General features: G+C 46.3%; 91 protein-coding genes, 4 tRNA genes, 1 pseudogene and 1 riboswitch (1 of these 97 running past the window's edge). Of the genes and pseudogenes, 51 read left to right on the top strand and 45 right to left on the bottom strand.

Annotated features, from left to right (window positions below; all coding sequences use genetic code 11):
* On the bottom strand, positions 1-220 hold a 220-nt coding region (locus GO755_RS41660; RefSeq protein ID WP_227687228.1), incomplete at its 3' end, for a hypothetical protein.
* A 15-nt stretch (positions 221-235) separates the two neighbouring features.
* Between GO755_RS41660 and GO755_RS41665 the strand changes: the two genes are divergently transcribed.
* Complete coding sequence (locus tag GO755_RS41665) at positions 236-631, top strand: gliding motility-associated C-terminal domain-containing protein (RefSeq protein ID WP_317166028.1); 396 nt, start codon at positions 236-238, stop codon at positions 629-631.
* A 96-nt stretch (positions 632-727) separates the two neighbouring features.
* Here GO755_RS41665 and GO755_RS36235 read toward each other — a convergent pair whose 3' ends face one another.
* The gene (locus GO755_RS36235) at positions 728-1,441 is read right to left on the bottom strand and encodes a YebC/PmpR family DNA-binding transcriptional regulator (RefSeq protein WP_157590336.1); all 714 of its coding nucleotides are present in this window, start codon (positions 1,439-1,441) and stop codon (positions 728-730) included.
* Between the two features lie 95 nt (positions 1,442-1,536).
* Complete coding sequence (lysA, locus tag GO755_RS36240; protein ID WP_157590337.1) at positions 1,537-2,793, bottom strand: diaminopimelate decarboxylase; 1,257 nt, start codon at positions 2,791-2,793, stop codon at positions 1,537-1,539.
* Between the two features lie 42 nt (positions 2,794-2,835).
* Between lysA and GO755_RS36245 the strand changes: the two genes are divergently transcribed.
* The 5 genes from GO755_RS36245 (at position 2,836) to GO755_RS36265 (ending at position 7,578) form a co-directional block, all read left to right on the top strand.
* Positions 2,836-3,177 (top strand): hypothetical protein, encoded by a 342-nt coding sequence (locus tag GO755_RS36245; RefSeq protein ID WP_227687229.1) that lies wholly within the window; start codon positions 2,836-2,838, stop codon positions 3,175-3,177.
* A 61-nt stretch (positions 3,178-3,238) separates the two neighbouring features.
* Positions 3,239-3,970 carry a 6-phosphogluconolactonase gene (locus GO755_RS36250; RefSeq protein ID WP_157590338.1) on the top strand — a complete coding sequence of 244 codons (732 nt, stop codon included), beginning with the start codon at positions 3,239-3,241 and terminating at the stop codon, positions 3,968-3,970.
* 96 nt (positions 3,971-4,066) lie between these two features.
* Entirely contained in the window at positions 4,067-5,395 is a 1,329-nt protein-coding gene (locus GO755_RS36255) for an NCS2 family permease (RefSeq protein ID WP_157590339.1), read from the top strand.
* Between the two features lie 140 nt (positions 5,396-5,535).
* Entirely contained in the window at positions 5,536-6,357 is an 822-nt protein-coding gene (locus GO755_RS36260; RefSeq protein WP_157590340.1) for a 5'-methylthioadenosine/adenosylhomocysteine nucleosidase, read from the top strand.
* Positions 6,358-6,495: 138 nt separating this feature from the next.
* On the top strand, positions 6,496-7,578 hold the full coding sequence (locus GO755_RS36265; RefSeq protein ID WP_157590341.1) for a lipase family protein: 1,083 nt from the start codon (positions 6,496-6,498) through the stop codon (positions 7,576-7,578).
* Positions 7,579-7,582: 4 nt separating this feature from the next.
* Here the strand turns inward: GO755_RS36265 and GO755_RS36270 are convergent, their stop codons facing one another.
* From GO755_RS36270 to GO755_RS36285, 4 genes are all read right to left on the bottom strand, one after another.
* Positions 7,583-8,311 carry an esterase family protein gene (locus GO755_RS36270; RefSeq protein WP_157590342.1) on the bottom strand — a complete coding sequence of 243 codons (729 nt, stop codon included), beginning with the start codon at positions 8,309-8,311 and terminating at the stop codon, positions 7,583-7,585.
* Positions 8,312-8,386: 75 nt separating this feature from the next.
* Positions 8,387-8,980 (bottom strand): GDSL-type esterase/lipase family protein, encoded by a 594-nt coding sequence (locus GO755_RS36275; RefSeq protein ID WP_157590343.1) that lies wholly within the window; start codon positions 8,978-8,980, stop codon positions 8,387-8,389.
* Positions 8,981-9,020: 40 nt separating this feature from the next.
* Positions 9,021-10,097, bottom strand: coding sequence for a homoserine O-acetyltransferase family protein (locus GO755_RS36280; protein WP_157590344.1), 1,077 nt, complete (start codon positions 10,095-10,097; stop codon positions 9,021-9,023).
* 84 nt (positions 10,098-10,181) lie between these two features.
* Entirely contained in the window at positions 10,182-11,495 is a 1,314-nt protein-coding gene (locus GO755_RS36285) for an O-acetylhomoserine aminocarboxypropyltransferase/cysteine synthase family protein (protein ID WP_157590345.1), read from the bottom strand.
* 270 nt (positions 11,496-11,765) lie between these two features.
* Positions 11,766-11,869, bottom strand: a riboswitch (SAM riboswitch).
* Between the two features lie 189 nt (positions 11,870-12,058).
* On the opposite strand from GO755_RS36285, the gene GO755_RS36290 reads away from it, so the two are divergent.
* Positions 12,059-12,385 (top strand): DUF721 domain-containing protein, encoded by a 327-nt coding sequence (locus GO755_RS36290; protein ID WP_157590346.1) that lies wholly within the window; start codon positions 12,059-12,061, stop codon positions 12,383-12,385.
* An 87-nt stretch (positions 12,386-12,472) separates the two neighbouring features.
* On the opposite strand, the gene GO755_RS36295 is transcribed toward GO755_RS36290, so the two are convergent.
* Together GO755_RS36295 and GO755_RS36300 are read right to left on the bottom strand one after the other, a co-directional pair.
* A complete protein-coding gene (locus GO755_RS36295) occupies positions 12,473-13,282 on the bottom strand; it encodes a polysaccharide deacetylase family protein (protein WP_157590347.1) in 810 nt (269 codons plus the stop codon).
* Positions 13,231-14,232, bottom strand: a complete 1,002-nt coding sequence (locus GO755_RS36300; protein ID WP_157590348.1) for a glycosyltransferase family 2 protein — start codon at positions 14,230-14,232, stop codon at positions 13,231-13,233. The genes GO755_RS36295 and GO755_RS36300 overlap by 52 nt, the downstream gene beginning before the upstream one ends.
* A 379-nt stretch (positions 14,233-14,611) precedes the next feature.
* On the opposite strand from GO755_RS36300, the gene GO755_RS36305 reads away from it, so the two are divergent.
* A complete protein-coding gene (locus GO755_RS36305) occupies positions 14,612-16,540 on the top strand; it encodes a CocE/NonD family hydrolase (RefSeq protein ID WP_157590349.1) in 1,929 nt (642 codons plus the stop codon).
* 61 nt (positions 16,541-16,601) lie between these two features.
* Here the strand turns inward: GO755_RS36305 and GO755_RS36310 are convergent, their stop codons facing one another.
* Positions 16,602-18,203 carry a Na+/H+ antiporter gene (locus GO755_RS36310; protein WP_157590350.1) on the bottom strand — a complete coding sequence of 534 codons (1,602 nt, stop codon included), beginning with the start codon at positions 18,201-18,203 and terminating at the stop codon, positions 16,602-16,604.
* A 107-nt stretch (positions 18,204-18,310) separates the two neighbouring features.
* Between GO755_RS36310 and GO755_RS36315 the strand changes: the two genes are divergently transcribed.
* The 3 genes from GO755_RS36315 (at position 18,311) to GO755_RS36325 (ending at position 21,109) form a co-directional block, all read left to right on the top strand.
* Complete coding sequence (locus GO755_RS36315; protein WP_157590351.1) at positions 18,311-19,297, top strand: ion channel; 987 nt, start codon at positions 18,311-18,313, stop codon at positions 19,295-19,297.
* A 20-nt stretch (positions 19,298-19,317) separates the two neighbouring features.
* The gene (locus GO755_RS36320; RefSeq protein ID WP_157590352.1) at positions 19,318-20,241 is read left to right on the top strand and encodes a S66 peptidase family protein; all 924 of its coding nucleotides are present in this window, start codon (positions 19,318-19,320) and stop codon (positions 20,239-20,241) included.
* A 70-nt stretch (positions 20,242-20,311) separates the two neighbouring features.
* Positions 20,312-21,109, top strand: a complete 798-nt coding sequence (locus GO755_RS36325) for an SDR family oxidoreductase (RefSeq protein WP_157590353.1) — start codon at positions 20,312-20,314, stop codon at positions 21,107-21,109.
* A gap of 97 nt (positions 21,110-21,206) precedes the next feature.
* Here GO755_RS36325 and GO755_RS36330 read toward each other — a convergent pair whose 3' ends face one another.
* Positions 21,207-22,562, bottom strand: a complete 1,356-nt coding sequence (locus GO755_RS36330; RefSeq protein WP_157590354.1) for an amidohydrolase — start codon at positions 22,560-22,562, stop codon at positions 21,207-21,209.
* A gap of 294 nt (positions 22,563-22,856) precedes the next feature.
* Here GO755_RS36330 and GO755_RS36335 point away from each other — a divergent pair, with 294 nt between their 5' ends.
* The 5 genes from GO755_RS36335 (at position 22,857) to GO755_RS36355 (ending at position 30,067) form a co-directional block, all read left to right on the top strand.
* A complete protein-coding gene (locus GO755_RS36335; protein ID WP_157590355.1) occupies positions 22,857-23,351 on the top strand; it encodes a DUF4126 family protein in 495 nt (164 codons plus the stop codon).
* 222 nt (positions 23,352-23,573) lie between these two features.
* The gene (gene thrA, locus GO755_RS36340) at positions 23,574-26,030 is read left to right on the top strand and encodes a bifunctional aspartate kinase/homoserine dehydrogenase I (protein WP_157590356.1); all 2,457 of its coding nucleotides are present in this window, start codon (positions 23,574-23,576) and stop codon (positions 26,028-26,030) included.
* Positions 26,031-26,274: 244 nt separating this feature from the next.
* A complete protein-coding gene (locus tag GO755_RS36345) occupies positions 26,275-27,870 on the top strand; it encodes an McrB family protein (protein ID WP_317166029.1) in 1,596 nt (531 codons plus the stop codon).
* 70 nt (positions 27,871-27,940) lie between these two features.
* Complete coding sequence (locus tag GO755_RS36350; RefSeq protein ID WP_157590357.1) at positions 27,941-28,972, top strand: galactitol-1-phosphate 5-dehydrogenase; 1,032 nt, start codon at positions 27,941-27,943, stop codon at positions 28,970-28,972.
* A gap of 15 nt (positions 28,973-28,987) precedes the next feature.
* Positions 28,988-30,067, top strand: a complete 1,080-nt coding sequence (locus GO755_RS36355; RefSeq protein WP_157590358.1) for a Gfo/Idh/MocA family protein — start codon at positions 28,988-28,990, stop codon at positions 30,065-30,067.
* 95 nt (positions 30,068-30,162) lie between these two features.
* Here the strand turns inward: GO755_RS36355 and GO755_RS36360 are convergent, their stop codons facing one another.
* Both GO755_RS36360 and GO755_RS36365 read right to left on the bottom strand, forming a co-directional pair.
* A complete protein-coding gene (locus GO755_RS36360) occupies positions 30,163-31,473 on the bottom strand; it encodes a RagB/SusD family nutrient uptake outer membrane protein (RefSeq protein ID WP_157590359.1) in 1,311 nt (436 codons plus the stop codon).
* A 2-nt stretch (positions 31,474-31,475) separates the two neighbouring features.
* Complete coding sequence (locus GO755_RS36365; RefSeq protein WP_227687230.1) at positions 31,476-34,655, bottom strand: SusC/RagA family TonB-linked outer membrane protein; 3,180 nt, start codon at positions 34,653-34,655, stop codon at positions 31,476-31,478.
* 166 nt (positions 34,656-34,821) lie between these two features.
* Between GO755_RS36365 and GO755_RS36370 the strand changes: the two genes are divergently transcribed.
* A complete protein-coding gene (locus GO755_RS36370; protein ID WP_157590360.1) occupies positions 34,822-37,071 on the top strand; it encodes a S9 family peptidase in 2,250 nt (749 codons plus the stop codon).
* Between the two features lie 327 nt (positions 37,072-37,398).
* Positions 37,399-37,719, top strand: a complete 321-nt coding sequence (locus tag GO755_RS36375) for a hypothetical protein (RefSeq protein ID WP_157590361.1) — start codon at positions 37,399-37,401, stop codon at positions 37,717-37,719.
* 63 nt (positions 37,720-37,782) lie between these two features.
* On the opposite strand, the gene ruvA is transcribed toward GO755_RS36375, so the two are convergent.
* From ruvA to GO755_RS36400, 5 genes are all read right to left on the bottom strand, one after another.
* Positions 37,783-38,376 (bottom strand): Holliday junction branch migration protein RuvA, encoded by a 594-nt coding sequence (ruvA, locus tag GO755_RS36380; RefSeq protein ID WP_157590362.1) that lies wholly within the window; start codon positions 38,374-38,376, stop codon positions 37,783-37,785.
* A 159-nt stretch (positions 38,377-38,535) separates the two neighbouring features.
* Positions 38,536-40,092: a lytic transglycosylase domain-containing protein gene (locus GO755_RS36385; RefSeq protein ID WP_157590363.1), complete on the bottom strand. Its 1,557-nt coding sequence runs from the start codon at positions 40,090-40,092 to the stop codon at positions 38,536-38,538.
* A 97-nt stretch (positions 40,093-40,189) separates the two neighbouring features.
* Positions 40,190-41,644 (bottom strand): Asp-tRNA(Asn)/Glu-tRNA(Gln) amidotransferase subunit GatA, encoded by a 1,455-nt coding sequence (gatA, locus tag GO755_RS36390; RefSeq protein ID WP_317166030.1) that lies wholly within the window; start codon positions 41,642-41,644, stop codon positions 40,190-40,192.
* Positions 41,645-41,810: 166 nt separating this feature from the next.
* Positions 41,811-42,014 (bottom strand): Sec-independent protein translocase subunit TatA/TatB, encoded by a 204-nt coding sequence (locus GO755_RS36395; protein WP_157590364.1) that lies wholly within the window; start codon positions 42,012-42,014, stop codon positions 41,811-41,813.
* A gap of 143 nt (positions 42,015-42,157) precedes the next feature.
* A complete protein-coding gene (locus GO755_RS36400) occupies positions 42,158-42,619 on the bottom strand; it encodes a YkvA family protein (RefSeq protein WP_157590365.1) in 462 nt (153 codons plus the stop codon).
* Positions 42,620-42,806: 187 nt separating this feature from the next.
* Here GO755_RS36400 and mdh point away from each other — a divergent pair, with 187 nt between their 5' ends.
* Complete coding sequence (gene mdh / locus GO755_RS36405; protein WP_157590366.1) at positions 42,807-43,748, top strand: malate dehydrogenase; 942 nt, start codon at positions 42,807-42,809, stop codon at positions 43,746-43,748.
* Positions 43,749-43,926: 178 nt separating this feature from the next.
* On the top strand, positions 43,927-44,373 hold the full coding sequence (locus tag GO755_RS36410; protein ID WP_157590367.1) for a DUF2846 domain-containing protein: 447 nt from the start codon (positions 43,927-43,929) through the stop codon (positions 44,371-44,373).
* Positions 44,374-44,386: 13 nt separating this feature from the next.
* Here GO755_RS36410 and GO755_RS36415 read toward each other — a convergent pair whose 3' ends face one another.
* The 7 genes from GO755_RS36415 to GO755_RS36445 all read right to left on the bottom strand — a co-directional run bounded on the left by GO755_RS36415 (position 44,387) and on the right by GO755_RS36445 (position 55,747).
* Entirely contained in the window at positions 44,387-45,862 is a 1,476-nt protein-coding gene (locus GO755_RS36415) for a hypothetical protein (protein WP_157590368.1), read from the bottom strand.
* Between the two features lie 185 nt (positions 45,863-46,047).
* The gene (locus GO755_RS36420; RefSeq protein ID WP_157590369.1) at positions 46,048-49,197 is read right to left on the bottom strand and encodes an efflux RND transporter permease subunit; all 3,150 of its coding nucleotides are present in this window, start codon (positions 49,195-49,197) and stop codon (positions 46,048-46,050) included.
* A gap of 13 nt (positions 49,198-49,210) precedes the next feature.
* Positions 49,211-50,314 (bottom strand): efflux RND transporter periplasmic adaptor subunit, encoded by a 1,104-nt coding sequence (locus GO755_RS36425; RefSeq protein ID WP_157590370.1) that lies wholly within the window; start codon positions 50,312-50,314, stop codon positions 49,211-49,213.
* 9 nt (positions 50,315-50,323) lie between these two features.
* Entirely contained in the window at positions 50,324-51,682 is a 1,359-nt protein-coding gene (locus GO755_RS36430; protein WP_198175038.1) for a TolC family protein, read from the bottom strand.
* Between the two features lie 42 nt (positions 51,683-51,724).
* Complete coding sequence (locus GO755_RS36435) at positions 51,725-52,354, bottom strand: TetR/AcrR family transcriptional regulator (RefSeq protein WP_157590372.1); 630 nt, start codon at positions 52,352-52,354, stop codon at positions 51,725-51,727.
* 272 nt (positions 52,355-52,626) lie between these two features.
* The gene (locus GO755_RS36440) at positions 52,627-55,134 is read right to left on the bottom strand and encodes a zinc-dependent metalloprotease (protein WP_157590373.1); all 2,508 of its coding nucleotides are present in this window, start codon (positions 55,132-55,134) and stop codon (positions 52,627-52,629) included.
* Between the two features lie 139 nt (positions 55,135-55,273).
* Entirely contained in the window at positions 55,274-55,747 is a 474-nt protein-coding gene (locus GO755_RS36445; protein WP_157590374.1) for a DUF4293 domain-containing protein, read from the bottom strand.
* Positions 55,748-55,850: 103 nt separating this feature from the next.
* Between GO755_RS36445 and mnmD the strand changes: the two genes are divergently transcribed.
* The 20 genes and pseudogenes from mnmD to GO755_RS36545 all read left to right on the top strand — a co-directional run.
* Positions 55,851-56,522: a tRNA (5-methylaminomethyl-2-thiouridine)(34)-methyltransferase MnmD gene (gene mnmD, locus GO755_RS36450; protein WP_157590375.1), complete on the top strand. Its 672-nt coding sequence runs from the start codon at positions 55,851-55,853 to the stop codon at positions 56,520-56,522.
* Between the two features lie 124 nt (positions 56,523-56,646).
* A complete protein-coding gene (locus GO755_RS36455; RefSeq protein WP_157590376.1) occupies positions 56,647-57,237 on the top strand; it encodes a thioredoxin family protein in 591 nt (196 codons plus the stop codon).
* Between the two features lie 128 nt (positions 57,238-57,365).
* Positions 57,366-59,387 carry a M13 family metallopeptidase gene (locus tag GO755_RS36460; protein ID WP_157590377.1) on the top strand — a complete coding sequence of 674 codons (2,022 nt, stop codon included), beginning with the start codon at positions 57,366-57,368 and terminating at the stop codon, positions 59,385-59,387.
* A gap of 163 nt (positions 59,388-59,550) precedes the next feature.
* Positions 59,551-60,093 carry a hypothetical protein gene (locus GO755_RS36465; protein ID WP_157590378.1) on the top strand — a complete coding sequence of 181 codons (543 nt, stop codon included), beginning with the start codon at positions 59,551-59,553 and terminating at the stop codon, positions 60,091-60,093.
* Positions 60,094-60,211: 118 nt separating this feature from the next.
* A tRNA-Tyr gene (locus GO755_RS36470) sits at positions 60,212-60,297 on the top strand.
* Positions 60,298-60,377: 80 nt separating this feature from the next.
* Positions 60,378-60,450, top strand: a tRNA-Gly gene (locus GO755_RS36475).
* A gap of 60 nt (positions 60,451-60,510) precedes the next feature.
* Positions 60,511-60,582: transfer RNA gene (locus GO755_RS36480), tRNA-Thr, on the top strand.
* Between the two features lie 174 nt (positions 60,583-60,756).
* The gene (gene tuf / locus GO755_RS36485) at positions 60,757-61,944 is read left to right on the top strand and encodes an elongation factor Tu (RefSeq protein ID WP_157590379.1); all 1,188 of its coding nucleotides are present in this window, start codon (positions 60,757-60,759) and stop codon (positions 61,942-61,944) included.
* A 113-nt stretch (positions 61,945-62,057) separates the two neighbouring features.
* Positions 62,058-62,128: transfer RNA gene (locus GO755_RS36490), tRNA-Trp, on the top strand.
* Between the two features lie 17 nt (positions 62,129-62,145).
* Complete coding sequence (secE, locus tag GO755_RS36495; protein WP_012928967.1) at positions 62,146-62,337, top strand: preprotein translocase subunit SecE; 192 nt, start codon at positions 62,146-62,148, stop codon at positions 62,335-62,337.
* A gap of 15 nt (positions 62,338-62,352) precedes the next feature.
* Complete coding sequence (gene nusG / locus GO755_RS36500) at positions 62,353-62,913, top strand: transcription termination/antitermination protein NusG (protein WP_157590380.1); 561 nt, start codon at positions 62,353-62,355, stop codon at positions 62,911-62,913.
* Between the two features lie 168 nt (positions 62,914-63,081).
* Positions 63,082-63,525, top strand: a complete 444-nt coding sequence (gene rplK, locus GO755_RS36505; protein ID WP_111344336.1) for a 50S ribosomal protein L11 — start codon at positions 63,082-63,084, stop codon at positions 63,523-63,525.
* 26 nt (positions 63,526-63,551) lie between these two features.
* Positions 63,552-64,250 carry a 50S ribosomal protein L1 gene (gene rplA, locus GO755_RS36510; RefSeq protein ID WP_157590381.1) on the top strand — a complete coding sequence of 233 codons (699 nt, stop codon included), beginning with the start codon at positions 63,552-63,554 and terminating at the stop codon, positions 64,248-64,250.
* A 3-nt stretch (positions 64,251-64,253) separates the two neighbouring features.
* On the top strand, positions 64,254-64,787 hold the full coding sequence (gene rplJ, locus GO755_RS36515) for a 50S ribosomal protein L10 (protein WP_157590382.1): 534 nt from the start codon (positions 64,254-64,256) through the stop codon (positions 64,785-64,787).
* Between the two features lie 58 nt (positions 64,788-64,845).
* Positions 64,846-65,229 (top strand): 50S ribosomal protein L7/L12, encoded by a 384-nt coding sequence (gene rplL, locus GO755_RS36520; protein ID WP_142775445.1) that lies wholly within the window; start codon positions 64,846-64,848, stop codon positions 65,227-65,229.
* A 248-nt stretch (positions 65,230-65,477) separates the two neighbouring features.
* Positions 65,478-69,347, top strand: coding sequence for a DNA-directed RNA polymerase subunit beta (rpoB, locus tag GO755_RS36525; protein ID WP_157590421.1), 3,870 nt, complete (start codon positions 65,478-65,480; stop codon positions 69,345-69,347).
* A 104-nt stretch (positions 69,348-69,451) separates the two neighbouring features.
* Positions 69,452-73,801, top strand: coding sequence for a DNA-directed RNA polymerase subunit beta' (gene rpoC / locus GO755_RS36530; RefSeq protein WP_157590383.1), 4,350 nt, complete (start codon positions 69,452-69,454; stop codon positions 73,799-73,801).
* Between the two features lie 198 nt (positions 73,802-73,999).
* Entirely contained in the window at positions 74,000-74,542 is a 543-nt protein-coding gene (locus GO755_RS36535; protein ID WP_157590384.1) for a hypothetical protein, read from the top strand.
* A gap of 475 nt (positions 74,543-75,017) precedes the next feature.
* Positions 75,018-76,082, top strand: coding sequence for a cobalamin-independent methionine synthase II family protein (locus tag GO755_RS36540; RefSeq protein WP_157590385.1), 1,065 nt, complete (start codon positions 75,018-75,020; stop codon positions 76,080-76,082).
* A gap of 22 nt (positions 76,083-76,104) precedes the next feature.
* Positions 76,105-76,668: pseudogene (locus tag GO755_RS36545) on the top strand (carboxymuconolactone decarboxylase family protein); the annotation flags it as partial.
* 220 nt (positions 76,669-76,888) lie between these two features.
* Here the strand turns inward: GO755_RS36545 and GO755_RS36550 are convergent.
* Positions 76,889-77,128 (bottom strand): hypothetical protein, encoded by a 240-nt coding sequence (locus GO755_RS36550; RefSeq protein WP_157590387.1) that lies wholly within the window; start codon positions 77,126-77,128, stop codon positions 76,889-76,891.
* 63 nt (positions 77,129-77,191) lie between these two features.
* On the opposite strand from GO755_RS36550, the gene GO755_RS36555 reads away from it, so the two are divergent.
* Together GO755_RS36555 and GO755_RS36560 are read left to right on the top strand one after the other, a co-directional pair.
* The gene (locus GO755_RS36555; protein ID WP_157590388.1) at positions 77,192-77,443 is read left to right on the top strand and encodes a hypothetical protein; all 252 of its coding nucleotides are present in this window, start codon (positions 77,192-77,194) and stop codon (positions 77,441-77,443) included.
* A gap of 103 nt (positions 77,444-77,546) precedes the next feature.
* Positions 77,547-78,542: a sulfite exporter TauE/SafE family protein gene (locus GO755_RS36560; RefSeq protein WP_157590389.1), complete on the top strand. Its 996-nt coding sequence runs from the start codon at positions 77,547-77,549 to the stop codon at positions 78,540-78,542.
* Positions 78,543-78,566: 24 nt separating this feature from the next.
* Here GO755_RS36560 and GO755_RS36565 read toward each other — a convergent pair whose 3' ends face one another.
* From GO755_RS36565 to GO755_RS36600, 8 genes are all read right to left on the bottom strand, one after another.
* Positions 78,567-81,425, bottom strand: a complete 2,859-nt coding sequence (locus tag GO755_RS36565; protein ID WP_157590390.1) for a TonB-dependent receptor — start codon at positions 81,423-81,425, stop codon at positions 78,567-78,569.
* A 236-nt stretch (positions 81,426-81,661) separates the two neighbouring features.
* Positions 81,662-84,229 carry a TonB-dependent receptor gene (locus tag GO755_RS36570; protein ID WP_157590391.1) on the bottom strand — a complete coding sequence of 856 codons (2,568 nt, stop codon included), beginning with the start codon at positions 84,227-84,229 and terminating at the stop codon, positions 81,662-81,664.
* 307 nt (positions 84,230-84,536) lie between these two features.
* The gene (locus GO755_RS36575; protein ID WP_157590392.1) at positions 84,537-85,130 is read right to left on the bottom strand and encodes a YbhB/YbcL family Raf kinase inhibitor-like protein; all 594 of its coding nucleotides are present in this window, start codon (positions 85,128-85,130) and stop codon (positions 84,537-84,539) included.
* Positions 85,131-85,231: 101 nt separating this feature from the next.
* Complete coding sequence (locus GO755_RS36580) at positions 85,232-85,918, bottom strand: hypothetical protein (RefSeq protein ID WP_157590393.1); 687 nt, start codon at positions 85,916-85,918, stop codon at positions 85,232-85,234.
* A 128-nt stretch (positions 85,919-86,046) separates the two neighbouring features.
* A complete protein-coding gene (locus GO755_RS36585; protein WP_157590394.1) occupies positions 86,047-87,141 on the bottom strand; it encodes a hypothetical protein in 1,095 nt (364 codons plus the stop codon).
* A gap of 2 nt (positions 87,142-87,143) precedes the next feature.
* Positions 87,144-87,854 carry a hypothetical protein gene (locus GO755_RS36590; RefSeq protein ID WP_157590395.1) on the bottom strand — a complete coding sequence of 237 codons (711 nt, stop codon included), beginning with the start codon at positions 87,852-87,854 and terminating at the stop codon, positions 87,144-87,146.
* Positions 87,826-88,383, bottom strand: a complete 558-nt coding sequence (locus tag GO755_RS36595; protein WP_157590396.1) for an RNA polymerase sigma factor — start codon at positions 88,381-88,383, stop codon at positions 87,826-87,828. Before GO755_RS36595 ends, GO755_RS36590 begins: the two co-directional genes overlap by 29 nt.
* A gap of 230 nt (positions 88,384-88,613) precedes the next feature.
* Positions 88,614-89,066: a winged helix-turn-helix transcriptional regulator gene (locus tag GO755_RS36600; protein ID WP_157590397.1), complete on the bottom strand. Its 453-nt coding sequence runs from the start codon at positions 89,064-89,066 to the stop codon at positions 88,614-88,616.
* A gap of 96 nt (positions 89,067-89,162) precedes the next feature.
* Between GO755_RS36600 and GO755_RS36605 the strand changes: the two genes are divergently transcribed.
* The 3 genes from GO755_RS36605 (at position 89,163) to GO755_RS36615 (ending at position 94,148) form a co-directional block, all read left to right on the top strand.
* Positions 89,163-90,011, top strand: a complete 849-nt coding sequence (locus GO755_RS36605) for an SDR family oxidoreductase (RefSeq protein ID WP_157590398.1) — start codon at positions 89,163-89,165, stop codon at positions 90,009-90,011.
* 294 nt (positions 90,012-90,305) lie between these two features.
* Positions 90,306-91,895, top strand: coding sequence for an amidase (locus GO755_RS36610; RefSeq protein ID WP_157590399.1), 1,590 nt, complete (start codon positions 90,306-90,308; stop codon positions 91,893-91,895).
* Between the two features lie 36 nt (positions 91,896-91,931).
* Entirely contained in the window at positions 91,932-94,148 is a 2,217-nt protein-coding gene (locus GO755_RS36615; RefSeq protein ID WP_157590400.1) for a penicillin acylase family protein, read from the top strand.
* Positions 94,149-94,355: 207 nt separating this feature from the next.
* On the opposite strand, the gene glmS is transcribed toward GO755_RS36615, so the two are convergent.
* The 3 genes from glmS to GO755_RS36630 all read right to left on the bottom strand — a co-directional run bounded on the left by glmS (position 94,356) and on the right by GO755_RS36630 (position 97,584).
* On the bottom strand, positions 94,356-96,194 hold the full coding sequence (gene glmS, locus GO755_RS36620; protein ID WP_157590401.1) for a glutamine--fructose-6-phosphate transaminase (isomerizing): 1,839 nt from the start codon (positions 96,192-96,194) through the stop codon (positions 94,356-94,358).
* Between the two features lie 178 nt (positions 96,195-96,372).
* A complete protein-coding gene (locus GO755_RS36625) occupies positions 96,373-96,756 on the bottom strand; it encodes a RidA family protein (protein ID WP_157590402.1) in 384 nt (127 codons plus the stop codon).
* A 21-nt stretch (positions 96,757-96,777) separates the two neighbouring features.
* On the bottom strand, positions 96,778-97,584 hold the full coding sequence (locus GO755_RS36630; protein WP_157590403.1) for a glycogen/starch synthase: 807 nt from the start codon (positions 97,582-97,584) through the stop codon (positions 96,778-96,780).
* A 140-nt stretch (positions 97,585-97,724) separates the two neighbouring features.
* Between GO755_RS36630 and panC the strand changes: the two genes are divergently transcribed.
* Complete coding sequence (gene panC / locus GO755_RS36635; RefSeq protein ID WP_157590404.1) at positions 97,725-98,564, top strand: pantoate--beta-alanine ligase; 840 nt, start codon at positions 97,725-97,727, stop codon at positions 98,562-98,564.
* A gap of 20 nt (positions 98,565-98,584) precedes the next feature.
* Here the strand turns inward: panC and GO755_RS36640 are convergent, their stop codons facing one another.
* Entirely contained in the window at positions 98,585-99,229 is a 645-nt protein-coding gene (locus tag GO755_RS36640) for a M15 family metallopeptidase (protein ID WP_227687231.1), read from the bottom strand.
* 199 nt (positions 99,230-99,428) lie between these two features.
* On the opposite strand from GO755_RS36640, the gene GO755_RS36645 reads away from it, so the two are divergent.
* From GO755_RS36645 to GO755_RS36660, 4 genes are all read left to right on the top strand, one after another.
* A complete protein-coding gene (locus GO755_RS36645; RefSeq protein WP_157590406.1) occupies positions 99,429-100,664 on the top strand; it encodes a nucleoside recognition domain-containing protein in 1,236 nt (411 codons plus the stop codon).
* A 1,121-nt stretch (positions 100,665-101,785) separates the two neighbouring features.
* Positions 101,786-104,968, top strand: a complete 3,183-nt coding sequence (locus GO755_RS36650) for a SusC/RagA family TonB-linked outer membrane protein (RefSeq protein WP_157590407.1) — start codon at positions 101,786-101,788, stop codon at positions 104,966-104,968.
* Positions 104,969-104,986: 18 nt separating this feature from the next.
* Positions 104,987-106,465 carry a RagB/SusD family nutrient uptake outer membrane protein gene (locus GO755_RS36655; protein WP_157590408.1) on the top strand — a complete coding sequence of 493 codons (1,479 nt, stop codon included), beginning with the start codon at positions 104,987-104,989 and terminating at the stop codon, positions 106,463-106,465.
* A 117-nt stretch (positions 106,466-106,582) separates the two neighbouring features.
* A complete protein-coding gene (locus tag GO755_RS36660) occupies positions 106,583-108,550 on the top strand; it encodes a S8 family peptidase (protein WP_157590409.1) in 1,968 nt (655 codons plus the stop codon).
* Between the two features lie 89 nt (positions 108,551-108,639).
* Here GO755_RS36660 and GO755_RS36665 read toward each other — a convergent pair whose 3' ends face one another.
* Positions 108,640-109,353: an SDR family oxidoreductase gene (locus GO755_RS36665; protein ID WP_157590410.1), complete on the bottom strand. Its 714-nt coding sequence runs from the start codon at positions 109,351-109,353 to the stop codon at positions 108,640-108,642.
* 224 nt (positions 109,354-109,577) lie between these two features.
* Between GO755_RS36665 and GO755_RS36670 the strand changes: the two genes are divergently transcribed.
* The gene (locus GO755_RS36670; protein ID WP_157590411.1) at positions 109,578-110,444 is read left to right on the top strand and encodes a porin family protein; all 867 of its coding nucleotides are present in this window, start codon (positions 109,578-109,580) and stop codon (positions 110,442-110,444) included.
* A gap of 226 nt (positions 110,445-110,670) precedes the next feature.
* On the opposite strand, the gene GO755_RS36675 is transcribed toward GO755_RS36670, so the two are convergent.
* From GO755_RS36675 to GO755_RS36700, 6 genes are all read right to left on the bottom strand, one after another.
* The gene (locus GO755_RS36675) at positions 110,671-111,513 is read right to left on the bottom strand and encodes an SDR family NAD(P)-dependent oxidoreductase (RefSeq protein ID WP_157590412.1); all 843 of its coding nucleotides are present in this window, start codon (positions 111,511-111,513) and stop codon (positions 110,671-110,673) included.
* A 108-nt stretch (positions 111,514-111,621) separates the two neighbouring features.
* The gene (locus tag GO755_RS36680; RefSeq protein ID WP_157590413.1) at positions 111,622-111,846 is read right to left on the bottom strand and encodes a hypothetical protein; all 225 of its coding nucleotides are present in this window, start codon (positions 111,844-111,846) and stop codon (positions 111,622-111,624) included.
* 47 nt (positions 111,847-111,893) lie between these two features.
* A complete protein-coding gene (locus GO755_RS36685) occupies positions 111,894-112,358 on the bottom strand; it encodes a MarR family winged helix-turn-helix transcriptional regulator (protein WP_157590414.1) in 465 nt (154 codons plus the stop codon).
* Between the two features lie 156 nt (positions 112,359-112,514).
* Positions 112,515-113,444, bottom strand: coding sequence for a citrulline utilization hydrolase CtlX (ctlX, locus tag GO755_RS36690; protein ID WP_157590415.1), 930 nt, complete (start codon positions 113,442-113,444; stop codon positions 112,515-112,517).
* Between the two features lie 84 nt (positions 113,445-113,528).
* Positions 113,529-113,882, bottom strand: a complete 354-nt coding sequence (locus GO755_RS36695; protein ID WP_157590416.1) for a four helix bundle protein — start codon at positions 113,880-113,882, stop codon at positions 113,529-113,531.
* 61 nt (positions 113,883-113,943) lie between these two features.
* On the bottom strand, positions 113,944-115,343 hold the 3' portion of the coding sequence (locus GO755_RS36700; protein WP_227687233.1) for an arginine deiminase family protein. It continues 64 nt past the right edge of the window; the window shows 1,400 of its 1,464 coding nt (coding positions 65-1,464); the start codon falls outside the window, past its right edge — the gene reads right to left on this strand; it ends in the stop codon at positions 113,944-113,946.

Consider the following 115,343-nt stretch of genomic DNA (forward strand, 5'->3'; position numbering starts at 1 on the left):
CCCCCCCAGGCTGAGTGTGGACTCGCTGAACTGTGCCAATCTGAGCCCGGAGAGCCTCTGTGATCAGAGCAGTTTCACCAACAGACTCAACTGGCTGGCTGGGTCTGGTCCCAGCTGTGATCCCAACATTGCCAGCTACAAGGTCTACTATGGTCGCTATCAGCAGGATACCCTGGGGCTGTTGACCAGTGTGGAGGCCCCCACCCTGAAATATGACCACACGGGTTTGTCGACCGTGGCGGGGTGTTACTATGTGACCGCTGTCAGCAAGCGGGGCCTGGAGAGTGCGCCATCCAACAAGGTGTGTGTGGATGCGTGCCCGAGTCTGGTTTTGCCCAATGTGTTCACCCCCAATGGGGATGGCAAGAATGATGTGTTTCAGCCACTGCGGTGTCCGCGGTTTGTATCCAGCATCAGTTTTGTGGTGTACAATCGGTGGGGGGCCAAGGTGTATGAGACGAGCGGCTCGAGTTTAGCCTGGGATGGCAAGAGTGTGGATGGGGTGGACTTACCGACGGGCTTGTACTATTATCAGGCGACGGTGAGTTATGCCATGTTGGACAAGAATTTCCCTCCTCAGGTCATCAAGGGCTGGGTGCAGATCCTCAGAGAAGGCGTTTCGGCTAGATAGGTAACTAAGTGAAGAGGGTGGAGTGAGTGATGTAGGTGTTATACAGACTACATCACTCATTCCACCCTCTTCACTTAGTTACCTACTCCACTTAATTTATTTCATATTATGATATACCATCTGCACATCGTCGTCTTCTTCAATGCGTTCGATGAGTTTTTCGACATCGGCGACTTCTTCGTCGGTTAATTCTTTATAGTCATTCGGAATTCGCTCGAATTCGGCTTGTTTAATGTCGTAGCCTTTTTCTTCCAGAAACTTCTGAATACTCCCGAAAGCAGTGAATTCGCCGTAAATTATATACTGATTGGCTTCGTCGTCCAGTTCAATATCATCTCCTCCAACGTCAATCAATTCCAGTTCAAGCTCTTCCTGATCAATCCCGTCTGCCGGAATTCGAAATACCGATTTGCGGTCGAACATGAAGTCGAGCATTCCCTGTGTACCCAAACTACCGCCAAGTTTGTTCAGGTAACTGCGCACATTGGCAACTGTACGGTTGTGGTTGTCGGTAGCCGTTTCAATCACGAGCGCAATACCATGTGGGGCATAGGCTTCGTACACAATTTCTTTATAATCCTCCTGCTCTTTCGACGAGGCTTTTTTTATAGCCCGATCTACGTTTTCCTTCGGCATGTTAGCCGCTTTGGCATTCTGGATAATGGCCCGAAGCCGACCATTGCTATCCGGATCGGGACCGCCACTTTTGACGGCCATCACGATATCTTTTCCGATGCGGGTAAAGGTCTTGGCCATTTGCCCCCAGCGTTTCATTTTCCGGGCTTTCCGGTATTCAAATGCGCGTCCCATTTCTTTTTTTTCTAAAACCGCAAAGTACGCTAAGAGTAAAGCAAGGTTCGCAAAGTAACTCTGCGATCTTCGCGTATCCTTTGCGCCCTTTGCGTTTAAATTTTATTCGTTAACTCTTCTTCAAATTCAATTATCTCCTGTCCGCGTAGCAAATCCTCGAAAGTTTCGCGCTGGCGAATCAGGTAAGGCTTGCCTTCATAAACCAGCACTTCGGCAGGACGAAAACGAGCGTTGTAGTTCGACGCCATGCTGAAACCATAAGCTCCCGCATTCTCAAACGACAGCACATCGCCAGGACGAACTTCGGGTAACGGTCGGTCGGTGGCAAAGGTATCCGTCTCGCAGATGTACCCTACAACATTATAGATTTTCGTAGAGCCTGCCGGATTTGAGATGTTTTTGATATCGTGGTACGAATCGTACATCATGGGTCGAATAAGGTGATTCAGGCCCGAATCTACCGCTACGAATGTCCGGGTTGGGTTCTCTTTGACAATATTCGTTTTTACTAACAAATGCCCACTCTCGCTTACCAGAAACTTGCCGGGTTCGAACCATAACTCCAGCTCACGACCGTATTGCCGACAGAAATTATGGAAAGCAGCTGAAACCTGGCGACCTAATTCGGGAACATCCGTAATATGATCGCCTTCTTTATAAGCCACTTTAAATCCACTGCCGAAATCAATAAATGTCAGGTTTGGGTAATCACTGGCAAGGTCGAACAGTACCTCGGCACCCTTTAGAAATGCATTGGCGTTCTTAAAATCCGAACCTGTATGAATATGCAGACCCGTTACCAAAATCTGATATTGATCAACCAGTGCTAGCATTTCAGTCCGTTGCAGAATTGAAATCCCAAACTTAGAATCGGCGTGACCCGTCGAAATCTTGATATTGCCCCCTTCGCTGATATGCGGATTAATTCGAATGCTGACAGGGACCTCACTCCCGTAATTTTGCCCAACCCATTCCAGCAGCGATAGACTATCTACGTTTAATTGCAGGCCCATGTCAATAGCTTCCCGAATTTCTTCGAACGAAACTCCACTGGGTGTAAACATAATCTGACCGGGTGTAAAACCTGCCAACATACCCATTCGCGCTTCGTTGACAGAAACCGAGTCCATTTCTACACCCTGCTGCCGCATCAACTTCAGGATCGACACGTTAGTAAGCGCCTTAGCAGCGTATTTTATTTTGAGGTTAACCCCGGCAAATGAGGACCGAAGTAAGCCTATTTTTTCGATAATTTTGTCGGCATCATATACATACAATGGCAGTCCGAACTCGTCGGCAATGGCCAGTACATCAACGCCCTGAATCTGGTAGGTTTGGTTATTTAGTTGCATAACTTTGTCAAACGAGCCGCAAAATTACGCCATCTTTCCCCCATGTACAAAATTCAATTTCTCTTACTACTCACGTTATTAAGTCCGTTGGTGGTATTTGGCCAACAGACTTCGAAACGGCATCTGACTAACGAAGTACAAACCAGCCGGCAAACGGCTTTTACAGCCCACCTGCTCACCGATCAGGTGGAACCCGAAAAAAAGTACACATACGAACTGTCGATCGAGGGCCAGAAGGTGAGCCTGTCCTACCCGACCCAGTTTCAGACCCAACGCCTATGGCAGTGGCAGACCGACCCTCCGACGTTTCGCTTCGGCGTCGAAAATTGCACCTACGCCAACGAACTTGAGGTAGATCTCCCGGCAAACCCTATTATCATTTGAAACATAAAACAGACTTCCCGTTCTCGCTTGGCTTCGCCGAGTGAGAACGAAACAAAAAAATATGACTTTCCACCAATTCCCCGATTACGCGACCCTGTCGCAGTACACTGCCGAACACATTGCGGCTATTATTAACCAGAAACCAGATGCGCTGCTCTGTTTAGCATCAGGCGATACACCCATTGAAACTTATCATCGGTTTGTGGATTTAGTAAAATCTGACAAAGTCGATATTAGTCAGTGTACGTTTGTGGGCCTGGACGAATGGGTGGGTTTTGGGCCAGAAGATGTGGGTAGTTGTTCGTACTACGTGTTCCGCGATCTGTTTACCCCCCTGAATCTTCGCCCAGAGCAAGTTCATGTGTTCGATGCAAAAGCAACTGACTTAGCTGCTGAATGTGCTAAAATCGATGCCGTTATTAAAGCGAAAGGCGGATTGGATTTATTGCTGGTTGGCATGGGCATGAACGGCCATATTGCGCTGAATGAACCGGGTACACCATTTACACTAGGTTGTCACGTGGCTGAACTGGCCGAAAGTACGAAAACCGTTGGCCAGAAATATTTCGAGAAAGAAACAACGCTGACCCAGGGTATTACCATCGGACTTCGTCACCTGACCGAAGCGAAGGAAGTAATCCTGTTAGTAAGTGGCGCGAAAAAAGCACCCATTCTGCGCGATGCTTTAAAAGGACCTATAACAGAACAACTTCCTGCGAGTATCCTGCAAACACACGCTAACGGTCAGGTTTGGGTCGATGAAGCCGCTGGAAGTTTACTGGCAGGGTTTTGAGTTTGTGGCCTATAGTTCGTAGTTTCAGGTTTAATCCGGGCCGCTAGTGCGGTTCCAGGTTGAACTTGAAACTACGAACCTGAAACTTGAAACTCGTTGTCTATCTCTCCTTCCTCCCAGCTCTCCGCCGTTTCCCGTCGGACTGAAATCCTTGCTGGTATTTCTACTTTTCTGGCAACGATGTACATCATTGTTGTCAATCCGGCTATTCTGAGTCAGGCTGGGTTACCGTTTAGTGGTGTATTGACCGCTACGGTATTACTGTCGTTCTTTTGTAGTTTGATGATGGGCCTTTATGCCCGCAACCCGATTGTAGTAGCGCCGGGTATGGGACTCAATGCCTTCTTTACATTCACAGCTGTTAAAGGAATGGGTATTAAGCCCGAAGTAGCGCTCGGGGCTGTATTTTGGGCGGGGGTTTTATTTCTATTATTATCCGTTCTGAATATCCGTTCAGCGATTGTGAAGGCGATTCCTCAGCCATTACGTTATGCGGTTTCAGCAGGCATTGGGTTATTTATTACCTTGATTGGCTTCGAGAATGCCAGGTTCATTATAGCAAATCCAGCTACCTTAGTCAGCATTGCGCATTTCAATGATCCAATTGTACTAACATTTATTTTCGGTTTGTTGCTGACCAGCATTCTAGTCGTGCGTGATGTGCCGGGGGCCATTATCATTGGAATCATCCTGACAACATTAGCCGCCTGGCCAATCGGCCGATTTTGGGGAGATGCATCAGCCATTAATTTCGGGCAGAAAACCCTGGTCAATTTTCAGGGGCTTTGGGCTGCCCCTGATTTTTCACTACTTGGTAAATTAGACTTAACGGGTTCACTATCCTGGTCACTCTGGCCGATCATTTTCGCCTTTGCTTTCACCGACTTATTCGATAGTTTGTCCACATTTGTCGGTGTGGCTGAAGCAGGTGGTTTGCAGGATGCTGACGGCAATCCGCGCAACCTGAATCGTTCTTTATTAACGGATGCTGTTTCAACAACGCTGGCGGGTCTGTTTGGTACCAGTCCTGGAACGGCTTACATCGAATCGGCGGTGGGGATTGCGCAAGGCGGGCGCACAGGCTTGACAGCGATCGTGGCGGGTTGTTGTTTTCTGCCGTTTCTGTTTCTATCGCCCTTGTTATCAGTCATTCCGGCTATTGCTACCGCACCGGCATTGGTATTAGTTGGCGCATTTATGATGAAGCCAATCACTCGCATCAACTGGGGACAATTAGACGATGCACTCCCGGCCTTTCTAGCCCTCGTTCTCATTCCATTCAGCTATTCCATCACACAGGGGCTCATTTGGGGCTTTCTGTCGTGGACAGTTATCAAGCTTGCCATTGGCAAAAGCCGGGAAGTGTCGTCGGGCCTATGGATTGTTGACATGTTTTGTGTGCTGGCGCTGACAAGCGGGCATTGATCAACAGCTATCAGCCCAGAGTTTTAACTCTGAGACAACTACCAATGACACTGATTACTAACCGTTTTAACGGTTAAAGTAAAACCTCATTTTCCTCAATCCACCGATTAAAATCGGTGGCTGAAATTCTTATTTTTATTATGAAAAAAGCAATTCTATTTCTCCTTTTCCTTTCCCATTTCACGTTTGCCCAGCGTTATAAACCTAAGAATATCACGGGCTTATTGGGTGCCTTTGGCGCCGAAGTAGCGTTGGTCAAAGAATCATTGAAAAAACCAAAAACTATTCTGGTTGATGGTGTCACATTTACGACTGGGCGCATTGGTAACCAGCGGGTTGTCGTGGCAGAAACGGGTATTGGCAAAGTTAATGCGGCTATGACTACGGCGTTGATGCTCGATCATTTTCGCCCTCAACGCATATTGTTCACCGGCATTGCAGGTGGCACTAATCCAGATCTACAACCCGGCGATATTGTTATTGCCGGGCGGATAGCTCATCATGACTATAGCTCAATTACTGACAAAAATACCCCAACCCGTCAGACGCGAAACGCGATCACGAACGAGTTTAATCCCGTTTATTTCCCCGCTGACTCAAGCTTATTACCACTGGCTAAAACCGTTGTAAAGAGTGTTTCACTCGAAGGTATTCCGTTGGCATCGGGGGGCGTTTCAGACCGACCCGTTAAGGTTATAACAGGAACCGTTGTGACGGGCGATGTATTTGTAGCTTCATCGGAAAAAGGCAAAAGTTTACGCGCCGATTTTGGAGCCGATGCGACCGAAATGGAAGGAGCCGCTATTGCGCAGGTCTGTTATCAAATTCAGGTACCGCTTCTGATTATTCGCAGTCTAAGCGACCGAGCCGATGCCGAAGCGCACATTGCCTACGACAAGTTTTACCCAACGGCTGCCCGAAACTCCGCCAAACTAGTCATTGCGTTGGTGAAGGCGTTGTAATCTCCGCTCCCTCAGAAAAAGTTACCTTTTGTTGGGGACAGCCAACTTTTCATTCATATTTGAGCAAGATCAACGCCTTCACTACTACGCTTCTTATACCTAAAGTCAGAAGCGTTTCGCTTTATATATGACTCATTTATGAACTACATCATCGCGTTCCTTGCTCTATGTATATTTCCTTCGGTTCTTTTCGGCCAACAACTAAAACCGGGTTTTGATAAAGCCGAATACATCGAAATGCTTAAAGTATCGGCACAATTTGGCGACTCTACCTATGTGCGCGCTTTTCCTGTTCCTCAGCAATTCAAACTTATTTATCGTTCTAAAGTAGTTGGGCTGGATAATAAGTGGGATTTATGGGGCAATAATCAAGGTGTTGCTGTCATTAGCCTTCGAGGAACAACGGCAAACAGCGTTAGTTGGTTGGCCAATTTTTATGCAGCCATGGTTCCAGCCAAAGGGGAATTACAAATCAGCGATACCGAGAAATTTGCCTACGATCTGGCTTCTCACCCTCAGGCCGCGGTTCATGTGGGTTGGTTAGTCAGCACCGCTTTTCTGGCTAAAGATATTCTGCCCAAAATCGATTCAAGCTACCGGGCTGGCGTTAAAAACATTCTGATTATGGGTCATAGTCAGGGTGGAGCCATTGCCTTTCTCTTGACCTCCTATTTGAAAAATCTGCAAAAGCAATCCCGCCTTCCCACTGATATTCAACTTAAAACGTACTGTAGCGCAGGCCCTAAGCCTGGTAATCTTTATTATGCGTATGAGTATGAGGCTACTACGCAAACCGGTTGGGCTTACAATGTGGTCAACTCGGCAGATTGGGTGCCAGAAGTGCCTTTTTCGCTCCAGACAGTCAACGATTTTAATCCCACAAACCCTTTTATTGGAGCACCCACACTAATTAAGAAACAGAAGCTTCTCAAGCGTATCGTCTTAAAATATGTGTATAACAGCTTGAGCAAACCATCGTTGAAAGCCCAAAAGAACTACCAGAAGTATTTAGGAAAGATGGCTTCCAGTACGGTCAAAAAGACGCTGAATGGCTATGTGGCTCCCCAGTACTATAATAGCAATAATTACGTCAGGACTGGTAATACCATCGTTTTGCTAGCCGATAGCACGTACTTCAAGAAATACCCAGACAGTAAAGAAAAGGTCTTCACGCATCACTTTCATCCGCCCTATTTGTATCTGGCAGAGAAGTTGCCATAAGCTGTTAGAGATACAACTGCACCATTTTCTGCCAATCGTCGGCCTGATGTGCCCGGCCATCCCAGAGGTATAGTTCGTGCGATACGTTTTTTGCCCAAAGCGCTTCGCTTAGATTAAGGTTGCTATGTAGAAAGGGGTCTTCGGTACCAATTGTCATGACTATTTGCAGCCGGCGTAAATGGTCGAGGATAGCGGGGTCATTCAAATTAGGCAGAAAATGATTCGGGCTATGAAAATAAATTTCCTCGTCATAATAATCATCGAATAAACCCCGAAATTCGGCTACAGGCTCCGATAAGTTGTAGCGTCCGCTAAAGGCAGCTACCTTCCCAAACCATTGTGGATGCCGCAATGCGATATTCAGGGCGTGGTAGGCTCCAAGACTACAGCCGTGCGAAATCATAAACGGCTGGGGGTTTTTCAGACGGGAAAGAGGCAAAACTTCGTTTAAAATATACTGTTCGTACTGCCCATGTCGCCGAATACGATCCTGAGGAGTTGCATACCGATTGTAGACGCTTTCGCGGTCTACACTATCTACACAAAAAAGTTGTAACCATCCATTTTCAATTCGATCAGCGAGAGCATTGACAAGGCCTAAATCTTCATACTCATGAAACCGTCCACGGCGGGTTGGGAATACCAATACTCTGGCACCTGCGTGACCAAAGACGAGCAATTCCATGTCACGGTTCAGATTCGGGCTAAACCATTTATGATACTCACGATGCATAGCGGTATACATTAAGTATCCGTGAATTTGCAACAGTTATTGGAGAAAATTGTTGCTAATGAGGTAAACAAATCATTAAAAAATCCGGGCTTGTTGTTGGAGTACCTGTTGCCATATTCGATACCCTGCCGGACTTAAATGCAATCCATCATTCTCAAAAAAATCCTTACGAGGACGGCCATCAGCGCCAAGCAAAGGTGCCGTCATATCAATATATTGATAATCAGAATATTTTTTAATTTCGCTACCAATCAGTTTATTCGCAAACCGTATTTGGTCAGCAATTCCCAGACGAACAGGGCTGATTTTGATCGATAAAAAAGAGAGTGGTATTCCAGGCAATACACTACTGAGTTTTTCGGCGAAGGCACAGAAAAAGAGATATACTTCTTCAGGATTCCGGCCGTCGCCAAGGTCGTTATCACCTGCATAAAACACGATAGACTTGGGGTTTGCCGGGATAATCACCCGCTCAAAAAACCATGCACAAGCCGCTAGTGTAGAACCCCCAAAGCCTAAGTTAAGCGTATTGATTTGTGGAAAATCCTGTGCCAGCGTCGTCCAGAGCCGAATGGATGAACTGCCATAAAAAACGACTCGATCCGAAGCCGGTGGCAAGCTACTCAGTTTACTTTCTAATTGGCGAATATCAGCTTCGTACCAAAACATTCAGTTGCGTTTATCAATTAACTTTTACTCTCTTCTGTTCTTATTTTTTTAGAACCTCAGGTATTTTTTTTTCGTTCGATACCGCCAAACCTGCCATCCATTTCCGTATCATGTTGGCCAATGGTCGAAATTCGATCAAAAAGCCATCATGTCCGTACAGAGAATCAATTTCTTCATAAGTAGCATCGGGAATGTGGCGCGCCAAAAACTGCTGTTCAGTTGGAGGGAACAGCAAATCAGATCGGATACCCACGACTAACGTATGCGCTTTAATTTGCCCCAGCGCATTGAGTATACTGCCTCGATTACGCCCCACATTGTGCGAATCCATAACTTTCGATAGCGTCCAATACGTAAATGCATTGAATCGGTCAGCTAGTTTTTCTCCCTGATAACGTTGGTAACCGGCTGATTTATAGCCATCCAATTGCTCATTGTTGTCGAGAGCCTGAGTAAAGCCATACGTATCGTAGTTACGATACGAAATCATAGCCATAGCCCGAGCGGCTTTCATGCCCGCCAAACCCGCATCATCGCGCTGTTCACGCCAAGTTGGGTCGGCTTCAATGGCCATCCGTTGTGCTTCATTGAAGGCAATACACCAGGGAGATGCAACTGCGCTAGCCGCAATAACGATCAGATTTTCAATAAGATTAGGCTGGAGAATGGCCCATTCCAGCGCCTGCTCTCCTCCTACCGAGCCCCCAATACAGGTATGAATTTTTTCGATGCCCAGCTCCTGCCGAAGCAAGTCCAGCGCATTCACCATATCCCGAATCGTGACTACAGGAAAATCGTGGTGAAAGGGTTTGCCACTTACAGAATTCACAGATAAGGGGCCCGTAGAGCCATAGCATGAACCTAGTACATTGGCACACACGACAAACTGCCCTGCCCCAGACTTGGCTTCAGGGTCAAAATATTTACCTGGGCCAACCATACCACCCCACCAATCACCCGCGTCGGCATTTCCGGTCAGGGCATGGCATACCCATACGACGTTCGACTGATCTTCGCTGAGTGTACCGCGTGTGGTATAAGCCAGTCGAAAACCCGGCAAGCTTTCGCCCGATTCGAGTGCGAACGAATATTTATAATCGAAATACTGGAGATTCAATCAAGTTTCAAGTTTCGGGTTTCAAGTTTCGGGTTTCAGGTTCCAACTTAATGTCTGGAATCTGAAACCCGAAACTTGAAACAATTAGACACCTACCGGTTCGGCAATTTTTGCAAACGCCTGTTCGAAGTCAGCTTTAATATCATCGATATATTCTATACCCGCTGATACTCTCAATACGCCTACTTCGACACCTGCACTCGCCTGCTCCTGCTCACTCAACTGCTGGTGCGTTGTAGCGGCTGGATGGATAATAAGCGTTTTCGAATCGCCAACGTTAGCCAAATGGCTTACTAACTTCAGATTATTCACAAACTGATCAGCCGCTTCTTTATCGCCTTTTATTTTGAAGGAGAATACACCTCCAAAACCGCGTTGCAGGTATTTTTTAGCCAGATCATGGTAAGCACTACTTTCCAGACCGGGATAGTTTACTTCTTCAACCTGATCGTGTTGTTCGAGCCATTGCGCCAGCGCCAGGGCATTCTGCACCGTCCTGTCTACCCGCAGTGAAAGTGTTTCCAGACCTTGAAGCAAAAGGAATGAGTTGAATGGACTAATGGCTGGACCATAGTCACGCAGGCCTTCAACCCGGGCACGAATAATAAACTGAATATTGCCAAATGGCCCACCCACTCCAAACACATCGCTGAATACCAGACCGTGATAGCCTTCCGACGGCTCACTGAATTGCGGGTATTTTCCATTGCCCCAATTATAAGTACCACCATCGACAATGACTCCGCCAATACTCGTACCATGTCCGCCAATCCACTTCGTTGCCGACTCAACGACCACAGCCGCTCCGTGTTCGAGAGGCCGGAAGAGATAGCCACCAGCGCCAAACGTATTATCGACAATCAGGGGTAAATCGTGTTCCTTCGCCAGAGCGGCAAAGGCATCAAAGTCAGGAATATTGAAACCGGGGTTTCCGATGGTTTCGAGGTAAATCGCCTTCGTCTTTTCATCAATCAGTTTAGCGAATGATTCAGGCTTATCGCCATCAGCGAATCGGGCCTCTATACCTAATCGTTTGAAGGAAACCTTAAACTGATTGTAAGTTCCTCCGTATAGGAATGAAGTCGTTATAAAGTTATCACCTGCACTCAAAATATTACTTAGCGCAATGAACTGAGCAGCCTGCCCCGAAGCAACTGCCAGCGCAGCTACACCCCCTTCGAGAGCCGCTATACGCTTTTCAAATACGTCGGACGTCGGGTTCATGATCCGAGTATAAATATTGCCGAATGCTTTCAGGGCAAACAAATCGGCACCGTGTGCTGAATCGTTAAAAACAAACGAAGTCGTTTGGTAAATGGGAACAGCCCTTGCGTTTGTAGCCGAGTCTGGTTCTTGACCAGCGTGGAGCTGGAGGGTGTCAAAATGAAGTTCAGACATGAGTTTAGTAATTAGTGGTTTAGGAACTCGTAATTAGTTGGTAAGCAGATTATGGTTAGCCGTGAGTGATCAGGTAATTTCCTGTAGCGATTCGGATAAATTTCATGGGAATAGATAAGCGGGTAATGAATACTGCCAATGGATTCTAGACAGCAAGGCGCACAAAAAACCCTCCCGGCTTTCGTGGTGGTTGGTGGTGGCTGCTTAGTAGGCCCCTACGGGCCATCCGGCCTGGGGCATACATTGCTTCTTGTAGAGCATGTGAGATCCGATTTATAGTCCCTAAATAACTTTAGGCAGGAGTTAGCACCTTGCCGTGTGGTAGGTTGCCAGTGGTTCACAGAGCCTGATCTCTCCCCACTTCTATATAAATCAACGCGCGCCGATATGACTTAAAAAGGCGCATAACAATTGACTTGATAGCGCAAGTATACTAGCCAAACCGTGCGAATCCAAACACCCTATGATTTTTCTAGCCGTTAGTACATTTTTTCTCTTTTATCGACCACCTGTCATTTATTAAGTCAATTCCTTGTTTACTTTTGTAATAAGACCTCCAGCCCATGAGCCAAACGTACCGTTACAACCGTGAAAACGCTACTCGAGTGGCCGGAGTCACGTCCTTAAAAGATGCCATTGGGCAGTTGTTAAAAGCCTACCAACTCCAGACTCGCTTTAATGAAACCTATCTGGAAGCCTTTTGGGGGCGTATGATGGGACCGGCAATTGCATCACGCACAAACAGATTATATGTCCGTGACCGCAAGCTTCATATTGAGATTGGGTCGGCTCCGCTTCGTAACGAACTCGTTAATGCCAAGCAGAAACTCATTCAGTTAATCAATAAAGACATGGGATCTGACGTGATTGACGATGTGATATTCATTTAATTCAAAAAGCCAGATTCCTTGTTAGATACGCCATGTCTCCAAAGACATGGCGTATCTAACAAGGAATCTGGCTTTTTGACAGTGCACTTACAGAATCTCCTTCTCTTCCGTCAATTGATTTGTAAACTCTCCCATGGTACTGAAATCACCAAGTGGTTTCAGGAAGCGCAACAGGTTCTCAACCCGATCAAGTAGCTCATCGCGTGAGTGTCGACGCACATAGGTTGGTATTTTCTCATAGCCCGACAAGTCGGTAAACTCCCAGGGATGAACGTATAGGTTTAAAAAACCATCGGCCTCTAGTGTTTGGCGACAAAGTAATTTGTAATAGGAGAACGGGAAATTTTTGAGGCTTAACCAGAACAAAGGTAGCCGCAATGTGGGAGTAACCGAAGCTGGAATTTGCCAGACACCTAACTCCTGAAATGGGTGCCGCGACTCGCCCAAGTGATTATATCGGCCGGGAAGCCAGGTTGGGTGCAACGACGAATTGTATTGATACCCAGCTTGATGTACATCATTGGGATCAACATAGCCCATACGTGCCCGGCGAAAACCTGTTATTGGCCGTTTGAGTAATTCTTCCAACGCCAGTCGGGACTTGAGCAAATCGGCAGGCTCGAACGTCGTATGAAAATAGCCGTGCGACGCGATTTCGTGTTTCTGTGCTAAACTCTGAATTAAGTCCGGCTCGTGGAGAGCGTAATTAGCGGTTGTAAAAAGTGTGGTGCGGGCATCCACAGCATCGAACCGCTGAGCCAGCAAGCGCAACCCACGCGTTGAAACGGCCACTTGTTCACTCAGAGGAATGTTGTGGCCGAATTCAACGGCGGTATCAAATTCTTCTACATCAACGGTGAATAAAATATTTCGTCCACCTCGGTTGGGGATTGCCATCGTGTTACAGTCTCCTCGATCTCGCTCGTATCGCCGATAATATAGGCAGGTCGACCTTTTACTTCGACGAACGTTTTGCCCAAATATACACCGATAATGCCAATCATGATAAACTGCACACCTCCTACAAGTACCATAAGCAGCACGAGCGTCGTCCAGCCCGATACAGTGGTATTTGTAAAGTAGTGCTCATATAGTGTTTCTGCACCGAACAGGGCAGCAAACAGAAACATGCCAAAACCGAGTAAAACCGACAAATACAACGGACGTGTCGAAAAGGAAGTAATTCCCATAGCTGCTAATTGCAGCATTTTACGGAACGAGTATTTAGACCGACCGGCATAACGAGCGGCTGGTTCATAGAGGATCCGGCACTGCCGGAAACCTACCCATGAAATAGCACCCCGCAGAAACAGGTCGTTTTCTTTAAATTGCTTAATGGTATTTACCACTTTCCGATCAAGTAAACGGAAGTCAGCAGCACCATCTTCGATCTCCAGATTCGAGACATTACGCAGAATCTTGTAGAAATATTTCGAGGTAGTGCGCTTAAACCAGGATAATTTAGGGTCGGGCTGCCGAACCGTGTAAACCACTTCATAGCCTTCGTGCCACTTAGCAATCAAGGTTGGAATCAGCTCGGGCGGGTGTTGCAGATCGGCATCAAGGCAAATGACCGCTTCGCCACGGGCGTTGTCATATCCAGCCCTCAAGGCCATTTGGTGACCAAAATTCCGGGAAAACGAAAGGAAACGAACAACCGGATACTCCTGACTTAACTGCCTTAGTACATAACGGGTTTGATCAGAACTACCGTCGTCTACAATCAGGATTTCGTAGGAATCGTATTGCGCCATAACAGCCATTAGCCGATGCACCAATACAGGTAAATTTTCTTCCTCGTTAAAAGCCGGCACGACCAAACTGATCATACCTGAATGAAATTTCATAGTTTATTGATTAATCAAGACCGTTACGAGCGGGGTTCTTTAAAACTGGCTATAAATATAGGTATATCTACCTAATAATTCAAAAATATTAACAATACATAATACAATCTTTATTTTACACTGATTATACTCTCTATAGTACTGATTGACTATCAGGTAGATTTCATTACAATTCATCTCAAAGAGCGCAAGACTGTTGATCTCGTTTCAACAGCTCCAAGAAGTAAGTTAAGCCACAACAGGCAAGGTTAGCTGCTTATATACGCTAGTATCTCATCAATAAGTACCTGACTACACAGGCCAAAATCGTAGTTCCGACTAACTTTGTTTTATTGCATCATATAGTCAGTAAGACTTGTTTACAACCACTTATTAACTCATGAAAATCACTACTCATCAACTGATAAAAAAGAAGCATCAGGTACTGGTCACTATCCTATGCTTCGTGCTATCCCTACTGGCACAGCGGCTTGCCGCTCAGGGAACGGCAACGAATAAAGTCGACTCGGCTTATGTTCGGGAAAACTATACTAAACTGGAGCGCATGATTCCTATGCGAGATGGGATCAAGCTATTTACATCAATTTATGTACCTAAAAATACCGACCAGCCGTATCCAATTATGCTCGATCGCACGCCCTACAGCGTAGCACCTTACGGGGAGGATAAATACAAAACGTCAATCGGCCCATCCATGCTTTTTGCGCGGGATGGCTACATCATCGTTTATCAGGATGTACGGGGCAAATACATGTCTGAAGGAGACTTTGTAGCAGTGCGTCCCTACATTCCTAATAAGAAAAAGAAGACAGACATCGACGAAATTTCCGACACCTACGATACCATCGACTGGTTGCTCAAAAACATTCCAAACAACAACGGACGAGTAGGTACCTGGGGCATATCTGCTCCTGGTTTTTACACCACAACAACGATTATTGATGCGCATCCGGCATTAAAAGCTGCTTCACCCCAAGCCCCTGTAACCGACTGGTTTATGGGCGATGACCGACACCATAATGGTGCATTCTTTCTCATGGGAACGTTTGCCTTTCTGTCTTCCTACGGCCAGCCTCGTCCTATGCCTACTCCCAAGAATACTCCTGGATTTTCGGCTTATGGCACACCAAGCGGCTATGATTTTTATATGAACCTGGGACCCCTTAAAAACGCGAACGAACGTATTTTTAAAGGCACGAATCTCATCTGGAACGAGATGATGGATCACGAAGCTTACGATGAGTTCTGGCAAGCCCGGACGCCCGTTCCTTATCTTAAAAACATTAAACCGGCCGTTATGACGGTTGGGGGCTGGTTCGATCAGGAGGATTTATATGGCCCGCTCAAAGTATACGCCGGTATCGAACGTAACAATCCAAAATCGCCCAACTCATTGGTTATGGGTCCCTGGATTCACGGTGGCTGGTCGCGGGGTACGGGTGAAACGCTGGGCAACATTCGCTTTGGCGGCAAGACTTCGGAGTTTTATCGGGAAACAATTGAATTTCCTTTTTTCGGACATTATCTAAAAGACAAACCCGATCCGCAGCTCCCGAAAGCCTATATTTTTGATACGGGCGCCAACCAATGGAAAAAGTACGATCAATGGCCTCCTAAGACTGCTCAGGAGAAAAAACTCTTCTTTCATCCAAACGGAAAGCTATCGTTTGATCCACCTCAAGCCAGTCCAACTCCATTCGACGAATACGTCAGTGATCCCAGGAAGCCGGTTCCTTATACATCAGAAATTCGAAATGTTCGGGGTAGCGATTTCATGTACGAAGACCAGCGCTTTGCTGCTGCGCGTCCAGACGTAATGGTATATGAATCGGATACACTAACCGAAGATGTGACAATAGCGGGAAATGTGTTGGCCGATCTATTCGTTTCCACAACCGGCACCGATGCTGATTTCGTGGTAAAACTGATTGATGTTTACCCCAATAATGCACCTAACAACAGTCCTATTCCTGGGACTAAGATGGGTGGTTTTCAATTGTTGGTACGGGGTGAAGTCATGCGAGCCAAGTTTCGCAATAGCTTTTCAAAACCCGAAGCTATGAAACCGGATGAGGTGACGGAAGTTAAGTTTGATATGCAGGATGCAGCTCACACGTTCAAGAAAGGCCATAAATTGATGATACAAGTTCAAAGCTCGTGGTTCCCGTTAGTTGATCGCAATCCGCAGACGTTTGTCAATATTTATAAGGCAACGGAAGCCGATTTCCAAAAAGCGACGCACCGAGTTTATTTTTCGCCCCAGCAGCCATCGAGCGTGACGGTGAGCGTGCTCAAAGACCCTAATTGATCAATAAATAGAACGCTGATTGTTATGATTGACGATGATAACAATCAGCGTTCTATTGACTTCACTCACTCGGCTGAACCAGCGTAAGCCGAGCTGCTTCGAGATCCAGTTCCTGCTCCATTTTACGAAGAACTTCTACATCCAGCAAACTACTTTGCCGTTGCTCTATCAGTACAGTTCGTTCAACGTCAATTAACTCCAGTTGAAGCCGGATGGCTTGTTGATAGAGTTCGGCAGGTCGCTGGGCGTTGTTCGATGCCCGAAGCATACCACTCAATTCATTAATTTTCAACTCATATTCATTTTTCACGTAGCTCAATACGTCATCATGAACCGACCCCGCCGAATGGTTGGCTTCGAGGTGAGTGATCACCTGCAAGGCCATTTTGCGCCGTAACTTGCGTTCTTCGCTTTTTTCGTCAATCTGCTCCCGAACATTCAACGATTCAACGATCACGGGCAAGGTAAGTCCCTGTACAACCAGCGTGATTAAAATGACAATGAACGTAATAAACAAAATCAGATCGCGGGCAGGAAACAGTTCCCCATTGGGCATCGTAGTTGGTAAAGCCAGTGCACCTGCCAGGGAGACTACGCCACGCATACCTGCCCAACCAATCACCACAAGCTGTTGCCAACTCGGTTTGGCTTCCCGTTTTCGAATACGGGCACTTAACCAACGAGGCACATAAGCGCCTGGAAACACCCAAACCAATCGGCATACAATAGCCACTGCACTAATCAGTAACCCATAAAAAGCCGATTCGGGAAGCGAGTACCCATTCAGATTGGAGACAATCATGGGTAGTTGCAGACCAATTAGAATAAAGACCAGGCCATTCAGCAGAAAAACAACAATTTCCCAAACCGAATTAACCTGCAATCGACTATGGTACGAAAACAACACCGATGTGCGAGTCGATAAAAAAAGCCCGGTCGCTACAGCCGAGAGTACGCCGGAAAGGTGGAAATTTTCAGCAATAAGGTAGGCTCCATAGGGCGTCAGAAGGGTTAATGCTGTACTGATGACGGCATCTTTGCTAATGATCTGGTGTACCCAAAGCATAATCCAGCCAATGAGCAACCCAATCCCTACACTGACAATGGCAATTCCAACAAATTGAAGTCCAGCCTCCCAGAGCACAAACCGATTGGTTAAAATGGCGACCAAACCATATCGGTAAATAATCAGGCTGGTCGCATCATTCACCAGACTTTCGCCTTCCAGTATGGTCGAAATACGTCTTGGAACATTGAGTCCCCGCATCACTGATGAAGCAGCTACAGCATCGGGTGGAGCAATAATAGCACCTAATAAATAGCCTTGCGCCAGCGAAAAACCCGGTATAACCGCATGGGCTACTAAAGCCACAACTGTAGATGTAAAAAGTACCAATCCAACAGCCAGTAACGAAACCGACCGGCTGTACATCTTTAGTTCGACATTATCAATTTGCCAGGCAGCCGCATAGAGCAAAGGAGGTAAAAAGATCAGGAAAACAGCATCTGGAGATAGTATATCTGATGGTAAGCCGGGTATCCAGCCAATAAGTAATCCGACAATAACCAGCAGAATTGGGTACGACATTCGGAATCGCCGAGCTACCACAGCTAGCAACGTTGTGAGACCCAGTAAACCAGTTACAATTTCAATTGGATGCATTGAGTGAACAGAATGTGGAATGATTCGGGTTGAGCAGGACAAATTAGCGATAACTTTGTTAACCGACCTACTACTACAGCTTATGCTTATTAACAAACCGCTCCGCTATGAATCCAAAGACTCGCCAACTTTCTAACCATGCGCCCCAAAATAGTCAGTTGGTTGAGCAGGAAGAAAAGCGTACTGATCTTGGTTTCGGCACTAAACTAACCGATTCGAAGATAAGGCTGGTAAATCAGGATGGTAGTTTCAACCTTGCCCGGCAGAACGGGTCCCTTTGGGATCGGCTGAATGTTTACAACCGACTGATCACGATGGGTTGGGTTCAATTTTTTAGCTGGCTCCTGGTCGCCTATCTGTTTACCAATACGCTGTTTGCAGGAGTTTATATGCTGACAGATCCTAGTACGCTTGTGGGTATCGCCGACGAAAAACTAAACGGCCCTTTCTGGAAATGCTTCTTTTTTAGCTCCCAAACGCTCACTACAGTAGGCTATGGCCATATTTCGCCCGATAGTTTCCTGACGAGTTCCATTGCCGCTTTCGAATCCATGATCGGCTTGTTGGCTTTTGCGCTGGCGACAGGGCTACTTTACGGACGTTTTTCTCGCCCCGTGGCCCATATCCGTTTCTCAAAGCAGTCGGTGTTTGCACCTTATCTGGATGTAAATGCCTGGATGTTTCGGATTATTAATACCCGAGCCAATCAGCTTATCAATTTAGAGATCACGGCAACCTTGACGCGCCTGGAACCGAAAGGCGATGGCACTCTTACCCGAAAATATTATCCGCTCAATTTCGAACGGAGTAAAGTGGCTTTCTTTCCAGCCAACTGGACACTGGTTCATCCGATTACAGAAAAAAGTCCATTGTATGGCAGCACGCCCGAAGAGCTTGAAAAAGCGGATGCCGAAATTCTGATTTCGTTTCAGGCCTTGGACGACACGTTTGTGCAGAGTGTCCATACGCGCTTCTCGTATCGATACGATGAAATTCGTTGGGGACATAAATTCCGCCCAATGTTCGACGGCGACCAGCAAACCAAACTCGATCTGGATAAACTCGACGAAACCGAAGAAGTTGAATTGAATTGAAATTTCAAAATCTAACCTGAATGCTCCCCCCTTTCTTACGTCCCGGCGATACGGTCGGTGTTGTGGCTCCTGCCAGTTGGTTCCCTTACGAAGAACTAGCTGACGGGCTCCGAATTCTTCGCGAAGACTGGCATCTAAACGTGATTGAGGGCGAAAGTCTGCACACCATTGACGGGCCATTTGCAGGTTCTGACGATCTCCGTCGGGCCGATATTCAGCGGCTATTCGATGATCCGACCGTGCGAGCTGTGTTTGCCGCTCGTGGTGGTTATGGCTGTTATCGAATTGCAGATGGTCTTGATTTAACCGGCATTAAGGCAAACCCAAAGTGGCTTGTCGGATTCAGTGACGTAACGGTACTCTTAAGTTTATTGCACAATAATGACATTGTGAGTCTACATGGCCTTATGCCCCGACAATTTGGCGACCCTGCCCGCGCGGCTTCGCTGGAATCAGTACGGCAATGGTTATTCGGTAATTTTCCTGCACACTACGTTGTACCAACCCATTCGCTAAATCGATTAGGGAACGCCAAAGGGACGCTCGTTGGAGGAAATCTAACCATGCTCATCAACTCAATCGGCACACCTACCGATGTTGATTTTACAGGAAAAATCCTGTTTATCGAAGACATCGACGAGACACTTTTCTCACTGGATCGGATGATGACTCAACTCCGACGGTCAGGGCGATTGGCTAATCTGGCAGGTTTGGTCGTCGGTCAGTTTACGGATATGCGGGTTAATCAATCACTGCCCTTTGGGAAAGATTCATTCGAGATTATTGCCGATACTGTTTCCGCATATTCTTATCCTATGTTATTCGATTTCCCCGCTGGCCATGTTGAGTTTAATCTGGCACTACCAATTGGAAAATCAGTAGAGTTGATCGTGGAGGCAGGAAATGCACGAATTGATTTTCTTTCGACAGGATTTACAGGATAAACAGGATTTGATTTGAGAAGCTAGAAACCCTGTTCATCCTGTAAATCCTGTCGAAAGAAAACTATAACCCATGTCTCTCCCTAATTCTGTTATCTGGATAACTGGTGCATCCTCTGGTATTGGGGAAGCCATCGCTCTACAAATGAGCAAACTGGAAAATGTCAAACTGGTACTATCGGCCCGACGGGAAGAGGAATTGCAGCGGGTGGCCTTACAAACAGGTTTGCCAGATTCGAACGTACTGGTCTTGCCAATCGACATGACCAACATAGATAGCTTAGCCGCCCACGTCGAAATAGTACGACAGCGTTTTGGTCGACTAGATTACCTGTTTCAGAACGCGGGAATAACACAACGTAGTACGGTTATCGACACCGATTTTTCGGTCTACAAACGTATTATGGACGTAAATTTCTTTGGTGTTGTGGCGCTCACTAAAGCCGTGTTACCACTCATGCTGGTACAGGGAAGTGGGCATTTTGTGGTCACAAGTAGCGTGGCAGGCAAACTGGGGACGAAGCAGCGATCGGGGTATTGTGCTAGTAAACATGCACTTCACGGCTTTTTCGATGCGCTCCGGGCCGAAGTCTACAATGCAGGATTACGTGTGACAATTGTTTGCCCCGGTTATATTCGAACCTCGATTTCGGTCAATGCTCTTCGGGCAGACGGGAACAGACACGGCAAAATGGATGATAATCAGGAGAAAGGAATGGCTCCGGATAAATTCGCTCAGCGTCTGTTACAAGCCGTTTCCAAAGAAAAAGAGGAAGTCTATATCGGCGGCTCCGAAATTTATGGTATTTATCTCAAGCGCTTTCTGCCAGGCTTGTTGTCGCGAATTCTGCGAAATCGGGAAGGAACGTAGGGTTTAAACGCAGAGATCGCAGAGGATTGCGCAGAGAAAACAGAGAAGTAGTCTCCGCGTATTCTGCGCAATCCTCTGCGATCTCTGCGATTAAATCCTATTGTCCGCTAGCGGTTGTCAGTTCTTTAATAGCAATGCCTTTACTGGCAAACTCCATATAGTCAGTGGTAAGGCGACAGAGCGATTTCATACCCAGTACAAAACCGCCTTCGTCAATCTGAAAATCAGGTGTATGGTGTGGGGCCGCATCTTCTACTTTTTTACCTTTCGTCATACCGCCCAGGAAGAAGAAGAAGCCCGGCACTTTCTGCTGGTAGAACGAGAAATCCTCAGCGCCTGTCTGAGCAGGCGTCAACTTAATGTTGTTTTTACCGGCTACAGCTTCAAGACTCGGCACCATCTGATCCGTCAATTTAGGGTCATTGTAGGTAACCGGATACATGACGTTAATCTTCACATCGGCTTTGGCTCCTGCGCTTTCGGCAATATTGGTCGCGATTTCGCTGATACGTCGGTGAACCAGTTGCTGCGCTTCAGGGCTGAACGTGCGGATCGTACCAATCATGTTCGCTTCTTCGGGAATGATGTTCTGACGAATACCGCTGTGTAAGGCACCTACAGTTACCACAGCCGCATTATCAGTCAGGGTAACGTTACGACTAACGATGGTTTGAAGCCCCATTACCACCTGAGCCGACGTCACAATCGGATCAACACCCGACCAGGGAGCAGCGCCGTGGGTTTGTTTCCCTTTAATTTTAATGGCGTATGAATCTACAGCGGCCATAGTCGCACCTGGCCGGTATTTGATAGTACCTACTTCGGTTTGCGAGTTGATGTGCAAGCCGAAAATGGCGTCAACTTTCGGATTTTCCAGAACGCCTTCTTTCACCATCAGGTAAGCGCCACCTTCTTCACCTTCGGGCGCACCTTCTTCGGCAGGTTGGAAAATGAACTTAACCGTACCACGAAGATCATTTTTGACAGATGCCAATATCTCGGCCGTACCCATCAGAATGGCTACGTGCGTGTCGTGACCGCAAGCGTGCATAACACCCGTTTGCTGTCCATTGTATTCGACCCTGGTTTCAGATTTGAAGGGTACATCAACCCGTTCCGTCACAGGCAGTCCATCGATATCGGCCCGAAGGGCTACTACCGGACCCGGTTTGCCTCCTTTGAGTAAGGCAACAACACCTGTTTTACCAACGCCGGTTTTAACTTCCATACCAAGCGATTGCAGGTGAGCCGCAATTTTAGCTGCTGTCTGGAATTCGCGGTTACCAAGTTCTGGATGCTGGTGAAAATCACGGCGCCAGGCGACTACTTTTTTCTCAAGGCTTTCGGCAGTTTTGTCCATCCGCGCATTTAACGTCGCCACCTGTCCGAACGTCGTTTGCGCGATAAGGCCAGCAAAGGCCAGTGAAGAAACAAATAAAGTATGTTTTTTCATTAATATGTATAATTTTTTGGCACAAGTTGAATTAGCAGTTCAAGTTACACATAAGGCCGTAGAAAATATGGCATTCCTGACAATATCTTAAAAAGTATCACCTCAAAATAACTTATAGCAATTTTATATTTTTCATCTACTGAAATAGCCAAAATCTACATTTAAACTGTACTAATCCAGAGGTTTAAGAAGTAATCAAGCGATATGGACTCAAACCCACCTCAGCCAGCCCTGCCTAAACAAACCAGACGTATTAACGTTGACTAGTTTATTTATACTCAACGCAAAACAGTCATGATTCGAACGTACATCAATGCCTTTCAGATTGGCATTATTGCTGGCATGCGCAGCATGATGGCTCCAGCTTTTGTCAGCTATAAATTGTCGCACGCATCGACGAAGCCACTGGCAAACTCAAAACTTCATTTCCTGGTATCGCCTAAAGCGACTATGGCATTAGAGCTGATGGCTGGTGGTGAACTTATCGGAGACAAGCTCCCCAATACACCCGATCGCACTGCCCAACCTCAACTATGGGGCCGGATTGCATCGGGGGCTATGTGTGGGGCAGCCCTAACCGAAGCTGATGATCTGTCGGTTGGCTATGGTGCGATCTTAGGTGCCTTGGGAGCCGCTGCCGGATCGTTCGCTTTTTTCCACCTACGCCATTGGTTGACGCATGAGAAAGACGTGCCCGATACACTGGTTGCCTTAGCCGAAGATGCCCTGGCAATCGGTGCGGGGTTGGTACTTATTAATGATGAAAAGTTTGGTAGCCTTACCGCGTAATTCAACTCTGATCCTTATTTAGTCAATAGAAAAGGCGCAGTCCGACTGCGCCTTTTCTATTGGAATAGCCTCAAAACCTTTACAGTATTGTATCTTTGCGTCCCCAAATTGTCCTCATCAACAGCATCCTGATTAACTTGCGCGACTGATTGGCAGTCTGTTTGCAGTAGTAACAGGCAACACGATCCTAATTCGCTTATTTACTCTTTCGCTTATCCAGTAATGCAGGTTCTTAAATTCGGTGGCACCTCGGTTGGTTCCGTAGAAAGCATCAAACAAGTTATCCAAATCATTGATAATCATCGCCAACAGGGTGATCAGATAGCCGTTGTATTCTCAGCAATGGGTGGCGTTACGAACCAGCTCATTGAAATTGGGCGTATGGCCACAACGGGCGAGACGGATTATATGGAACTGGTTCGGCGGATTGAAGACCGGCATTTCAATGTGGTGAAGGCGCTGATTCCAATAAAAGAACAAAGCAAAGTATTCGCCCACGTTCGAGGGATTATTAACGAGTTGGAAGACTTACTACGGGGCGTATCGCTGATTCGGGAATTGACACTTCGCACCCACGACCTCATCACGAGCTTTGGTGAACGGTTATCCACAACGATCATCACCGAATGTGTAAAAAGTCGCGGAATTCCAGCGCAGTTCTGTGATGCTCGCCAGATTATTAAAACCGATGCCCAATTTGGTCAGGCCGAAGTCAACTATACTCTCACTAATCAGCTGATTCAGGAGCATTTTGCGAAAGTGACGGTAACCCAAATGGTAACGGGCTTTATTGGCTCAACTGAAAAGAATGAGACAACAACCCTTGGTCGGGGTGGCTCCGATTATACCGCCAGCATTCTTGGTGCAGCCTTGAATGCCGAGGTAATCGACATCTGGACCGACGTTGATGGGATGATGACGGCCGACCCACGCAAAGTGCCGAATGCCTTCAATATCCCAACTATTACCTACGCCGAAGCAATGGAACTCAGCCACTTCGGAGCCAAGGTGATTTATCCGCCAAGTTTGCAACCAGCCTTTGCCCGAAACATTCCAATTCGGGTACTCAATACGTTCAACCCTACCCATGAAGGCACCGTTGTTAGCCGCACCGCTGAACGTCGGCAGTACACGATTACAGGTATTTCGAGTATCGACGATATTGCCCTTGTGAACGTGCAGGGGTCGGGTATGATTGGTGTCGCGGGTGTATCGGCGAAGTTATTTGGGGTGCTGGCTGCCCATAAAATCAGCGTCATTCTCATTTCACAAGCCTCTTCCGAACACTCTATTTGTTTCGCCATCGACCCACGTGGGGCCGAGAATGTGAAAACAATTCTAGATGCTGAATTCGCTGCTGAAATCGAACACGGTCATATTGACAATATCGCCATTGAGCGCGATTTGTCGGTGATTGCGACTGTGGGCGAAGGCATGAAAAAAAGCTCAGGTATTGCCGGGAAACTGTTTTCTGTATTAGGCAAAAACGGGGTCAACATTGTGGCCGTGGCGCAGGGATCATCGGAGATTAATATCTCCGTGGTTATCAACAAAAACAACCTCTCAAAAGCCCTTAACTCGCTACATAACATCTTTTTCCAGTCCGAAGCACGGGTGCTAAATCTGTATTTAGTTGGGACCGGATTGATTGGCAAAACGCTGCTGAAACAGATTTTTGATCAGTCAGAATACCTGCGGGCCGAGAAGTTACTGAAAGTCTGTGTGGTGGGCATGACGAATAGCAAAAAAATGCTACTCGATCCGAAAGGAATTGCCTTAGACGATTGGCGGGAACGCTTACTTACAGAGGGTGTCACCACATCGTTACCCGCTTTTGTCGATAAAATTAAAGACTACAACCTGCCCAACTCGGTGTTCATTGACTGCACATCCGACAAGGATATTGTGCAGTTTTACGAGTCGCTTTTGGATAGTAATATCTCGGTCGTTACGCCCAATAAAGTAGCAAATTCCGGCCCCTACGCCGAGTACCGCCGACTACAACGGACCGCGCTGAACCGGGGAGTTAAATTCCTGTATGAGACTAATGTCGGTGCTGGCTTACCCATCATCAATACAGTTCAGGGACTGATGACTGCCGGTGACCGTTTCCTGAAGATCGAAGCGATTTTATCGGGTACGTTATCCTTCATTTTCAACACGTTCCGTCCCGGCACATCCTTCGCCGATGTAGTGCGCGATGCCAAAGAAAAAGGCTACACAGAGCCCGATCCACGCGATGACCTGAGCGGCCTGGACGTGGCCCGAAAAATCCTGATTCTGGCACGAGAAGCTGGGTTCCCTCTTGAACCGGAAGACGTTACGATCACAAATCTCTTACCAGAATCGTGTCTGGCAGCTCCAACAATACCAGCCTTTTTCGAGGAGTTGGAACGCAATAATACTTACTTCGAGAATCTGCTCGCCGAAGCAGAAGAAAAGGGCGAAAAACTGCGTTTCGTAGCCAGTTTCGAGAACAACAAAGCGACCATTGGGCTCCGACCTGTGAATGCAGAACATCCGTTCTACCAATTAACCGGTGCCGACAACATCGTTTCGTTCACAACCGAGCGTTATAAAGACCGGCCGTTAGTAATCAAAGGTCCTGGTGCGGGCGCAGAGGTAACGGCCTCAGGTGTGTTCGCTGATGTGGTGAGTATCGGGAGTTATTTGGCGTAGTAGGATGCTCGTTTATTAGCCCACCGCTTTAGCCCTGGGAAATCGGCAATAAGACGCATCTAATTGGGAACCGTTTCAACGGTTTTTGCCGGTAAACCGTTGAAACGGTTCTGAATAATTTTAGCATTTTTCTCCTGAACCCACAGCTAAAGCGGTGGGCTAATAAACAAGCGCTACATTCATAGGGAGTATCACAAACCGCTGAAAAAAATCGTAAATTCGCAGACGACCATAGCCTTTTCCCGTGCTTACTGATTCTTATCAACAACCTCTTATCGAACGCATCCGAGACATCGGTCATGCCGAATCAGTTCGGCGATTCTTTGGGTTGTTGAAAGACTTGATCGACATCGTTAACCTGCCTAATGGCGATGCCCGGCTGGCCTTTGTGGTGAAGCAGGACAAATCGTCAATTACGGCGAACATCAATTTCTATCAGGCGTTACGGATTCAAAAACCCCGCCGGGGCGAAGTTGAATATCACTTAACGATTAAAAAATCGTATCAAGATCGACTAAAAAACATTGAGGAATTAGTCTTCGAGCCACTGACTGAAAAATCAGATTATCTGGCAGTTATCATCGGTCAGTCGAATGTGCATTTGCTCTATACGCCGGTCTTGCGCACTTGTTGGGAAGACTGTCTGCTTGAGTTGGTTGAAAGTACCAAACGCGGCCCACATCTTGCCCGGCATAATGCCGATGTGTATCGGGCAGCCGAAGACGAAGCCTTTCTGAGCGAACTCATCCGGTTAGCCGATGACCCTACACTGGGAGAACGAATCCTGAATGGACACGCGGTTGAAGAACCAGAAGCCGAGTATGAAACGGAGGTGCAACTTCCCAAACAGCCTCTCAATTTGATTCTGTTTGGCCCGCCAGGTACGGGAAAAACCTTTGCGTTGCAGCCATATTTACGTGATCAAAATGGCCGGGCAAGTCTGATTACATTTCACCCATCATACAGCTACGAAGAGTTTGTTGAAGGCATTCGACCGGAAGCCATTAACGGGCAGATTAGCTACAAAATCCGAAAGGGTATTTTTTATAAGGCTTGTCTATCAGCTATTCAGCAGGCGGGTTATGGAACAATAGCCGATTGTCTGAATGACTCGGCGGACAATCGTCGTCAGAAATTACAAAGAGCACCAGCGCATTACCTGCTCATCGATGAGGTCAACCGTGCCAATGTGGCCAGTGTGTTCGGCGATTTGATTACGTTGCTCGAAGCCGATAAACGATTAGGAGCTGAAAACGAACTCTGGTTAACGTTACCTTATTCGCAAGAGCGGTTTGGTGTTCCTATCAACCTGTTTGTAATAGGAACAATGAACACCACCGACCGTTCTATAGCCCTGTTGGACATTGCCTTACGTCGGCGATTTTCGTTTCGCGAAATGCGACCAGATCCAACGATTCTGGGTGAGATTGATGGTATCGAATTACCCCAGTTGTTACGAACGATAAACGAACGAATCGAATACTTGCTCGACCGTGACCATCAGATTGGACATGCCTATTTGACCAATGTTAAAACATATGCCGAATTATGTGACGCTTTCCGCGATCGGATTATCCCACTCTTACAGGAATACTTTTTCAATGATTGGGCCAAAATTCAACTAATCCTCGGTGACAATCCGACCTGGGGCAAAGAAACCGACCAACGGCTTGTCTGGACAAAAAAGAAATATACGGCCAATGCCGCCAGTAAGTTATTCGGCGAACTACCCGATTCAATGGATGAAGTGGTGACCTATGAAATCAATCCGAACCTTCAACAGGGAAATCACGATCAGGTACCAATTGAAGCGTTTATTAGAATTTATCAGAAACTGTAAGTAGCGTGGGAGTAAACCCGCATTTTAATACTTTGATACTTATTAAAGCGGGTTTCCACTCGCGTTACTCATGAAAGCACTCGTTCTTACTGAATACAATCATTTCGATTTACAAGATGTCCCCAGGCCAACCATTCGGCCAAACGAGGTACTTGTGCGGGTACAAGCGGTAGGTATCTGCGGCTCTGACGTTCACGGCATGGATGGAAGCTCTGGCCGACGCATTCCACCGATTGTTATGGGCCATGAAGCCAGCGGTATTATTGTCGAAGTAGGTTCCGATGTACGCGATTGGGCCACTGGTGACCGGGTCACCTTCGACTCAACAGTTTATGTGCTGGATGACTGGTATAGCCGCCGAGGGCAATATAACATTAGCGATGGTCGCGAAGTAATAGGGGTATCGACGCCCGACTTCAAACGACAGGGGGCATTTGCCGAATTCGTGGCTGTTCCTCAGCATATTCTATACGCTATTCCCGAGAATGTCAGCTTCACTCAGGCAGCGCTTGTTGAGCCAGTAGCTATAGCGCTACATGCCTTAAATCTGACTCCAATTCAGGTGAATGATTCAGCTGTGGTGGTGGGCTCGGGCATGATTGGTCTGTTTATAATTCAGGCGCTCAAACTGGCCGGATGTGGTACGATCATCGCTATTGATCTGGACGATGATCGGCTCGCACTGGCGCAAACGCTGGGTGCTACTCATGCAATTAATGCAAAAAGTGGTGATTTGGCCAAGCAAGTTCAAGCGCTTACCCACGGACGCGGGGCCGACGTTTCGTTTGAAGTAGTCGGTGCGGGACCAACCGTTAAAACGGCCATCGACTGCGTTCGAAAAGGGGCGACTGTCACATTGGTAGGCAATCTTGCTCCAACAGTTGAGATTCCGCTGCAAGCCGTCGTGACACGTCAGTTGCGACTACAGGGCTCCTGCGCCATCAACGGTGAATATGAAGCCGCGTTGGCCCTGATTTCATCTGGTCGCATGAACGTCGAAGCGATTCTCAGTGCTGAGGTTCCTCTGGAAGAAGGTGCCGACTGGTTCAAGCGGTTGTATGATAAAGAAAAGGGCTTAATTAAGGTAGTTCTGAAACCATAATACGCGTTAAAAATAATGCCTACTACTCCTATACGTATTGCCGTTATTGGTCCCGGTAAAGTGGCCCACCTGCACGCCCAGGCCGTTTTACAAACACCCGATGCCGAATTAGTTGCCGTTTATGGACGGACCTATCAAAAAGCCGAAGACTTCGCGAACCAATACGGTATTCGAGCCTATAGTGACGTGTACGACATGGTTGATCGCGAAAACGTAGATCTCTGTCTTGTTTGCACCACGCACCCTGCTCACCGGGAGCCAACTGTAGCGGCCCTAAATGCTGGATCTCATGTATTGGTTGAAAAACCACTAGCCTCTTCCCTGGAAGACTGCGACGCCATGATCGAAGCGGCCAAACGTAATAATCGCTATCTCGGTGTTATCAGCCAACGGCGATTCTATGCTCCATCCATGCGTATTCGGGAAGCCATTGATTCCGGAAAGATTGGAAAGCCCGTACTTGGCACCATTCAGATGCTTGGCTGGCGTAGTGAAGAATACTATAAAAGTGACGATTGGCGCGGTACGTGGGATAAAGAAGGCGGTGGCGTATTGGTCAATCAGTCACCGCACCAGCTGGACTTATTAGTGTGGTATATGGGCGATATTGACGAAGTATATGGTGTCTGGCGTAACCTGAATCATCCTTATATTGAAGTTGACGATACAGCACTAGCTATCGTAAAATTCAAAAACGGCAGCCTGGGCAATATCATTGTAAGTAATTCGCAGAAGCCTGGCATTTTCGGGAAAGTCCATGTGCATGGCGAAAATGGCGCATCGGTAGGCGTTCAGACGGATGGTGGTGCTTTGTTTATTGCCGGTATGTCAAGCATTACCGATCCTCCAGTCAATGACCTCTGGACAGTACCGGGCGAAGAAAATCAGTTAGCAACGTTCATAGCTGAAGACACGGCTTTCTTCAACACAATCGACGCGACGGTTTATTATTTCGCTATTCAGATTGCCGAATTCTGCGATGCCATTCGCAACAACCGTCCTCCGCTGGTTACTGGCGAAGATGGTCGTAAAGTCGTCGCACTTTTTCAGGCCATTTACGAATCAACCCGCACGGGCTTACCAGTGAAATTATAGAAAAAGTAAGTGGAGTGGGTGAAATGAGTGGAGTAGGTTATTGCGTATAACCTACTCCACTCATTTCACCCACTCCACTATTACACCTATTCCACTTAATTAGCTGGATCTGCTGGCGTACTTGTGTTGTTATTACGCTCGGTCAGAGGATACGGGAAGAAGTTACGATTTCGCTCTGATCCTGTCGCGCCGGGGCCTGGCCGATTGAACCGACGGCTGTCTTCCAGTCGGAAACCCTGATACGCTAGCTCAATCTGGCGATTCCGGAAAATCTCTATCAAAATAGCGTCGGCAGTTTGCGCACCCGAATAAGCAGTCAGGCCAGCGCCTAGTCCGAACGCATCCGTAGCGGCCGTTTTGGTCAGCACTTTGTTCAGCGATGCTACTGCATTAGCCAGATCACCTTTACGCGCATAGGCTTCGGCCTGGATCAACAGGATTTCACCTGGCAAATAAACCGGAACAGCCGCATTATTGGCTGTGTAGAAAGCCGTTGCAATTACAGGTGCCACAGCCGTATTGGTGCTGGGTTTAGTCAGAAAGGCAAGCCGCTTGTCGTTTGGATCTGGGGCAATCGCGCCTGTCAGACCTAGGTTAGCATTAGTCGGCTGAATCACGTTCAGGTTACCAAACGTGGCTTCGAACAACGGATTACGCGTGTTGTCGTCAAAATTATAAACCGACTTTTTCGTCAGGTCAACTTTGGCCGCTGCGGCAAGTGCTTTATCGTAATCACCTGAAAATAACGCGTAGCGGGCAATTAGCGCCTGAATTGTATTTGGGATATCAATCCCTGTCACAATTTTACCTGCAAAATCAGCTGATACCGGTGCGCTTGCTACCTGCGTAGCAGCCGTTTCGAGTGTAGCAATTGCAGACTTAAATACATCGATCCGAGGAACAAAGGGAACGTTAGTGCCTGTAGTAACAGGCGACTGCTCGAAAAATTGTCCAAGCGTTCCCAGCGACAATGCCCGGAAGATAGATGCATAGCCAATAATTCCACTCTTGGTGCCCGCATCCGATACGACGCCCGTGTTTGCCAGAATCAATTCAGCATTCGCCCGCACCAAGTGGCTCTTTGTCCAGAGGTTAACGACAACACTATTGATATTGCTGACATTACCAGCGCCAACTGTAAGATTGACTTCATCGAGGTTACCAGCATTCAAGACAAATTCCTCTTTGGTTGTCAACCCTGCTCCAGCTGTGCTGGCATAGAGTACGCTCCCGGCTGCACCAGTCGTGTACCGGTATTGCAATCCATTAGCAAGTGTCATCAAGCCATCGGGCGAGCTAACCGCCTGCGACTGACTAATGGTGCTAGGATTCAGATATTCCTTGTTACAGGCAACCTGTGTCAAAATCAGGCCTGTGAGGAGAATTGGTATGAGTATCTTTTTCATAATTAGAATGTCGCGGCTAGTTTAAACTGGTAGGTACGTGGAATAGGGACGTTTCCGAAGTCCATGCCTCGTAGCAGGTCGTTGTTGCCACCCGCGTTGGTTTCGGGATCGAAGCCGGTGTATTTATCCCACGAATACAGATTGCGTCCTACGGCAGATACCGTCAAACGGCTAAGCCCCTTAATAAACTGTGGTAGTGTATAGCTGAGCGATACTTCGCGCAGTTTGGTATAGGAACCTGGATCAACACGGAACTCCTGTGTATTATAAACACCGAAGATGTATCCGCGTGGGAGCGTACCCCGCAATTCCTGTTCCGCATAGTCACCTAAACCAACACCCTGGCGCGTCCGCTTATCCGCATTGAAGACGTCTACCCCCTGAACCATATCCAGAAGTATGTGAAGAGACAGTTTTTTGTAGGCTAGGTTTGTACTGAACGACCCAGTCCATTTTGGATTGGGATTACCGATAATGGCGTTGGCTGTTGGCTTGGTAACATCCAGCGTACCATCTGAATTACGTGCTGCCACATACGTAACAGCGCCATTAGCCTGCCCAACAGCCCGTTCAGATTGGGGGAAGCCAGATGGCGAAAGCAACAGCGTACCATCTGAATTGCGCGCATAGGCAGTGCCGTAAAACACACCAACTGGCTGGCCAACAATTAAGTTAACTGGCGATCCTGAGGCCGAGGAAGCGTCAGGGTTGATGATTGGTAAGCCACCCAGATCAAGGACTTTATTGCGGTTGTGATTGTAAATGAAGGTAACATCCCAGCTGAAGTCTTTGGTTTTAATAGGTGTTGCGTCTAAAACAATCTCGAATCCTTTGTTTTCCATCGATCCAACATTGTTGACTATACTGGTACCACCCGTAGTTGGTGCCAGTGTTCGGTTCACGACTAAGTTGGTAATTTTCTGATGGTAAGCCGTTGCACCTACGCTAATACGACCATTCAGAAATGCCAGGTCGACACCACCTTCAAGTTCTGCCATGCGCTCAGGCTGTACGTCAGGGTTAGCTAACTGTGTACCTGGTGTTACGGTATTCTTGCCCAGGAAACCTACGGGGCTAAATTGATAGAAGCGTGCATACGAACCAATACCCGACAGGTTACCTGCTTCGCCATAGCTAGCCCGCAGTTTCAAACTATTGAAGGCATTGCTGAACGACAGATTTTTCCAGAAATCAAGGTCCGACACAATGAATGAACCACTTACCTTGGGATAATACTGGTTGGTCTGACTTGGAGAGAATTTCGACGACTGATCGCGACGGACGGCTCCGGTAATGAACGCCAGGTTTTTATAACCAAGAGTTGCCTGCGCAAATAAACCACTCAAACTAAAGCGATCTAAGTTGTACGCCACTGAATAGGTAGTGTTGCTGGCCCCACTAACGGTTTCGATAAAGGGCGACAAATTCTGCCCGCTGTTGATGGAGTAATCAGCTTGAAAATACTGGTAGCTATATCCGATCGCTGCGTTCAATTTAAACTTATCGTTGAACTGCCTTTCATATTGCGCATTCAGGTCGTTGTTGAATTGCAATACCTGGTTGGTAGCCGTAGCGGCAAATCCACCCGGATAGCGAGCGGCTGGTAACCCAGCAATGGCCTGGTATGGATACGGACGAATATAGTTTTTACCAAACTGCGAGTATGCATCCACCCCCACAATATAGTCAACACTCAAGCCCCGCAACGGTGTCAGATTCAACTGAAGGCTGTTGATGGTCCGGCTCACCGACTGCGAAAACTTCATGTCTTCGATCGTTGATAGCGGGTTTACACGTGTAGGCTCAACAGCCTGTAAGTTTCCAGCAGCATCACGTTGGGTAATGTCATAGATATTGTTCGTGATATTGACCGAGTTGATCGGGCTGTAGAAGACGTTGCCATTTGCTTTTTCGTTGGAAAAGCTGTTAGCATAACTCAAACCAACCGAAATTTTAGCCCAATCGGTTAGCCGTTGATCAACCCGAGCGCGGAGATTATACCGCGTGAAATCCGTGTCTTTAATAATCCCCTGATTTTTCAAATAGCCAAACGACACATAATACTGTGTGTTATCACGACCACCCGAAATAGACAGGTTGTTGTCGGTTCCGTATCCCGTCCGGAAAATCTGGTCGAAATAATTGTACCGCTGTACGTCAACCAAATTCGTTGCCAAAGCCGAATACGCGCCATCCCGATAGATGTTCGTTGTGGTTGTACCTGGGTTAGCTGTAACCTGAGCGGGGGTAATAACGCCAATCGGATAAAGTCGAAGAGAAGCAAACCCGAATTGCTTGCCATAGGTGTTAACAGGCACACTCTTGCGTAATTCATTGACATTGAATGAAGTCGTAAACGTTACCTGTGGTTTACCCGTCTGCCCCCGCTTTGTCGTGATAATAACCACGCCATTGGCCGCCCGCGAACCATATTGGGCAGCCGCAGCCGCACCATTCACCACGTTGATGGTAGCAATATCATCCGGGTTAATATCAGACAAACGGTTCTGGCCAACGTTGGCATTACCTACGTCATTGGCCAGTGCAAGCTGCGATACGTTGGTGCTGGCGTTACTCACGATTACTCCATCAACCACATACAGTGGGTCTGACGAGCCAACCAGCGACTTGATCCCACGTAACCGAATGCTGATTCCGCCCGCTGGATCGCCTGAGTTCTGGGTAATCTGTGCACCTGGCACTTTTCCCTGCAATGAGTTGATCAGGTTGCCAGAACCAGACTGTAACAAGTCTGCCCCTTTGATCGTACTAATGGCATTTCCTAATTCGCGTTTAGGTGCTGACAAGGTGGAACCCGTTACAACAACCTCATCAAGATTCGTAGCGGCTGCCACCAACTGGGCATTTACTGTCACCTCGTCGGCATTGCCCAGCGTTATGTTTTGGCGCAGCGTTTCGTATCCAATAGCGGTAAAAGCTACTGTTACAGGGCCGGGCTTAAGCGTTACCGGAAGCGTATAGTTGCCGTCTCCATCAGATGTGGTACCAACTGTTGTGCCGACAATAACCACTGTCGTGCCTGGAAGCGCCAGCTTTTCGGGGTCTGTAACACGCCCTTTTATCGTGTAGCGAGTGCCTTGCGCAAATGCTGTTGTACAAAGCAGAACCGTTAGCCAGAGCAAGCAAAATTGTCGGATAACGGGAGAGTATTTGTTGGTCATAGGTACGAATTAATTTGTGGGTGAGTTAATGAAAACATAATCCATTTAATTACGAAATGTAGTGATAAATGCCTAGGGAAACCATGCCTTAAGTTGGTTTCATTCTAAAAAAACAAAATGTCTTTTTTTAGTAAATTTGAATCTTTTATAAGTCATACTCTACTTCATGATCAATCGAAAACTATTCGGGCAGCTCTTATTGGTTGCTCTTCTGATCACTCGTCTGGCTACTCCAAAAGTTGCCCTGGCGCAATCCAAACAACGGTATACGAATCTTCAGCAAGCCGTTTTTTCAGGCGGGCAATTGAATGGGTTGCAGGGTCCACGAAGCGTAAACTGGATTGAGGGCGGTAGTAAATTCTCCTTCATAGATGGTCAGAACACGATCAAAACGCTGTCGCCCAAAGACCAGAAAGAAGAGGTGATTTTTGACGGTAGTCAGCTAAAATTCCCCGGCACCGACAAACCCTTTGCCTATGGCTCGTTTCAATGGTCGAAAGACTCGAAGAATATTCTGTTTCAGCGCAATTTTCGACCCGTTTACCGGCGGTCAGGCGTCTCTGATTACTACGTCTATTCAGTAGCCGATAAGAGCCTGAAGCTCGTCGCCAGGGATGCTCAAACGGCTGAGTTAGCCCCTGATGGTCAAAAAGTGGGTTATGAGCGTGGCGGGAATCTATTTGTTTTTGATTTTACTACTCAGAAAGAAACGCAACTAACCGACGATGCGAAAGCGGCCTTTTTGAATGGTCGTTTTGGCTGGGTTTATGAAGAGGAATTTGGATTGGCTCAAGCCTGGGATTGGTCGCCGGATAGCAAATTTATCGCCTTCTGGCAGTCTGATGAACGGCAGGTACCCATTTATAAACTAACCGATTATAAAGGCTTCGATGAGAAATTTGACTCTCTCCCCTACCCGCGCGTTGGCGATCAGAATCCAACGGTTCGTATTGGAGTCATCGAGATAGCGAATAAAAGTAAGCAATGGATGAAAGTTGATTTGGGGGACGGCTACATTCCTCGTATCTACTGGACATCGCAGGAGGGTAAGATCGCGCTGATGCATTTAAATCGTAAGCAGAATCACCTGCGCCTGTTTATGGCGAATGCCCGGACAGGTGATGCCAGGCAGATTATGGAAGAAACCTCGACCACCTGGATTGACATCTTCGATTTCTTTGCGGGCATCAATCACCTGATCTATTTCCCGGCTGGTATTCAGGAGTTTTACTGGGTATCTGATCGGGATGGGTATTCACATATGTACCGCTACGACTATTCTGGCAAGTTGCTCAATGCAGTCACAAGCGGAAAGTGGGAAGTCACGTTTGTACACCACATTGATCCAAAAGCAAAGAAAGTCTATTTCACCTCAACAGAAGCGTCACCCCTGGAACGGCAGTTATTTGTGGCTGATCTGGATGGCAAAAACAAGCGTCGGCTAACAACCATACCCGGTCGGCATACGGTGAACTTTTCCCCCAATGGTCAATATTTCATTGATAAGTACTCCAATATTTCGACACCCACCCAGGTCGAACTGCGCGATACAAAAGGGCAGTTGATCAAGGCATTGGAAACCAACAAGAATGTGTCAGATTACGTAGCAAGTCATGACTATGCGCCCAAAGAGCTAGCTAACTTTACGACTTCTGACGGCCAGCAAATCGACATCTCAATTATCAAACCAATTGATTTCGACCGCAACGGCGGCCCGGCCACTAAAAAGTATCCTGTCGTTATTGATATTTATGGCGGGCCAGGTGCTCAGTCTGTATACAATGATTGGGGTGCAACAGGTTGGCATCAGTGGCTGGCGCAAACGGGCTATGTGGTCGTAAGCGTTAACAATCGGGGCAGCGGTGGGTATGGACGCGATTTCGAGAAAATCGTTTATGAGAAATTAGGCAAATACGAAAGTCAGGATTTTGCCGAAACGGCCGCCTGGTTGGCTAAACAACCCTGGGTAGATGGCAATCGAATGGCCATTCGGGGGCACAGCTACGGTGGCTATATGAGTAGCTACACCATGCTGACTCATCCTGGCGTTTTCAAAGTTTCAATTGTAGGGGCTCCCGTCACAGATTGGCGTCTTTATGATTCCATTTACACCGAACGATACATGGGCCTGTTGCCTGAAAACGAGGAGAAATATAAAGCCAGTGCGGTATCTCCTTATGCCAAAAACCTGGCAGGAAAAATGTTCATTGCTCACTCAACAATGGATGAAAACGTACATGTTCGAAATACATTTCAACTTATGAACGCGTTGGAAGATGCGGGTAAAGACGCCGATCTGCGGATCTATCCACCTGGCGCACACGGAGTAGCCTATAGCGCAGGGACGCAGTTGCTTTTGTACCAGCAATACACCAATTATTTAGAAACGTATTTAAAAAGCAGCCCGTTAAATTAGGTCATTAAAAGCCTGGCATTTGTCAGGCTTTTTCATTTTTCAATTATTACCTCGTTTCATCATTACTTATATCTAGAAGTCAGTACCCAGCTTATGTCCAGTAAAATATACTAAGTAATTCAAGGTTAGTTAATCAGTACAATCCAACAAGACAATTATCTCATAATCAGGAATTTATAAAATACATAATATTAATATCATCTATACATTTGACGATTTTATTTGTTAATCGATTTATTACTTTTAAAACAAAGCGACCAATCCCTTGTTAGTTATTTCTGTAATTACTTACGAATTCGTAGGTAGGTTATTAAACAATCAACTGCTATGAAAAAGTTAATCATTGCTGCTTCACTATGCAGCCTGCTAACCGTATCACAATTTGGGTTTGCTCAAGCTGTTCAGGAAGGGAAAGCAGCTAAAAAGGAAATGAAGGCTGAAAAGAAAGTGGCTAAGGCTCATGAGTACAGAAAGGAAGCTGCGACACACAAAGGTTTAGAGGTCAAAGGTATTTCTGATCCAAAAACGAGAATGGCCAAAGCTGATCGGAAAATGGAAAAGGCTGAAAAGAAAGAATTGAAAGGAGAAGCTAAAGAACTAAAAGCAGTAGCTAAAGCAAAAACCAAGAAGGCCGCTGGGGTCGATTAGCGCTAGATAGAACAAACAAAAAACGTGGTCCGATTAATCGAGGCCACGTTTTTTGTTTTCTCCTTATGAGGTCCGCAAAGCCCGCCGAATCACATCCTCAACAGATAAAGTAGGCTCGGCTTTGAGTGCGTCATCCACACTTTTCTCTGCTGTTGGTTTGGGAAAACCTAACGCCACTAAAGCAGCCAGCGACTCTTCGCGAACAGGATCGACAGCCGACTGGCGATAAGTAGGTCCACTGGGTACAACCCCCGATTTTTTCATTTTGTCGCGCAGTTCGAGAATGATGCGTTGGGCCGTTTTAGCACCAATGCCTTTAATCGCCTGCACCGCCCGAACATTTTCTCCTAAAATAGCCAGCCGCAAATCGCCTGGCTGCATAGCAGAGAGCATTCCCAATGCCGTGTTCGGACCAACGCCAGAAACAGCAATTAAATCCAGAAATAGCGATTTTTCATCGGCATTGGCAAAACCATATAGAGACTGAGAATCTTCTCGAAATAGATGATGAATAAACAATTTGATTCGGTCGCCACCACCGGGCAGAACAGCATACGTTTGAAGAGAAATATGGACCATATAGCCCACTCCGTGTACGTCAATAATGGTATGCGTAGGTTCTTTATAGGACAGCGTTCCGTCTAAATAAGCGATCATTCGTGGTTTGGAAAGGCTTGTTTTTAAGCGTGTTATGTATAGATAAAGATACGAAAAACCCACGACTTTATCACTAAAATCGTGGGCATGTATTAGTTGTTCCAAGTTTCAGGTTCCAAGTTCGAACTGAAGCGCTCAACATGGAACTTGAAAAAATAATTAGCCAACAATCAGTTTTTGGCCGGGCCGAAGCGCATTGCTCTTGATATGATTCATTTTCTTTAGCTGGTCAATGGTCAGGTCATACCGCTGAACAATATTCCAGAGTGTATCGCCACTTTGTACCCGATGATAACGGGGTTTGTAATGTTTCAATTTAGCAAGAACTTCTGCTTTCTTACGACCTTTAGCCGTTCCCTGATTGGCCAGTCGTTCAGCTCGGGTTTCGGCAACTTCTTTCAAAATTGTCAACTTCTGCCCTTTCTGAATCTTGGTTGATCGCAGGTGATTCCAGCGTTTCAGATCATAGAGTTCAACATTATAGCGATCGGCAATCTCCGTCAGGTTATCGCCTTTTCTAACTACATACGTCTGTTTGCGGGGTTTCCGCATAACGACTGTTTCAATGTCATCCTCAGGTTCATCAATCGATTCGACTACGGCAAGTTGAGCAGCCTGAACAGGAGCTTCCTGCAAACTTATGTTGGCCAGCGGATTCCGATTCAACGCCGTCCACGCTCCCATCGAATCAGCTCCGTACCGAACATTTTCGGCACTAGCTAGCAAAATATGCTCCATTTTTCCTGGTATTCGACTGGCCGAATCCAGAATAGTCTGACGATGAGACGCAAAATAGTCATACTGCTCACTTGGTACCCGGAGCGGATATCGTTTGGTAGATTCTGGAAGAATAGTTGTTGTAATGGCCGGATTCATTTTCTGCAGGTCGGCCAGTGCCATTGTGCTATGCCTGGCAAACGTTTCGAGATTAAAATAACCGCTTACCTGAATAGTATCGTGCGGAATTGGGTACTCGAAATTTTCACCCACGATCCCGTGATCTCCGGCGTGGTTTATCAGATAAGTGAACGCCACAAACTGAGGCACATAGCCACGGGTTTCTTTGGGCAAAGCATCATAAATGGTATAGAACGAATTGCCTCCGGACCGACGCATAGCCCGTTTTACAGCCCCTGGTCCACAGTTATAGGCTGCCATTGCCATTTCCCAGTCGCCAAAGATGTTATATAAATCCCGGAGGTATTTGCAGGCAGCTTCTGTAGCTTTTACGGGGTCCATCCGCTCATCTACATAATCATCCTGCGACAAGCGCAAATCGCGACCTGTACCGGGCATAATCTGCCACAATCCACCTGCACCAGCCCGAGAAATAGCACGAGGATTCAGGGCAGATTCAACAATAGACAGGTATTTCAGTTCATCAGGCAACCCATATTGCTTCAGCATTCGCTCATAGAGCGGAAAGAAAAGGGGCATCCGCTCAAGCATCGTCTGGGTGTAACTCGCCCTGCGGAACGTAAAATAATCAATATAGGCCTGCACCGCTTTGTGGTAATTCAGCGGAATGTCTTTCTGTAACTTCGCCAGCCGTTCCCGAATCAGGCTGTCAGGCACGCTAGGTACATAGGCCAGCGTATCTTTCTTTACGATTGTACTGTCCAATTGAATCGTAGTCTCGGCATGGGTCACTGTTGCCAGTCCCACTACCGCACTCAACAGCCCCAGTCTCAACAGGCTACGGTTCAGGTAGTTCATATAGGTTTCACTTTATATATGATGTATAATATAGGATGTATGATGTATTTTTATCGTAGCATGCGTCATATATCCTACATCATACATCATATATATTCTACAAAGTCTTTGCCAATGCTACTAATTTACCCTCAGCAAAAGGGGGGGCCATTAATTGCAAACCAATCGGTAAACCCTCAGCGTCTGCGCCATTTGGAATCGATATGGCTGGATAACCCACTACGTTCGCCTGGACTGTGAAAATATCGGCGAGGTACATTTGCAGCGGATCATCTGTCTTCTCACCCAATTTGAACGCAGGTGTAGGCGTCGTGGGCGAAAGCAAAAAGTCATATTGCTCAAACAGGCGCTCCGTTTCCTGCCGAATTAACCGCCGAACCTGCTGGGCTTTGGTATAATAAGCGTCGTAATAGCTGGCACTCAGCGCAAATGTGCCAAGTAAAATCCGCCGACGAACTTCAGCACCAAATCCCTCTGTACGGCTTTTTTTGTACAACGTCAAAAGGTCCGGTGTGGATACGTCCATTGCTGATTTATTAGTCGATGCACTTCTGTATCCATAGCGTACGCCATCGAAACGAGAAAGGTTTGACGACGCTTCAGCAGTGGTCAGAATATAATAAGTTGGAAGAAGATATGTTAAAAGGGAAATATCAACAGGTTCTACTGTGTGCCCAGCAGCCCTCAATTCGTTAATTTTACGCTGGGTAGCTTCCCGAATACTCTTGGCTACACCTGCACTCTCGACACCATCCCGCAGATAAGCGATTCGTAAGGGTCCCGCACCGGCTGACCGGTCAGGAAGCGTTGTCTGGGAGTAAGCAGAAACAGGCTCACTCGATACAGTACTATCAAACTCATCGGGGCCCGCCATTATTTCGAGTAGCAGAGCGGCATCATCGACATTGTTAGCAATGGGACCAACGCAATCGAAGGAAGATGCGTAGGCAATTAGCCCCCAACGACTGATGCGTCCGTAGGTAGGTTTCAGACCAACTACCCCACAAAAAGCGGCCGGTTGCCGAACCGATCCACCCGTATCAGAACCGATACTTGCCAAACAAAGTCCAGCCTGTACAGCCACTGCTGAACCACCACTCGAACCACCCGGCACTCGACTGGTATCGGCTGCGTTGCGAACAGGTCCAAAGGCTGAATTCTCATTGGAGGAGCCCATGGCAAACTCATCACAGTTCTGCCGACCAATGATGATGACATCTTCGTCCAGCAACCGTTGTACAGCTGTTGCGGTAAATTGAGCGGTAAAATTGTCTAAAATCCGGCTTCCGGCCCGAACGCTATGTCCTGTATAATTGAGGACATCTTTTATACCAATGACCATTCCGGCCAAACGACCTCCCTGACCAGATGCTAATTTTTGATCAACGGCATCGGCTTGCTGACGAGCTTCATCAGCATAAACTTCGGTAAATACGTTGAGGTCGCGGTGTTCATCAATGCGGATGAGATACTGCTCTACCAGTTGGCGGCAGGTAGTGGTGCCATTTTTAAGATCGGCCTGAACAGCGGAAAAGCTACGATAGGGAGTCACAAAAAATAATTTACGGTATTCGGTTTATAGCATTCGGTTTATAGTGCGAATCTTAACTGCACTAAGCCGACCTCCTAAACCCTAAACTAATAAAAACAGACAATCAGGCGGTTCCAGATTGGTACCGCCTGATTGTCTGCTGCCATGCCATCTAACATGACTTAACTTATTTCTCCGACTCTTTCAGACCTTCTTCGATATTCTCGCGAACGTCTTTGGTAGCGTCTTTGAATTCTTTAATGCCTTTACCGAGTCCCCGTGCGAGTTCGGGAATTTTCTTAGCGCCGAACAACAGGAGCAATGCCAGGAAGATAAAGATCATTTCCTGACCGCCCAAACCCATAATTGCAAAAATGCTTGCCAATACCATGATTTCTGGAATTTGAATGTATGCAAAATTAACAAAACTCTCTCGTACAATCTATTAAAACGTAGTGAAACTTACGCGCTAATGCCTAGTTTGGTTTCACGTTTCAGGTTTAATGTTTCAAGTTAGAACATTTAACTTTATACTCACCCTATTTTAATAGTCTCAACCGGGCGGGATGATCCCTGCCGTGGATTGGTCGCCGTATATTCCCATTCCCGAAACTTATCAATGTCTTCTTTAATTCCATTGAATAGCCAGAACATGAGCGCAATATCATCTGTCAATCCTACAATTGGCAGGAAATCGGGTAAAATATCAATAGGCGACACAAAATAGATCAACACGGCAATCATTCGAAGCAGTGTTTTCCAGGGCAATTGGCGATACTCACCTGATGCATAGGCTTTTAACAGTCGAGTAACAACGCCCAACTGCTCGCGAAAAGCAGTAAAGTTTGCTCCCGATAAGCCACCGCTCTTCTCGATAGCCTCCCTGATCAGTTCATACAGGCTACGCGTATTACGGGCGTAGCGAGCGGCACCGTCGCTGGCCCGCTTAAAAAAGATGGAGGATAGAATCCTGGATATAAGACTGCTGTTTTTCATTGAATTTTTTGTCATTCCGGAGAGTGCCAGACTAACAAAGTAAGGGATGGTACGTATCTAACAATTTTCATTCCTACTATAAACGTACGAACCGAACCAGAAGTTTTATTCTGGCGGCTATTGGTTTGTCTTGAGCCGGGGACGTACTTTTGCGGTCGTTTGTTAACCCTTTAATTCCGAATACTGTATGAAAGTTACCGTAGTAGGTGCCGGGGCGGTTGGAGCCACCTGCGCCGACAACATTGTTCGCCGGGAACTCGCCCACGAAGTTGTTCTCCTAGATATAAAAGAAGGCATCAGCGAAGGTAAATCCCTCGATATGCTCCAGGCATCGACATTGCTCGATTGCGACATTAAACTGATAGGCTCTACCAACGATTATGAAAAAACGGCGGGTTCGGATGTTGTCGTAATTACATCGGGCTTACCCCGCAAACCTGGTATGACCCGCGAAGACCTCATTGGTATCAACGCAGGCATTGTAAAAGGCGTTACGGAAAACATTCTGAAATACTCACCCGACGCAATTTTCATCATCATTTCGAACCCAATGGACACGATGACATACCTGGCGTTGAAATCGTCGGGTCTGCCAAAAAATCGGGTTATTGGTCTGGGTGGTGCGCTGGATTCAGCCCGCTTCAAAACGTATCTGTCGCTGGCCCTGAACTGCTCGCCAAACGATTTGCAGGCGTCGGTTATCGGCGGTCATGGTGATACAACTATGATTCCTCTGACTCGCCTGGCAACTAAAGCTGGCGTACCCGTAAGCAATTTCCTGGATGAAGAAACGCTGAAAAAAGTAGCTGCTGATACTATGGTTGGTGGTGCTACTTTGACGGGTCTAATTGGTACGTCGGCTTGGTATGCGCCGGGTGCCGCTGGTGCTTACATGGTTGAGAGCATTCTGCGCGACCAGAAGCGCGTAATTCCTTCCTGCGTACTGCTTGAGGGCGAATACGGTCAATCGGATATTTGTTTGGGCGTACCTGTTGTTTTAGGTAAAAATGGCTGGGAAGAAATTATTGACTACAAACTGACCGACGAAGAGCAGGCTGCTTTCAATAAATCGGCTGATGCTGTTCGGAATATGAACGGTGTACTAAGCACACTGAATATTGGCGTTTAGTATCCAGATTATAAATTATATATCAAAAAGCCGGTCAGAACGATCGGCTTTTTGATTTTCTCAATCCAACCAGCAATAATACCGTTTCATCACAATGCATTAATGCAATCTCAGTTTATAAAACCTACTTTTGAGGAGACCTATTTGATTCACTACTCAATCTAATGTGTATAAAACAATGAAATCACCGTTCCTTTTTATTCTTATTGGCTTAAGCCTGATGAGTGCTGCATTTCGAAGCGATTCACTTACTACCAGCGCCAGTGCTGATTTTGCTACCGTGTATATCTACCGGGGTGGTCAATTTTTCGGAGCAGGATTGAATTATGCGATTTTCGCTAATGGAGAAAAAATATGTAAACTCAGCAATAACCGGTACATCGAATACAAAGCTAAACCAGGAGCATTGTCATTAACAGCACACCGAGGTGGCATAGAAGTATTTAAGAAAGAAACTGGCCTTGACATGCAGGTTGAAGCAGGAAAAAGCTACTACGTAAAAGGCGATCAGAAATCGAGTATTACCCGCACTCGACTGGAGTTGTCGGAAGTGACAGAGAATACAGCCAAACGTGATATGAAAGACATGACTGTCGATGCTTGCCAGGAAACAATGGATAAGTAAGGGATCAGGTCGATTAAATAAAAATCTGGTATTGAAGTATTAACTGACCACGACGACCGCCCGCAGAAATTTGTGAGGTACCCGACGATGGCTCGTAATAAGGTCGATTCTGGTAATCGAGCGTCAGTTTTCCGTTGTGGCCTTTAATCAGGTAATTAAGGCCAAGGTTATACACACCAAGTGTAGTTGTTACCCGCTGATAGTTCGCAATCTGAGCTTGTACATAGGGCATCAATGTACCGTTGCCAACACCGAATAGATCCCGTTTCATCAGGTAGCCAAACTGACCATAAACAACGCTACCTGTACCAAACATAGGGAAGGAGTTTCCTTGAGTACCGCCCAAATTACCTGGACGTTGTGTTATTGGAATGTCACTAGCTGGGTTCATTGCGCCGTTGAAACGTAGATAGTTGGTACCATAATCTGTATGAAAATAGCCAAGATATGCGCTAATGGCCGTTCCTTTTGCCTTATTCAACGGCATATCCAGGAACGATGCGATTGACCACAAGTTCATAGCCTGATAAATGGTGTCGCCGGCAGCAGGCACAAATACCGTAGCGCTTTTCTGCGTAATAAATCCAGCTTCCAGATTAAAGATTTTCTTCGACCCCAGGTAAGTACCCGTGTTATAACCCGGCGCCTGATGAGCTTCTTTATCGAAGAATTGCCACATAAATAAACCCTGAAACTGCTTCTCCTGGCCTTTCAACGCGAATATGGAATTAGGGCCATAGGTCGGCAATGCCAATCCATTGGTTTGAATTGGGAATGGATCACTGATAGCTATGCGATAGTCGAGGTGACCAATCTGCCCACGTGCATACACACTCAATTTGCGGGAAAACTCGTCGGTTTGGTCGGTGGTGGCTTGCGCAAAAACAGGCACATCCATGCTCATAATTGTCGCCACACTGGGTGCGCTAAACCGCGACAATCCATTCACGATAGTTAGACCAGCTCCAATATTCAGGTAATTTTTATTCTTGAATACTAAATATTCGGCAACAGCATCGTGAAAAAACGCCTGTACTTTCCGCTGCGATGACGCAGTTTGGTTAAATCCACCATTCAGGTAGTTGAAGTTATTCATCCCAAACTGAAAGTATACGAACAGGTGGTCACTGATTTGACCAAATAGTTGCATGCGGGTCCGGCGCAAGCCTATGGAGAAGGTATTGTCTTTGGGTACGCCTATAACCGTTGAGCCAGGGTTGCTCCGATTCCATTGAAGCCAGGCTTGGTTTAGAAATGTAGCCTTAAAAAAATGGGTTCCTGATTCGTTCAGATTGTATTTCAATTCATTTTTCTCGGGAGCTGGTTTGGGAGAAACTGGCTCATTGACAATTATCGGTCCAGAGATAAGAATAACCGGCGCAGACGGCTTTGTCGTATCAGCAGACAATGTAACGGAGTGTTGAGCAAATGTCAGTTGACTAGTCATCAACAAGGCACCTACCCAGCCAATCGTCAGAGTTTTATTCATCTAATTGATTCTTTGGTATCGGCACAAAACTATGTAGATGATTATATTAAACTAAATATTTAATTAAATTTGAATTAAATTTACAATATAACCTATTGGAATTGTACTTTTCTAATGGAGATTGGCTATAAAAAAGCCGCCTATTTACTATATAGGCGGCTTTTTACTGTATGTGCTCGGCTTATTTATACTTTCGCTGGGTTGGCTGGTACAGGCTTCTCTTTTTTCCCACTCAATCGACCATATAAACGTCGCATACCATTAAAGGCATTCTCGAAGGTTAAATAAACCGTTGGAACAAGAACAAGCGTAAGGAGCAGCGAACTAATCAGACCGCCGATAATAACCCACGCCAACCCGTTTTTCGACTCAGACCCATCACCTGTAGCCAATGCCATTGGCAGCAAACCAATTGCCATGGCAATGGTCGTCATGAGAATTGGGCGAATCCGTTCACGACCCGCTTCTACGAGGGCATCGACAGTATTCTTCCCTTCTTCTTTCTGCTGATTGGCAAAGTCAACGAGCAGAATAGCGTTCTTCGCCACCAGACCAATCAGCATAATCATCCCTAGCATAACGAAGAAGGAGATTGATTGCTCAGCCAGCGCCAGCGCCAGGAAGGCTCCGATAATGGCCATTGGGATCGAGAATAAGACCACAAATGGTCGGAAGTACGAGTTGTATAGCGCAACCATCAGCAAGTAGACAAACGTGATGGCCAGCCCCAGTGCAATACCGAGGCTACTAAACGCGTCTGACTGCCGTTCCAGATCACCCTTTAGTTTATAGGTAACGCCACCAGGCAATTGCTTCGTTTTCAGAATATTGTCGATTTCCGTACCAACTGTACCCGTTGGGCGACCCACTACGTTAGCGTTGACAAACAAAGAGCCAACCCGATTATAGCGTGTTAATTGCGTGGCACCTGTACCTAATTCGAGGTTAGCAATCTGTCGGACTTCAATCAATTTCCCCTTTGCATCAGGTACCGTCAGGTTTCCAACATCGTCTTTACTCTGGCGGTTAAATTTGTTGAGTTCAACCCGAATGTCATAATCCCGGCTCCCGACGCGGTATTTACTGTCTGTATTTCCAGAAAAGGCGGTCTGCAAAGTCGCGCCTATATTAGCCACCGAGACCCCGTATTGAGCCATCTGGCGACGGTCGAGATTTACTTTCAATTCAGGCTTAGGATCATCCACGCCTAACTCAACGTCGGTCGTTCCACTTACCGATTTCACAATCTGCTTCACAATAGCCGCAGCCTGCTGTAAATCCTGTTGGGAATTCCCTTGTAACAGAATTTGAATCGGTGAAGCATTAGCACCACCTGTGATGGCAAGCGGGGCCGATTTAACGTTCAGGCCGGGTATTTTAAGTACTTCAGCTTTCGTCTGAGCGGCAAATTTCTCAATAGAAATAGTCCGTTGCTGCTTAGGTACAATGGTTACCGTAATTTCAGCTTTGTGATAAGGTGTTGATCCTAATCCCCCACCCGATGCCGCGCTTGAATATCCAACGTTGCTATTGACTTTCGTGACCAGCTTGTTGCTCATCAGTTGCTTTTCAATCTTCTGACAGATACGATTCGTTTCAGCCAGACTATTGAAAGGTTCTCCTTCAATTTGCACGATAAATTCGCCCTGGTCACTCTGTGGAAAGAAGGTTGTTCCGATGAATCCACCGCCAACCAGGCCGAATGAGGCAATCAGGAGGGTAATAGCCGTAATATATACCCAGCGTTTGTGATGAAGACCCCAGGTTAATAGGCGAGCGTAGGCGTGTTTAAGTGAATCGAATTGTCCCTCAAACCATTTCAGGAATCGTTTGCCAAGGCCAGGCCCATTAAGGTCTGTTTCTTTAGCAAAACGCGAAGCCAACAACGGCGTAATGGTAAACGACACCGCCAGCGACATGAGCGTTGAGAATACAACCACCAGCGAGAACTCCCGAATAATGTTCGCAATCAGCCCCTGTACAAATACGAGTGGTAGAAACACGACCACGTCTACCATCGTAATAGCCAGCGCAGTAAACCCAATTTCATTCCGACCATCGAGTGAAGCGGTTCGCCGATCTTTACCCATTTCGAGGTGGCGGTAAATGTTCTCCAATACCACAATCGAGTCATCGACCAGGATACCAACCACCAGTGATAAGGCCATCAACGTCATCAGGTTAAGCGTAAAGCCTAACAGGTACATCGGCACGAATACCGAAATAATGGAGGCCGGTACCGATACCATGACGATAAAGGCATTTCGGATACTGTGCAGGAACAACAACATCACAAGGGCCACGAGCACAACGGCAAACTCAAGGTCGAAAATAACACCCTCAGCAGAGGCCAGTGTGTAGGTCGATGAGTCGCTGGTGATTTCGAATTTCAGACCAATGTTGGCGTACTGCTTTTCGATGCCACCCAAAATACTTTTCACCTGTTGACTAATTTCCACCGCATTCGCATCCGTCTGTTTCTGAATCGAGATACCAATGGATTCACGTCCGTTAATCCGGTTAATAGTCGTGGCGTCGGCAACACCATCGGTTACAGTGGCCACATCACTTAACACAACGTTCGTTCCGTTCGTCGACGTAATTAGGGCCGCATTTCGAATCTGATTAATGTCGGTAAACTTACCTGCCAGACGAATAGCATATTGTGCCTGATCGGTTTCAATACGACCCGTTGGGTAATCGAGGTTAGCCGCATTCACAGCTTGCGTTACTTGCGCCAGCGAGAGATTATATAGTTTGAGTTTGTTCGGGTCAACACCAATTTTGATTTCGCGCTGGCGCCCACCCGTTAGTGTCACCTGTCCCACTCCGTCTACTTTTGTCAACTGCGTTCGAATCTGATCATCAACTAAATCGTAGAGTTTAGTCGCTTCCAGATTCCCCCGAACACCCATTCGAATGACGGGCACGTCATCAGTCGAGAATTTTTGCAGCGTTGGTGACTCTACTTCATCGGGTAACTGTGAGAGTACCGCGTTGACTTTCCGCTGGGCGTCCTGCAAAGCCTGATTGGCATTGGCACTGGCCGACAGCTCAATCTGAATAATCGAAAGTCCTTCCTGACTGGTTGAGCTTATGTTTTTCAGATTTTCGAGTGATGATACCGCATCCTCCAGTTTACGCGTTACGGAGTTTTCAACCTCCCCGGCAGCCGCACCTGGATAGGTTGTAATGACGGTTACAACGGGCGCATCGAATTTTGGCAATAGGGTATAGTTCAGGCTTTTATACGAGATAAATCCCAAAATACCCAGGATCGTGAAAGCCACTACAACCAGCGTCGGGCGTTTAATGGCTACTTCAGTTACTGACATTTGTAGTTTGTTGTTAAGGATTGACCGCTACCGATGTATCCGCTTTACCTTGAGCTGAGTTTGTCTTATTGACAGTTACTTTAGCTCCGTTGGTCAGATTTAACTGGCCATTTACAACTATTGGCTCGCCTTGTTTCAGGCCATCAAGAACCTGATATTGGTCACCGCTGTCGTAGCCAAGCCGGATTTTACGCAAGCGGGCTATGTTGTTCTGTACGACGTACACACTCGCACTATCAGCTCCGCCAACCAACGCCCGGCGCGGGATAAACAACCCATTGATACCCTGTTTAAACGTAAAGTTTGCATTGGCCAAGGTGCCGGCTTTCAATTGATTTTTACTGTTGTTGCTCAGATAGATTTCAACTGGATAGTTGTGCAAATCATCTCCTTTTGGGCTGATGTAATGCACAGATCCTGAAAATGTTACACCCGGAAACGCCTGAGCCGTAATAGACGCCTTATCGCCAAGTTTAAGTTGATAAACGGCTTGCTCCGGTACATTAACCACCAGTTTCAAATCCTGTAAATTAATAACTGATGCAATCACCGCTCCAATGGCCACATATTCGCCGTTCTCCACTTTTTTGTCGTACACATACCCACTGATGGGTGCGATAACGGCTCCGTTACCCAGTACACGCTGTTGCTGTTTTGTATTCAACAAAGCGGTTGCGTACTGATCTTTGTATTTCTGGTATGCTTCCTGAGTTACGGCTCCCCCTTGTAGTAGTCGCTCGTAACGCTCCATTTCACGTTTGGCGTTGGCAACTGCTGTCTCGTTATTTTCGACAACGACACCCTGTACAGGGTCTTGAACATAGCCAACTTGCTGTCCCTTTTTAACATAGGTGCCTAGCAACAGTTTAAAATTCTGGAGCTTACCGCGCGTTTCGGCGATGATGTCTCCTTCGTTCTGGGCGGCTATCGTTCCCAGCAAAGATAGGTTTTGATCGAGACGCTCGTAGGCAACTGGCTGCACATCCACAACAGGCGTTGTCTGGAATTGCACTGACGACGTTTTAGCGGCCTCAATATCTTTTTTGTTGTTTATCAATCGGAAAGCAATCAGCGCGATCAAGGCAGCTACCGCTCCAATTATAAGTATTCGTTTCATGGTAACTGTCTATTTTTGAGTGACGTATTGAAGTATGGTTCCCTGTGAATTTTCGTAGTCTAAGCGGGACTGATATAAACTAATTAGCTTGTTGGCCAAATTGTTCTGAGCGGTGGTCAGCGCGTCTTTGGAATCAATTAGTGTTACCGACGTCGCGATTCCCTCCTTGTATTCCAGTTCTGTAACCGTCAGAATTTTGCGGGCAAGCGTTATGTTATCTCGTTCCCGTTGAATGTCGATCACCAGATTCTGATAGCTCACCTGTGCGTTACTCAGGTTCAGTTGTGCCGACTCACGCGCCAGAATTTGTTGCAGTCGAAGTGATTCCAGGTTCAATCGATTTTCGCGATCCCGGTATTTCCGTTGATTACCATCGAAGGGCGTCCAGGAGAGAGTCAGGCCAATTGTCGAGCTTTTGAACCACGATTGACTACCATCGAAAAAGCTAAACGATTGTCGTTGAGCATTGGTAGCGTACGTTCCATAAAAACCCAGCGACGGATAATAGCCTCGGTTATTCGACTGCCGATTTAAATCCTGCAATTCCGTGTTTAGGACTAACTGCTTAAAATCAGGGCGATTTTCAACGAAACGCCCGTCTGCCATTGGCAATTCATTTACCTGCAATTCCTTCTCAACCTCCAGTGGTTGAAGCGTCAGCGTTTCGGCAAGCGGCATCCCCATCTGATATTTCAGTTGGTTAATGGCCTGTTCGTAATTCCGGTTAGCCTGCTCCAGTTGCGATTGTAGGTTGTTGCGATTCAGTTGGATACGACCAAAATCGATCTCGCGCGTGGTTCCGTTTTTTAGACGAACCTGCTCCTGCCGCAACAGCGTATCCGACGAATTCAGGTCCCGAATGGTCAATCGTTTTTGTAAATCAATGACCAACGTCTGGTAATAGGCTCGTGCAATATTATACGCCTGCGTCTGTTCGGCCTGAAGTGTAGCCTGCGCCTTCACCTGTGTCGAAATTTTAGCGGCTTTCAGGGCCAACCCAAATGACGGATCAAAGATTTTTTGATCGACACGCCCAGTTAACGTAGAACTATATTGTGTACCAAATTGAACAGGAAGAAAAGTGCCGGGCTGGCCAAAAAACTCACCAGGTAACAACTGAACTGGAATCTTAACGTTGTCCAGCAACGAGCCCGATACCGACACCTGTGGAAGATTTTTACCAATAACCTGCTGCGTTTGGGCAACTGATATTTGCTCATTTACACGAGCAATTTTTATGTTCGGATTATTGACCCGCGCGTACTCAACGCATTGCGCCAGGGTGTAGCCTCCCGATGGCGCATTTTGTGCGCTGGCCCAACTGGCTAGCAGGCCCAGCGTCAGTAGCATTAGCGTAGTATGCTTCATGCTTTTCATTGTTTATAAAATCTAAGTGAAGTCAAAATGGATTTATAGGCTTTTTATGAATCGGCGAATAGCGCGCTCGAATAAGTTGGTGGGATCTTTAAAAAGAGCGACCATTTTAGGGTCCTGTACGTTTTCAAGCATCTTGGCTCCCTGCTCTGGTCGAATGTTTGTAATGAGATTGATATAGCCCTGCATCAGGCAAAACCAGTTAAAAATCAGTTCGCCCATATTTTCTGTATCTGGACTAACCTCCCGGAATAAGCCTTCAATTTTCTGTTTGGCATCCTCCATCCCCTCACGCATCATATCCCGCTGCTGCTCCATTCGTTCCGGATTATGCATTAGTCGAAATATTTCGGGTTTTTCATTGGCGAATGTCCATTGCACCATCGACAGCCGAACAATCTTCTCCTCGGCACTTAGCTCCATGGCCAGAATCTCATCAAACACACGCCGATTTTCAACATGTCCTTCTTTTACGATGTTTAGAAGGACATCCTCTTTATTCTGGAAGTGTTCATACACAATCGGGGGCGTGTAGTCGATGGCTTCGGCTATACTCCGAATGGTCACGGCATTCCAGTCTTTCTCACGGGCTATCTGTCGGGCTGCATCCAGAATGCGTTGCCTGATTTCAGCTTTCTGTCGAGTTCTACGATCTATAACGCTCATTATCTAACGACTTTCAAATTATCTAACAAAGATAGATTTTATTTGTTTCGTCAAATTCGATTTTATTTAAAAATTGTATAAACGGTTGATTTTAAAAGATAAAAGGCCATTACATCATTAAGACGTAATGGCCTTTCTTTACAAAGTACTATTTATTAACAATTCACTCCAGTAACACCAGTGGTGTCGGTTTCTTCAAACCGATACTGAGAGGTTTCGAGAAACCTCGCGGGTCAGGTTTAAGAACCTGAGCTCACGCTCATCCAAGACACTTAAAACTCCCAGTCGCAGGCTGGTGCCAACCAATCCTGACCCGTGTCGATTGGCATTCCGTCGGGTGGTGTTTGGGGATTTGTTGGCTTGACGTCGGCAACGTTACCATCAGCCCGCCGAATCTGATCAAGCGCGAATAAACGGTGAGCAGCTCCTTTTGGGTTTGTTACTGGGGCAGCAAGTTTCGTTTTTAGTTGGCTAATTTTTAGCAAAGCCACTGCCCGAACCTGCGGGGTGCCTTCCAGATTATTAGCCAGATCAATCAATTTTTGCAGGACCAATTTGTCGGTCAACCGTTTTACTTCGGCCTGATAACTATCCGTTGGCTCTGCTTTATACCAGGTAGCTCCCAACAGTTGATCAAACATCGATTCAAGGCTCAGCTGAGCAGGATCAACAGCCGATTGTGCAACCAACCGACTAACACGTTCGCTATTCATCAGCATCTGAAGTGTCATGCCAGCCGCAGCCTCGGGCGCTGCCATTGGATCGAACGATAAGCCCGTACGGCGCTTGAACACCTCCCGAGGATTAGGATCATAGCGGAATGGGTGTGGCGGAATGAGAGCCAGGATAGGTTTGGGAACTGCTAGGAAAGCCGGATCGATTGTAGCCAGCAAAGCATCCAACGCCCGTTTTTGCTCCTGAACCGGAACGGTCGATACAACAGGTTGGCCATCTCCCCGAAGTGCATTAGTGTAGAGTTGCCCGCCCACTACTTTCGACGCTGCTTCTACCTGATAGCGATGGAACATATACATAGGTACCAGCACTTCTTCGAGCGTTGCCATTGGCGTACCAACCGGAATTTTCTTCTCGGAGAAACTACTTAGCGCCATCCGACGAACATCCGATACGCGTTTCAACTCATCAACGGCATTAGAGCCATTATCCCATAAGTGCGTAGCTGGGTGGACGGAACCTTCGGGTCGAGCATCTTTATCGGTCAAAAACGTCAGCCCCGTCTTGTGCATATCGTTCACAATCTTGTCCAACGCCTGTTTTTCATCCGTACCAGCCGGAAACTGCTCGTATCCATAGCGAATACTCCATTTGTCGTACTCACCAATGTTTTTCGCATAGGCATCTGATAGATCAATGCTGGCACCTTTTATTTTGGCCACCATAGTCGGATAATCCATAACAGACGCCCGTCCAAACATACCTCCGCCTTGTGTACTGGCGATATAGTTGTGCGGCAAACCAAGTGTATGACCAACTTCATGCGCAGCCAGTTGTCGCAACCGTTCAATCGACATTTGCATCATCGCATCGCCAGTCGAAGATGTTACACCGCTATAATCTCCAACTAATCCCTGCGCAATCAGATAATCCTGCCGAACCCGCAAGGAACCAAGCGTAACCTTCCCCTTAATAATCTCGCCCGTACGTGGATCACTAATGCTCCCGCCATACGACCAGCCACGCGTAGACCGGTGAACCCATTGCACCAGATTATAACGAATGTCCATCGGGTCGGCATCAGCCGGAAGCAGTTTAACTTGAAACGCATCTTTATAACCAGCCGCTTCAAATGCCTGATTCCACCAGGCCGTACCATCCATCAGCGCCGACCGAATCGGTTCTGGCGTGCCGGGATCTATGTAATAAATGATGGGTTTAACGGCTTCACTCACAGCCGCCGACGGATCTTTTTTCTCTAGTCGATGCCGCGAAATGTAGCGTTTCATAATGGGCTGGCTAACGGGCGTCGCATAATCAAAATACTCAATACCGCCATAACCAATACGCGGATCGAACACACGGGGTTTGTAGCCAGCGTCGGGCAATTGCACAAATGAATAATGCTGGTGAATCGTAACAGCCGTAGGAGTTGGCACAACTTCACGTAAATAAGCACCTGGATTATCGCCCGTCAGCGTAATAATCGTCTCGAACTCTGTATTTTGTGGAAAGCCCTTCGTACGAGGCAGATACATTGCGCTACGTGCAGGGTCAAACTTATAGGCTCCTTGTCGTGTACGTGTAATAGCTTGGACTGCCCCAACCAAATCCTGCATCAGAAATGGAGTGAGATCAACCAAAACTTTCCGACCCGTCGGACCGTCCCCTTCCTCCGCAACAACGTCGAAGCCAGCATGAACAGATTTGGCAAATGATTCTTCAACGGCCCGACGTTCGAGCGGATCATTACTGATAGCCCGGTAGGAATAGTTGGGTTCAATCATTAGAACTTTATTCCCACTACGTTGGAATTTCACAATGTGCTCCTGACCTAAACGACCCCGGTCAAGTCCAATATCATTGGAACCAACACCCTGTGCCAGCGTCGGGTAGAATAAAAGTTCAGTATCGAATTTGTCGATTTCGAGCCAGATTTTGCCTTTTTTAGCATCCCAGTAATACGTCAGAAAACCGGGGTTTCGCTCCATACCAGTTGTAAACGTAGCAATGCTGGCAGATGAACTTGCACCAGTGGGGGCTTGGGCAACCAGTAAGCGTGTAGCTGTTAGTAAGTAAAGAAGTGTAAATAAGCGTTTTCGCATTTTTTGAGCAGAGGTTGTAGTTGCTGCTCAAGTTACGGCAAAAACGTTTAATAGAAGTGAAGAATGAAAAGTGAAGAGTGTAGAATAAGCTAACGCAGACTATTCTACATTCTTCACTTTTCATTCTTCACTTGTAAAACTATCGAATTCGGTCAGACCCGCGCACCAGTTTTTCGTCCCGGCGGATGAATCGGTTCGCTAATGCATTGAAAACGAGCGCAGCAATAATAGCGTAAAAGCCGAACAGAAAGGTACCTTGATCGGCTGGATTGCCATAGGCTTTGCCCAAGTAAAGCGTCCGATAGAGTATAATACCCATAATGGCCGTGAGCATCAGCGCATTCACAGCACATAAAGCTGTTTGTGTAAGGCGGTTACGATATTGAAAGATGGCATAGAGTGAAACTAAGCCTACTAAAGCAATTAACAGAGCCAAATACCAAATCGTATCAGCATATGTCGTAATTCCTTCCTGGTGTGTGTATTGAAGCGCTGTCAAATGAGCCATCTCTGGCGACTTTAACCCAGCTTTTTCCCAAATTGGATTAGAGAGCGCAATACCCATTGCGACGGCAATAAGAAACAAAAATACTGTCTGAATGCGTTGAATCATTGTTTGTAATGTATAATGTACACTGACTAATGTATACTGGATCAGGATACTGATTTAATCCACATTTAATCAGTTACAAAAGTAGCCCAAAAACTGATAGCTTATGAAAGCAGACGTACGTCTGATGGTAACTGCTGATGGTTCGCATACAGCCATTAACCAGACGCTCGATAAAACATACCATTCGGTTCATGGAGCCTTTCAGGAATCGCAACGGGTTTATATCGAACTAGGTTTACTAGCTGCGTTTGAAAAATTTCCGACCGAAGAACTATGTGTTTTTGAAATGGGGTTCGGAACGGGACTAAACGCCCTTTTAACTGCCCGCGAAGCTAATTCCTTCCAAAGAAAAGTGATTTATACGGCGATTGACGCCAATCCTATGGCGGTAGAAGACGCAAAGCAACTAAACTTTGACGACCTGCTGGCAACTGATTACTTGCTTAAGTTGCATGAGTGTCCCTGGAATCTACCCGTTGAGATTACCCCTTGGTTTACGCTAACAAAACAGGAAAGTAAACTACAGGATTGGCAAACAAACGAGCGATTTCACTTGATTTATTATGATGCTTTCGCCCCTACGGCCCAACCTGAACTTTGGGAGCCAGAGATCTTTACCCAACTGGCCCATTTATTGTTACCTGGTGGCATGTTGACCACCTACTGCTCAAAGAGTTATGTACAGCGAAATATGCGGGCGGCTGGTCTATCAGTCGAAAAACACCCTGGCCCGCCACATAAACGTGATATTCTAAGAGCTCTGAAAATGGGCTGAGCCGTTTAACTACTAGAAATGTTGCGTTCTGTACGTATTTCTTTGCGGCTTTACATGTAAAAAGCCATGATTTTGCTAATTTTATAAACCACCGAACGTTAGTAGTTAAAACAACATCACTTGTATGAACCGTCTGTTTCTCTTCTTTGCTGCCTTCGTTCTGCTGACGATCAGCGCTTTTCGAACAACGTTGCCTACCGAGCGGCCTATCGGCAAACCCACTGACGAACGTAAGCATATCAACTGGCTAACTATTGAGCAAGCCTATGCGCTCACCCAAAAGAAGCCCAAGAAATTTGTGGTCGATGTATATACCGACTGGTGTGGCTGGTGTAAAGTAATGGACCGGGAAACCTTCTCAAAACCAGGCATTGTTGATTATGTCAATGAAAACTATTACCCTGTTCGATTCAACGCTGAACAAACTGCCGACGTAACGCTGGGAAATCAAACCTTCAAATACGTAAGCGGAGGGAGCCGAGGTGTTCATGAGTTAGCTGCTGCATTATTGAAGAATCAGATGAGCTATCCGACAACGGTATTTTTAGACGAGAAATTCAACCTGATTCAACCCATAGCTGGTTATCTGGAGCCACGTACATTCCACCAGATTATCACGTATTTTGGCAAAAACTACCATCAGAAAGAGCCCTTCGACCAATATAAAATTAGTACGTATAAAGAATTCCAGGCTGCGCTGACAGCCAGCAAATAAACGTTTTTAGATATAACGCGGGTGGTAATCCGCACTTGACAAAACTACCTTGTAGTTGTTTTCAGGTGCGGATTGCCACCCGCGTTATGTATTTTTGTAGTCTCTCATCAACTCTAATTGGCGCAGACATGACAAAACGCGTGGCTTTTCTTTTTTCAGTGACTCTAGCTATCGGTTTTATGGCGGCTGGTCCGCCTAAATTCATCGATCCTCAAAACATGGATTTATCCGTGAAACCGGGCGATAATTTCTACCAGTATGCCAACGGAAACTGGCTTCGTAAAAACGCTGTCCCGGCCTCTAAAACCTCTTGGGGAAGTTTCAACGAATTACGGGAGAAAAGTCTGGATGCAATGAAATCGCTGCTAGAAGATGCCGCTAAAACTACCACAAGGGGCCGTTTATATCAGATGGTAGGTGATTACTATGTAAGCGGCATGGATAGTGCTACCATTGAAAAACGTGGTTTCGACCCCATTAAGGCTGATCTTGCGCGGGTTGACAAAGTTAATAATAAAGCCACCTTCTTCGATGAACTCGCCTATCAACGTACACAAAGTAATGGGATGTTATTCGGTTTTGGGGTAGTAACAGACCGAAAGAATGTCAATAAATACCTGCCTCAATTTAGCCAGGGAGGCACTACTCTCCCCGACCGTGATTACTACCTAAAAAGCGATGCTCGTAGCCAGAAAATTCGTGATGCCTACATCGATAACCTAACTCAACTATTTACTCTGATTGGCGAAGAACCAACTCAGGCATCGCAGGACGCCGACGTTATTATGCGTGTTGAAACAGCTCTGGCAAAAGCTCAGATGCCTCGTGTCGAAATGCGTGATCCATACAAGACGTATAACAAGCTGTCCGTCACCAATTTCATCAAACTAACTCCAGGTATCAACTGGGCAGATCAATTAGCAAAATACGGTGCCAAAGGGCAGGATACGGTTCTGGTGCAAAGTCCGGCATTCTTTCGCTCATTAGATAGTTTAGTAGCGACTACTCCTGTCGAAGATTGGCGAACGTACATGCGTTGGAACATTATCAAGGGGGCAGCTCCTTACCTTAGCGACGCATTCGTTAAACAAAACTTTGCCTTCTCGAAGGTCTTGTCAGGCCAGAAAGAGCAGACACCCCGCTGGCAACGGGTAAGTGGTCTGATTGATGGAACACTAAGCGATCTGTTAGGACAACTTTATGTAGAAAAATACTTTAAACCTGAAGCCAAGCAGCGAATGCTGGCACTAGTTAATAACCTTGAAGCATCCTTTCAGGATCATATCAAAAACCTTGACTGGATGACTGAAGACACTAAGAAAAAAGCCCTTACCAAACTATTAGCCTTCAAACGTAAAATTGGGTATCCCGACAAATGGAAAAATTATGAGGGGGTAATTATTGACCGGAACGATTTCTACGGAAATATAAAGTCGGCGGGTAAGTGGTCGTATAACCACATGATTAATCGCTTGGGAAAACCCGTTGATCGTACAGAATGGGGTATGACACCACCGACCGTAAACGCACAATATAGCCCGGTCAATAACGATATATCGTTTCCAGCAGCCATTCTGCAGTTTCCTTTCTTCGACTTTGATGCAGATGATGCCGTGAATTATGGTGGAATTGGTGCCGTTATCGGGCATGAAATGACGCACGGTTTCGATGATTCTGGCCGACAATACGATGCTGATGGTACCCTGCGTGACTGGTGGACTAAAGATGATGCCGCAAAGTTCAAAGAGCGGGCTGACAAAGTACGAGATCAGTTTTTTGGGTTTAAGGTCCTGGATTCTATAAAAGTTAATGGGCAGTTAACGCTTGGTGAAAATCTTGCCGATCTGGGTGGGTTAGCCATTGCCTACGATGCCTTCAAAAAAACGGCACAAGGTAAATCGAGTGGTAAGAAAAGTCTGATCGATGGTTTTACGCCCGACCAGCGCTTCTTTCTATCTTGGGCGCAGGTATGGCGCAGCAACCAACTTCCCGAATCAACAGCACAACGTATTTTAACCGACCCGCATGCACCGGATATATATCGGGTTAATGGACCATTGTCAAATATCGATGCTTGGTATCAGGCGTTTAACATTCAGCCTGGCGATAAATTATTTAAACCTAAAGACCAACGAATAAGAGTTTGGTAGAATAAAATTCAGTATCAGTAAAAAGCCGCATCCATTTAGTTGAGTGCGGCTTTTATCCATAAAAATGGACGTAATACTTTGCTTAACTTTCGGTCTGTCTGGCCAGCACACACAGGTAGTTAATTTGCCAATTCGTTAAATCCCAACAACTCTCTTTCCTATTATGAAAACGGCTTACCTTTTACTCATTTCGGCATACATGATCACATCATGTCAGACCAAACCAAAACAGGAAACAGCGACAACATCACCCTCAGCCACAGCAATCGAAGACAGTGCTACTGCATTGACGAAACGGCCCGGTCCCGATACACCCCGCTCAGCCGCAGATCGCTTAATTAGAGCACTTTACTTTGAGCATAATACCAAAGAAAATCCATTCCGGGAAAAGAAAGATCGCTCTTTAATAGACCAATTTTTCACAAAGCCACTTGGCGATCTAGTCTGGAATGATGCACAGAAACCAAGCGGCAAAATAAACCGAACCAAACTGAATTTACTCTTCAACGCACCCGATGCGGCTATCAAAAAGACCTGGGTTCTACCCGCTATCATAGGAGGTACACGGGCAATCGTATATGTAACCTTTGAAAACAAAGGCAAGCCTGAAGAGATCAAAATTGACATGCAGCAACTGGCTGGTCGGTGGCGTATTACTGAAATTTCTTACCCCAATGGCAAGCAGTTAACGGACCTACTGAGGTAACTTAATAGGCTTCCAAAAATTATTTTTAAAGCTACTGTTGACAACACCATAAAAACGTGTAATTTTGCAACTCCAAAACCGGAAGCGGGGTAGGAAATGTTCTTTAACAGTGCTTTTTGGGGAGTTTCCAGAGTGGCCAAATGGATCAGACTGTAAATCTGCTGGCGTACGCCTTCGGAGGTTCGAATCCTCCACTCCCCACCAAAAATGAGTTATAAAGTTTCATAGTCTTATAGTTATATCGTTCAATAACTTATGTCTTTCGAATTTTATAACTTCTTTTCGCGGAAGTAGCTCAATTGGTAGAGCGATAGCCTTCCAAGCTATAGGTTGCGGGTTCGAGACCCGTCTTCCGCTCAATGGTACATGGTCGATAACAAACATTGCTTGCTATCGACTAATGGCTTTTACTAGTAAGCCGTTATAGCTCAGCGGTAGAGCACTTCCTTGGTAAGGAAGAGGTCCGGGGTTCAAGTCCCCGTAACGGCTCAAGGCTTCATAATGAAGTCTTTTTTGATGGGTCGGCTTCGGCCGTCCGACGCTTATCGGTGTTAAGCCCAATTGGTATCAGCCCTCAAAACGGGATGATTTCGCTGGGTTTAATTTATATTCAGCGAATTCATTCAATAACAAAAAAACAGTTCACAATAGCGTTTTAAAAACATGGCAAAAGAGAATTTTGACCGCTCGAAACCGCACGTTAACATCGGTACGATTGGTCACGTTGACCACGGTAAAACGACGCTTACGGCTGCCATTACGAAAGTGCTGGCCGAAAAGGGTCTAGCAGCAGTACGGGACTTTTCCTCGATCGACAACGCTCCCGAAGAAAAAGAGCGTGGTATCACCATCAATACATCGCACGTTGAGTACGCAACTGCGAACCGTCACTACGCCCACGTTGACTGCCCAGGCCACGCTGACTATGTGAAAAACATGGTGACTGGTGCTGCTCAAATGGACGGTGCTATCCTTGTGGTAGCTGCTACTGACGGACCAATGCCCCAAACTCGTGAGCACATCCTGCTTGCTCGTCAGGTAGGCGTGCCTCAGCTCGTTGTATTCATGAATAAAGTGGATATGGTCGACGATCCTGAGCTGCTCGAACTCGTTGAGATGGAAATTCGCGAGCTATTGAGCTTCTATAGCTTCGACGGTGATAACATCCCAGTTATTCAAGGTTCGGCTCTTGGTGGTCTGAACGGCGACGCGAAATGGGTTGCTACTATTGAAGAGCTGATGCAGAGTGTAGATGATTTTATCCCTCTGCCTCCTCGTATGACAGATCTTCCATTCCTTATGCCAGTAGAAGACGTATTCTCGATCACAGGTCGTGGTACAGTTGCTACAGGTCGTATTGAGCGTGGAATCATCAACTCAGGCGAACAAGTTGAAATCCTTGGTATGGGTGCTGAAAACCTGAAATCAGTTGTAACGGGTGTTGAAATGTTCCGGAAAATTCTGGACCGTGGTGAAGCCGGTGACAACGTAGGTCTTCTACTCCGTGGTATTGAAAAAACCGATATCCGTCGTGGTATGGTTATTTGCAAACCAGGTTCAGTAAAACCACACTCGAAGTTCAAGGCTGAGGTTTATGTACTGTCGAAAGAAGAAGGTGGTCGTCATACTCCATTCTTCAACAAGTATCGCCCTCAGTTCTACTTCCGTACCACTGATGTAACAGGTGAAATTTCACTACCTGCTGGTGTTGAGATGGTAATGCCAGGTGATAACATTACGATTGATGTAACGCTGATCAATAAAATCGCTATGGAAAAAGGTCTTCGTTTCGCTATTCGCGAAGGTGGCCGTACTGTAGGAGCTGGTCAGGTAACAGAAATCCTCGACTAATTGTAAGTATCTTAAAACAAGTGCATTTCTTACCGGAGATGCACTTGTTTTTTTGATATTAATTCGTACTTTTGCAGTCCGTTTCAGAAGCACGCTGATATGGATTTTTTTAAACGGGTGTAGTTCAAGGGTAGAATAGCGGTCTCCAAAACCGTTGATGGGAGTTCGAATCTCTCCACCCGTGCAAATCCTTTACATCGAATGGACAAGTTTATATCGTTTCTGAAAGCCTCCTGGGAGGAAGTTCAGCATAACGTGACTTGGCCTAAATTCAGCGATCTGCAATCCAGTTCAACGCTGGTACTGGTAGCTTCGCTGATTTTTGCGCTATTGGTCGGGTTAATTGATTTAGTGTTCGAGAACGGACTGAACGCATTTTATCAGTCTTTCTAAACTGGCTTACGAAACATGAGCGGCATACAATGGTACGTCATTCGGGCGGTGTCGGGTCAGGAAAAGAAAATCAAATCCTACCTTGACAATGAGATTATCCGGCAGAAGTTGGACGAAGTGATTCCGCAGGTATTAATTCCAGCGGAAAAGGTGTACGAAATGCGTAACGGTAAGAAACGCGTTCGGGAGAAGTCATTTTTCCCTGGGTACATTCTTATTTCAGCCGACCTGGGTAATAACCGAGCCCTCGACATGATTTTGAATATGCCGGGTGTGTTAGGTTTCCTGGGTAACTCCCAGGTAGGGACGACGTCGAAAGTTCCTGTTCCCCTTCGCCAAGCTGAAGTAAATCGCATTTTAGGTAAAGTTGACGAAGAAGCGCAGGAAGTTGCAGCGCCAACAGTTGGTTACCTGAAAGGTGAAAACGTAAAAGTTGTGGATGGCCCATTTGCCAACTTCATCGGCACCGTAGAAGAAGTATTCGACGACAGGAAGAAATTGAACGTCGTTGTAAAAATATTTGGCCGGAACACTCCGGTAGAACTCAGTTACGCACAAGTAGAAAAGGAAAGCTAATCGTAAGACTAGTTCTCCGTGGTCTGGCATCCTATGCTTCCCTCAGAGGATGGCCGGCCAAAACAAGTTGATTAACTGCAAATGGTGTGCGGATTGGTTATGTGACGAACCAATAGGAAACCAGAGCAGAAGCGGGGCCGCCCGTGCGGTCGTAACTCAATTACCAAAATGGCAAAAGAAGTAGGTGGCTACGTTAAGCTGCAAGTCAAAGGCGGGCAAGCCAACCCCTCACCTCCGATCGGTCCGGCGCTAGGTTCCAAGGGTTTAAATATCATGGAATTCTGTAAGCAGTTCAATGGCCGGACGCAGGATAAAATGGGTACGGTATTGCCGGTTTTGATTACGTATTACAAGGATAAGTCCTTTGATTTCGTCATCAAAACTCCGCCCGCACCAATTCTGCTGATGGAAGCAGCTAAGCTGAAAGGCGGCTCTGCTCAACCAAACCGCAAAAAAGTCGGCTCAGTTACGTGGGATCAGGTTCGGACAATCGCGGAAACGAAGATGCCCGATCTGAATGCATTCACGATCGAGTCGGCAATGAAGCAGGTGGCCGGTACGGCCCGCAGTATGGGAATCACGGTGACGGGCACAGCGCCATTCGAGAACTAAACAGACTTGCCGAAGCAAACACAGAAATGGCTAAGTTAACGAAAAAACAAAAGGAAGCCCAGTCGAAGTACGACGCTGCCAAAGAATACTCACTCCAACAGGCTGCTGAGATTCTGAAGCAAATTTCGTACACGAAGTTTGATGCTTCCGTCGATATTGATGTTCGGTTAGGCGTTGATCCGCGTAAAGCTGACCAGATGGTTCGTGGCGTTGCTACGTTGCCTCATGGTACAGGTAAAACGGTGCGCGTACTGGTGCTTTGCACCCCGGACAAGGAGAACGAAGCGAAAGAAGCAGGTGCAGATTTCGTGGGTCTGGACGATTACATCCAGAAGATCGAACAAGGCTGGACGGACGTTGACGTGATTATCACGATGCCGAGCGTTATGGCTAAAGTTGGTCGGTTGGGTAAAGTGCTGGGACCACGGGGTTTGATGCCAAACCCTAAATCAGGTACGGTAACTCCTGATGTAGCAAAAGCAGTTCGCGAGGTGAAAGCCGGTAAAATCGACTTCAAAGTCGATAAGCAAGGCGCTATTCACACCAGTATTGGTAAAGTATCGTTTACGCCAGAAAAACTGGCTGAAAACGCGCAGGAAATCATTTCTACATTATTACGTCTGAAGCCTTCGTCGGCTAAAGGAACGTATGTAAAAACGATCAACCTGTCGAGCACGATGAGTCCAGGAGTAACGATTGATAAAGGCACAGTAGCCGGTATTTAAGCCATGAAGCGCGAGGACAAAGGAGCAATTATTGAGGAATTAGCTGGTAAGTTCCAGTCCATTCCCTTCTTCTACATCACGGAAGCCAATGGCATGACGGTTGCTGAAACCAACACTCTCCGTCGGATGTGTTTTGAACGGGGCATCGAGTATAAAGTGGTGAAGAATTCATTCATCAAAAAAGCACTCGAACCCCTTGATACGGATTATACGCCGTTCAACGAGACGGTGCTGCATGGTCAATCAGCGGTGATGTTTCACCCCGAAAATGGCAAAGCACCGGCGCAGCTTATTAAGGAGTTCCGTAAAACGAACGATAAGCTGCAATTGAAGGCTGCTTCAATTGATTATAGCCTATTTATTGGTGCTGACCAACTCGACACGCTCATCGCCTTGAAGAGCAGAGAAGAATTGATTGGCGAAATCATCGGTCTGCTGCAATCACCTGCGAAAAACGTCATATCGGCGTTGCAAAGTGGTGGCAACAAATTGGCCGGTATCCTCAAAACGCTGTCGGAGCGCGAGGAAGCAGCTTAATTTTTCCGACACCAAGTTTTTCAATATTGTATCACAATCAAATTAAGAAAATACTACAATGGCAGATTTGAAAGCGTTCGCGGAGCAGCTTGTAAGCCTGACAGTTAAAGAAGTTAACGAGCTAGCTACCATCCTGAAGGATGAGTATGGCATCGAACCAGCTGCTGCTGCTCCAGTAATGGTAGCCGGTGGTGCAGGCGCAGGTGATGCTGCTCCAGCTGTAGCTGAGAAAACATCGTTCGACGTAATTCTGAAGTCGGCTGGTGCTGCTAAACTAGCTGTCGTGAAATTAGTAAAAGACCTTACTGGTCTGGGTTTGAAAGAAGCCAAAGAATTGGTTGACACAGCTCCAAAGCCAGTGAAAGAAGGCGTTGCTAAAGACGAAGCTGAAGCACTGCGGAAACAACTTGAAGAAGCTGGTGCTGAAGTAGAAGTTAAGTAAGCAGATAGCTCTCTCGCATATCGCTCCAGGCAGGGGAGGCCAGACCAACGTCTGGTCTTTTCCTGTTTGGAGACTTTTTGTCTAAGCTATTGCAAAAGACAAACTTATTTTTATTGCAATATGTTAATTATTTACGCTCCTTGGGTTGGGTGACACCTGGAGCCTGAATACCGCTTAGTTCGAGTGCCGTGGCAAATCTTCGCAACGCACTCATTGAGAATCGGTTACGCACTAAACGAAGCACAATCTTGGCGACAAACGCGAAAATCAGTACGCGCAAAAATTTTGCGACGATTCAGCCAGTGATTGGATACCCAGACTTTCTGGACATCCAAGTAAAATCCTTCAAAGATTTTTTCCAGCTTGACACGCCCTCTAACCAACGGTCAGAAGAAGGTTTGTTCAAGGTTTTTCAGGAAAATTTCCCTATATCCGACTCCCGTGAGAATTTCAAACTGGAGTTCATCGATTACTCTGTCGATCCACCGAAATATTCGGTCGACGAGTCGATCGACCGGGGACTGACCTATTCGGTACCCTTGAAAGCTAAACTGCGTCTATCGAACAATGACCCCGACAACGAGGACTTTGAAACGATTGAGCAAGAGGTGTTCCTGGGTAACATTCCGTACATGACCGAGAAAGGCTCGTTCGTGATTAACGGAGCCGAGCGGGTTATTGTTTCCCAACTACACCGTTCGCCAGGCGTGTTCTTCTCGATGAGCAAGCACACGAATGGTACCAAGCTGTATTCGGCTCGGATTATTCCGTTCAAAGGCTCATGGATTGAGTTCTCGACGGATGTTAACAATGTCATGTATGCGTATATCGACCGGAAAAAGAAATTCCCGGTAACGACCCTGCTGCGTGCCATTGGTTTCGGTTCGGATAAAGACATTCTGGACTTGTTCGGTCTGTCGGAAGAAGTTCCTGCTACCCCAGCGAACCTGAAGAAGGCCATTGGCCGTCGGTTAGCAGCTCGGGTACTGCGCACGTGGACGGAAGACTTTGTGGATGAGGATACGGGCGAAGTAGTTTCCATCAGCCGGAACGAGGTGCTCTTAGAGCGCGACTCGGCCATCTCGGCAGATGACATTGATGTAATTACTGAATCAGGTCAGAAATCAGTCATCCTGCATAAGGAAGACATGAACATGGCCGATTACAACATTATTTATAACACACTGCAGAAAGATAGCTCCAACTCTGAAAAAGAGGCTGTAGAGCAAATATATCGGCAGCTTCGGAACGCCGACGCGCCCGATGAACAAACAGCTCGTGAAATTATTCAGAGTTTATTTTTCTCGGACAAACGCTATGATCTTGGCGACGTAGGCCGTTACCGGATTAATAAAAAACTCCAGCTCGATATTTCGTCAGAAATGAAGGTATTAACCACAGAAGACATCGTGTCTATTGTGAAATACCTGATTGGTCTGATTAACTCGAAAGCTGTCGTCGATGATATTGACCACTTAAGTAACCGACGTGTTCGGACTGTAGGTGAGCAGTTATATGCACAATTTGGTGTTGGTCTGGCCCGGATGGCGCGGACGATTAAAGAACGGATGAACGTTCGGGACAATGAGGATTTCAAACCTGTTGACCTGATTAACGCCCGGACTTTATCGTCGGTTATCAACTCGTTCTTCGGTACAAACCAATTATCGCAGTTTATGGACCAAACGAACCCATTGGCCGAGGTGACGCACAAACGTCGTATGTCGGCTCTTGGACCAGGTGGTCTGTCACGTGAACGGGCTGGTTTTGAAGTTCGTGACGTACACTATACGCACTACGGTCGTCTGTGTACCATCGAAACCCCTGAAGGTCCGAACATTGGTCTGATTTCATCCTTGTGTGTCTATGCTAAAATTAACAGCATGGGCTTCATTGAAACCCCATACCGGATTATCGAAAACGGTAAGGTATCGATGGATAAACCTGTGATGTATCTGACAGCTGAAGAAGAAGATACACACTATATCGCGCAGGCCAACGCAGGCATCGACAAAAAAGGGAACTTCCAGGTAGATCGCCTGAAAGCCCGTTTTGAAGGTGACTTCCCAATGGCTGAACCAGCGAACGTTACCTTCATGGACATTGCCCCGAACCAGATTGTATCGGTGGCCGCTTCCATGATTCCGTTCCTTGAGCATGATGATGCTAACCGTGCCCTGATGGGTTCGAACATGCAACGTCAGGCAGTTCCGTTGCTCCGTCCTGAAGCTCCGATTGTGGGTACTGGTCTGGAAGGACGTGTTGCTGTTGATTCACGGACTCTGGTAATTGCCGAAGCAGATGGCGTAGTGGAGTTCGTTGACTCTACCAAAATTGTTGTTAAATATAATCTTGACGACGATCAACTGGCCGTTACGTTTGACGAAGACCGGAAAACATACAACCTCATCAAGTTCCGCCGAACGAATCAGGATACATGCATCAATATTAAGCCAACCGTGCTGAAAGGCCAGAAGGTGAAGAAAGGGGATGTATTGTGCGAAGGTTACGCAACCCAGGCAGGAGAGTTGGCACTGGGCCGGAACATGAAAGTTGCTTTCATGCCTTGGCAGGGTTACAACTTTGAGGATGCTATCGTGATTTCGGAGCGTGTCGTTCGTGAAGATATTTTCACCTCGATCCACATCGAAGAGTTTGAACTGGAAGTACGGGATACGAAACGGGGTGAAGAGGAATTAACCTCTGAAATTCCAAACGTAAGCGAAGAAACAGTTCGGAATCTTGACGAAAACGGTATCGTTCGCGTTGGTACGGAAGTTAAAGAAGGTGATATTCTGATTGGTAAGATCACACCGAAAGGTGAAAGCGATCCAACGCCAGAAGAAAAACTGCTCCGTGCGATCTTCGGTGATAAAGCTGGTGACGTGAAAGATGCGTCGAAGAAAGCACCACCGTCCTTGAAAGGCGTCGTTATCGACACCAAGTTGTTTGCACGTCCGGCCAAAGAAGACCGGGGTAAGCACAAAGACGAAGTGAAGGCTCTTATGAAGAAGTACAGCCGCGAACTGACCGACTTCCGGGCACGAATGATTGAAAAAATCGTGCCGCTCCTGGATGGCAAAACCAGTGCGGGTGTTAAACATAAGTTCGGCGATGAGATTGTTAGTAAAGGGGTGAAGTTCAACCGTAAGAATATTACGGATAACCTATTCCCAGACAAGAACGCTTATCGCGACGAAAGTAGCTACGCCGTAGCGGAAGAGGCTAACCTCTTGTCGGACATGAATTTGAACGACTGGACGGAAGACGCTAAATTGAACGAGATGGTTGTTGCTTTAGTAAAAAACTACAACAATCGTCGGAGTGAAATTACGGGGCGCTTCAAACGCGAACGGTTTACACTTGAAGTTGGTGACGAACTCCCGGCAGGTATTGTGAAACTGGCTAAAGTATACATCGCTAAGAAGCGCAAGCTGAAAGTAGGTGATAAAATGGCTGGTCGTCACGGTAACAAAGGGGTTGTAGCCCGGATCGTGCGAGATGAAGACATGCCGTTCCTCGAAGATGGAACAAAAGTGGACATCGTACTAAACCCGCTTGGTGTACCATCCCGGATGAACATCGGTCAGATTTACGAAACTGTACTGGCCTGGGCCGGTCAGAAATTAGATCGCAAGTACGCAACACCGATTTTTGACGGAGCAACGGAGCAACAAGTAGCCGATGAGTTAGACGAAGCAGGTCTGCCATCTTTTGGCCGGACTTACCTCTACAATGGCTTAACGGGTGAGCGTTTCGATCAGGCTGTAACAGTCGGTATTATTTACATGCTCAAACTTGGCCACTTAGTGGACGATAAAATGCACGCCCGTTCGATTGGACCTTACTCGCTCATTACACAGCAGCCGCTGGGTGGTAAGGCGCAGTTCGGTGGTCAGCGGTTCGGTGAGATGGAAGTGTGGGCGTTGGAAGCCTTCGGTGCTTCGAACATCCTGCAGGAAATCCTGACCGTAAAATCCGATGACGTAGTCGGCCGTGCAAAGGCATATGAAGCTATCGTAAAAGGTGAAAACCTACCGAAGCCAAATATTCCTGAGTCGTTCAACGTACTCGTTCACGAGTTACGTGGTCTTGCACTTGAAATTACATTAGAGTAAACTAGTTGTAAGTAATAAGTTAATAAGTTGTCAGTGGAAGACATGCCATTTACAACTTATTAACTTACTACTTACAACTCTTTCAAACCTATAATCTCCAACCAATGTCGTTCAAAAAGAACAAGAAACTCAACAGCGACTTTGCCAGTGTGACGATCAGTCTGGCATCGCCGGAGTCTATTTTGGAGAGTTCCTACGGCGAAGTGACACAGCCGGAGACCATCAATTACCGGACTTACAAACCAGAAATGGGCGGCTTATTCTGCGAGCGCATTTTCGGGCCTGTAAAAGACTGGGAATGTCACTGCGGTAAGTACAAGCGGATTCGCTATAAAGGCATTATCTGCGATCGTTGTGGCGTAGAAGTAACCGAGAAAAAGGTTCGCCGGGAGCGTATGGGCCACATCGAACTGGTGGTGCCTGTTGCGCATATCTGGTATTTCCGCAGCTTGCCTAACAAAATTGGGTATCTGCTGGGCCTTTCGACCAAAAAACTCGACCAGGTTATTTACTACGAACGCTACGTAGTTGTACAACCCGGTGTTAAAGCCGAAGATGGCATCAACCAACTCGACTTCCTGACAGAAGACGAGTATCTAGACATCATCGATAAACTGCCGAGCAGCAACCAGCACCTCGACGACAAAGACCCCAATAAATTCATCGCCAAAATGGGTGCTGAAGCATTGGAAATGTTGTTGTCGCGGGTAGAGCTTGATGAGTTATCATACTCATTACGGCACGCTGCTGCTACCGATACGTCGCAACAACGGAAGGCAGAAGCGTTGAAACGATTGAAAGTCGTTGAAGCATTCCGGGAAGCCAATGGCCGTATTGAAAACCGTCCTGAATGGATGGTGATTAAGATGGTTCCGGTTATTCCACCCGAACTACGCCCACTTGTCCCACTGGATGGTGGCCGGTTTGCTACGTCCGATTTGAATGATCTGTATCGTCGGGTAATCATCCGGAACAACCGTCTGAAGCGCCTTATCGAAATCAAAGCGCCCGAAGTAATTCTCCGTAACGAAAAACGGATGTTGCAGGAAGCTGTCGATTCGCTGTTCGACAACTCACGTAAGGTAAACGCCGTTCGTTCGGAAGGTAACCGTGCGCTGAAGTCGCTGTCCGACATGCTGAAAGGTAAGCAAGGGCGTTTCCGTCAGAACCTGCTCGGTAAACGCGTTGACTATTCAGGTCGTTCGGTTATCGTGGTTGGTCCTGAATTGAAACTGCATGAGTGTGGTCTACCTAAAGACATGGCTGCCGAATTGTTCAAGCCGTTTGTTATTCGCAAACTGATTGAGCGGGGCATCGTGAAAACGGTAAAATCGGCCAAGAAAATTGTTGACCGGAAAGATCCTGTTATCTGGGACATTCTGGAAAACGTACTGAAAGGTCACCCTGTTCTGCTGAACCGGGCTCCAACGCTTCACCGTTTGGGTATTCAGGCATTCCAGCCGAAACTCATCGAAGGTAAAGCTATTCAGTTGCACCCACTCGTTTGTACCGCCTTCAACGCTGACTTTGACGGTGACCAGATGGCCGTTCACGTGCCATTGGGCCAGGAAGCTGTCCTTGAAGCGTCGCTGCTGATGTTGGCCTCGCACAATATCCTGAACCCTGCCAATGGTGCGCCGATTACGGTACCATCGCAAGACATGGTATTGGGTCTGTACTATGTGACCAAAGGTCGCAAGAGCATTCCTGAGTACCCAATTGCGGGTGAAGGTATGACGTTCTACGGTACCGAAGAAGTTGTCATTGGTATCAATGAAGGTAAAGTTTCCAAACACGCCAATATTAAGTGCCGGGTGAAAGTTCGGGACGAAAATGGTGATCTTGTATGGAAAGTTATCGATACAGTAGCTGGTCGTCTGTTATTCAACCAAGCGGTACCTGAAGAAGTTGGTTATATCAATGAACTTCTGACGAAGAAGAAACTGCAACAAATCATTGCGTTGATCTTCAAAATCTCGGGTGGTGCACGGACAGCTCAATTCCTTGATGAAATCAAAGAACTCGGTTTCCAGATGGCTTTCAAAGGCGGTCTGTCTATCGGTTTGAGTGATATCATGATTCCTGAAGCAAAACAGCCATTGGTTGAAGAAGCTAAAGCTGAAGTTCAGGGTGTTTGGGACAACTACCTGATGGGTCTGATTACGGAGAATGAACGTTACAACCAGGTTATCGATATCTGGACGCGCGTAAATTCCCGTTTGACTGAGACGCTGATGAAGCAACTCGAAGCCGATCAGGGTGGTTTCAACTCAATCTACATGATGATGCACTCGGGAGCCCGTGGTTCTCGCGAGCAGATTCGTCAATTGGGTGGCATGCGAGGTCTGATGGCTAAGCCACAGAAAAACCTGCAGGGTTCAGTTGGTGAGATTATAGAAAACCCAATTCTGTCGAACTTCAAAGAAGGTCTCGACGTATTGGAGTACTTTATCTCAACCCATGGTGCTCGTAAAGGTCTGGCCGATACAGCTCTGAAAACAGCTGATGCCGGTTACCTAACCCGCCGTCTGCACGACGTAGCGCAGGATGTCATTATCAGTGAAGACGATTGCGGTACCCTTCGTGGTCTGCAAGTATCAGCGCTGAAAGACAACGAAGATATCGTTGAGCCACTGTCCGAACGTATTTTGGGGCGGACTACAGTTCATGATATCTACGATCCGCTTACAAAAGAGTTAATTGTTGCTTCTGGTAACATTGTAACCGAAGAAGTAGCGGCTCATATTGATGAAACGAGCATTGAAACAGTTGAAATCCGTTCAGTTTTAACGTGCGAATCGCGACAAGGTGTTTGCGCCAAATGTTATGGTCGTAACCTGGCATCGGGCCGCATGGTCGATATCGGTGAAGCTGTGGGTGTAATTGCTTCGCAGTCAATCGGTGAGCCTGGTACACAGTTAACCCTTCGTACCTTCCACGTGGGTGGTACGGCGTCTAACATTGCCGTTGATGCTTCGATCAAAGCGAAATTCGATGGTTTGATTGAACTGGAAGAAATGAGAACGGTTCAATCGGAAGACAGCGAAGGAAACCCTCAAACGGTCGTAATGGGTCGTTCGGGTGAAGTTCGGATTGTGAATCCAGCTGACCGTAACGTAGTGCTGATAAGCAATAACGTTCCATACGGTGCGTTCCTGCGGGTGAAAGATGGCGATATGGTGAAGAAAGGCGACGATATTTGCGCCTGGGATCCTTATAACGCCGTTATCCTGTCGGAATTAACCGGAACGCTGAATTTCGACGCTATTGAAGACGGTATCACTTACCGTGAGGAGTTTGATGAACAGACCGGCTTCCAGGAGAAGGTAATCATCGAAACCCGCGATAAAGCGAAGAACCCAGCCATTGTCGTTCAGGGCACCACAACGCTTACATTGCACTTACCTGATAACGAAGGTGGTCCATTGCAGAAGAGCTACAACTTGCCTGTTGGTTCGCGTCTGGTTGTTAAGGAAGGTCAGAAAATTAAAGCTGGTCAACCCCTGGCGAAGATTCCACGTAACGTTGGTAAAACTCGTGACATCACGGGTGGTCTGCCACGGGTAACGGAATTGTTCGAAGCCCGTAACCCGTCGAACCCGGCTGTGGTAAGCGAAATTGATGGTGTTGTTACCTATGGTACCATCAAACGCGGTAACCGTGAAATCTTCATCGAGTCGAAAGATGGTACGAAGAAGAAATATCTGGTTCCACTGTCGAAGTTCATCCTTGTACAGGACAATGACTTTGTTCGCGCTGGTGCTCCATTATCTGACGGTGCCATTACACCGAGCGATATTCTGGCCATCAAAGGTCCGACTGCCGTTCAGGAGTATCTGGTAAATGAAATTCAGGAAGTTTACCGCTTGCAAGGGGTGAAAATCAACGATAAGCACATCGAAGCCATCGTACGCCAGATGATGCAGAAAGTTGAGATCATCGACTCAGGTGATACCAATTTCCTCGAAGGACAGGTTGTTGATAAATGGGCGTTCCGCGAAGAAAACGATAAAGTACTTGATGCCAAAGTGGTTATGGATGCTGGCGATTCGCCAAACTTCAAACCAGGTATGATTGTAACAAGTCGTCAATTGCGTGACGAAAACTCAAGTTTGAAACGTCGTGATATGGCCCTTGCAACCGTTCGTGATGCTATGGCCGCTGTTTCGCAGCCAACGCTGATGGGTATCACCCAATCTTCACTGGGCACCGACAGCTTTATCTCGGCCGCTTCCTTCCAGGAAACGACGAAGGTATTGAGTGAAGCCTCTATTCGTGGTAAGCGTGATGTACTTGACGGTCTGAAAGAGAACGTTATCGTAGGTCACCTGATTCCAGCGGGTACCGGTCTTCGTCGCTATCAAGGCACGATTGTTGGCTCGAAAGAAGAACTGGAAACAGTTACAGAATCGCGCGAACAGTTTGCCCGCAGCAAGAAACGGGCGACGGTTTAAACGTCGATCTAGTCATACAAACAAAATGCCCCAACCATTTCTGGTTGGGGCATTTTGTTTGTATGACTATTGAACTTTGCCCTACTTATTAAATCTGATAATTAATCTGTCAGTCCGCATTTTGCTAAGAATTAGCAGGATTTAACTTGTATTATTTGACATATAAGTTTACTTTTACCAACAAAAGAACGCTACGCTTTGAAACGCACTGTCTCCGTTGGCCTACTTAGCTTATTGCTCTGCCACATACTGGCTTACATGCTGGTATTGGTGAGTATAAATGGGCAGGAAGAGCGTGATTTGACAAGTCGATTGACGGTATATCGAACGGTTGATAGCATTGTAGAGTTCTATGTTCCCTTACATGAGAAGGCCGCTGAAACTGTTTTTACCAAGCAATCATCTGAAGGATTTGCCTATAAGGGTAGTTTCTATGAAGTTGTCCGGTTAGAGATGCAGAATGACACGCTGCATATACTAGGATTCGCGACGAAAACACGTTCACTCTGGCAACAGGATTTACTTAGCTTCATCGAGCATCAGTTTATTGGGGAATCGGGTCGATCACAGAAGAAGGCTGGTCATCTATTGAAAAATTTATTGAAAGAGTATTGCCCGTTTGATAAGCCTACGATTTATATAATGCCTGGCCACTGGCGCGAAGCAGTGCAAATTCCCTCTGTCCTTTCGGTCCTAACTAACCGTGCGGTACCAGTTCATTCTCCTCCCCCAAGGGCCTAAATGGCTATATTGACTACCTGAGACCTGTAGGTTATTCTGTTGCAATGATTTATTGAGTGAAGCTGTTGCGCTTCTCCATTAAATTAATAGCCTGTATCTATCACATCTTCAGGTATTGTTCCCTCTCTTTTCGGTTTCTGTTGCCAGGAAAATCAGCTATGATTCATGACTAACACCATGAACATACAGCCAGTTTTCCCTGCAAGTACAAAAGGGATTGTGCTTTACTATCCTGTCGTCAGATTTGGTTAGTCAAGCCAATTCTTTAGCAATCGTGTCGTACGTGGTTATCCCTAAATATCTACTTGCAGCGACTACTTTGTGACCTAAACTCGTCGTACTATATCGATGGGTTTCCAAACTATGCACTATCACAGCGGAAGCGCTTGTGTCATAGAGCCTATTTACTATTCCAATTCATTGATCGTTCGATTTGTTTTTTCGTGAATGGAAAACCGGCATAATCACTAAAAATATGAAAATCTCAACTGAATTAATTGGTAGTATTCCTCGGCCCGTGTACCTACAGCAGGCCATGACTGCTTTTTCATTTGGACAACTCAACGTTCAGGAATTAAGTGAGTTAGCTGATAAAGCTACCAAAGAAACTATACAAGAATTGGAAAAGCTAGGCTCACCTGTCTTGTCTGATGGGGAACAGTCGAAGCCAAGTTTTGTTACTTATCCGCTACAGGGTCTTCATAATCTGGCATCCGATGGTGTAGTTATTCCGTTTGCCGATGGCCATACCCGGCAATTACCAAAGCTAACCGCCGGGCCTTTTCACTACACAACTTTTGCCAATTCTTACCTTCACAAAGCACAGCAGTTTTCATCTCTTCCTATAAAGCAAGCCGTCATCTCGTGTTCGGCAATAAGCTTATTATATCCGCAGGAAGGCATTGATGGCTACTCACGAGATCAATTTTTAGCGGATCTGGTCAATGATGCTGAAGCTGATATTCGCACTTGTTTGAATAGTGGAGCTTATAAGGTGCAGATTGATTTCACAGAAGCACGGTTGGCTATTAAGTTAGATCCGAGCAAACAATTGCTGGCGGCCTTCATCGACCTGAACAATCAGGTGTTGAATCGATTTTCTCCCGAAGAAAAACAGAAGATCGGCATCCACTCCTGTCCGGGTGGTGATCATGACTCTACTCACAGCGCCGATATTCCGTATAGCGAATTATTGCCTTTACTCTTTAGCCTGGAAGCCGGTAATTTCTACCTGGAGTATGCGGCTGAGACCGACAAACAGGCTGTTCTTACTGCCATAAAACAAAGCCTAAAGCCGAATCAACAGGTGTTCCTGGGCGTCACTAATGTCCTTGATCCTCGTATAGAAACTGCCGAAGAAATCCGGGATCTTATTCTGGAAGCAGCTGATATTATTCCTATTCATCAATTAGGGACTACAGACGATTGTGGCTTTTCACCTTTTGGCGACGATACCTCTACGGCCCGAGAAATTGCATTCGCAAAAATTCGTGCCCGAATAGAGGGAACAAAATTAGCCGAGAACAGAATCACAGCTTAACCAAAAGACAACTCCTAAACGACTATCAACAATGGCACACATTGAATTACCAGAAGGATTACCCGGTATCTTAGGCCCAATGGCGTTCAGCCCAAAAACAACCAAACCTCTGAACGAACTGGCAGAAGTGTTACTTCGAACAAATGATACGCTAAGTCCAGCCGAACGGGAAACCATTGCCGCGTTTACATCGCGTCGAAATGACTGTTTTTTCTGCTCAACGAGTCATGGTGCGGCTGCCGACTACCTGCATGGTCGGGAAGCTAATGTTGTCCAGCAAACGTGGGAGAATTACCATACGGCCCCAATTTCATCAAAATTGAAAGCATTACTGACAATTGCATCCAGTGTGCAACAAGGCGGCAAACACGTAACGCCCGAACAGGTAGAGCTGGCCCGCGCCGAAGGAGCTACCGACAAAGATATTCATGATACAGTATTGATTGCAGCTGCTTTCTGTATGTATAATCGCTATGTAGATGGTCTGGCTACCTGGGCACCCCAGGACCCGGCAGCCTATGCCGATATGGGTGAAACACTCGCCACCAAAGGATATGTGCATTTCAATGAGCCTCAACCCGCTTAACGCTCTGCAACGACTTTACAAGATTTTTAGAACTAGATTAGGTTGACATATACCCCGGCTGCTTTGTAGCCGGGGACATATTTTAAACAGGATACTACGTCAAACAACCTTTAACTGCTTCACCCTATGAAAACAAATAAATGGAAAATGTCGCTACTAGTATGGTCAGCAATGTTTCCTTTCAGTACTGCGATGAGTTATGGTCTAGCTCAACTGCCTTTTACCGCACACTGGCCTTTAGTAGCCAGAACCTTTTGTTTAACTTGCCTTCTAGTGCCCTATATGGTATTTGGCGCACTGCCATTTTTAACACGGCGATTTCAACACTGGTTACAACAAAACCCGCATCCAAAGCATACGCAATCCAGTCAATCTGAGCAATCGCTGGTTGACGAGTCAGATAAAATTCCGTCCGAAGCCAGTCGTGTTTCACGCCAACAATACGCACTGCTCTAATCATGCATAGGCGTGTTTATGCATATGTTTTATTAATTTACTCCTTTTATTGATCCCCAAACAAAATATGGAAACTCCTAACGAACAAGTGCTAAAAAATCAGGAATCGATCCTGAGTAATCAGGAAAGTATTCTCAACAATCAAGAATCTATCCTAAAAAACCAGCAAACATTGGATTCGATTCTGAGTAATCAGCACATTATTATTAGCAATCAGGATAACATTTTAGGCAATCAGCAGTCTATCCTCAAAAATCAGCAAACCCTGGATGCCATCTTAGCGAACCAGAAGACGATTCTAAGTCTCTTGCAAAAGTAAATGGCAAGCACCCATAACTATGGGAGTTATGGGCTACAGATCAACCGGGGCTGTGATAGATTCGTCACCAGTTCCGGTTGTTGATCATTAAAAGTGTTCAATCATGACTACCCCTCCGCAACCTGTACGACGTATTCCGATTCTGTATATTCTTTTTCTGATCAGCGTCCTGAGCGGCTGGCTATATTATATTACATCGTTACCTGATATAAGTTTTCTGGCTCGTCGATGGACAGCTTCTCTTACAATGGTTCTGGGCTCGTTCATTGCGGGATCAAGTCCTGAAGGTAGTGCCGCTATTTCGTATCCGATTTTTACGCTACTCCTGAAGATTCCACCGCCGGTGGCCCGTAATTTTTCATTCGCCATCCAGAGTATTGGTATGACTTCAGCTTCACTATTGATTCTGGGCTTACGTGTTCGGGTGGACTGGAACTACATCCGTTATGTAACGTTAGGAGGGGTTTTCGGGCTAATTTTCGGAACATATTATGTAGTGCCGCTAATATCGCCTGTGGTTGCCAAACTCTTTTTTGTATCACTCTGGTTGAGTTTTGGGATTACACTTTGGCGCGAAAATCGCCGACCGCAACGTGAAATTCACGATTCAATTATGCCCTTTTTAGGAATTGATAAACGTCGACTAGCTTTATTTGGCGTTGTGGGTGGGATTATCTCATCAATTTTCGGGACAGGTATCAACATTTTTACGTTTTGCCTGGTCACGATTTATTACCGGCTCAACGAAAAAGTAGCAACACCATCGTCTGTTATTATTATGACAATCGAGACATTGCTGGGCTTCTTTCTACACGCTCAAATCCTGCACGATTTTAGTCAGGATTCGTTTGAGTTATGGCTGGCGTGTGTGCCAGTCGTTGTCTTTTTTGCGCCCTTGGGTGCGTTTGTCATTACTAAGCTTCCACGCGAGGCTATTGCCCGGTTGCTGTATGTAATTCTTTTCGTCCAATTTGTTGGGGCAATAGTTGTTATCCGTCCTTCTCTGCCACAACTATTGTTATGCGCCAGTACATTAGGTGGAGGACTTGGGCTATTTGCATTACTCGCCCGTTCGCAACGGCCTAACGCGGCTGTCTGAGGCAGGTAAATATGCATAAGAAGCTTATCGCATCAATTCATCAAATGTGATACTCAGGTAATATAACCCGCCAATACGCGCCAGACCGTACCCCTGAGTGTAATATTTGTTCAGGATATTTGTGCCTCCCAACTTAACGACAGATTTCCAAACGGGAATTTTATACGATAGCTGCGCATCTAAACTTGTCCAGGAAGGTAACCACACATCGCCCGCCGTCGTGCCTTGCTCAAACCATGTCTGGTCTGTCCATCGAAACGTAAGGGTAGCCCCGAGTCGGTCAGCCAGACGAGGATTAGCCAGACTGATATTATACCGATTTTCGGGCGAATTAAAGAAATTACGCCCCTTTTGAGCTACTTCGGGGTTGCTCATTTTACGGTTTATAATTGGGTCGCCAGCATTATCATTAATGACATTGCCCTGTGCATCTCGGAGCGTTACAGTGCCAATCTGATGGGCATAATTACCTGTCAGGGTAAATCCTCGGCCAAGATCGTACTCTGCTCCTACTCCCCAGCCATTCACAAAAATCTCATTTGTGTTATTAAAATTGATTTGCAGCACCCGATAAGCACCCGTAGTGAAATCGGTTAGTTGGCCGTTGGCAGGTTGGTAAAAGCTCTGAGCCGCTATGAAATTGGTGTATTTGCTGTGAAAATAAACGGCATCTATAGATAACCTGTCCTGAATCAAGGTCTTGTAGCCTACTTCCCACGTTTTTATTTTCTCCGTCGTGAAGGTCGTCGGACTATAGGCGCGACTACGGAGTTGGGATTCGGTGATACGTCCGGCGGTAAAATCATTCACATCGCTATCTAAATAGGCCGGATTTGAGACTAGCCCTGCCGACTCAGCTATCGATTGTAACCCACCTACTTCACCTGCTTTCCCGGCAACGGGAACAGCAAACAATTGTCCCGGCGAGGGATTACGAAAGGCAGACTGCCACGATCCCCGAAAATTATGCTGCCCAATACTAACCACAGCCGACGCGCGAGGAGTAAAGCCGCCATTCAGATACTCGTTTTTATCGTACCGGAGCGCTACAGTTGGCTTCACGGTTACGGCGCTTATTCTTAGTTCTTTCGATACCTGTACATAGGCACCATACTCGTTGATAGTATATTCTGAGCCATCGGCTTTTAGTGCAACGGCTGTGCCACCTGTATTCAATGCGTAGTGACGCATACTGCCGCCTATAATTACCTCTGCAACCGTCAGAAGTTTGGTGAGATTATACATGCCCTCATAATGCCATAGAGCTGAGTTATCGCGAAATCGCATTCCCCTCGCTCCTCTGTACCCTGGAACAGAATCGGTATTGTATGTATTGGCAAATGCATCGCGTACTGCATTGAATTGTGCAGTGCCAGGCAGATAACGTCCTCGATCGGCAGTCTCTCGGGATTCACCAACAATAAATTTGTTATCTATATAAACCTGGCCAAATTCGGCTGCCCATTGTCCCAGGGATTTCCAGCTATTGTTAATAGCAGCTGCCGTCTGACCAATGTTCCAGGCTTCGGCTTGTTGCTGTGTGGTATAGGCTCGCAGAAAGAAATTTTCGCCCCGTAATTCAGCCTTAATCTGGTGTCGCTGATAATTCGGGAAATATTCCCGAAAACCGGCCGTTCGAATAAAATTGCCATTTCCGTAATACCAACCGACTGATGCTTCGATATTCCCCGGCAGTTTGTAATGTAATGATATATTGGCGCGATTATTAAACACCTTGCCGTTATTCCCCAAGAGTTCCAATTCGGTATAGCCAGTTCGGGTCACTAACTTATTCTGCAACAGAACATTGGCATAATCTTTCGGAAAGGTATATGAACTCCCATTAGCGCTTATTTCATCGCCATATATATTTAAACCATCGTACTGAAAATTCGTACTTGCGTTATTGTTCGGTAAATAACCGATACCAGTGGCAATACCTCCCCGATTCGGATCGGTCGCAAAGAAGTTAGACCGCAAACGAGTTTGGCGATCGCTATAATCATCGGCAATGAAATCGGTGCCACTGAATCGCTGGAAATTTACTTTAAACGCAAATCGAGAATTGATTTCTTTCGCATACCGAATAGCCACATCACCGAAGCCTTTCGGTCCGAAATCTTCTTTCCCGAAATTATTGGCCCCAACTTTTAGCTGAACACTAAGCCCCTGATAAGTAAATGGGTTTTTACTTGATGTAAGCATAAGTCCCTGCAATGCATCTGGCCCATATAGCGCCGACGATGCCCCCGGAATCAGCTCAATATTGTCGATGTCTAAATCCGAAATTCCCGCTACGTTTCCAAAACCGAATCCTAAACCCGGCGAGCGGTTATCCATCCCATCTGTCAATTGCAGAAAGCGATTGTTGTTATTAGCCCCAAAGCCCCGAAGATTTATTGATTTAAACGTCAGGCTCTGCGTTAGTAAATCAACTCCCTTTACATTTTGAAGGGCATCGAACGGATTAGCGGCAGGTGACTGCTGAAACTGTTCTATACCTAGTTTCTCTACAGTTACGGACGCTTTTTGAATGTCTTCCGGCACACGACTGGCCGCTATCACGATTTCATCAGTCAGAATAGCCTCTTCAGGAAGTCTGACAATAATGTTGCGAAAATTGCTACCTCGGACAAGTATATCCTTCCGCTGATAGCCAATAAATGATACACTTATCGTTAATGGCAGATCGCCACTGGCTTGCAATATAAACTGGCCGTCGTCTTGTGTGGTGGTACCTATATTCGTTCCTCGGATAATAATGGTTACACCCGCTAAGGGCTGCTCTTTGTCGTCTGTGACAATACCAGCCAGATTTATCTGTGCCCGAGCCAATGGTATGGCCAGGGGCATAAAAGCCAGTAGAAGAAAGAGTTGCCTCATATACGACAAGTTGAGTAAGCAATATAATAAGGAAGGTACACAAAAATAATCTAAAACAGAAAAGCTGTTTACGTTATTGTGAATAACGTAAACAGCTTTTCTGAAGTCAAAAAACTTATAATTTGGTCCTCTTACACGCCTGTAGATTTGGGATCTCTGGTCAATTAGTATGTTTTTAAAACTAAATCTGATACCTGTCCATGGCAGGTATCAGATTTAGAGATTTTGTGCGTCTGCTAGAAAGTGTACCGTAACGTAGTGCCGTATGTTCTCGGATCTCCTACGATGCCTGCATAATGGCCTGCACTTCCTGGAGCCGCCAGTAACTGCTCGTAATAATTTGTGTTGAAAAGGTTTCTAGTCCAGATAAAAATCGAAATTCCATTAGAAGCCCTAAAACCAAGTCGACTGTTTACTAAGGAATAACCATCAATATTTAAATATTGAGATGGCGACGGACTCGACGAAAATGACGAGCGATAGAAAGCATCTACCCCGAAAAAGTAATTTCCTGGTAAACTGATAAGCTGTCCGCCAAAAGTTACTTCGCCACCTACAGAACCTGACCATTTTGAGATACCAGGCAAAACACCTCCCGAAATGTCTTTGAAGGCTTGTTCGCCACCCGTTTCTTCGAGCGGTACTGGCGCATTCGTGAAGGATACATACTTACCATCCGTATAGGCAACGGCTGCGTTCAGCGTTAACCGATTGGCTACCCGTATATTTCCATCTACTTCAACACCCATGACACGTACTTTCTCCGCATTGGCCAGATAGCCTCTGTTCACGCCTGGTTCAGGCGTTTGTACTTGTGTTTGAAAGTCTTTGATTTCTGTGTCATAAATGACCAGATTCAGAACAGAGTTGGGTGATGGTTTTGTTTTTATGCCAAATTCGAGGTGTTGTACATGCTCGGGCTTCACTCTGGCCAGGTCAAGTAATGTCTGCCCATTGGCCGTTGGTAATCCGCCAATATTAATCCCGACGGGTTTGTAGCTTTTAGCATAGGTTGCAAAAGCATTGACTGCCCGCCCAGCTCTATATTGCAGGGTAACCTGTCCGGAGAAATTATCCTCTGATACGTCCGTATCGAACGCCTGGTTCGTGTAAACCGCGTTCTTTAAAGCTAATAAAGCTGGATCGGTCGTTTGCAGACCTCCGTAAGTTTCTCGTTTATAGTTGGCTACCTTCTTGTCGTAATTATACCGGACACCTGGCAAAATGTGAATCTTATCTGTTAAGGCCCAGTCAAGTTGTCCAAAAGCAGCTAATCCTGTGCTCTGGATTCTATTGGTTGTGCGAATGCCGAAGTTATCCAGTAGGCCTGGAGTCTTCCAAAGGGCACTGGTAGAACTTTGCGCAAAACGCCATTGGGCTGAACCCGCTTCTTCGGTCTGTACGGGGTCAGATTTTAAATCCTGCCAAAGACCGAATAAGCCGACAACGCCACTAACTCGGGATGAAATTTTACCCGCATAGCGTATTTCCTGCGACCACTGATCGTGTACCGAGTTGCCTGACGAAATCGTGAAAACAGGTAAACCAATATAGTCGCGGTCGTTCAGCGGTGTCCACTGCCAGTGACGCCAGGCTGTTGTAGAGGTTAGCGTACCATTACCGATTTTGATATCGGCATTCAGTGATACCCCGCCAAGGTTGTTATCTGCTTTTGAGGGCGTATCAAGATCAACGATCCGTTCAAAAGCGCTTGAATAAGGGAGCTTGTAATTTAAATCGGCAATGATAGCATCGAATTGTCGATAGGCGGCCCGTTTGGTGGGAACAACACCGGCTACTGGCCAGCCATATCCATTCGGTTTTTGCTGAGAAACATCCCCAATTAAGGTAATTCGTACATTATCGCTTGGCGTATACAGAAGTTGCGCCCGCACACCAATGTTGTTAATGTCGTTGATTGGAAGCTGAGTATGTACATTGTAAAAAGTTCCGTTCCGTTGCGTACCAGTAAACGATACCCGTGCAGCCAGTTTTTTACTCAGTGGCCCCGTGAGTGACCCTTTGGCCTGGATATACCCATAATTGCCATAGCTCAGTTCAAAACTGCCACCTGGAGTAAAACCGGCAGCGCGCGTTGTAATGTTAAATGCCCCAGCCGTCGTATTCTTACCAAATAACGTTCCTTGAGGGCCTCTTAACACTTCTACTTGTTCAATGTCAATGAAATCGAGTGCTGTGGCCGCCGGACGAGCGTAATAAACGCCATCTACATAAAATCCAACACCTGGATCAATACCATCATTTGTTAACCCAAAAGTCGACCCTAAGCCACGGATATTCAGCGTTGTGTTTCGAGCATTAGAGGCATATAGCTGAACGGAAGGCACCATCTCTTTCAAGCGATTCACGTTGAAAGCGCCAGCGTCTTCAGCACGGTTACCACTTACAACGGAGATTGGAATGGGAACATCCTGTGCCGACTCCTGACGACGTCGGGAGGTAATTACGATATCAGATAGCTGATTCGAACTTTCTTCGAGTTTAATGTCTACATTGTTATCACTTACTACAACTTCTTTTTTCTGATAACCCACGAAGGATACGACAACAATAAAGGGAAGTTTTTGACCAGTAAGTAATTTGAATTCTCCATTCTGATCTGTCGGACCACCGTTGGTTGTTCCTTTGATTACTACAGTGGCACCGATCAAATTTTCGTTGGTGCGGGCGTCAACAACTCTTCCAGTTACTGTCGAATTTATAATTGGTGCATTTTGAGCGGATACGAATAAGGGTATAAGAATGGCCCCTATCAGAAACGTTAACGTTAAAATTTGTCTCATACTAATGGTTACTAATTGTGGTTGGTGGCACTCGTAGAATATGACGGTTTATGTATTCTCCCTATTCTCCCGGTTGTAGATAGACTATTAGTACTTATAGTCTATTGAATTAATAGGTTATGCAAAACAGCAGCATCTTCCGTGTACTTCCAAACAAAAAGTAGAATATTCGAGGGGAACTGTATTTTTTCTTTATTAAAACCTAGTTTATCTGACTATAAGTCAAAATTTAGCAGAAGATTGTAGTTGTGTCAGATGCTCATTTTAAAGCAATATGTTTTTTGCAGCGTAATCATATCAACCAAACTCATTCAAAATAACCTGTCAATTCACCATAGCCCAGCACATGACCGTTCATCGCATCAAGGAGCATGTGTTTATCAGGTACTGTTGTAAAGGAAAGCATTCGATCAAGCGCGTAAATACGGAATATGTACGCGTGGCGGCCCGCTGGTGGACATGCGGCAATGAATGCCGGGTTACCCATGGAGTTTTTCCCAAGCTTACCACCCAACATCCTCATCTGCTCGCTACTAACGGCTTCCGGTATACTACGTACTGAAGCTGGCAGATTATAGATAACCCAGTGTGATAAATTAAACACCGGAAAAGCGGGTGTTGGTACATCGTAATCAGTCGTTAAGATTACGTAGGATTGGGCAACAGATGCGTCTATTTCCCACATCAGTGCAGGCGATATACCTTTTCCCCGACAACTGCAGTCTACGGGTATATCTCCATTAGGAGGAAAGGAACGACTTGAGAGCGTTATATTCTTTTTGAGCGTAGTGAGGTACTTTTCTTCACTCTCTCGGCCAATTTTTGCCCGAATGTACATGACAATTATTACTCCTCCAGCGAGTAGTAGTAAGCCAACGGGGAGCCGCCAATAGCTACGCATAAAAAAAGTCGGTTAAATGCATTCTCGCATCTAACCGACTGATAATTAAAAAGTTTAAAATCAAGTACTCACAGAACGATAACCTTTTCGTAAGTACCTGATTAAGCCGCCCGGCTACTTTGCGGACGACGCAAAATGGTAGAGCGTAACGGTTGCGAATTAGTAAGTGCCTCTTCAATTACCTGCTCCGATACCATGCCTAAATGATTAGCACGTTTCAGTACATAATCGAACGGCAAGTTGAAGTAATTGGCCACTTCGCTCCGGAAGCTATCCGGAAATCGGGTTAAACGCAGGCCGAAAAACTTACGCACTTCGGCTTCGGGAAGCATGGCGGCCAGCGCCACACGCTCAGCTTCTGCCAGCAACTCTTTGCGTACCGGGAACAGATATTCAAGACCAACAGAAGCTGCCAGAATATTCAGAAAGAGGTTCTTATACATAGCCGATAATTCGGCAGGCAGAATGACCCAACCCTGCTCACGGAACTTAGCTGAAAAACCCGTCAGACCCTGCTCTCCACGAATTTCACCGGCGATAAATTCATCCGGAAAACGGAGTCGCTCATCGGTTTTTTGCAACCGGAAAACGACTGCTTCAACAGGACTTTTATGGAACAAAAGATTAGCGGGCATTGCGCGCGTATTCTCCCATTGATCGGTCATTCGCATAAACAGGCTCTCGTTAACGGGCAGGTTATCGGCGCTACCGAGACTGATGAGTAATTGACGAAAAGCAGCCAGAAAGTCAATCTGAAGCTGATTTGGATTCGAGCGTCCTTTTTTCATGCGGATTAAGTAGCCAGATCGTGATTTTTATACCAATAACCGGCCCATTAGTATGGTTGTCTGTTGTAAAATCGGGAGGTAAATATACACAATAACCTGCTGATTTCAAAGACGTAACACAAACATAATTAGAACCCCACCACCAGCTTTAATCCTGGGTATATTTTCTTAAAAAAGCCATTCATATAGAGTTCCGGTTGAACACTTAATAGCTTGTTTTGGTACACTATTCCACCTAATCGGATCGTATTGGAGTCAAAATAGGACCCGCTTCGATGAACGGGCAGCCCTATATAAAACGAGGCTATAGGGCGATTAAAATCAGCCGTCCGACCATCTTTACTGCGACGATAAAAAGTAAGGCCTGCGTTTAGAAAATCATTTCTTAATATCTGAAAACCGCCATCAGTAGCCGATTGATCAAAAAAGAAATTAGCTGTGTAACTTATGCCATAACCGATTCCCTGAAAACGGCTTGGAATAAGTTGAACACCAAGATCAAATGATGGAACCCACTGACTACGAATCAGACCAACACCGATGCCCGGATGGAAACTAAGGAACGGGCTTTTCAGGGAGTTCGGGTGCAGAATTTTAGCCTTATTGTCGATTCCCTGTATCAGGCTAAACGTCATTTTTGGGTTAGTCAGATCATGATTTTTATAGGCTTGTACCGACTCAAGAGCCTGTTTCAATTTCTGGTTAATGCCCCCTTGTTTAAGCACTTGCTCAATATCGTGGAGGTTATTGACTAATAAATAAACACCAAAATCATTGGGTATAGCCTGTGTTGTCGATGACACCCAGACAATCTGGAGCGTATCCTGCTGTATTTTTACTTCAACGGGCTTGTCGCCATCCTGAAATCGAAAAATGGCTGTTGGCTGGGCAGTGTAACGTAACGCCAACGCCCGATCGGTTTCGCCGAGTCGTAAAATTGCATGGGTAGCGTTGGTCGGGCTTTGGGTTGTATCTTCTACTTTCCGATAATCAGCAGCAAACAGATGAAGTACTGAATCGACGTTTTTTCGGGCCTGTAGCTGGTCATAGCGATCAAATCCAATAAGTAATGTATTTCGTTGACCTAAATCGATTTCGATGTGGCTAAAGCCACTAAACTTCCATTTAGCTCCTAACTCGGTTAAATGGGCACCAGTCGATTGAGACATAGCAATCCCGACTATGCTCAGCAGAAGCATAGTAATCAAACAAAACAGACGCATGATTATTGGTTTGGTTTATGTGTTAATGGGAGCGTGAGAGCTGGTCGACTTTCATCGGATTCAGTTCGACCACCCGTACCAATTCGGACAAAGTTTTCGGTAGGATAAAGTTTGGGGCGCGTTTCCTCTTCGGCGCGTAATTCGTTTTCATGAACAACCTTGAATCGGCGTTTCGGGGAAGAAATAGCGACGTTCGATTCGGGTAGACCAAGAAGCTGTTCACTAATGGATGGAGTCTCGGCAACAGTTGTTACTTCAGGCATATGGACAACGGCTTCTATAGGCTCTATTACTTTCGGAATTGATTCTCCTTTCCGTCTTTCTTTCGCATGCTCTTGTAGTCGAAAGCTTGGCACAGGTCGTTCTTTTTCAGCAACTTTAGATCGGGCTATCTCATTGGCAGAAATCGGGGTATAAGGGCTCACCACAGAGGCATCGGCCTTATTTCTGCTTGCGTGCGTAGCCACAACAGTCTGTTCGTTCGTTGATTGGTACAACCAGAACCAGCCCAAAGTCAACCCTGAAAGACAAGCCGCAGCCACCCACCACAACAGACCAACTAACCGACGGGGCGGTACTTGTTGAAGCTCAGGACTTAGCTCCTTCCACAAGCGCTCCGAGTTGAACGACGAACCAGGTGGCGGCACATCAGGCAACTGGCTAAGCGCCTGCCGTACCCAGTTATCAGGAAATTCGTCGGGTTTCTGCTTCATAACCATATTGTGTTAACCAAGTTTGTAACAGCGCACGTGCCTTACTCAACTGCGATTTTGAGGTATTTTCGGAGATTCGTAACTGCTCGGCAATTTCACGGTGCGTATAGCCTTCAATAGCGTAGAGATTAAACACTGTTCGATAACCAGTAGGCAATTCCCGTATGAGCGCATAAATCCGTTCGGTATCCAACCCCGCATCAGGTAGCGGTTCTGGATCAGATTGCTCTTCTGATTCCTCATCCGCCTGAAAAATCGGCAAATGTCGCTTTGCCCTTAGATGCTGCAAGGCCTCGTTGACCACAATACGCCGGAGCCAGGCTTCCAGACCGTTATCGTCGCGATATGAGAATTTATCAATACCGCGAAATGCTTTCAGAAACGCATTCATCAGCACTTCTTCAGCCTCTGGCTCATTCCGAACGTACCGTAAACTCACCCGAAACAACCGGTTAGCATACTGATCGAACAGCCGTTTCTGCGCAAAGGCATTCCCTCGCTGGCACTGTTCAACAAGTTGCTTCGACATACGTTAGGCTGGTTTCAATGACAGAAATGCCGGGTTTAGCAAAAGGGTTGCCTCGCGTACAAAAAAAGCGCCTGTTTATAAAAAACAGGCGCCAAGATGGTGCGAACGTCTTCGTTCGTACCGACTATTTTTCGGCCTCTGGCCGATTGTCGATTATTTACTTCCAGCCAGAGGCCGGGGAATAGCCAGCACGAACGAAGACGTTCGCGCTAGCCCGCTCTATTGTATACTTAATTAAGCGAGACCGAATCAATGACTCTACCTTCGCGAGCGTCAAACCGGGAGCGAGCTTCTATAATTTGATTGCTATGATTACTGGCCCAGTCGCCTAGTTCGATAATCTGTACTAATAAACTGCGGCCTAAATCCGTCAATTGATATTCGACTCGGGGCGGTATTTCGGGATAAACTCGACGCGTTACAATACCATCACGCTCCAGATTGCGAAGTGTTACGGTAAGCATTCGCTGCGAAATACCGTCGACTCGTTTCTTCAATTCATTGAAACGGAGTGTACCCGCATCGCCCAGATGAAAAATAGACAGCGTAGACCATTTATCGCTGAACCGGACCAGAATGTTGCGAATCGGACAGGTACCACCATCCTCTTCGACGTCTCCTAAAATTTTTTGCAATTTTTCCTGTACGCTACCCTCCTGATAATCAACAATAGTTCTCTCCATGTGCCTGACGCAGAATAAAGTGCCTTCTTGTGGTGGTTACGATGACTAAATACCTTTGAGTTACCAAAAGTAACTAAGAAACTAAAAATAACAATCATGATCGCAATTACCGGAGCATCTGGCCATTTAGGAAAAGCCACGCTCGAATTTCTGCTTATGAAAACAACCCCTGAATCTATTGTCGCTATCGTACGAGATCCCCAGAAAATTACCGAATTCGCGGATAAAGGCGTAATCGTTCGTCAGGGCGATTATGAAGATCAGGCGTCATACGTTGCAAGTCTGACTGGCGTTGATACACTTTTGTTAATCTCCAGTGCAGTGTTGGGTGATGAGCGGGTTAATCAGCACAGCAACGTGATCAATGCCGCTAAAGAGGTTGGTGTGAAGCATATTTTCTATACCAGCGCCCCGAACCCATCGCTGGAGTCGAGCTTTTCCCCTGCTATTGACCATTTCCGTACTGAAACTCTGCTTAAAGATTCCGGATTGGCATACACCATTTTCCGTAACAACCTCTATATGGATGTTTTGCCAATGGTGCTTGGCGACGCTGTGCAATCGGGTAAACTCTATTACCCAGCCGGAGATAGCAAAGTTAGTTTTGCACTTCGTAACGATATGGCCGAAGCCCTTGCCAATGCCTTAACCAGCGAAGGTCATGAAAATCAAGTGTATGACATTGGCGCAAACACTGCCTGGTCATTCGGCGATATTGCTAGCTACCTCAGCCAAAATGGAAAAACAGTTGACTACATCGACATTCTGGGTAGGGATTATGAAGCTGAATTGGGTAAACATCTGCCGCCAGTAGTGGCCAAGATTTTTGCCGGAATGGCTGAAGGTATTAAGAAAAGTGACTTCAATGTTCCTTCTTCCTCTCTTACAGAATTATTAGGCCGCGAACCTGTCAGTCTGGATGCGTATTTGAAAAGCATCGCGTAAATTATTCTCTGAATTCAGCTCAGAATTAATTAGAATAGTGTTTTGTCCTCCCGACGAAGGAGGGATCTCTAGCATAAGACATCTAGAGATCCCTCCTTCGTCGGGAGAACAAAGTATATATAGTGGTATATCCTTCCTATAAAACTCAAAATGACTCAACAAACCAGCGCTTAATTTATTTCGCTATTTATTCTACTATCCATATAAATAACGCTTATTGCTCTAGCTATACGCTAATTCCTATTAGGAAAGACTATTTTTGCCATACGATTATACCGTTCGCTTCTCTATCGTATGCCGCGACCTATTCGTCCTCTTCATCAACTACGTATTTATCTATTTTTAGCCCTACTAAGTCCACTCTGGTTAGTTACGGCTTACGCACAGCCAAAGGCATCCTCTTCTTCTACTAAATTCGAGTTGCTCGAAACGACAATCAGCGACATTCATCGGGCATTTCGAAATGGCTCTCTAACGAGCGAACAATTGGTGAAAGCTTATCTGGAACGCATACAGGCTTACGACCAACCAACCAGGCTCAATTCAATCATTATCGTAAATCCTGGAGCCATCGCTACGGCCCGAGCGCTGGATGCTGAGTTTAGGAAAACGGGCAAACTGCGTCCACTGCATGGTATCCCGGTTATTGTAAAAGATAATTTCAACACAAAAGGGTTGCAAACGACAGGCGGCTCAATAGCGCTGAAAGGCTTTATTCCTACCGAAGATGCTTATCAGGTTCAGAAACTGCGGGAGGCAGGAGCTATTATTCTGGCCAAATCAAACATGGCTGAATGGGCTTTTACCCCCATGCACTCGCAGAGTTCGATGGCAGGTGAAACCTTAAATCCGTATAATCTAGCCTATGTACCCGCCGGTTCGAGCGGTGGTACAGCGGCAGCCGTGGCGGCTAATTTAGGAGCCGTCGGGTTGGGTTCCGATACGGGCAATTCTATTCGGGGTCCATCGTCGCACAATGCGCTGGTAGGTTTCCGGACATCGCTGGGGTTGGTGAGTCGGTACGGTATTATTCCGCTTTATACCAGAAATGACGTCGGTGGACCAATGTGTCGCACAGTCGAAGATGCCGTACGAGTGCTGGACGTCACGGCTGGCTACGATCCACATGATCCAATTACCAAACATAGTCAGGGCAAAATACCCAAAACCTACACGCAATTTTTACGGAAAGATGGGCTTAAAGGGGCTCGGATTGGCGTATTGCGTCAATTAAGCGACAACAATATTCACCCGGAAATCAAGCAGCTTTTCGATCAGGCTATCTCCGACATGACGCGATCTGGTGCGCAAGTGGTTGACTTGACCATCGCAAATTTCGATTCGTTACGCGCCAATCAGTGGTGCGCCGACTTTAGAGTTGATATTGAAAATTATCTCCGAACCTTTGTGAAACGGGATACGCTGAAAACACTGGAAGACATTATCCGTGTGGGCGGTTATTCCGACATTGTTCGCAACCGACTCGTTACCCAGCAAACCCATTCGGGCCGCGCCAATCACCCTGAAATTCCCTGTGGTGATGCCTTCACCGATCCACTTCGCATCGCGTATCGAAAAGCCGTTGAAGCTGAAATGGATCGACTGCACATTGATGCACTGATTTATCCAAGCTGGAATTATCCACCTGCGCAGGTCGGTGATGCTAAAGGATATAAAGGCGATAACAGTCAGCTGATTTCTCCCGCTACAGGTCAGCCCGCGTTCACAATTCCGATGGGTTTTACGACGGGAGATTTACCAGCTGGCATTCAGTTTTTAGGACGTATGTTCGATGAGCCAACATTAATTCGTCTTGTATATGGGTATGAACAGGCAACGCATCATCGGGTAGCGCCAAAACGGTTTGTCGCTATTGGTCAGTAAATAATACATTCGCTTATTACATCAAATTTATCATCAATGAACCAATCACCCTTGCAGTCACTCCTCTTATTTTTCAGTCTGCTCACCCTCTCCCATGGTCATGCTCTACAGGCACAATCCTTCACTAAAGCCGAGATAGCCCGCTGGCAGCAACAGGCGAAGCAGGTGACCATTACTCGCGATACCTGGGGTGTTCCGCACATCTACGGAAAAACGGATGCTAACGTCGTTTTTGGGCTTCTGTTTACCCAGTGCGAAGATGACTTTGGCCGGGTTGAAGAAAACTATATCACATCAACCGGTCGATTGGCCGAAGTAGAAGGCGAGTCGGCGATCTACCATGATTTGCGGGCACGGTTGTTTCTGGATACAACACAGGCTATAGCCATTTACAAAAAGAGTCCGCTCTGGATGAAGCAATTGCTGGACGCCTTCGCCGACGGAAGCAACTATTACCTCTATACGCACCCGGAGGTAAAACCCCGATTGCTAAAGCGCTTTCAGCCCTGGATGCCACTTATGTTCAGCGAAGGCAGTATTGGCGGAAATATCAGCGTGGTATCCACCGAGCGCCTAAAAGCATTCTACGAGCAACGTAAATCAACGTCCTGGAATATTAATTTCGATCATTATGAACGCGAATCCATCGGTTCGAATGGTTTTGCCATTGCGCCCGCCAAGAGTGCTACTAAAAACGCCCTGTTACTCATCAATCCGCATACATCCTTTTACTTCCGATCGGAGGTGCACATGATTAGTCAGGCGGGCTTAAATACTTATGGGGCCGTAACCTGGGGGCAGTTTTTCATCTACCAGGGTTTCAATGAAAACTGCGGCTGGATGCATACCACCAGCTATGCCGACTCAATGGATGAGTATCTGGAAACCATCGAGAAAAAAGGAAACACCCTTTATTATAAGCATGGCAAAGATCTCAAGCCGGTTCGCACACAGAACGTACGCATTCCTTACAAAACGGCCAGCGGAATGCAGTACAAAGACTTTACAATGTATTTCACACAGCATGGCCCCATAGCTGGTGAGAAAGACGGGAAATGGATTGCTATCGATATGATGAATACACCCCTAAATGCGCTATCGCAGTCATATTTGCGAACCAAAGCCATCGGTTACGACAGCTTCAAAGAGGTGATGAAGCTCAATGGGAACGCATCGAACAACACCATTTTTGCTGATAAAAACGGAACCATTGCCTACTGGCACGGCAACTTTATGCCCAAACGAGACCCAAAATTCGATTGGGATCAACCCGTGGATGGTAGCAATCCTGAAACCGACTGGAAAGGTCTACACGCGGTCGATGAAATTGTACAGGTACACAACCCAGCCAGCGGCTGGATTCAGAACTGTAACTCGACTCCATTTACGGTTTCGGGCAGTAGCAGTCCCGATAAGAGCAAGTACCCAACCTACATGGCTCCTGACGCCCAAAACTACCGGGGTATCAATGCCGCTCGGGTCCTCAGCCAGAAATCTATCTTCACACTCGACACGCTGATTGCTGCGGCCGATGATCCACATCTGGTTGCGTTTGATGAACTGCTTCCTCCTCTGCTGGCGGCTTATCAAAGCGTTTCGTCCGATGCTTCGAACCAGTCGAAAGACATGGCCGAAGCTATTGATGTGCTGAAAGCCTGGGATAAATCGTACGGTAAAACCTCAATCGGGCAGACGTTGGCTATCTTCTGGGGTGAGAAAATACAGAAGCTAGCGCGAAGTCGCGCGGCTGCCGACCAGCGATTCGATAACCTTACACTAACTGCCTTTACTACTAGCAGCACCTCACCACAGGAAAAAGTAAACGCCCTGGCCGAGGTTCTAACCGACCTAACCCGCGACTTCGGCACCTGGAAAACACCCTGGGGAGACATCAACCGCTATCAGCGTTTAACCGGCAAAATTCAGGAAACGTATGACGATCTGAAGCCCAGTATCCCCGTTGGTTTTACATCCTCAGCCTGGGGCTCGTTAGCGGCTTTTGCAGCCCGGACGTATCCTGGCACTAAAAAGCGATATGGTAGCGTCGGCAATAGTTTCGTAGCTGTAGTCGAGTTTGGCAAGAAAGTAAAAGCCCGCTCGGTAGTGACAGGTGGCCAAAGCAGTCAACCTGGTGCTCAGCATTTTACAGACCAGGCACCCCTGTACTGCGACGGTAAGTTTAAAGATGTTTTATTTTATCCTGAAGATATTCAGAAGCATGTCGAGAAGACGTACCATCCGGGGGATAAATGAGTCTTCTAACTCTCTGTTCTCGCTTGGCTTCGCCGAGTGAGGATTATTTGACGGTCTCTGGCCGGTGTATATCAAATTAACAAAACGGGCCAGAGGCCCTTGAAGGAATAATCCTCACTCGGCGAAGCCAAGCGAGAACAGAGAGTTAGAAAGCAAAATCGCGATGAAGGCTATCTCCATCGCGATTTTGTTAAACAATCAGTACCCTTACTCAACCGTTACCGATTTCGCCAGATTCCTTGGCTGATCGACATTTCGGCCACGCATTACAGCAATGTCGTAGGCTAGCAATTGTAGGGGAACAACCGATACCAATGGCATCAGCATCTCGTGCACTTTCGGGATTTCGATCGTGAAATCGACCATGCCGGGCAGGTTCGTATCCCCTTCGGTTGTGATAGCAATAACGCGGCCTTTACGGGCTTTCACTTCCTGAATATTTGAGACAACTTTTTCGTAGGAGCTATCTTTAGTTGCAATGACAACCACTGGCATATCCTCGTCGATGAGCGCGATGGGGCCATGCTTCATTTCGGCGGCTGGATAACCTTCTGCGTGGATATAGCTGATTTCTTTTAGCTTCAACGCGCCTTCCAGTGCAACAGGGAAATTGAGTCCCCGGCCAAGGTAAATGAAATTGCGGGCGTAAGTGAAAATATAGGCGATTTCCTTAATCTTATCGGCCGCCTGTAACACCCGTTCAACTTTTGCGGGAATGCTTTCCAGCTCGGCCAGCAATTGCCGGAACAGCGAGTCAGAAATTGTGCCTTTTCGTTTGGCCGCAGCCAACGCTATTAGTGTTAAGACTGTCACCTGCGCGGTGAATGCTTTCGTACTGGCAACCCCAATTTCTGGTCCTGCGTGAGTAAAAGCGCCCGCGTGTGTTGCCCGCGCAATAGATGAACCAACGACGTTACAAACCCCAAAAATTGTGGCTCCCTTCGATTTGGCCAATTCAATAGCTGCCAGCGTGTCAGCGGTTTCACCCGACTGCGAGATGGCAATCACGATATCCCCTTCCTTGATAATAGGATTCCGATACCGAAACTCCGACGCATATTCTACCTCAACCGGAATCCGGGCTAGTTCTTCAAAAATGTATTCGGCAACTAACCCCGCATGCCAGGATGTACCGCAACCAATAATCACAATCCGTTTCGACTTGGCCAGTTTGTCCAGATAGTCCCGCAAACCGCCCAGTTGAAGTGTCCCTTCGTCGGCCTTAACGCGCCCACGCATGGAATCGGCAATAGAGCGTGGTTGTTCAAAAATCTCTTTGAGCATGAAATGGTCAAAACCACCTTTTTCGATGGCTTCCAATTCCAGTTCAACTTTGTGGACGTAAGGCGTTGTGGTGGTGTTATCAAGCGTAACGACTTTCAGCGCCCCGTCTTTAATAACCGCAATTTCGTAATCGTTGAGGTAGATAACATCTTTGGTATACTCAACAATCGGTGTCGCATCGGATGCCAGAAAGAATTCATTTTCACCAACGCCAATCACCAGCGGAGATCCTTTACGCGCGGCAATCAACTGAGTGGGGTCGGCTTCACTCATGATCACAATCGCGTAAGCGCCCACTACCTCCTGCAATGCCAGCCGTACCGCTTCTTCAAGCGTATCACCGTTGTTCTCCCAAATATCCTCGATAAACTGCCCTAGAACTTCCGTATCTGTTTCGCTTGAAAACGTATGTCCCTTTTTTAACAAGGCCTGCTTGATGGCCGCGTAATTTTCAATAATACCATTATGAATGATGGCCAGTTTCCGGTGAAACGAGTAGTGCGGGTGCGCATTTACATCGTTAGGTTCGCCATGAGTAGCCCAACGTGTATGTCCCATGCCAATGGTCGCGTGGGTTTCTTTATTCTCCAGCTCATGCTCCAGAGCGACAACTTTGCCTTTTTTCTTATAAACTTTCAGACCATGCCCGTTCATCAACGCCACGCCAGCGCTGTCGTACCCTCGATATTCGAGACGTTTCAATCCTTTTATCACTAATGGACACGCTTCTCGATGCCCTACATACGCTACAATACCACACATAATCAATCGCCGGTTTATGAGTTATCAGTTATCCGTTGGGTGGGATGGAAAGATAAACTAATTTCAGAAGTAAAATAAATGCAAAAAGCCGGGCATTCCGGCTTTTTGCTAACGAAGTTGATGTAAATCCTTCTTTAAAATCCAGCGACTTGGCGACCAGCGTGAAGCGCATTACTGCTCATAAAAGCGCAATACATTCGATTGAAACCAGTATTCCGGCTGGAAAAGGCATTACCTGAGGAGTACTGCGTGCAGGAGCATTATCTGGAAAAAACTCACTGTACACTTTATTAAGTACTCCGAAATCATTGCCAGTAACCATAAAGACGGTTGTCTTGACTACTTTTTGCAGGCTACTTCCGGCATCTTCAAGGATTTGTTGGATATTCAAAAAGGCCTGTCTGGTTTGGTCCTCAAAACTATCGCTGACAACCTGACCAGACGCCAGACTTAATCCCGGCGTACCTGAAAGAAAAATAAATTTATCAGCAATTACTGCTTGCGGAAAGACCATGCTCATACGAGGAGCTTTCGCCGTATTAAAATTTTGCCTTTCTTCCATAGTAATCCCGGAAATAACAGCCTACCCAGCTAGTTGTGTATAGAGGTTATAATACCGGTCCGTAACGTCTTCATCTTCGACACTGTCGAATTTGTGCTCGGGTAAATCATTCAGGATAGCATTCAGGCTTTCGCTCGACTCTTCTTCAGCTCGTACTACAGCATCAGCATAGGCCGAACCAATTCGAATAAATCCCTGAAAATCAGCCGTTTTTAACTCAGATAACATCTCATCATCAATATCCATCATGCGAGCCTTTTCGATGATGTCACCCTCGAAACGGTGCTCAAACGAATTGTTATAAACCGTGAAAACCGACTTCGTGTCTTTGAACATTGGGTCGTTTTTATAGGTCGTTTTCAGATACAGTGGAATCAGCGCCGTCATCCAGTCGTTACAGTGAACGATATCGGGAGCCCATCCGAGTTTCTTCACTGTTTCCAGAACACCTTTGCAGAAGAAAATAGCTCGTTCGTCGTTATCGTCGTAGAAGCGATTTTCTTTATCGTGGAAGACATATTTCCGTTGAAAATAGTCTTCATTATCAATAAAATACACCTGTAATTTCGCTGTCGGGATCGACGCCACTTTGATAATCAGTGGCTTTTCATCGTCACCTACGGCAATATTGATACCCGACAACCGTACTACTTCGTGCAACCGATTTTTGCGCTCATTAATCAGCCCAAAGCGAGGCACCAAAATTCTGATTTCCATCCCACGCTCCTGCATGGCCTGCGGCAGTTTGCGGACGAAGTCAGCGACATCAGACGTTTTTAAGAAAGGATTGATTTCGCTGGCGACGTAAAGGATGCGTAATTTGCTCATAAGTAGGGAAGCGTGTGTTGTCTTGAGAGAACCAAAAAACTTGCAAAATTATACAAATTTTTCCCGTATTTCAATATGTTTTATCCAAAAAAGATACGCTTCCCGTATCATTGCAGCCGAAAAACAACAAAACACCCATCATGACTCGTTTCGAGACAATTTCCAGTCTTCGTCAGTACTTAACCAGCATTCAATCTGAAAAAACTATAGGTCTCGTTCCAACGATGGGCGCGCTGCATGAAGGTCATATTAAGCTCATTGAAGCGGCCCGTCAGGAAAATGATTTAGTTGTCAGCAGCATATTTGTCAACCCCGTTCAGTTCAATAATCCCGACGATCTGGCTCGTTATCCACGCACACTTGAAGAAGACAGTCTGCAACTCGAAGCCGCTGGTTGCGATGTTGTTTTTGCCCCATCTGTAGCCGAAATGTACCCTGATTCACCTGCCCTTAGGCTTAATTTTGGGGAGTTAGAAACTGTGATGGAAGGTGCCTTCCGACCAGGTCATTTCAATGGTGTGGGCATTGTGGTTTCCAAGCTGTTCAATATAGTGCAGCCTAAACGGGCCTACTTTGGCCAGAAAGATTTACAGCAGGTAGCTGTCATCCGCCGACTCATCCGTGACCTCAGTTTTCCAGTCGAGTTAATCCGTTGCCCAACCGTACGCGAAGCCGATGGTCTGGCCATGTCGTCACGCAATCGTAACCTCACTCCTGCCGAACGGGAACAGGCCCCGACTCTCTTTAAGGCGCTGACTCTGGCACGCGACTTATTGGCGGATGGGCATAGTCCAGTTCAGGCAAAAGCGGCTGTAACCGACATGTTTACTAGCAATCCTAATTTCCGGCTGGAGTATGTCGAGATAGTGAATGCAGATACGCTCCAGATTGCCAATGAAGTGCTCGCACCTGGGCAAACGGCCATTTGTTTAGCTGCCCATCTGGGCAAGGTCAGACTAATTGATAATCTGGTGTTTTAGGGAGTTGGAATAGCTATACTCTAATCCACAATTCGAAACGCCATTTTGGCCTTAGCCCGTGAGAGTGCATTAAAGTGCCACCACTCGTATTCGATGGAGCTAAAGCCACCTTGACGCATGGCTGTCCGAAGAATTTGGCGGTTGTCAAGTTGTTTCTGAGTTAATTTTCCAGCCCTTAGAAGTTCATTTTCTCGGGATGGATAGGCTAGTTCGCCGAAGTAATCGTATTTGGTACCCATGTCCAATGGTTCCCCATCTTTGGTGGCAACTGTCAAATCGACCGCACAGCCGTAGTTATGAATAGACCCCTGGCGCGGATCGGCTACATACTTCCGACGTTCCCGTTCCGACAGGTTAGGCAAGGCATTCCAAAGATTCCACTGCGCCGAGCGGGGTCGGGCAGCATCATATACAAGCAACCGCAACTCTGGATGATGCGTTTGTAGATATTTACTAGCATCGGCAAGCTTGCGGGCGGCCATAGGTTGCATATACGCCCGCGTAAGGTCGCCGTACACATCTTTGCCTACGAAATTATCGGTCGTCGAATACTTTAGTTCGACCTTAATAGTTGGATCAATTTTCTGTACATCCACCAAACCTTGTTCGATCATGGCTCGCTCGACTTTGGGCTGGGCAAAGAGCGAATGAGCGAGTGAGTACATGAGTGAAAACACTAGTACGAAGACAGAGATTTGCCGCATTATTATGATCAGACAAAATTGGTTTCAGCCAAATGTTCATGTAAACTTACAGGATTTCCAAACTGACAGGTGTGAACAGTTGTGACGCATTGCCAATATCCATTGTAGAACAGTCCGACAGCACTCTTTCACTCCTTCATTCTTTCGCTCTTTTTAGACGATGGCACTAAACTATATCTGGGTTGCTTTCTTTGTAATTGCGTTTTTGGTGGCATTGGCCAAACTGATTTTTCTGGGCGACACCGAAATCTTTAAAATCATTGTCGAAGGGTTGTTCGACTCATCGAAAGTCGCTGTTATGGACATTGCCTTGCCATTGGCTGGCGTTATGACGTTTTTTCTAGGATTACTCAATGTAGGCGAGAAAGCTGGGGCTATCAACCTTATGGCCCGTATCATTGGCCCTTTCTTCAATAAGCTATTCCCCGAAGTCCCCAGAAATCACCCGGCCAACGGTCAGATGATTATGAATTTCTCAGCCAACATGCTTGGTCTGGACAATGCCGCAACACCTTTTGGCTTGAAGGCCATGACGAGTTTGCAGGAATTGAATCCGAATAAAGACACAGCCTCCAATGCACAGATTATGTTTCTGGTACTGCATACATCAGGTTTACAGATTATTCCGCTCAGCATTATGGCGCAGCGGGCCATTTTGGGGGCTACCGATCCATCAGACGTGTTTATCCCCTGCGTCATTGGCACCTATGTAACAACGGTTGTTGCACTGGTAGCTGTCGCCGTCAAACAGCGAATCAACTTGATCAATAGCACTGTATTGGGTTGGCTGGGAGGCATTACGGCCTTAATCAGTCTGGCTTTATGGTACCTGTCCAGTAAGCCAAAAGAAGAGATCGAAATTATCTCGAAAGTGACCGGCAACCTGATTCTGTTGACTATTGTGGTTTCGTTTCTGTTAGGTGCCTTAATTCGTAAAGTGCCCATCTTTGAAACCTTTATTGAAGGTGCAAAGGGTGGTTTTGAAACGACCGTGAAGATTATCCCTTATCTGGTCGGGATGCTGGTTGCCATTGGCGCATTCCGAAACGCTGGTGCTATGACTTACCTCGTTGATGGCTTGAAATACCTGTTTGCTCTTACAGGTATGAACACTGACTTTACCGATGCCTTACCTGTTGCCCTAATGAAACCGCTGAGTGGTGCCGGAGCGCGGGCATTAATGATCGACTCCATGAAACAATTTGGGCCAGATTCCTTTGTGGGGCGCCTTGTCTGCATCTTTCAGGGATCGGCCGATACGACATTTTACATCGTTGCCCTGTATTTCGGATCAGTGGGTATCCGCAATTCACGTCATGCTATCCCCTACGGTTTATTTGCCGATTTAGTGGGAGTGATTGCTGGCATAGCGCTTGGTTACTTTTTTTTCCATTAAAACAGGATTTCACTTCACTATTGGCGTTACCGTATTCTTGGCCTGTAGTTATTGTCACTTGTAGTATAAGAGGCAATAGCTACAGTAACGTTATCGTACGATCTGCCGTAATCAATTATCGGCAAGGCAAAACTGTCCCAGGCGCGTTTTTATATCTTTCGACAAGAATTTACCTTTCGATCCTGAGTTGGATATTACGATCAGTATCCGGCATCGGCACGAACCGCAGCCGCTGGCGACTATCGGCGGGTCAATCCGATTCCTTAGGTTGAACTGGATGCCAACAAGCAGATTAGCCCAAAATACGGGGTATTAATCAGTTTTTGACGAGCTATACGCTTCATAGTAGTATTCACAAAAACAGCAATCTGGCGTGCCAGATTGCTGTTTTTGTCTAAACACATTCGCTAGAAAAATCGGATACATTCTCACCTATTATTAACCATTTATAGGATAAACTCAGCTATTTTTTCACTGCTTTTACAAACAATGTAATAAGGGTAAAGCGCAAGTTTTTTATTGAAAAATTTACTGAGTAGTTTCACGGAATTATACAATTTACTTAAAAATAAATAAATTTCAATATTTATTAAATATTCAATATTTTATATTGCATCATACCATATAATACTATTTATATCTTGACATAGCTGAATTTTTCGACATATAATTACCATATAAGTTTAGACGTTCCAGCGCAATGCGCTGAGTATATAAACTCTTATTTATTTTCTCATCTGACTCTCACACGGCGTCTTCATTTTCCGTAAAGCAGCAAATAGATAGCTGAAAGTTAGACAATTAAGTATAAATACTCAGTCTATATAGGCAAACTATACTAGGGTGAACATACTGATTAATAGTGATCTATAGTCCGTATAACGATCAAAATTATTTTGAGTCTATATAACTACAAGTAGCTATTTAGCCATTTCCTTGTAGCTGATCATTAAAAACTTAGTTATTCTGAAACAGCTACCTTGTGAAGTGGCCTCAACAGAGGACTTTATTAGAATATTACAAAAAAACCTTTCAGAAAAATAGTGGCATTTCGTATTCTATACGTTAACTTTGTTTCCCAATTTTTGGGACGTTTAGTATAAATTAATCTCTACTTACAAATGAAGAAAATTTTATTTGGAAGTTGGCTTCTTTCCTTATTGTTCTGCGTTCCTGTTTTAGCACAGGATGTAGTCGTAAGCGGCCAAGTTACTTCATCAGACGACGGGTCGATCCTACCAGGGGTGACTGTACAGGTAAAAGGTGCCAATCGGGGTACAAACACCGATGCACAGGGTAATTATCGCATAACTGCATCTGCTAATAGCACGTTAGTATTTAGTTTTATTGGCTACACGTCGCAGGAGGCTGCTGTTAGTGGACGATCGACTATCAACGTCGGTTTAAAGGGTGATTCACAACAACTGAATGAGGTAGTCGTAATCGGTTACGGTACGCAGACCCGTCAGGATGCTACCGGAAGTATCGCTTCAGTTAAAGGGGCTACCATTGCCCAGATGCCTATTCAAAGCTTTGAGTCAGGCTTAGCAGGTCGATCAGCGGGTGTTCAGATCACGGTTCCTAATGGTATCTTGAACAACCCACCGGTTTTCCGGATTCGGGGTACAAACTCTATTTCGCTGAGTTCTTATCCATTAATCGTTGTCGATGGTGTGCCTACCTTCACGGGCGATCAGGGGAATACAAATGCGCCTTCTAACCCACTGGCAAGCATTAACCCAAATGATATCGAAAGCATGGACGTGGCTAAGGATGCCGCTGCTACGGCCATCTATGGTAGTCGTGCTGCTAACGGTGTTGTTTTCATCACAACCAAACGGGGTAAGGCTGGTAAAATTCGCGTGAACTATGATGGTTGGGTTGGTTTTTCAAATACCTACCGCTTACCAGAAATGTTGAATGCCAGCCAGTACATTAACTTTAAAACAATGGCGGCTGCTAACAACCCAACTGCCACTGCGGTGAAGTTTACGCAAACCAATGATGCCAATGGTAATCCGATCGACACCAAATGGTATGATTACATTTACCGGCAGGGTGTTTCGCATAGCCATAACCTGAACATTTCGGGTGGTAGCGAGAATACAAACTACTATTTCTCGGTTGGCTACACGAACCAGAAGGGTGTTCTCCAGAGAAATGATTTTAACCGGATGAATGCTCTGTTCAATGTAGATAGCAAGATCAGCAAGCTATTCACCATTGGTGGCAAAATAGCGATCTCGAATGAGCAAAACCTGTCTGCTGGTACATCGGGCTCATTGAATGGTGAAGCGTATAATACAGCTGGTTTGGGTCGTGTGGGCCTTGTATTGCCTCCAATCCTCGCTCCATACAATAACGATGGTACATACAATTTGAACGGTTCGGCTATCGGCTCTGCCGCCAACGTAGCGGGTACATCGATCTCTTACCCAAACCCGTTGCCTATGCTGGATCAGAACCGGTCAAATACGGAGAACAACCACATCCAGTCGAATGCGTATATTCAGTTTAAGCCACTTAGCTGGATCACGCTGCGAAGCACCTATGGTATTGATTACCTGCTAGCCGACAACGATCTGTTCCAGTCGCCTATTTCAAGCGATGGCTACAGCTCGGGGGGTAATGCCACCAGCAGCTTCCGTAAGTTAAAAACCTGGTTGTGGACAAACACCGCGCAGTTTGAGAAGTCATTTAATGGTGTTCACAATTTCAATTTACTGGTGGGTCAGGAACAACAACGAACAACTACGCTTGGCTATGGCTTGAATCGTCAGACGTTGTCTGATCCGAACTACACCGTCATTCAGGCTGGTTTTGTTACGAACAACCCTTCTAGCCTTGCTTATAGTGAGAATTATTTATTATCAGCATTTGGCCGTCTGAACTATAACTACAAAGAGAAATATTTCTTGAGTGGTAACCTGCGTCAGGATGAATTTTCTGCTTTAGGTCAGAAAAAAGGGACGTTCTACGGCGTATCTGCTGGTTGGGAAATTGCTCAGGAAGGTTTCTGGAAATCTGCCTCGCTGGATAACATCTTCAGCAGCTTCAAGATTCGCGGTAGCTATGGTAAAGTAGGGAACATTGGTAGCATCAACGACTATTCGCCTTACTCGCTCTATAATTCTGGTTTATATGGTGGTGCGTCAACGCTGTATTTCTCGGTTGTGGGTAACCCATCACTTAAATGGGAAACCAGTACAAAAACCGACGTTGGTATCAACTTTGGTCTGTTCAACAACCGGATTACAGGTGAGATAGCCTACTACAAAAATGACATTGACAACCTGATCCTGAACGTAGCTCAGTCTCCGTCTACGGGTATTCCAGGTACATTGTCGGGCGTTGCATATCCTCCTCAGAACGTTGGAAAGATGTACAACAAAGGTCTTGAGATTTCGCTCAATGCCCGGGTTGTTAACACAAAAAGTTTCCAATGGAGCTCGAACTTCAACATAACCTTCAATAAAAACGAAGTAACAGCACTGGCTCCTGGACTGAGCGTACTTCAAACGACCACGTCAAGTCTGGAAACTGTAAACCAAACCGCCCCAGGTTATTCGCTAGGTCAGTTGTGGGTAGTTCGTACAAACGGTGTTGATCCAGCAACGGGCAAACGGATTTTCGTTAACTCGGCCGGTCAAAACGTATACTACCAGTATTATGCTCCTTCGGGCCAATACAACTACTCGACTACGCCAGATGGCATGACCAAATATACAAGTCCAACGGGCGGCAATTCGATTACGCAGGCAAGCGATGCGGTTATGTATGCAAACGTGAACCCCAAAGTATACGGCGGGTTTGATAACAACTTCAAATTCAAAAACTTTGATCTGGGTGTTCTGCTTACTTACCAACTTGGTTTCTCGGTTTATTATGGCACAAACGCTGGTTTACATGACCAACGTTTCTGGAATAATGCAACTGATGTTCTGACCGATGCCTGGCAGAAAGAAGGTGATACGGGCAAAAAATATGCTAAGCCAGTATTCAATGATAACGTATCTAACGGTTCATCTTTCCCAATGGATATCAACGTATTCAAAGGAGATTTCCTGAAAGTTCGTTCGGTTACGTTCGGTTACACGCTTCCAGCATCTTTGTTGGCGAAGGCTAAAATGACCAACCTACGTCTGTACGTAAGTGGTCAGAACTTAGGTATCCTGACGAAATATCCTGGTCCTGATCCAGAAGTATCGTCGAACGGATCGTCCAGCACAAGTGGACAAGGTGTCGACAGAAATACGATCGGCAATGCCCGTACAATCACTGTTGGTCTAAGAGCTGGCTTCTAATCAAGAAAAAAGAAACACATGAAAAATACGTTAAAATATTCACTTGTCGTTGGTTTGACTCTGCTGGGGGCTAGTTCCTGCAATAGAGACTTACTGACTCCAATTCCGCAGACGGCAGTATCTGATGCGTCGGCATTTAGTACCACAACTCGTGTACAAACTCAGCTTCTGTCGTTGTATGGTGGACTGAAAGATGGTAACTTCTACGGTGGTCGCTATGTGATTTATGGCGATATACGGGGAGAAGAATTCATTAACGAACTCTCGAACCTGGTTACCGGCTCAGATGTGTGGGGCCTAAATGCGACCAACAGTGCTACAGCTGTTGTGAACACCTGGTACTACGCCTATCTGGCCATCAACCGATGCAACATCTTTATTGATGGTATGGCTGCTGGTGGTACTACGGTTGTTGGTGCTGATGCTTCTGCCAAATATATTGCTGAAGCCAAACTGATCCGGGCGCTGAGTTACTACAGCTTGCTACAATATTATGCCCGTCCTTATGCGGATGGTAACGGTAGCAAACCGGGTGTCCCGCTCCGTTTGAACGGAATCAAGGGTGTTGGTCAATCGAATCTGGCGCGTAGCACAGTTGCTGAGGTGTATGCACAAATCCTGAAAGATTTGAACGATGCCGAAACAGGCCTACCAGCTACCTACACGGCTGCTTCTGACAATACAACACGGGCGCATAAGAATACGGCCATTGCGTTAAAAACACGGGTGTATTTGAGCATGCAGAATTACGCTAGTGTTATTACGGAAGCGAATAAAATTGTGAGCGCTACAGCTCCGTTCAAAGCATCTACTGGTGTAGCGAATCAGTTGCAACCAGATATTACAACTGTGTTCACAACGTACGCTAACTCGGAATCAATTTTCTCGATGCCGATGACCTCTACTACGGGCGATTTTCCTGGCACACAGAATCAGTTGGCGTACTATTATTCGCCTAACGTAGCAAACGGTGGTATTGGTAATGGTGAATATTCACTGAATCCGAAGGGTATCATTGCTGAACCAACCTGGACGGCAGCCGATAAACGACGGTCTTTCATCAAGCAGTCGGGTACGGGTGCAACTGTAAAAAACTGGTTGGTTAAGTATAAAACAGCCAGCCCTTATACGGATTGGGTACCTGTCATTCGCTACTCAGAAGTATTGTTGAATCTGGCAGAAGCCAAAGTTCGCAGCGCGAATACAGTAGACGATCAGGCTGTTGCGCTGTTGAATGCAGTGCGTAACCGGTCTGATGCGGCAACTACATTTACAGCAGCTAACTTTGCCACCTCTGCCGATCTGGCCAATGCCATTTTGCTGGAGCGTAGAATCGAATTCCTAGGAGAAGGCCTGCGTAACAACGACCTGATGCGCCTGCTTCAAACGATTCCGGCTAAAGGAACGGTGCCTGCTAAAGCAGCTACTGAAACAAACTATATCTGGCCAATTTCTGCGTCAGAATTAGCGTTGAATACCCTGGCTACGGATAATTAATTCGATAGATTGGAGTTTACAAAAAGAGGCTGTCTCGAAAGAGGTAGCCTCTTTTTGTATGTAGATCAGTTACTGGTCAGAAATACGTATTTTAGAGGATTGCTACCGCCATTGATTATGAATTCACGGAAAATCATATTGCTATTCATACCGCTTTATTGCTTCCTGCTAACTGTCTCTCAGGCCCAGTTACCTATTCGCGCTACACGCTGGAAAGGGAGTCTATTAGCCCCGAATGCGGTGCAGGTTTTGCTAAATTTTGGCAACGATACATTGGCGATCAGGGCCGAAGCCGATAATAGACTTCTAGAAACAATGCGCTATGAACAGGTAGGTGATACGCTCTTTATTCAAAAAATTACCGGCCAAATTTCCTGTGGAAGTAATGCGCTGGGCTTGTACAAACTTGCTTATATCAACAATGGCGAAGGGTTTCTTTTGCAGCCAATTAATGATAATTGTCTGGATCGCAAACAGGTATTTACATCAAAAATAGCATTTACTCGTCTACGCCCTGACCCAAATCAGCCTCCACGTAACTGGCCTTATCTCGACCCCAAAAGCGACTCGGTAGCGGGTATTAGCTTGTATAAGGCCTATGATTTACTAAAAGATCGGAGGTCGGTTCCGGTCATTGTGGGCGTGCTGGATTCTGGGGTCGACATTACTCATGAAGATTTACGGGATGTTATCTGGGTAAACCCCAAAGAAACAGCTGGCAATAACATTGACGACGATAAAAATGGCTATACAGACGATATTAGCGGCTGGAATTTCATGGGTGCAAAGGATGGCACAACCTACGAATATGATCAGCCGGAAATAACTCAGACCTATGTTATTCTGAGAAACAAATACGATAAAGTTGACCCCGCTACCGTCAAACCAACCGACAGACGCCAGTACAATACTTACCTGACAGCTAAAAAACAATTTTTACAACGTTATCGGGCCAGCCATCCTACCTATCTGGCTTTTGCCGATACCACGCAATTCTGGCGAATAGCTCAACAAATTCAAGCCAAATTATCGGATACAGTCACGTCGTCGATCGCTATTCGCATGGTTGATTTTGGGACAGATTCTGTAGCGATTGCCGTCAGAAGCATTTTGGCGGATGCCTATTTACCACAATATGGCTCATTTAATTCATACATCGGTCTCGTCCGCAAAAACTGGACGCGTTTCCGGCAAGCTATGGGCGGTGAGGCCGATATGGCTTACAACCCCGATTATAACCCACGGAAATCGGTTGGTGATGATCCGGCTAATCTGAATGAGCGCTACTATGGAAGCCCCAACATGCTGATTGGTCAGTCGCAGCAATTGGCGATGCACGGAAGCCACGTGGCGGGTATTATTGCAGCCAAACGCGGCAACGGACGGGGTATTGACGGAGTGGCCGACAATGTGCGGATCATGCCTATATCAGTTGTTCCGTCCAACGGCGACGAGCGGGATAAAGATGTTGCCAATGGCATTCGTTACGCTGTTGAAAACGGAGCCAAGGTAATTAATATGAGCTTTGGCAAACGATTGTCGCCATTTAAGGAGCAGGTCGATGCCGCTATCCGATTTGCGGAAGAGCATGATGTTCTTATTGTTCATGCCGCTGGCAACAATGGCGAAAACTACGATTCACTACCAGCGTATCCGTCGGCAAGGTATGAGAATGGGCAAATTGCACAAAACGTGCTGGTTGTTGGCAATAGTACCTGGCGCATTGGCAACGACCTCCCTAGTCGTTCGTCAAATTATGGTGTGCAGACAGTTGATCTCTTCGCCCCTGGCACCGCTATCTTATCAACCCTGCCGCACAATCGCTACGCCAGTTTATCGGGAACCAGCATGGCATCGCCAATGACAGCCGGTGTAGCCGCCCTACTACGTTCTTATTTCCCGAAATTAACAGCAGTTCAGGTTAGAAATATTCTGATGAAAAGCAGCTATCAACCTGATGTTCTGGTACGAAAACCAGGTCGCTCAATGCAGCAGGTACCCTTTAAAAGCCTGAGCCGGTCGGGTGGGTTGCTGAATGCATATGAAGCGGTGAAAATGATTCTGTCTGAACCAGGATTACACTGATTTATGGATTTTCGGGATTTTGTTTTCATCAGGATTTTACTTTGGAGCAATAGCAAATTCTGTAAATTCATAAATCAGTGTAATCCTGGTCACCAATCAACCTCTTTCTTATCGTGCCAGAATTTACCTGTTTCTGATTGAGGAGCTTCGGTCGCTAGCCAAACGATGGTTTCGGCGCCTTTTTCAACGGGTCGACTGGCATTAGAACCGCCCATATCGGTGCGGACCCAGCCCGGATCAACGCAGTTAACCGCGATATTCTCTCCTCTGAGTGCTCCAGCAAATTGCCTCGTTACGGCATTAAGCGCTGTTTTTGAGATACTATAGGCTGGTGCATAGGTCGTCATATCGTTAAGGGCACCCGCTCCGCTCGATACATTGATGATGCGTGCACCAGATTTGCTTTTTTGTAGATGCTCCAGGAAATCCTGAATCACTAAGATGGGACCTGTCACATTGGCTTTTAGGGTTCGGTCGAGCATTTCGGTGTTTAGGTTCAGAATATCTTCGCCATGATCTTCCAGAACACCCGCATTATTAACAAGCACATCTAAGTGATCTGCTTTTTGCGAAAACGTGCCACAGGCTGTTCGGATGCTGACAGGATCTGTTACATCAAGGTGTATACAGGTGACTTCGTAGCCAGCCTGGCATAATTCTTCAGAAGCTTCGCGACCTTTGGCCATATCACGGGCACCAATAAATACGGCAAAGCCGCGCTGAGCAAGTTGCCTGGCAATTTCTTTACCTATTCCTTTATTAGCCCCAGTAATCAGAGCTGTACGCTGGTGGTGAGTTTTCATGAGCCGTTCGTTCGTGTATTAGTGAAATTCGTGTAGTGGGTGTACCAGGTAAAGTAGGGTTAGCCGATAACTCCTACTCCACTCACTACATTAAATCTCTATAGCCTGAAAATGTTTGCAGAAATCAACCGTATCCTCAACTGATTGACCGTTTCCTAAGTGCTCCTATGAAATTTAGTAGTTTAGCAGCTATTCTTACTTAGTGATTTTATCAACCGCTTATAATGAAATCATTTTATTCTGTTTTGGCTCTTATTCTCTTATCTGTCAGTTGGGCATTCGCTCAAACGGGGTCTGCTACTGGCTCATCGTCAACTACTTCGCCGAATCGTCAGCAGGAACTCTACGATCAATATCACGGAATTACTAAAAAGCCCAGTACAGTTACCCCAGTCAAAGCACCTGCTCCTGCCTCTACAGCTAACCGCGTCGATCAGCAGCGTTCTACAAATAAGCCCACAACGAAACAAGCATCTCAACAACCATCTGTAACAGCCACGCCTGCTCAACCAACTGAAACGGCAAACCGACCACAACGAGTCGTGGCAAGTAGTGGAACATCTGGCACTCGGATTGGGATTCGGGCAGGAGTTACTTATCCAGTTTTTACAGAAACTCAACCAGGCTTCGATCCGGCCATTGGCTTTGTAGGCGGTTTGACATTTAACTTCGGAGCAGGCCATGTTTCGTTTCAACCCGAAGTTAATTATACCCGTTATAGCACCAAAGTAACTGATTTTGGCACCTATACCCAGGCTGTAGATGGCCTTGAAGTGCCTCTATTTCTAAAACTATCGACGGGTACCTACGCTGGAAATCGCTTCTTTCTGAATGTAGGCCCTTATGCAACTTATGCGATGAGCGCCAGTACAAACGGGAAAAAAGAATCACTGGATGGCAAACCGGGTCGATTTGGCTTTGGGGCAGGAGCGGGTCTTGGAGCAGCCATAAAAGCAGGGCCTGGCCATGTTACTCTTGAGGTTCGTGGTCTATATCCATTAGGGAATGTAGACAATGGCTTCAGTACAGATTCTAAGGAAATCTTCGGGCAGGGAACGCTGGGTTATATATTCCCGCTTGGAAGCCGATAATAAAATAACTTTCTCATAGAGTGGGTTTTTAGAATGGCGACAACCACTTGGGTGTCGCCATTTTTGTTTCCTCTCTTCTCAGTGGCCAGTACGGGTGACTAACGGGGTCTTGTGGAACAAATTTTTCCCAAATATGACATAGTCGAATAGCGAAAAAAGAAGTATTTATTGGCGACTACTTTCGTTGCTTTTACTGGTAGTAATTACGGGAATAATGAACTTTGGCCTACACAAAAGCTAAACTCTTGGCCCACAACTCAGCAGCCTGCTTGATGGTAATATCGCTGTGTCTTATTGATTTAGGCCGTGAATCAGCAAAAAAGCCACCTGACCCACCGTCTTGTCCGTTTTTCCTGATCAGGCTTGTCAATGGAGACGTTGCCAGATAGACTGATGTTTCAGCTCCCCGTTCAGGAGTACGCATAAACGGTCTTGCCAGAGTCATCATAAACCCCAGCGCGCCCGCAAAATTGCTACCAAAACCGGTGTTGACTACACCGGGATGTACGGCATAGGCAGTAATCCCAGAATCAGTATATCGTTTAGCTAACTCTTTGGTAAATAATATATTGGCCAGTTTACCATCACCATAAGCAGCCATAATGGACAGGTTTCCATTGCGCTTGAAAAAACGGGATGCATTGCCTAACGAATAAGCTGCCGATGATAGGTTAATAATACGAGCTTCACCAGCCGCTTTGAGCAAATCCATTAAGTAATAAGTCAGTACAAAAGGGCCGATATGGTTGGCGTAGAACGATTTCTCAATGTTGTTAATAAACTCAATTCTGTTGGGCGAGTAGCCAGCATTGTTGATAAGAACATCTAACTTCGAATGCGCACGGCTGATCTGTTGAGCGACCTGACGTACTGAGTCAATATCGCTCAGGTCAGCAAGAAAAAGTTCGACGGTTACGGCCGGATTAATCCGTTTTAGAATAGCGAGCGCTTCCCGCCCTTTTTCTTTATTACGACACAGTAGGATCAGATTGAATCCACGCCGTGCCATCGCCTTTGCTGTTGCCAATCCAATACCGGCGTTCGCCCCTGTAATCAATACGGTTTTCATGTATAGTACTATAAAAAGTGAAGTGAGTGAAGAAGGTGTAGTGAGTCTAATAGTCCTGACCTCATTACACTTCCTTCACTCACTTCAACTACTCCACATGCTCACAAATCAAAACAACAGTTTCCAACCGTTGAAAAACAGATCTTTTCCCGGTTGACCAGACCAATTGTGTTGGTCCTCTCCTGCGGCAGTTTCAACCACCTCGGGCTTGCGTATTTCTTTTTGCATAACAATAGCCGAAATACCCTTTTCAGCCAACGATCGGCAAATGCTTTTAGTGGTTTCAGTTACGTTACCTGCTACTATTCCTACTGTGGTTTCGTTGTTTTTCATGGCCTTCGAGTTTATTGTATGTGCAAACAAATTTTTTAATAAATTTTTTAAACTGGTTCTCCCAGCGCCTTCGTCGCCTTAACGATCTGTTGAGTCAACTGGCAAACATTCGTTTCGCCGATAACCTGCGAATAACGGACGCCTACCCGATCCCATGCCTGAGAAATTTCGGGTTGAATCGCTTCGCCCTCGGCGGTTGGATAAATTAATGTTCGTTTACCTTCCGATTCCCGACGAACGAACCGTTTCTGCTCTAATTTTTCTACCAATCGAGTAATCGTCGATGGAGTAAGACACAGGGTTTCGCTTAACTCTGAAGGAGTTATACCCGGTTGGGCCACTACTTCGCACAACATGTATGCATGCGAGTAACACATCCCAAAGCGACCAAATTCTTCGTCACCAATAGCAGTAATAGCTCGAGCTAGTGCATTGGCCGAAAACAGTAGACAGGCACTGTAACGTGAGTTTAACTTAGTTTCTTCAGCTACGGCAACTTCCTGGCTATTCATAAGTCTTTCCCAATTGTTAGAACAAAGGTATACAACGATATTTGTATGTGCAAACAATATTTTAAAAAGTTGTAAGGGAGTAAGTCATCAAGTTGTAAGTAAGGCGACTATAAATGTTATTCTTACAACTTGATGACTTATTCTCTTACAACTTTTTTATTTTCTCGGTAGATGTACTTCTGCCATCATGCAGCGGGCTGATCCTCCTCCATTACCTTCAATCATCGATAGATCAAAATGAAGGAGGGTTGCGTAATCATCTAACTGGTCGATCTGCTTTGGCGTCAGTGATTCAAATGCACGTGTAGACATGACCAATAGTTTCTGACCTTTTTCGGTCTTGACCATCAACATATTACCTGCAAAACTGGCCATTTGCTCCAGCGAAATTTCAATCACGCGTTTATTCATGCTTTCCAGTTCCTGACGAACCGTAAGCCGTTCGTCAGGATCGCTGATGGCAGCCAGGCATACTACAGCACATGACTCAGCAATACACATGACTACGTTGGTATGATAAACAGCCTTTCCATTGGCATCTGCCGAATGGAACGACACAGTCCGATAGCCCGTCTGACGGCTAAATTCAGCCAACACATCTGGGTGAGTTCGGGGCGACAGGCTGGCAAAGGCAACGCGGTTCATGCGATCCAGCACCAGGCTCCCGGTGCCTTCCAGAAACTTGCCTTCATTCTCAAAGTGAGTTAAATCGATAATTTTATCGACATGAAAACGCTTGGCAAGATTGTCGATAATGTCCTGACGACGTTCGAGCCGACGGTTTTCGGCCTGCATTGGATAGAGTACTACTCGACCGCTTGCATGAAAAGAAACCCAGTTATTTGGGAAAATAGAATCGGGTGTATAGGGTTCAACGGTATCATCGTATACCATCACATCGATACCGATGGCCTGCAATTGCCGGGCCATTTCATCGAATTCTCTCTGAGCGTCTTCCTGGGCTATATCCTTCGTTTGCGCAGCCAGTTGACTATCCTGAAAGGCGTTGGATTCTGCCGTTTGCTCGTTAAACCCAAAACGAACAGGGCGAATCATTAAAATATGGGAAGTAGCCTGAGATTGCATGAAAGTAGTAGTAAGGGAATAAGTTGTAAGGGAGTAAGTAATCTACAATGCCAATAGGAGAGTAAATTAGCACTAAAGCGTCAATTAATAATTGTTTAATGTCCGCATCAATCCAAGAATCATTTTAGATAACTCTTCTGTTGCGCGTATAAATTCATTACGCTTTTCTACGTCAATATAGTCTAATCGATAAGCCAGATAGCTCATTGATTTCACTTCATTGGATGAGGTACGAGAATAGTTTAAGAAGCGAAGAAAATCTGTGTTGCTCCCTCGGTCAAATCCTTCTGCAATATTATTGGAAATAGATACAGAAGCCCGACAAATCTGATCTCTGAATCCCCAATCACGATTGTCGCGATATGTTTCATAAACCAAAACAGCCAAGTCCTGACCTTTCTGCCAGATCAATAAATCTTCAAATCGTTTTACTAACATACTTCATCACTAAAATCATATACAAACTTACACACTTACAACTTACTCCCTTACAACTTCTTTATATCTCCTCTCGCAACAACGGTAAACTCATGCAGTGAGATCCTCCTCTTGCCCGGCTTAACTCAGCAGAAGGGAGCATAATAAACGTATTTTCGATTGTTTCAGGAGACGATTGCCCTTGCTCGAATCGTGCCAGTAGCTTGGCGGCAGCGATCACCTCAAAACCAGCGGCCCGGAAAGCATCAGCCGTTTTTTCGTTCCGATCGTACCCTATTACTACGCCATCTTTCAGCGCTAGCAGATTACACGAGTCGGTCCACTGTTCACGTGCGCCAAATGGAAATTCGTTGTTTCCTGAATAGATAAACTGTACAGACTCAGTAGCACCGAGGTCATTTTTACTGATGTCCGCCAATAAGTCCTCTAAGTTCTCGATTTCGATAGGTTTGTGTTCCAGCCCCTTAATGAATTGCAGAATTTTCAGATCTTCCGATACATCTTTCGGAGCAAAGAAATGAATAACATCCCGTTTTTTAGCTTCATCACCGGTTCGTGCCAACGCTCCCAATAGTACCCATACATTACGCTTTACCTGGGTAAATACCGTATCGATATGCATGTAATCCCGCTTCTTCGGAATTTTAATAACTGTTACTTTATCAACTAGGTTTTTGCTGAACACTAACCGCATTACCTGCTGTGCTGCATATAAGGTAGTGCGCTCGCTGACGCCGACAATTAGGTGCCGTTTTGCAATCATCATTACATCCCCACCTTCGAGAGTCGAACGAGTTACGTCGCGGTTAATGTCAGCATCGGGGAGTAAAAAGGCATGTTCATTATCTGGAATTTCAATAATTTTATCTTGATAATCAGCAAATAACGGGTGATGAAAGAAAATGTATTGCGCCAGTAGGGCTTCGCGAGTGCGAGCGAGTTTAGCCGGTTTATTAAGCAGGATATGATCATTGATAACAATGCCAATGTCGCGCGTAAAAATAAAATTCGGTAAGGGAGCGAACAGCATCGTCAGATCGGGTAATGAGCCTGAAATCATAATCTTAGCCAATTCGATCGGTTCATATTGACTCAGTTGCTGCTGCGTACGAAACGACGTTCGTTCGATACCACAAATAGCGGCAATCAGGCGAATACGAATAGCTTCGTCAATCAAAATATCCCCTAAAAGTGACTGAATGTCAATAACTCTGTCTGAATTAAAGTAGTCTTTGTGATCGGGCTTAAAAAATGATCGGTCTGAATCAGGACCAAGCATAGCTACTTTACCCTGAACCTTATCAGGATCTAAAAAATAGAGTAGAATCTTAACATAATAATCGTATTCATCCCGGCGCATCATATCCAGGTGAACGATGTCTTCAAAAAGCCAATCCTGCGCTTTTGACGGGACAACCTTACCTAGTCCCCGATCTGGGCTATGAATTAATAAACGTTTAA

Origin of the sequence: Spirosoma arboris, assembly GCF_009754945.1 — a bacterium.
Classification (GTDB): Bacteria; Bacteroidota; Bacteroidia; order Cytophagales; family Spirosomataceae; genus Spirosoma; species Spirosoma arboris.

Bases quoted from the DNA above. Each gene is read 5' to 3' on its own strand.
- GO755_RS36610 (WP_157590399.1), top strand. From the start codon at position 90,306: ATGCCGCGACCTATTCGTCCTCTTCATCAACTACGTATTTATCTATTT.
- GO755_RS36330 (WP_157590354.1), bottom strand. From the start codon at position 22,562: ATGAAAAAACATACTTTATTTGTTTCTTCACTGGCCTTTGCTGGCCTT.
- glmS (WP_157590401.1), bottom strand. From the start codon at position 96,194: ATGTGTGGTATTGTAGCGTATGTAGGGCATCGAGAAGCGTGTCCATTA.
- GO755_RS36295 (WP_157590347.1), bottom strand. From the start codon at position 13,282: ATGGCAATCCCCAACCGAGGTGGACGAAATATTTTATTCACCGTTGAT.
- GO755_RS36445 (WP_157590374.1), bottom strand. From the start codon at position 55,747: ATGATTCAACGCATTCAGACAGTATTTTTGTTTCTTATTGCCGTCGCA.
- GO755_RS36410 (WP_157590367.1), top strand. From the start codon at position 43,927: ATGAAATCACCGTTCCTTTTTATTCTTATTGGCTTAAGCCTGATGAGT.
- GO755_RS36590 (WP_157590395.1), bottom strand. From the start codon at position 87,854: ATGAAGCAGAAACCCGACGAATTTCCTGATAACTGGGTACGGCAGGCG.
- GO755_RS36670 (WP_157590411.1), top strand. From the start codon at position 109,578: ATGAAATCATTTTATTCTGTTTTGGCTCTTATTCTCTTATCTGTCAGT.
- GO755_RS36540 (WP_157590385.1), top strand. From the start codon at position 75,018: ATGAAAATCTCAACTGAATTAATTGGTAGTATTCCTCGGCCCGTGTAC.
- GO755_RS36370 (WP_157590360.1), top strand. From the start codon at position 34,822: ATGATCAATCGAAAACTATTCGGGCAGCTCTTATTGGTTGCTCTTCTG.
- GO755_RS36680 (WP_157590413.1), bottom strand. From the start codon at position 111,846: ATGAAAAACAACGAAACCACAGTAGGAATAGTAGCAGGTAACGTAACT.
- GO755_RS36395 (WP_157590364.1), bottom strand. From the start codon at position 42,014: ATGGTATTGGCAAGCATTTTTGCAATTATGGGTTTGGGCGGTCAGGAA.
- GO755_RS36385 (WP_157590363.1), bottom strand. From the start codon at position 40,092: ATGAACTACCTGAACCGTAGCCTGTTGAGACTGGGGCTGTTGAGTGCG.
- GO755_RS36310 (WP_157590350.1), bottom strand. From the start codon at position 18,203: ATGCATCCAATTGAAATTGTAACTGGTTTACTGGGTCTCACAACGTTG.
- GO755_RS36440 (WP_157590373.1), bottom strand. From the start codon at position 55,134: ATGCGAAAACGCTTATTTACACTTCTTTACTTACTAACAGCTACACGC.
- nusG (WP_157590380.1), top strand. From the start codon at position 62,353: ATGAGCGGCATACAATGGTACGTCATTCGGGCGGTGTCGGGTCAGGAA.
- tuf (WP_157590379.1), top strand. From the start codon at position 60,757: ATGGCAAAAGAGAATTTTGACCGCTCGAAACCGCACGTTAACATCGGT.
- ctlX (WP_157590415.1), bottom strand. From the start codon at position 113,444: ATGCAATCTCAGGCTACTTCCCATATTTTAATGATTCGCCCTGTTCGT.
- GO755_RS36560 (WP_157590389.1), top strand. From the start codon at position 77,547: ATGACTACCCCTCCGCAACCTGTACGACGTATTCCGATTCTGTATATT.
- thrA (WP_157590356.1), top strand. From the start codon at position 23,574: ATGCAGGTTCTTAAATTCGGTGGCACCTCGGTTGGTTCCGTAGAAAGC.
- GO755_RS36360 (WP_157590359.1), bottom strand. From the start codon at position 31,473: ATGAAAAAGATACTCATACCAATTCTCCTCACAGGCCTGATTTTGACA.
- GO755_RS36285 (WP_157590345.1), bottom strand. From the start codon at position 11,495: ATGTCTGAACTTCATTTTGACACCCTCCAGCTCCACGCTGGTCAAGAA.
- GO755_RS36250 (WP_157590338.1), top strand. From the start codon at position 3,239: ATGACTTTCCACCAATTCCCCGATTACGCGACCCTGTCGCAGTACACT.
- rplL (WP_142775445.1), top strand. From the start codon at position 64,846: ATGGCAGATTTGAAAGCGTTCGCGGAGCAGCTTGTAAGCCTGACAGTT.
- GO755_RS36600 (WP_157590397.1), bottom strand. From the start codon at position 89,066: ATGGAGAGAACTATTGTTGATTATCAGGAGGGTAGCGTACAGGAAAAA.
- GO755_RS36415 (WP_157590368.1), bottom strand. From the start codon at position 45,862: ATGAATAAAACTCTGACGATTGGCTGGGTAGGTGCCTTGTTGATGACT.
- GO755_RS36435 (WP_157590372.1), bottom strand. From the start codon at position 52,354: ATGAGCGTTATAGATCGTAGAACTCGACAGAAAGCTGAAATCAGGCAA.
- rplK (WP_111344336.1), top strand. From the start codon at position 63,082: ATGGCAAAAGAAGTAGGTGGCTACGTTAAGCTGCAAGTCAAAGGCGGG.
- GO755_RS36655 (WP_157590408.1), top strand. From the start codon at position 104,987: ATGAAAAATACGTTAAAATATTCACTTGTCGTTGGTTTGACTCTGCTG.
- GO755_RS36595 (WP_157590396.1), bottom strand. From the start codon at position 88,383: ATGTCGAAGCAACTTGTTGAACAGTGCCAGCGAGGGAATGCCTTTGCG.
- secE (WP_012928967.1), top strand. From the start codon at position 62,146: ATGGACAAGTTTATATCGTTTCTGAAAGCCTCCTGGGAGGAAGTTCAG.
- GO755_RS36555 (WP_157590388.1), top strand. From the start codon at position 77,192: ATGGAAACTCCTAACGAACAAGTGCTAAAAAATCAGGAATCGATCCTG.
- GO755_RS36365 (WP_227687230.1), bottom strand. From the start codon at position 34,655: ATGACCAACAAATACTCTCCCGTTATCCGACAATTTTGCTTGCTCTGG.
- GO755_RS36305 (WP_157590349.1), top strand. From the start codon at position 14,612: ATGAAAATCACTACTCATCAACTGATAAAAAAGAAGCATCAGGTACTG.
- GO755_RS36235 (WP_157590336.1), bottom strand. From the start codon at position 1,441: ATGGGACGCGCATTTGAATACCGGAAAGCCCGGAAAATGAAACGCTGG.
- GO755_RS36650 (WP_157590407.1), top strand. From the start codon at position 101,786: ATGAAGAAAATTTTATTTGGAAGTTGGCTTCTTTCCTTATTGTTCTGC.
- GO755_RS36570 (WP_157590391.1), bottom strand. From the start codon at position 84,229: ATGAGACAAATTTTAACGTTAACGTTTCTGATAGGGGCCATTCTTATA.
- GO755_RS36430 (WP_198175038.1), bottom strand. From the start codon at position 51,682: ATGAAGCATACTACGCTAATGCTACTGACGCTGGGCCTGCTAGCCAGT.
- GO755_RS36325 (WP_157590353.1), top strand. From the start codon at position 20,312: ATGTCTCTCCCTAATTCTGTTATCTGGATAACTGGTGCATCCTCTGGT.
- GO755_RS36275 (WP_157590343.1), bottom strand. From the start codon at position 8,980: ATGTTTTGGTACGAAGCTGATATTCGCCAATTAGAAAGTAAACTGAGT.
- GO755_RS36350 (WP_157590357.1), top strand. From the start codon at position 27,941: ATGAAAGCACTCGTTCTTACTGAATACAATCATTTCGATTTACAAGAT.
- GO755_RS36605 (WP_157590398.1), top strand. From the start codon at position 89,163: ATGATCGCAATTACCGGAGCATCTGGCCATTTAGGAAAAGCCACGCTC.
- GO755_RS36460 (WP_157590377.1), top strand. From the start codon at position 57,366: ATGACAAAACGCGTGGCTTTTCTTTTTTCAGTGACTCTAGCTATCGGT.
- GO755_RS36265 (WP_157590341.1), top strand. From the start codon at position 6,496: ATGAACTACATCATCGCGTTCCTTGCTCTATGTATATTTCCTTCGGTT.
- GO755_RS36665 (WP_157590410.1), bottom strand. From the start codon at position 109,353: ATGAAAACTCACCACCAGCGTACAGCTCTGATTACTGGGGCTAATAAA.
- GO755_RS36625 (WP_157590402.1), bottom strand. From the start codon at position 96,756: ATGGAAGAAAGGCAAAATTTTAATACGGCGAAAGCTCCTCGTATGAGC.
- GO755_RS36245 (WP_227687229.1), top strand. From the start codon at position 2,836: ATGTACAAAATTCAATTTCTCTTACTACTCACGTTATTAAGTCCGTTG.
- GO755_RS36420 (WP_157590369.1), bottom strand. From the start codon at position 49,197: ATGTCAGTAACTGAAGTAGCCATTAAACGCCCGACGCTGGTTGTAGTG.
- GO755_RS36355 (WP_157590358.1), top strand. From the start codon at position 28,988: ATGCCTACTACTCCTATACGTATTGCCGTTATTGGTCCCGGTAAAGTG.
- GO755_RS36335 (WP_157590355.1), top strand. From the start codon at position 22,857: ATGATTCGAACGTACATCAATGCCTTTCAGATTGGCATTATTGCTGGC.
- mdh (WP_157590366.1), top strand. From the start codon at position 42,807: ATGAAAGTTACCGTAGTAGGTGCCGGGGCGGTTGGAGCCACCTGCGCC.
- GO755_RS36575 (WP_157590392.1), bottom strand. From the start codon at position 85,130: ATGCGTAGCTATTGGCGGCTCCCCGTTGGCTTACTACTACTCGCTGGA.
- GO755_RS36695 (WP_157590416.1), bottom strand. From the start codon at position 113,882: ATGTTAGTAAAACGATTTGAAGATTTATTGATCTGGCAGAAAGGTCAG.
- rplJ (WP_157590382.1), top strand. From the start codon at position 64,254: ATGAAGCGCGAGGACAAAGGAGCAATTATTGAGGAATTAGCTGGTAAG.
- GO755_RS36585 (WP_157590394.1), bottom strand. From the start codon at position 87,141: ATGCGTCTGTTTTGTTTGATTACTATGCTTCTGCTGAGCATAGTCGGG.
- GO755_RS36640 (WP_227687231.1), bottom strand. From the start codon at position 99,229: ATGTACTCACTCGCTCATTCGCTCTTTGCCCAGCCCAAAGTCGAGCGA.
- GO755_RS36580 (WP_157590393.1), bottom strand. From the start codon at position 85,918: ATGAAAAAAGGACGCTCGAATCCAAATCAGCTTCAGATTGACTTTCTG.
- GO755_RS36270 (WP_157590342.1), bottom strand. From the start codon at position 8,311: ATGCATCGTGAGTATCATAAATGGTTTAGCCCGAATCTGAACCGTGAC.
- rpoC (WP_157590383.1), top strand. From the start codon at position 69,452: ATGTCGTTCAAAAAGAACAAGAAACTCAACAGCGACTTTGCCAGTGTG.
- GO755_RS36320 (WP_157590352.1), top strand. From the start codon at position 19,318: ATGCTCCCCCCTTTCTTACGTCCCGGCGATACGGTCGGTGTTGTGGCT.
- rplA (WP_157590381.1), top strand. From the start codon at position 63,552: ATGGCTAAGTTAACGAAAAAACAAAAGGAAGCCCAGTCGAAGTACGAC.
- lysA (WP_157590337.1), bottom strand. From the start codon at position 2,793: ATGCAACTAAATAACCAAACCTACCAGATTCAGGGCGTTGATGTACTG.
- GO755_RS36685 (WP_157590414.1), bottom strand. From the start codon at position 112,358: ATGAATAGCCAGGAAGTTGCCGTAGCTGAAGAAACTAAGTTAAACTCA.
- GO755_RS36290 (WP_157590346.1), top strand. From the start codon at position 12,059: ATGAGCCAAACGTACCGTTACAACCGTGAAAACGCTACTCGAGTGGCC.
- ruvA (WP_157590362.1), bottom strand. From the start codon at position 38,376: ATGATCGCTTATTTAGACGGAACGCTGTCCTATAAAGAACCTACGCAT.
- panC (WP_157590404.1), top strand. From the start codon at position 97,725: ATGACTCGTTTCGAGACAATTTCCAGTCTTCGTCAGTACTTAACCAGC.
- GO755_RS36645 (WP_157590406.1), top strand. From the start codon at position 99,429: ATGGCACTAAACTATATCTGGGTTGCTTTCTTTGTAATTGCGTTTTTG.
- GO755_RS36615 (WP_157590400.1), top strand. From the start codon at position 91,932: ATGAACCAATCACCCTTGCAGTCACTCCTCTTATTTTTCAGTCTGCTC.
- GO755_RS36260 (WP_157590340.1), top strand. From the start codon at position 5,536: ATGAAAAAAGCAATTCTATTTCTCCTTTTCCTTTCCCATTTCACGTTT.
- GO755_RS36660 (WP_157590409.1), top strand. From the start codon at position 106,583: ATGAATTCACGGAAAATCATATTGCTATTCATACCGCTTTATTGCTTC.
- GO755_RS36565 (WP_157590390.1), bottom strand. From the start codon at position 81,425: ATGAGGCAACTCTTTCTTCTACTGGCTTTTATGCCCCTGGCCATACCA.
- GO755_RS36465 (WP_157590378.1), top strand. From the start codon at position 59,551: ATGAAAACGGCTTACCTTTTACTCATTTCGGCATACATGATCACATCA.
- mnmD (WP_157590375.1), top strand. From the start codon at position 55,851: ATGAAAGCAGACGTACGTCTGATGGTAACTGCTGATGGTTCGCATACA.
- GO755_RS36425 (WP_157590370.1), bottom strand. From the start codon at position 50,314: ATGAAACGAATACTTATAATTGGAGCGGTAGCTGCCTTGATCGCGCTG.
- GO755_RS36315 (WP_157590351.1), top strand. From the start codon at position 18,311: ATGAATCCAAAGACTCGCCAACTTTCTAACCATGCGCCCCAAAATAGT.
- GO755_RS36375 (WP_157590361.1), top strand. From the start codon at position 37,399: ATGAAAAAGTTAATCATTGCTGCTTCACTATGCAGCCTGCTAACCGTA.
- GO755_RS36550 (WP_157590387.1), bottom strand. From the start codon at position 77,128: ATGATTAGAGCAGTGCGTATTGTTGGCGTGAAACACGACTGGCTTCGG.
- GO755_RS36400 (WP_157590365.1), bottom strand. From the start codon at position 42,619: ATGAAAAACAGCAGTCTTATATCCAGGATTCTATCCTCCATCTTTTTT.
- GO755_RS36300 (WP_157590348.1), bottom strand. From the start codon at position 14,232: ATGAAATTTCATTCAGGTATGATCAGTTTGGTCGTGCCGGCTTTTAAC.
- GO755_RS36675 (WP_157590412.1), bottom strand. From the start codon at position 111,513: ATGAAAACCGTATTGATTACAGGGGCGAACGCCGGTATTGGATTGGCA.
- GO755_RS36455 (WP_157590376.1), top strand. From the start codon at position 56,647: ATGAACCGTCTGTTTCTCTTCTTTGCTGCCTTCGTTCTGCTGACGATC.
- GO755_RS36630 (WP_157590403.1), bottom strand. From the start codon at position 97,584: ATGAGCAAATTACGCATCCTTTACGTCGCCAGCGAAATCAATCCTTTC.